Annotated in this window: 117 protein-coding genes, 1 tRNA gene and 5 pseudogenes (1 of these 123 running past the window's edge); 58 read left to right on the top strand and 65 right to left on the bottom strand. The window is 71.3% G+C overall.

The window, feature by feature from the left end; genetic code table 11:
* Positions 1 to 387: the beginning of a type I-U CRISPR-associated RAMP protein Csb1/Cas7u gene (gene cas7u / locus ACFHW1_RS18045; RefSeq protein ID WP_416615746.1), read on the bottom strand. 510 nt of this gene lie to the left of the window's left edge; the window shows 387 of its 897 coding nt (coding positions 1-387); its start codon is at positions 385 to 387; its stop codon lies off the left edge, out of view.
* A gap of 556 nt (positions 388 to 943) precedes the next feature.
* Between cas7u and ACFHW1_RS18040 the strand changes: the two genes are divergently transcribed.
* The 7 genes from ACFHW1_RS18040 (at position 944) to ACFHW1_RS18010 (ending at position 6,271) form a co-directional block, all read left to right on the top strand.
* Positions 944 to 1,831, top strand: coding sequence for a hypothetical protein (locus tag ACFHW1_RS18040; protein WP_416615744.1), 888 nt, complete (start codon positions 944 to 946; stop codon positions 1,829 to 1,831).
* A 20-nt stretch (positions 1,832 to 1,851) separates the two neighbouring features.
* The gene (locus ACFHW1_RS18035) at positions 1,852 to 2,856 is read left to right on the top strand and encodes a hypothetical protein (protein ID WP_416557267.1); all 1,005 of its coding nucleotides are present in this window, start codon (positions 1,852 to 1,854) and stop codon (positions 2,854 to 2,856) included.
* Between the two features lie 161 nt (positions 2,857 to 3,017).
* A complete protein-coding gene (locus ACFHW1_RS18030) occupies positions 3,018 to 3,884 on the top strand; it encodes a hypothetical protein (protein WP_416557268.1) in 867 nt (288 codons plus the stop codon).
* Between the two features lie 44 nt (positions 3,885 to 3,928).
* Positions 3,929 to 4,315, top strand: a complete 387-nt coding sequence (locus ACFHW1_RS18025; protein WP_416615743.1) for a hypothetical protein — start codon at positions 3,929 to 3,931, stop codon at positions 4,313 to 4,315.
* On the top strand, positions 4,312 to 5,265 hold the full coding sequence (locus ACFHW1_RS18020; RefSeq protein ID WP_416557270.1) for a hypothetical protein: 954 nt from the start codon (positions 4,312 to 4,314) through the stop codon (positions 5,263 to 5,265). The genes ACFHW1_RS18025 and ACFHW1_RS18020 overlap by 4 nt, the downstream gene beginning before the upstream one ends.
* Positions 5,266 to 5,332: 67 nt before the next feature.
* Entirely contained in the window at positions 5,333 to 5,845 is a 513-nt protein-coding gene (locus ACFHW1_RS18015) for a hypothetical protein (protein WP_416557271.1), read from the top strand.
* Between the two features lie 102 nt (positions 5,846 to 5,947).
* A complete protein-coding gene (locus ACFHW1_RS18010; protein ID WP_416557272.1) occupies positions 5,948 to 6,271 on the top strand; it encodes a hypothetical protein in 324 nt (107 codons plus the stop codon).
* Between the two features lie 43 nt (positions 6,272 to 6,314).
* On the opposite strand, the gene ACFHW1_RS18005 is transcribed toward ACFHW1_RS18010, so the two are convergent.
* Entirely contained in the window at positions 6,315 to 7,010 is a 696-nt protein-coding gene (locus ACFHW1_RS18005; RefSeq protein ID WP_416615742.1) for a LuxR C-terminal-related transcriptional regulator, read from the bottom strand.
* A 395-nt stretch (positions 7,011 to 7,405) separates the two neighbouring features.
* Here ACFHW1_RS18005 and ACFHW1_RS18000 point away from each other — a divergent pair.
* A pseudogene (locus tag ACFHW1_RS18000) lies at positions 7,406 to 7,489 on the top strand (DsbA family protein); the annotation flags it as partial.
* A 232-nt stretch (positions 7,490 to 7,721) separates the two neighbouring features.
* On the opposite strand, the gene ACFHW1_RS17995 reads toward ACFHW1_RS18000, so the two are convergent.
* Positions 7,722 to 8,099, bottom strand: coding sequence for a hypothetical protein (locus tag ACFHW1_RS17995; protein WP_416615764.1), 378 nt, complete (start codon positions 8,097 to 8,099; stop codon positions 7,722 to 7,724).
* Positions 8,100 to 8,359: 260 nt separating this feature from the next.
* Here ACFHW1_RS17995 and ACFHW1_RS17990 point away from each other — a divergent pair, with 260 nt between their 5' ends.
* Positions 8,360 to 9,265 carry a hypothetical protein gene (locus ACFHW1_RS17990; protein WP_416557592.1) on the top strand — a complete coding sequence of 302 codons (906 nt, stop codon included), beginning with the start codon at positions 8,360 to 8,362 and terminating at the stop codon, positions 9,263 to 9,265.
* A 41-nt stretch (positions 9,266 to 9,306) separates the two neighbouring features.
* Here the strand turns inward: ACFHW1_RS17990 and ACFHW1_RS17985 are convergent, their stop codons facing one another.
* From ACFHW1_RS17985 to ACFHW1_RS17955, 7 genes and pseudogenes are all read right to left on the bottom strand, one after another.
* The gene (locus ACFHW1_RS17985) at positions 9,307 to 9,435 is read right to left on the bottom strand and encodes a hypothetical protein (protein WP_416615740.1); all 129 of its coding nucleotides are present in this window, start codon (positions 9,433 to 9,435) and stop codon (positions 9,307 to 9,309) included.
* 256 nt (positions 9,436 to 9,691) lie between these two features.
* Positions 9,692 to 9,826 (bottom strand): annotated as a pseudogene (locus ACFHW1_RS17980) (transposase family protein); the annotation flags it as partial.
* Between the two features lie 419 nt (positions 9,827 to 10,245).
* Positions 10,246 to 10,698 carry a ChaB family protein gene (locus ACFHW1_RS17975; protein ID WP_416557562.1) on the bottom strand — a complete coding sequence of 151 codons (453 nt, stop codon included), beginning with the start codon at positions 10,696 to 10,698 and terminating at the stop codon, positions 10,246 to 10,248.
* Between the two features lie 83 nt (positions 10,699 to 10,781).
* Positions 10,782 to 11,165, bottom strand: coding sequence for a DUF1622 domain-containing protein (locus tag ACFHW1_RS17970; RefSeq protein ID WP_416615739.1), 384 nt, complete (start codon positions 11,163 to 11,165; stop codon positions 10,782 to 10,784).
* Positions 11,166 to 11,259: 94 nt separating this feature from the next.
* Positions 11,260 to 11,571 (bottom strand): hypothetical protein, encoded by a 312-nt coding sequence (locus ACFHW1_RS17965; protein ID WP_416557564.1) that lies wholly within the window; start codon positions 11,569 to 11,571, stop codon positions 11,260 to 11,262.
* Positions 11,537 to 12,556 (bottom strand): hypothetical protein, encoded by a 1,020-nt coding sequence (locus ACFHW1_RS17960; RefSeq protein WP_416615738.1) that lies wholly within the window; start codon positions 12,554 to 12,556, stop codon positions 11,537 to 11,539. The genes ACFHW1_RS17965 and ACFHW1_RS17960 overlap by 35 nt, the downstream gene beginning before the upstream one ends.
* Positions 12,504 to 12,971: a hypothetical protein gene (locus ACFHW1_RS17955; RefSeq protein WP_416615737.1), complete on the bottom strand. Its 468-nt coding sequence runs from the start codon at positions 12,969 to 12,971 to the stop codon at positions 12,504 to 12,506. The genes ACFHW1_RS17960 and ACFHW1_RS17955 overlap by 53 nt, the downstream gene beginning before the upstream one ends.
* A 220-nt stretch (positions 12,972 to 13,191) precedes the next feature.
* On the opposite strand from ACFHW1_RS17955, the gene ACFHW1_RS17950 reads away from it, so the two are divergent.
* Both ACFHW1_RS17950 and ACFHW1_RS17945 read left to right on the top strand, forming a co-directional pair.
* Complete coding sequence (locus tag ACFHW1_RS17950; protein WP_416615735.1) at positions 13,192 to 14,154, top strand: MFS transporter; 963 nt, start codon at positions 13,192 to 13,194, stop codon at positions 14,152 to 14,154.
* Positions 14,133 to 14,312, top strand: a complete 180-nt coding sequence (locus ACFHW1_RS17945; protein WP_416568426.1) for a hypothetical protein — start codon at positions 14,133 to 14,135, stop codon at positions 14,310 to 14,312. The genes ACFHW1_RS17950 and ACFHW1_RS17945 overlap by 22 nt, the downstream gene beginning before the upstream one ends.
* A 395-nt stretch (positions 14,313 to 14,707) precedes the next feature.
* Here the strand turns inward: ACFHW1_RS17945 and ACFHW1_RS17940 are convergent.
* The 6 genes from ACFHW1_RS17940 to ACFHW1_RS17915 form a co-directional block, all read right to left on the bottom strand.
* Positions 14,708 to 14,781, bottom strand: a tRNA-Ala gene (locus ACFHW1_RS17940).
* 142 nt (positions 14,782 to 14,923) lie between these two features.
* Positions 14,924 to 15,751, bottom strand: coding sequence for a hypothetical protein (locus ACFHW1_RS17935; RefSeq protein WP_416568447.1), 828 nt, complete (start codon positions 15,749 to 15,751; stop codon positions 14,924 to 14,926).
* 148 nt (positions 15,752 to 15,899) lie between these two features.
* Positions 15,900 to 16,541, bottom strand: coding sequence for a GNAT family N-acetyltransferase (locus tag ACFHW1_RS17930; protein WP_416568427.1), 642 nt, complete (start codon positions 16,539 to 16,541; stop codon positions 15,900 to 15,902).
* Positions 16,538 to 17,857: a gephyrin-like molybdotransferase Glp gene (gene glp / locus ACFHW1_RS17925; protein WP_416556202.1), complete on the bottom strand. Its 1,320-nt coding sequence runs from the start codon at positions 17,855 to 17,857 to the stop codon at positions 16,538 to 16,540. Before glp ends, ACFHW1_RS17930 begins: the two co-directional genes overlap by 4 nt.
* On the bottom strand, positions 17,854 to 18,813 hold the full coding sequence (locus ACFHW1_RS17920) for a UTP--glucose-1-phosphate uridylyltransferase (protein ID WP_416568428.1): 960 nt from the start codon (positions 18,811 to 18,813) through the stop codon (positions 17,854 to 17,856). The genes glp and ACFHW1_RS17920 overlap by 4 nt, the downstream gene beginning before the upstream one ends.
* Before the next feature lie 9 nt (positions 18,814 to 18,822).
* Complete coding sequence (locus ACFHW1_RS17915) at positions 18,823 to 21,168, bottom strand: diguanylate cyclase (RefSeq protein WP_416556281.1); 2,346 nt, start codon at positions 21,166 to 21,168, stop codon at positions 18,823 to 18,825.
* A gap of 126 nt (positions 21,169 to 21,294) precedes the next feature.
* On the opposite strand from ACFHW1_RS17915, the gene ACFHW1_RS17910 reads away from it, so the two are divergent.
* Both ACFHW1_RS17910 and ACFHW1_RS17905 read left to right on the top strand, forming a co-directional pair.
* Positions 21,295 to 21,981, top strand: a complete 687-nt coding sequence (locus ACFHW1_RS17910; RefSeq protein ID WP_416556204.1) for a 5-formyltetrahydrofolate cyclo-ligase — start codon at positions 21,295 to 21,297, stop codon at positions 21,979 to 21,981.
* Positions 21,982 to 22,081: 100 nt separating this feature from the next.
* A complete protein-coding gene (locus ACFHW1_RS17905; RefSeq protein WP_416556205.1) occupies positions 22,082 to 22,450 on the top strand; it encodes an FmdB family zinc ribbon protein in 369 nt (122 codons plus the stop codon).
* 29 nt (positions 22,451 to 22,479) lie between these two features.
* Here the strand turns inward: ACFHW1_RS17905 and ACFHW1_RS17900 are convergent, their stop codons facing one another.
* On the bottom strand, positions 22,480 to 22,662 hold the full coding sequence (locus ACFHW1_RS17900) for a hypothetical protein (protein WP_278171565.1): 183 nt from the start codon (positions 22,660 to 22,662) through the stop codon (positions 22,480 to 22,482).
* Positions 22,663 to 22,780: 118 nt separating this feature from the next.
* Here ACFHW1_RS17900 and ACFHW1_RS17895 point away from each other — a divergent pair, with 118 nt between their 5' ends.
* The 3 genes from ACFHW1_RS17895 to ACFHW1_RS17885 all read left to right on the top strand — a co-directional run bounded on the left by ACFHW1_RS17895 (position 22,781) and on the right by ACFHW1_RS17885 (position 24,524).
* Positions 22,781 to 23,101 (top strand): translation initiation factor 2, encoded by a 321-nt coding sequence (locus ACFHW1_RS17895; protein ID WP_416556207.1) that lies wholly within the window; start codon positions 22,781 to 22,783, stop codon positions 23,099 to 23,101.
* Positions 23,102 to 23,217: 116 nt separating this feature from the next.
* Positions 23,218 to 23,637, top strand: coding sequence for a Fur family transcriptional regulator (locus tag ACFHW1_RS17890; protein ID WP_416556208.1), 420 nt, complete (start codon positions 23,218 to 23,220; stop codon positions 23,635 to 23,637).
* On the top strand, positions 23,634 to 24,524 hold the full coding sequence (locus ACFHW1_RS17885) for an oxygenase MpaB family protein (protein ID WP_416615733.1): 891 nt from the start codon (positions 23,634 to 23,636) through the stop codon (positions 24,522 to 24,524). The genes ACFHW1_RS17890 and ACFHW1_RS17885 overlap by 4 nt, the downstream gene beginning before the upstream one ends.
* Here ACFHW1_RS17885 and ACFHW1_RS17880 read toward each other — a convergent pair.
* The 9 genes from ACFHW1_RS17880 to ACFHW1_RS17840 all read right to left on the bottom strand — a co-directional run bounded on the left by ACFHW1_RS17880 (position 24,487) and on the right by ACFHW1_RS17840 (position 31,808).
* Positions 24,487 to 25,443, bottom strand: coding sequence for a PD-(D/E)XK nuclease family protein (locus tag ACFHW1_RS17880; RefSeq protein ID WP_416615731.1), 957 nt, complete (start codon positions 25,441 to 25,443; stop codon positions 24,487 to 24,489). The genes ACFHW1_RS17885 and ACFHW1_RS17880 overlap by 38 nt on opposite strands.
* Before the next feature lie 31 nt (positions 25,444 to 25,474).
* Entirely contained in the window at positions 25,475 to 26,089 is a 615-nt protein-coding gene (locus tag ACFHW1_RS17875; RefSeq protein ID WP_416556211.1) for a MarC family protein, read from the bottom strand.
* A 70-nt stretch (positions 26,090 to 26,159) separates the two neighbouring features.
* On the bottom strand, positions 26,160 to 27,017 hold the full coding sequence (locus ACFHW1_RS17870; protein WP_416615729.1) for a PHP domain-containing protein: 858 nt from the start codon (positions 27,015 to 27,017) through the stop codon (positions 26,160 to 26,162).
* A complete protein-coding gene (locus ACFHW1_RS17865) occupies positions 27,014 to 28,303 on the bottom strand; it encodes a hypothetical protein (RefSeq protein ID WP_416556213.1) in 1,290 nt (429 codons plus the stop codon). Before ACFHW1_RS17865 ends, ACFHW1_RS17870 begins: the two co-directional genes overlap by 4 nt.
* Before the next feature lie 118 nt (positions 28,304 to 28,421).
* Complete coding sequence (locus ACFHW1_RS17860; RefSeq protein ID WP_416556214.1) at positions 28,422 to 29,060, bottom strand: SigE family RNA polymerase sigma factor; 639 nt, start codon at positions 29,058 to 29,060, stop codon at positions 28,422 to 28,424.
* Between the two features lie 103 nt (positions 29,061 to 29,163).
* The gene (locus ACFHW1_RS17855; RefSeq protein ID WP_416556215.1) at positions 29,164 to 30,036 is read right to left on the bottom strand and encodes a PH domain-containing protein; all 873 of its coding nucleotides are present in this window, start codon (positions 30,034 to 30,036) and stop codon (positions 29,164 to 29,166) included.
* A 6-nt stretch (positions 30,037 to 30,042) separates the two neighbouring features.
* Entirely contained in the window at positions 30,043 to 30,201 is a 159-nt protein-coding gene (locus tag ACFHW1_RS17850) for a hypothetical protein (protein ID WP_199757972.1), read from the bottom strand.
* A gap of 106 nt (positions 30,202 to 30,307) precedes the next feature.
* Positions 30,308 to 31,006 (bottom strand): DUF6758 family protein, encoded by a 699-nt coding sequence (locus ACFHW1_RS17845; RefSeq protein ID WP_416568448.1) that lies wholly within the window; start codon positions 31,004 to 31,006, stop codon positions 30,308 to 30,310.
* Between the two features lie 160 nt (positions 31,007 to 31,166).
* Positions 31,167 to 31,808: a TrmH family RNA methyltransferase gene (locus ACFHW1_RS17840; RefSeq protein WP_416556283.1), complete on the bottom strand. Its 642-nt coding sequence runs from the start codon at positions 31,806 to 31,808 to the stop codon at positions 31,167 to 31,169.
* 577 nt (positions 31,809 to 32,385) lie between these two features.
* On the opposite strand from ACFHW1_RS17840, the gene trxA reads away from it, so the two are divergent.
* Positions 32,386 to 32,748, top strand: coding sequence for a thioredoxin (gene trxA / locus ACFHW1_RS17835; protein ID WP_416556216.1), 363 nt, complete (start codon positions 32,386 to 32,388; stop codon positions 32,746 to 32,748).
* Positions 32,749 to 32,768: 20 nt separating this feature from the next.
* Here trxA and ACFHW1_RS17830 read toward each other — a convergent pair whose 3' ends face one another.
* Together ACFHW1_RS17830 and ACFHW1_RS17825 are read right to left on the bottom strand one after the other, a co-directional pair.
* Positions 32,769 to 33,527, bottom strand: a complete 759-nt coding sequence (locus ACFHW1_RS17830) for a sugar phosphate isomerase/epimerase family protein (RefSeq protein ID WP_416556284.1) — start codon at positions 33,525 to 33,527, stop codon at positions 32,769 to 32,771.
* Positions 33,528 to 33,618: 91 nt separating this feature from the next.
* Positions 33,619 to 34,791 (bottom strand): Gfo/Idh/MocA family protein, encoded by a 1,173-nt coding sequence (locus ACFHW1_RS17825; RefSeq protein WP_416556217.1) that lies wholly within the window; start codon positions 34,789 to 34,791, stop codon positions 33,619 to 33,621.
* A gap of 304 nt (positions 34,792 to 35,095) precedes the next feature.
* Between ACFHW1_RS17825 and ACFHW1_RS17820 the strand changes: the two genes are divergently transcribed.
* The 3 genes and pseudogenes from ACFHW1_RS17820 to ACFHW1_RS17810 all read left to right on the top strand — a co-directional run.
* Positions 35,096 to 36,127 (top strand): LacI family DNA-binding transcriptional regulator, encoded by a 1,032-nt coding sequence (locus ACFHW1_RS17820; protein WP_416556218.1) that lies wholly within the window; start codon positions 35,096 to 35,098, stop codon positions 36,125 to 36,127.
* 49 nt (positions 36,128 to 36,176) lie between these two features.
* Positions 36,177 to 37,205, top strand: coding sequence for an Rv2578c family radical SAM protein (locus ACFHW1_RS17815; protein ID WP_416556219.1), 1,029 nt, complete (start codon positions 36,177 to 36,179; stop codon positions 37,203 to 37,205).
* A 30-nt stretch (positions 37,206 to 37,235) separates the two neighbouring features.
* A pseudogene (locus ACFHW1_RS17810) lies at positions 37,236 to 37,466 on the top strand (CoA-binding protein); the annotation flags it as partial.
* A 5-nt stretch (positions 37,467 to 37,471) separates the two neighbouring features.
* Here the strand turns inward: ACFHW1_RS17810 and ACFHW1_RS17805 are convergent.
* Positions 37,472 to 38,422, bottom strand: coding sequence for an SDR family NAD(P)-dependent oxidoreductase (locus ACFHW1_RS17805; protein ID WP_416568431.1), 951 nt, complete (start codon positions 38,420 to 38,422; stop codon positions 37,472 to 37,474).
* Positions 38,423 to 38,533: 111 nt separating this feature from the next.
* On the opposite strand from ACFHW1_RS17805, the gene ACFHW1_RS17800 reads away from it, so the two are divergent.
* Positions 38,534 to 39,013, top strand: coding sequence for a DUF4190 domain-containing protein (locus tag ACFHW1_RS17800; protein ID WP_416556221.1), 480 nt, complete (start codon positions 38,534 to 38,536; stop codon positions 39,011 to 39,013).
* 30 nt (positions 39,014 to 39,043) lie between these two features.
* The gene (locus tag ACFHW1_RS17795; protein ID WP_416556222.1) at positions 39,044 to 39,505 is read left to right on the top strand and encodes a DUF4190 domain-containing protein; all 462 of its coding nucleotides are present in this window, start codon (positions 39,044 to 39,046) and stop codon (positions 39,503 to 39,505) included.
* Positions 39,506 to 39,617: 112 nt separating this feature from the next.
* Here ACFHW1_RS17795 and ACFHW1_RS17790 read toward each other — a convergent pair whose 3' ends face one another.
* A complete protein-coding gene (locus ACFHW1_RS17790) occupies positions 39,618 to 40,574 on the bottom strand; it encodes a DMT family transporter (protein ID WP_416556223.1) in 957 nt (318 codons plus the stop codon).
* Between the two features lie 125 nt (positions 40,575 to 40,699).
* On the opposite strand from ACFHW1_RS17790, the gene ACFHW1_RS17785 reads away from it, so the two are divergent.
* Positions 40,700 to 41,215, top strand: coding sequence for a hypothetical protein (locus ACFHW1_RS17785; RefSeq protein WP_416556224.1), 516 nt, complete (start codon positions 40,700 to 40,702; stop codon positions 41,213 to 41,215).
* A gap of 52 nt (positions 41,216 to 41,267) precedes the next feature.
* Here ACFHW1_RS17785 and ACFHW1_RS17780 read toward each other — a convergent pair whose 3' ends face one another.
* Positions 41,268 to 42,164 carry a PhzF family phenazine biosynthesis protein gene (locus ACFHW1_RS17780; RefSeq protein WP_416556225.1) on the bottom strand — a complete coding sequence of 299 codons (897 nt, stop codon included), beginning with the start codon at positions 42,162 to 42,164 and terminating at the stop codon, positions 41,268 to 41,270.
* 32 nt (positions 42,165 to 42,196) lie between these two features.
* On the opposite strand from ACFHW1_RS17780, the gene ACFHW1_RS17775 reads away from it, so the two are divergent.
* From ACFHW1_RS17775 to ACFHW1_RS17765, 3 genes are read left to right on the top strand one after another with little or no spacing between them, the layout of a single operon-like run.
* Positions 42,197 to 43,462 carry a magnesium transporter MgtE N-terminal domain-containing protein gene (locus tag ACFHW1_RS17775; protein ID WP_278171595.1) on the top strand — a complete coding sequence of 422 codons (1,266 nt, stop codon included), beginning with the start codon at positions 42,197 to 42,199 and terminating at the stop codon, positions 43,460 to 43,462.
* Positions 43,455 to 44,057: a DUF1003 domain-containing protein gene (locus ACFHW1_RS17770; RefSeq protein WP_416556226.1), complete on the top strand. Its 603-nt coding sequence runs from the start codon at positions 43,455 to 43,457 to the stop codon at positions 44,055 to 44,057. Before ACFHW1_RS17775 ends, ACFHW1_RS17770 begins: the two co-directional genes overlap by 8 nt.
* Positions 44,058 to 44,095: 38 nt before the next feature.
* Entirely contained in the window at positions 44,096 to 45,244 is a 1,149-nt protein-coding gene (locus ACFHW1_RS17765) for a P-loop NTPase (protein WP_416556227.1), read from the top strand.
* Positions 45,245 to 45,272: 28 nt separating this feature from the next.
* On the opposite strand, the gene ACFHW1_RS17760 is transcribed toward ACFHW1_RS17765, so the two are convergent.
* Together ACFHW1_RS17760 and ACFHW1_RS17755 are read right to left on the bottom strand one after the other, a co-directional pair.
* Complete coding sequence (locus tag ACFHW1_RS17760) at positions 45,273 to 45,737, bottom strand: preprotein translocase subunit TatB (RefSeq protein WP_416556228.1); 465 nt, start codon at positions 45,735 to 45,737, stop codon at positions 45,273 to 45,275.
* Positions 45,738 to 45,814: 77 nt separating this feature from the next.
* Entirely contained in the window at positions 45,815 to 47,242 is a 1,428-nt protein-coding gene (locus ACFHW1_RS17755) for a S1C family serine protease (protein WP_416615727.1), read from the bottom strand.
* Between the two features lie 236 nt (positions 47,243 to 47,478).
* Here ACFHW1_RS17755 and ACFHW1_RS17750 point away from each other — a divergent pair, with 236 nt between their 5' ends.
* Positions 47,479 to 48,099 carry an O-methyltransferase gene (locus tag ACFHW1_RS17750; protein WP_416556230.1) on the top strand — a complete coding sequence of 207 codons (621 nt, stop codon included), beginning with the start codon at positions 47,479 to 47,481 and terminating at the stop codon, positions 48,097 to 48,099.
* A 14-nt stretch (positions 48,100 to 48,113) separates the two neighbouring features.
* On the opposite strand, the gene ACFHW1_RS17745 is transcribed toward ACFHW1_RS17750, so the two are convergent.
* The gene (locus tag ACFHW1_RS17745) at positions 48,114 to 49,562 is read right to left on the bottom strand and encodes a leucyl aminopeptidase family protein (RefSeq protein ID WP_416556285.1); all 1,449 of its coding nucleotides are present in this window, start codon (positions 49,560 to 49,562) and stop codon (positions 48,114 to 48,116) included.
* 240 nt (positions 49,563 to 49,802) lie between these two features.
* The gene (locus ACFHW1_RS17740) at positions 49,803 to 49,970 is read right to left on the bottom strand and encodes a DUF3117 domain-containing protein (protein ID WP_007455245.1); all 168 of its coding nucleotides are present in this window, start codon (positions 49,968 to 49,970) and stop codon (positions 49,803 to 49,805) included.
* A 190-nt stretch (positions 49,971 to 50,160) separates the two neighbouring features.
* Here ACFHW1_RS17740 and ACFHW1_RS17735 point away from each other — a divergent pair, with 190 nt between their 5' ends.
* Both ACFHW1_RS17735 and ACFHW1_RS17730 read left to right on the top strand, forming a co-directional pair.
* Entirely contained in the window at positions 50,161 to 50,973 is an 813-nt protein-coding gene (locus ACFHW1_RS17735; protein WP_416556231.1) for a PaaX family transcriptional regulator C-terminal domain-containing protein, read from the top strand.
* 48 nt (positions 50,974 to 51,021) lie between these two features.
* Positions 51,022 to 51,813, top strand: a complete 792-nt coding sequence (locus tag ACFHW1_RS17730) for an enoyl-CoA hydratase-related protein (protein ID WP_416556232.1) — start codon at positions 51,022 to 51,024, stop codon at positions 51,811 to 51,813.
* Between the two features lie 52 nt (positions 51,814 to 51,865).
* Here ACFHW1_RS17730 and ACFHW1_RS17725 read toward each other — a convergent pair whose 3' ends face one another.
* From ACFHW1_RS17725 to ACFHW1_RS17710, 4 genes are read right to left on the bottom strand one after another with little or no spacing between them, the layout of a single operon-like run.
* The gene (locus ACFHW1_RS17725; protein WP_416556233.1) at positions 51,866 to 52,492 is read right to left on the bottom strand and encodes a hypothetical protein; all 627 of its coding nucleotides are present in this window, start codon (positions 52,490 to 52,492) and stop codon (positions 51,866 to 51,868) included.
* 32 nt (positions 52,493 to 52,524) lie between these two features.
* A complete protein-coding gene (locus ACFHW1_RS17720) occupies positions 52,525 to 53,127 on the bottom strand; it encodes a DNA-3-methyladenine glycosylase I (protein ID WP_416568435.1) in 603 nt (200 codons plus the stop codon).
* Positions 53,124 to 53,609, bottom strand: a complete 486-nt coding sequence (locus tag ACFHW1_RS17715) for an SRPBCC family protein (protein WP_416556235.1) — start codon at positions 53,607 to 53,609, stop codon at positions 53,124 to 53,126. Before ACFHW1_RS17715 ends, ACFHW1_RS17720 begins: the two co-directional genes overlap by 4 nt.
* Positions 53,606 to 54,160: a DivIVA domain-containing protein gene (locus tag ACFHW1_RS17710; RefSeq protein WP_416568436.1), complete on the bottom strand. Its 555-nt coding sequence runs from the start codon at positions 54,158 to 54,160 to the stop codon at positions 53,606 to 53,608. Before ACFHW1_RS17710 ends, ACFHW1_RS17715 begins: the two co-directional genes overlap by 4 nt.
* Positions 54,161 to 54,326: 166 nt before the next feature.
* On the opposite strand from ACFHW1_RS17710, the gene folP reads away from it, so the two are divergent.
* Complete coding sequence (gene folP / locus ACFHW1_RS17705) at positions 54,327 to 55,196, top strand: dihydropteroate synthase (protein ID WP_416556237.1); 870 nt, start codon at positions 54,327 to 54,329, stop codon at positions 55,194 to 55,196.
* A 34-nt stretch (positions 55,197 to 55,230) separates the two neighbouring features.
* On the opposite strand, the gene ACFHW1_RS17700 is transcribed toward folP, so the two are convergent.
* Positions 55,231 to 55,608 (bottom strand): NADH-quinone oxidoreductase subunit A, encoded by a 378-nt coding sequence (locus ACFHW1_RS17700; RefSeq protein WP_278171611.1) that lies wholly within the window; start codon positions 55,606 to 55,608, stop codon positions 55,231 to 55,233.
* A 325-nt stretch (positions 55,609 to 55,933) separates the two neighbouring features.
* Here ACFHW1_RS17700 and ACFHW1_RS17695 point away from each other — a divergent pair, with 325 nt between their 5' ends.
* Together ACFHW1_RS17695 and ACFHW1_RS17690 are read left to right on the top strand one after the other, a co-directional pair.
* Entirely contained in the window at positions 55,934 to 57,781 is a 1,848-nt protein-coding gene (locus tag ACFHW1_RS17695) for a 2-oxoacid:acceptor oxidoreductase subunit alpha (RefSeq protein ID WP_416556238.1), read from the top strand.
* Positions 57,774 to 58,838 carry a 2-oxoacid:ferredoxin oxidoreductase subunit beta gene (locus tag ACFHW1_RS17690; protein ID WP_416556239.1) on the top strand — a complete coding sequence of 355 codons (1,065 nt, stop codon included), beginning with the start codon at positions 57,774 to 57,776 and terminating at the stop codon, positions 58,836 to 58,838. The genes ACFHW1_RS17695 and ACFHW1_RS17690 overlap by 8 nt, the downstream gene beginning before the upstream one ends.
* Positions 58,839 to 58,860: 22 nt before the next feature.
* Here ACFHW1_RS17690 and ACFHW1_RS17685 read toward each other — a convergent pair whose 3' ends face one another.
* Positions 58,861 to 59,880 carry a potassium channel family protein gene (locus ACFHW1_RS17685; protein ID WP_416556240.1) on the bottom strand — a complete coding sequence of 340 codons (1,020 nt, stop codon included), beginning with the start codon at positions 59,878 to 59,880 and terminating at the stop codon, positions 58,861 to 58,863.
* A 336-nt stretch (positions 59,881 to 60,216) separates the two neighbouring features.
* Between ACFHW1_RS17685 and ACFHW1_RS17680 the strand changes: the two genes are divergently transcribed.
* Complete coding sequence (locus tag ACFHW1_RS17680; RefSeq protein ID WP_416556241.1) at positions 60,217 to 60,375, top strand: hypothetical protein; 159 nt, start codon at positions 60,217 to 60,219, stop codon at positions 60,373 to 60,375.
* A 255-nt stretch (positions 60,376 to 60,630) separates the two neighbouring features.
* Positions 60,631 to 61,161, top strand: a complete 531-nt coding sequence (locus ACFHW1_RS17675) for a phospholipase (RefSeq protein ID WP_416556242.1) — start codon at positions 60,631 to 60,633, stop codon at positions 61,159 to 61,161.
* Between the two features lie 67 nt (positions 61,162 to 61,228).
* Here ACFHW1_RS17675 and ACFHW1_RS17670 read toward each other — a convergent pair whose 3' ends face one another.
* Both ACFHW1_RS17670 and ACFHW1_RS17665 read right to left on the bottom strand, forming a co-directional pair.
* Complete coding sequence (locus ACFHW1_RS17670) at positions 61,229 to 64,009, bottom strand: ATP-binding protein (RefSeq protein WP_416615725.1); 2,781 nt, start codon at positions 64,007 to 64,009, stop codon at positions 61,229 to 61,231.
* Between the two features lie 92 nt (positions 64,010 to 64,101).
* Positions 64,102 to 64,338: an FmdB family zinc ribbon protein gene (locus ACFHW1_RS17665; protein ID WP_416556244.1), complete on the bottom strand. Its 237-nt coding sequence runs from the start codon at positions 64,336 to 64,338 to the stop codon at positions 64,102 to 64,104.
* A gap of 57 nt (positions 64,339 to 64,395) precedes the next feature.
* Between ACFHW1_RS17665 and ACFHW1_RS17660 the strand changes: the two genes are divergently transcribed.
* Positions 64,396 to 65,682 (top strand): lytic murein transglycosylase, encoded by a 1,287-nt coding sequence (locus tag ACFHW1_RS17660; protein ID WP_416591088.1) that lies wholly within the window; start codon positions 64,396 to 64,398, stop codon positions 65,680 to 65,682.
* A gap of 70 nt (positions 65,683 to 65,752) precedes the next feature.
* Entirely contained in the window at positions 65,753 to 66,775 is a 1,023-nt protein-coding gene (locus tag ACFHW1_RS17655; RefSeq protein WP_416556246.1) for a GNAT family N-acetyltransferase, read from the top strand.
* A gap of 36 nt (positions 66,776 to 66,811) precedes the next feature.
* On the opposite strand, the gene hemB is transcribed toward ACFHW1_RS17655, so the two are convergent.
* The 5 genes and pseudogenes from hemB to ACFHW1_RS17630 form a co-directional block, all read right to left on the bottom strand.
* A complete protein-coding gene (gene hemB / locus ACFHW1_RS17650) occupies positions 66,812 to 67,783 on the bottom strand; it encodes a porphobilinogen synthase (protein WP_416556247.1) in 972 nt (323 codons plus the stop codon).
* 75 nt (positions 67,784 to 67,858) lie between these two features.
* The gene (locus ACFHW1_RS17645) at positions 67,859 to 69,439 is read right to left on the bottom strand and encodes a uroporphyrinogen-III synthase (protein WP_416556248.1); all 1,581 of its coding nucleotides are present in this window, start codon (positions 69,437 to 69,439) and stop codon (positions 67,859 to 67,861) included.
* 92 nt (positions 69,440 to 69,531) lie between these two features.
* Positions 69,532 to 70,467: pseudogene (gene hemC, locus ACFHW1_RS17640) on the bottom strand (hydroxymethylbilane synthase); the annotation flags it as partial.
* Positions 70,464 to 71,783, bottom strand: coding sequence for a glutamyl-tRNA reductase (locus ACFHW1_RS17635; protein ID WP_416556249.1), 1,320 nt, complete (start codon positions 71,781 to 71,783; stop codon positions 70,464 to 70,466). The gene ACFHW1_RS17635 and the pseudogene hemC, both read right to left, overlap by 4 nt.
* Entirely contained in the window at positions 71,780 to 72,616 is an 837-nt protein-coding gene (locus tag ACFHW1_RS17630; RefSeq protein WP_416556250.1) for a redox-sensing transcriptional repressor Rex, read from the bottom strand. Before ACFHW1_RS17630 ends, ACFHW1_RS17635 begins: the two co-directional genes overlap by 4 nt.
* A 338-nt stretch (positions 72,617 to 72,954) precedes the next feature.
* Between ACFHW1_RS17630 and ACFHW1_RS17625 the strand changes: the two genes are divergently transcribed.
* Positions 72,955 to 74,253, top strand: coding sequence for a sensor histidine kinase (locus ACFHW1_RS17625; RefSeq protein WP_416556251.1), 1,299 nt, complete (start codon positions 72,955 to 72,957; stop codon positions 74,251 to 74,253).
* A 24-nt stretch (positions 74,254 to 74,277) separates the two neighbouring features.
* Positions 74,278 to 74,922 carry a response regulator gene (locus tag ACFHW1_RS17620; RefSeq protein ID WP_416556286.1) on the top strand — a complete coding sequence of 215 codons (645 nt, stop codon included), beginning with the start codon at positions 74,278 to 74,280 and terminating at the stop codon, positions 74,920 to 74,922.
* A 5-nt stretch (positions 74,923 to 74,927) separates the two neighbouring features.
* On the opposite strand, the gene ACFHW1_RS17615 is transcribed toward ACFHW1_RS17620, so the two are convergent.
* Together ACFHW1_RS17615 and ACFHW1_RS17610 are read right to left on the bottom strand one after the other, a co-directional pair.
* Positions 74,928 to 75,575, bottom strand: a complete 648-nt coding sequence (locus ACFHW1_RS17615; protein WP_416556252.1) for an HAD family hydrolase — start codon at positions 75,573 to 75,575, stop codon at positions 74,928 to 74,930.
* Between the two features lie 84 nt (positions 75,576 to 75,659).
* Positions 75,660 to 75,917 (bottom strand): glutaredoxin family protein, encoded by a 258-nt coding sequence (locus ACFHW1_RS17610; protein ID WP_416556253.1) that lies wholly within the window; start codon positions 75,915 to 75,917, stop codon positions 75,660 to 75,662.
* 255 nt (positions 75,918 to 76,172) lie between these two features.
* On the opposite strand from ACFHW1_RS17610, the gene ACFHW1_RS17605 reads away from it, so the two are divergent.
* The 5 genes and pseudogenes from ACFHW1_RS17605 to ACFHW1_RS17585 all read left to right on the top strand — a co-directional run bounded on the left by ACFHW1_RS17605 (position 76,173) and on the right by ACFHW1_RS17585 (position 80,815).
* Positions 76,173 to 76,304 (top strand): hypothetical protein, encoded by a 132-nt coding sequence (locus tag ACFHW1_RS17605; RefSeq protein WP_416556254.1) that lies wholly within the window; start codon positions 76,173 to 76,175, stop codon positions 76,302 to 76,304.
* On the top strand, positions 76,301 to 77,239 hold the full coding sequence (locus ACFHW1_RS17600; protein ID WP_416556255.1) for an ECF subfamily RNA polymerase sigma factor, BldN family: 939 nt from the start codon (positions 76,301 to 76,303) through the stop codon (positions 77,237 to 77,239). The genes ACFHW1_RS17605 and ACFHW1_RS17600 overlap by 4 nt, the downstream gene beginning before the upstream one ends.
* 243 nt (positions 77,240 to 77,482) lie before the next feature.
* Positions 77,483 to 78,367 (top strand): annotated as a pseudogene (locus ACFHW1_RS17595) (DUF5667 domain-containing protein); the annotation flags it as partial.
* Between the two features lie 315 nt (positions 78,368 to 78,682).
* Entirely contained in the window at positions 78,683 to 79,558 is an 876-nt protein-coding gene (locus ACFHW1_RS17590) for an HAD family hydrolase (protein WP_416556256.1), read from the top strand.
* Between the two features lie 87 nt (positions 79,559 to 79,645).
* On the top strand, positions 79,646 to 80,815 hold the full coding sequence (locus tag ACFHW1_RS17585) for a hypothetical protein (protein WP_416556257.1): 1,170 nt from the start codon (positions 79,646 to 79,648) through the stop codon (positions 80,813 to 80,815).
* 5 nt (positions 80,816 to 80,820) lie between these two features.
* On the opposite strand, the gene ACFHW1_RS17580 is transcribed toward ACFHW1_RS17585, so the two are convergent.
* From ACFHW1_RS17580 to ACFHW1_RS17555, 6 genes are all read right to left on the bottom strand, one after another.
* Entirely contained in the window at positions 80,821 to 81,684 is an 864-nt protein-coding gene (locus tag ACFHW1_RS17580) for a lysophospholipid acyltransferase family protein (RefSeq protein ID WP_416556258.1), read from the bottom strand.
* The gene (locus ACFHW1_RS17575; RefSeq protein WP_416556259.1) at positions 81,681 to 82,748 is read right to left on the bottom strand and encodes an NAD-dependent epimerase/dehydratase family protein; all 1,068 of its coding nucleotides are present in this window, start codon (positions 82,746 to 82,748) and stop codon (positions 81,681 to 81,683) included. The genes ACFHW1_RS17580 and ACFHW1_RS17575 overlap by 4 nt, the downstream gene beginning before the upstream one ends.
* A 64-nt stretch (positions 82,749 to 82,812) precedes the next feature.
* Positions 82,813 to 82,914, bottom strand: coding sequence for a 30S ribosomal protein bS22 (locus ACFHW1_RS17570; RefSeq protein ID WP_007465623.1), 102 nt, complete (start codon positions 82,912 to 82,914; stop codon positions 82,813 to 82,815).
* A 221-nt stretch (positions 82,915 to 83,135) separates the two neighbouring features.
* Positions 83,136 to 83,348, bottom strand: a complete 213-nt coding sequence (locus ACFHW1_RS17565) for a helix-turn-helix domain-containing protein (protein WP_123605749.1) — start codon at positions 83,346 to 83,348, stop codon at positions 83,136 to 83,138.
* Between the two features lie 195 nt (positions 83,349 to 83,543).
* Positions 83,544 to 85,157 (bottom strand): hypothetical protein, encoded by a 1,614-nt coding sequence (locus ACFHW1_RS17560; protein WP_416556260.1) that lies wholly within the window; start codon positions 85,155 to 85,157, stop codon positions 83,544 to 83,546.
* 71 nt (positions 85,158 to 85,228) lie between these two features.
* On the bottom strand, positions 85,229 to 86,149 hold the full coding sequence (locus tag ACFHW1_RS17555; protein ID WP_416556261.1) for a proline dehydrogenase family protein: 921 nt from the start codon (positions 86,147 to 86,149) through the stop codon (positions 85,229 to 85,231).
* A 110-nt stretch (positions 86,150 to 86,259) separates the two neighbouring features.
* On the opposite strand from ACFHW1_RS17555, the gene ACFHW1_RS17550 reads away from it, so the two are divergent.
* The 3 genes from ACFHW1_RS17550 to ACFHW1_RS17540 are packed head-to-tail and all read left to right on the top strand — an operon-like array spanning position 86,260 to position 88,286.
* Complete coding sequence (locus ACFHW1_RS17550) at positions 86,260 to 86,547, top strand: hypothetical protein (RefSeq protein WP_416556262.1); 288 nt, start codon at positions 86,260 to 86,262, stop codon at positions 86,545 to 86,547.
* A 2-nt stretch (positions 86,548 to 86,549) separates the two neighbouring features.
* Positions 86,550 to 87,716 carry a glutathionylspermidine synthase family protein gene (locus tag ACFHW1_RS17545; protein WP_416556263.1) on the top strand — a complete coding sequence of 389 codons (1,167 nt, stop codon included), beginning with the start codon at positions 86,550 to 86,552 and terminating at the stop codon, positions 87,714 to 87,716.
* Positions 87,717 to 87,734: 18 nt separating this feature from the next.
* Positions 87,735 to 88,286 carry a CGNR zinc finger domain-containing protein gene (locus tag ACFHW1_RS17540; RefSeq protein WP_278171648.1) on the top strand — a complete coding sequence of 184 codons (552 nt, stop codon included), beginning with the start codon at positions 87,735 to 87,737 and terminating at the stop codon, positions 88,284 to 88,286.
* Positions 88,287 to 88,323: 37 nt separating this feature from the next.
* Here the strand turns inward: ACFHW1_RS17540 and ACFHW1_RS17535 are convergent, their stop codons facing one another.
* Positions 88,324 to 89,163, bottom strand: a complete 840-nt coding sequence (locus ACFHW1_RS17535) for a sugar phosphate isomerase/epimerase family protein (protein ID WP_416556264.1) — start codon at positions 89,161 to 89,163, stop codon at positions 88,324 to 88,326.
* A 10-nt stretch (positions 89,164 to 89,173) separates the two neighbouring features.
* A complete protein-coding gene (locus ACFHW1_RS17530) occupies positions 89,174 to 90,172 on the bottom strand; it encodes a Ppx/GppA phosphatase family protein (protein WP_416556265.1) in 999 nt (332 codons plus the stop codon).
* Positions 90,173 to 90,272: 100 nt separating this feature from the next.
* On the opposite strand from ACFHW1_RS17530, the gene ACFHW1_RS17525 reads away from it, so the two are divergent.
* Positions 90,273 to 91,088 carry a hypothetical protein gene (locus ACFHW1_RS17525; RefSeq protein WP_416556287.1) on the top strand — a complete coding sequence of 272 codons (816 nt, stop codon included), beginning with the start codon at positions 90,273 to 90,275 and terminating at the stop codon, positions 91,086 to 91,088.
* Between the two features lie 43 nt (positions 91,089 to 91,131).
* Here ACFHW1_RS17525 and ACFHW1_RS17520 read toward each other — a convergent pair whose 3' ends face one another.
* The gene (locus ACFHW1_RS17520; protein ID WP_416556266.1) at positions 91,132 to 91,815 is read right to left on the bottom strand and encodes a response regulator; all 684 of its coding nucleotides are present in this window, start codon (positions 91,813 to 91,815) and stop codon (positions 91,132 to 91,134) included.
* Between the two features lie 41 nt (positions 91,816 to 91,856).
* Complete coding sequence (locus ACFHW1_RS17515; RefSeq protein ID WP_416556267.1) at positions 91,857 to 93,173, bottom strand: sensor histidine kinase; 1,317 nt, start codon at positions 93,171 to 93,173, stop codon at positions 91,857 to 91,859.
* Between the two features lie 198 nt (positions 93,174 to 93,371).
* Here ACFHW1_RS17515 and phoU point away from each other — a divergent pair, with 198 nt between their 5' ends.
* The gene (gene phoU, locus ACFHW1_RS17510) at positions 93,372 to 94,019 is read left to right on the top strand and encodes a phosphate signaling complex protein PhoU (RefSeq protein WP_416556268.1); all 648 of its coding nucleotides are present in this window, start codon (positions 93,372 to 93,374) and stop codon (positions 94,017 to 94,019) included.
* Between the two features lie 88 nt (positions 94,020 to 94,107).
* Here phoU and ACFHW1_RS17505 read toward each other — a convergent pair whose 3' ends face one another.
* Positions 94,108 to 94,857 (bottom strand): phosphoglyceromutase, encoded by a 750-nt coding sequence (locus ACFHW1_RS17505; protein WP_416556269.1) that lies wholly within the window; start codon positions 94,855 to 94,857, stop codon positions 94,108 to 94,110.
* A gap of 171 nt (positions 94,858 to 95,028) precedes the next feature.
* Here ACFHW1_RS17505 and ACFHW1_RS17500 point away from each other — a divergent pair, with 171 nt between their 5' ends.
* Positions 95,029 to 96,348 carry an MDR family MFS transporter gene (locus ACFHW1_RS17500; protein ID WP_416556270.1) on the top strand — a complete coding sequence of 440 codons (1,320 nt, stop codon included), beginning with the start codon at positions 95,029 to 95,031 and terminating at the stop codon, positions 96,346 to 96,348.
* A 321-nt stretch (positions 96,349 to 96,669) separates the two neighbouring features.
* Here ACFHW1_RS17500 and ACFHW1_RS17495 read toward each other — a convergent pair whose 3' ends face one another.
* From ACFHW1_RS17495 to mshA, 3 genes are all read right to left on the bottom strand, one after another.
* A complete protein-coding gene (locus tag ACFHW1_RS17495; protein ID WP_416568442.1) occupies positions 96,670 to 97,476 on the bottom strand; it encodes a hypothetical protein in 807 nt (268 codons plus the stop codon).
* An 86-nt stretch (positions 97,477 to 97,562) separates the two neighbouring features.
* Positions 97,563 to 98,078, bottom strand: coding sequence for a YbjN domain-containing protein (locus ACFHW1_RS17490; RefSeq protein ID WP_416556272.1), 516 nt, complete (start codon positions 98,076 to 98,078; stop codon positions 97,563 to 97,565).
* An 11-nt stretch (positions 98,079 to 98,089) separates the two neighbouring features.
* Positions 98,090 to 99,454, bottom strand: coding sequence for a D-inositol-3-phosphate glycosyltransferase (gene mshA, locus ACFHW1_RS17485; protein ID WP_416556273.1), 1,365 nt, complete (start codon positions 99,452 to 99,454; stop codon positions 98,090 to 98,092).
* A 189-nt stretch (positions 99,455 to 99,643) separates the two neighbouring features.
* Between mshA and ACFHW1_RS17480 the strand changes: the two genes are divergently transcribed.
* Positions 99,644 to 100,432, top strand: coding sequence for an SDR family oxidoreductase (locus tag ACFHW1_RS17480; protein ID WP_416556274.1), 789 nt, complete (start codon positions 99,644 to 99,646; stop codon positions 100,430 to 100,432).
* A gap of 11 nt (positions 100,433 to 100,443) precedes the next feature.
* The gene (locus ACFHW1_RS17475) at positions 100,444 to 101,280 is read left to right on the top strand and encodes a class I SAM-dependent methyltransferase (protein WP_416591101.1); all 837 of its coding nucleotides are present in this window, start codon (positions 100,444 to 100,446) and stop codon (positions 101,278 to 101,280) included.
* Positions 101,281 to 101,547: 267 nt separating this feature from the next.
* On the opposite strand, the gene ACFHW1_RS17470 is transcribed toward ACFHW1_RS17475, so the two are convergent.
* Positions 101,548 to 102,669, bottom strand: a complete 1,122-nt coding sequence (locus ACFHW1_RS17470) for a UDP-N-acetylmuramate dehydrogenase (protein WP_416556275.1) — start codon at positions 102,667 to 102,669, stop codon at positions 101,548 to 101,550.
* A gap of 69 nt (positions 102,670 to 102,738) precedes the next feature.
* Here ACFHW1_RS17470 and ACFHW1_RS17465 point away from each other — a divergent pair, with 69 nt between their 5' ends.
* From ACFHW1_RS17465 to ACFHW1_RS17435, 7 genes are all read left to right on the top strand, one after another.
* Complete coding sequence (locus tag ACFHW1_RS17465; protein WP_416615724.1) at positions 102,739 to 103,500, top strand: maleylpyruvate isomerase family mycothiol-dependent enzyme; 762 nt, start codon at positions 102,739 to 102,741, stop codon at positions 103,498 to 103,500.
* Positions 103,501 to 103,722: 222 nt separating this feature from the next.
* On the top strand, positions 103,723 to 105,027 hold the full coding sequence (locus ACFHW1_RS17460; RefSeq protein ID WP_416556277.1) for an ABC transporter substrate-binding protein: 1,305 nt from the start codon (positions 103,723 to 103,725) through the stop codon (positions 105,025 to 105,027).
* Entirely contained in the window at positions 105,024 to 106,040 is a 1,017-nt protein-coding gene (locus ACFHW1_RS17455) for a carbohydrate ABC transporter permease (protein WP_416556278.1), read from the top strand. The genes ACFHW1_RS17460 and ACFHW1_RS17455 overlap by 4 nt, the downstream gene beginning before the upstream one ends.
* Positions 106,041 to 106,114: 74 nt before the next feature.
* Positions 106,115 to 106,888, top strand: a complete 774-nt coding sequence (locus ACFHW1_RS17450; protein WP_416556289.1) for a carbohydrate ABC transporter permease — start codon at positions 106,115 to 106,117, stop codon at positions 106,886 to 106,888.
* Positions 106,885 to 108,267: a GH1 family beta-glucosidase gene (locus ACFHW1_RS17445; protein WP_416568444.1), complete on the top strand. Its 1,383-nt coding sequence runs from the start codon at positions 106,885 to 106,887 to the stop codon at positions 108,265 to 108,267. The genes ACFHW1_RS17450 and ACFHW1_RS17445 overlap by 4 nt, the downstream gene beginning before the upstream one ends.
* A 57-nt stretch (positions 108,268 to 108,324) precedes the next feature.
* Positions 108,325 to 109,335: a LacI family DNA-binding transcriptional regulator gene (locus ACFHW1_RS17440; protein ID WP_281553031.1), complete on the top strand. Its 1,011-nt coding sequence runs from the start codon at positions 108,325 to 108,327 to the stop codon at positions 109,333 to 109,335.
* A gap of 257 nt (positions 109,336 to 109,592) precedes the next feature.
* Positions 109,593 to 109,919, top strand: coding sequence for a hypothetical protein (locus tag ACFHW1_RS17435; protein WP_416556280.1), 327 nt, complete (start codon positions 109,593 to 109,595; stop codon positions 109,917 to 109,919).
* The last annotated feature ends 132 nt before the right edge of the window (positions 109,920 to 110,051 follow it).

The following is a 110,051-nucleotide window of genomic DNA, read 5'->3' as shown; positions in this document are numbered from 1 at the left end:
CGCCTTGCCGACCGGGCTACGGTCGAATCGCTCGCCGTTCACGTCGCTGTCGCGCAGGTAGGCGTCAGCGTACCGGTGCGGGAAGTCCAACGAGGTCAGCCGTACGCCTTCCTCTTTCATGGTCAACTCGAAGATCGGCAGGTCGAGGCGGCCGCCGTCGCGCGCCGCCAGCAACGCCTCCTCGACCCGGTTGGCCTGCGACGGCACCTGGTCGACGATGACGGTGTCGCACAGCGTCTCGTCGATGAGCCGGCGTTCGACGGCGTACGGCACCGGCTCCCGGCCTTCGCGTTGGGCGGCGGCCTTTTCCCGGTCGGGTATTGGGAAAGTCGGCGGCATGATCTTGCCGCCCGGCCCGCCCACCGGCTGGTACCTCCCGTTGAACACAATCCCCGCATACGAGCGATCTTAATGAACCGCGTCGAGCAGGCGGTCAGCAAGCGACATCAGTGGCACTCCATAAGTGACGTGGAAGGTGATCGAGCATGTCTACCCCGTGGGTCCGACATTCTGTCGAACGGGGACAAGTCACTGCCCCGACCCGTCGTGAAAGTGTTTCCCGTTGCCTACGCTCCCCCGAGCCCGGCCGCCGGTGGCGAACCGGCGGCAGTGACGACCAGTAGCGGAGCTGGCTTCCTCAGCAGAGCCGACCGGCGGGCTGGTGTGCTTCTCGGGGTTGCTGCCGGAGGTGCATCTTGATGCACCTCCGGCAGCAAAGCTGTGGCGACACCTGTCCCGAGAGCCATGACAACCGGCACGCCTCCCACCCGCACCTGCGACCGGCGACGGCGAGCAGCCGGCCGCGCGGCGGTCGGCATCGACGGTTGCCAGGCTGTACCGTGGCAGAGCCGCCTTTAGTCCGCATTGGAAAGTGGGAGTACGCTTCATGGCCACACCGACCGTGGATGCCCCTGATCCCAGCCGACCAAGGCGAAAGATCCTCATGCCTCTGTCCGTAGTGGTGCTCGTCGCGGTGGTGACCGCCGGTGCGGCTGTCGTCCTGCAGATGCGAGGCCAGCCGGACGCGACCGCAACCCCCACCGCGCCGTGCATCGGGCCGCCGGATCGAGCGACACCATCGGCGGCAGAGACAGCGACAGCGACAGCGACTGCCGCGCTGGCCGGGAACGGGCTCGACGTGGTCGAGTCCGGCTTCACCCAGCTCGGCAGCAGCTCGGCGCCGATCACCCGCAACGCCATGGTCAGCATCGGCGCCATCGTCGCCAACACGAGTACGCACACCGCGCATCGTGCCCTGGTGACCTTCGACGTCCTCGACAGTGCGGGTGAGTCGGCAGTCCTCACCACGATCCTCGACCAGCCCCGGGAGATCCCGGTCATCCTCCCCGGCGAACGCGTCGGCGTGGGCGGCCAGTTCTGGATCCGGTCCGAGGACGGCCAGCGGGTCGAGGTCGCCCGGGTGAACGCCACCGTCTCCGGCGCGACCTGGACCGCGACAGCGACCGCAGACACGCCAGATGCGACCCGGGACGCGGCCCTAGACGCTGCGGCAACCACGGCCGGCGGAATCACCACCCGGCATCTGGAGACCCGGCGGCACGGTACGGACCAGATCGACGCTACGGTCACCTACGAGGTCCACTCACCGTACTGCCGAAAGTGGATTTCAGTCGGCACCAGCGCGGTGTTCCGCGACGACGCCGGCACGGTGGTCGGCGGGGGCTTCGACCCCACCGTCTCGCCGTACGCCTGCCTGCCCGGCCAGCACCCCGGGTCGACGCTGCTGCCGAGCAGTCTGCCGCCGACTGCAGCCGACACCCGGACCGAGGTTTACAAGCACTGCGCGCCCCCTGACGACCCGCAACAATGATCAACGGAGACGGTCTGAACATGCTGTACCACGAACGCATCGGCAAGCTGCTTCCCACCGCCGCGATGGTCGGCGTACTGGCGATGCTGGCGGCCTGCTCGCCGGAGCCGTCGACCTCCGACGAAGCAGCCGAGCCGCCGGCCGGTTCGGGCTTGCAGCCCGGCGAAGCCGATCCGGCGTCGAGCCAGCATCCGCTGCTCGCCGCCACGCTGGAGATGGACCCGCAGGTACGGGCCGTCGTCGGCCGGCTCACCGAAGCGTGCCTGCGCGACGCTGGCATCGACCGGTTTCCCGCCCAGCTCTCGGCCGAGTATCCCGGGCCGGTGGTCGTACCTCCGCAGCAGTCACCGACGCTCGCCGAGGCGAACGCGAACGGGTACGGCATCCGCGCGGCCGAGACCGCCGACCGGGCCGACACCGAAACCGAAACCGGTGCGACCACTGAACGGTTCACCTGGCCGTCACCGGCTGACGAGCACCGCTACCTGGAGGCGCTGACCGGTGCCGCCGACGGCGAGACCCTCACCGACGACGCCGGCAATCCGACTCTCGGCGGCTGCGTCGGCGAGGCCAGGTCCGCTGTGTACGGCCAGGTCGCCGCGCCACCGAGCCCGGTGACCGTGATCGACGAGGCGGCACGCGCCAGTTACGCCGCCGATCCGACGGTGACCTCGGCGACGGCCGCCTGGTCGGGCTGTCTCCAGCAGGACGGCCAGCCGCCGCTGCTCGACCCGGCGGACGCCCGGCGCTTCGCCCAGTTCTTCCACCACCCGGTCGGTGAGCGGCCCGGCGGTCCGGTGCCGGAGGGCGGACCGTGGCCGGCCGAGGTGGCCCGGGAAAAGGAGATTGCGCTGGCCGTCGCGGACGCCGGGTGCGCCGACCAGACCGGCCTGCGGGAGGCGCAGCGGCTGGCGTGGGAAAAGGCGCTGGACGCTGCGGTCGACCGGCACGACGCCGATCTGTCCGGCTACCGGGACGCGATGGCCGCCGCGCTGCGGCAGGGCCAGCAGGCGCTCGCCAACTGAGCCGTACCGGAAAGTGACGGATTGGCGACAGGAGCCCAGCGGGCCGATCATCATCACCTAGAGTCACCGCAACCTCTCTGTGTCACATACGGGATGTGTCCATGTAGTACGTTGAGGTAACTGCGGCAGTTCATCGGCTTAACAGTGGGGACAGGCGCGCCATGCCCGCATCGATCCGGCCCCGGCCAACCGTGCCGGCGGCGCTCGCCGTCGTACTGGTCGCGGCTGCCGCAGTCACCGCTGCCTGCTCACCCGGCTCGGAGCCCGACCCGGCAGCCTCCTGTATCGAGGCACCCGACCGCCCGCTCACCGGCACCGCCGGCCTGTCCGTTGAGGCACCCGACGGCGGCGGGCTGCGAGTCGTCGAATCCGGCGTGACGATCGTCCCACCGGTGCGTCGACTCGGCTCGGCGACCGCGAGCATCGGGGTCGTCGTCGAGAACACCAGCGAGTACGTCGCCTACCGCACTCGGGTCTCGTTCGACGTGCTCGACGGCGTCGGCGACACCGTCGTGATCGGAGACGGCGGCGGGACGGTGCTGCTGGAAGTTCCGCTGCTGCTGCCCGGTGCCCGGTCCGGCGTCGGCACCGCCGTGTACGTCGACGAGGCGGCCGGCGCTGCCGACCGGGTCGAGGTGGACACCACGCTCGGTGCCACCACCTGGGTCGAGCACCGACCGGACCAGGTCGCCGGGGTCACCACCACACACGACCGCACCACCATCGTCGATGCGGAGTCGCACAGCGGGATCGTTTACTACCGGATGGTCTCGCCGTACTGCACCGGCCTGTTCACCCGGGGCGTCGGCACCATTTTCCGGGACGCCACCGGCCAGATTGTCGGCGGCAGCATCGACGGCGACAAGGGTTCCCGCCGGTGTGACCCGGACCAGGCAGAGCAGCGGACCGACGTCATCCGCAGCGTACCGGCTGAATTCGACGACTCCCGGACCGAGAGCTACCCCTACTGCGACTTCGGCCCCGCGCCCAGATCGCCGGGGTGGTCGACGGCAGTTCCCTTCAACTAACCGGCTGGCAGGGTCGGCCACTCGACGGGCAGATGGAGGATCACGTGACGAACAGTGAGCCCAACAGCGGCACCAGGTTGGGCGCGGACCTGTACGGGCTCTGGCGTGCCGGCCGGGACAATCTTCCCACCGTGGCGGCGGTCTACTCGGCGGCCGGTGACGCCCTCGATGCTGCCGCCATCGGCGTCGCCGGGGCATTCGTCCGCTCGGGCAACCTGCCCGGGGTGCCGTACGGTCCGGCCTACCAACCGTGGGTCGAGCTGCACGACATCCTGACGAAGATCTGCCACGACACGGCCGACAACATCGAGGCGACGGCGGACGCGCTCTGCGTCGCCACCGTCGAGTACGCCCGTGCCGACTACGAGGCGGCCAGTGAGTTCGCTCGGTTGTTGGAGGTCAACGGCGAGCCGAGGGCCGACATCGGATGAGCTTTGACAACCTGATGCAGCACGCGTACGAGATCCAGCAGCAGGCGACGTTGAAGGCGCTGACCGACTCCGGGGCTCGTCCGGCAGCCCTGGCCGGTGAACCGCAACTGGCACCGTGGCAAGGTGAGCAGGAGACCCGCCAGCGGGTCGAGCAGATGTTCGGCGACATTCCAGAGCTGTTCCAGGCGTTCGCCGAGATGCCCGACCCAGCAGCGTTCGACGGTCGGCTCAACGAGCTCCGACGCTCCATCGAGGAACTGTCATCGGGATCGGTGTCGGAGGACCCGATCAGTGGCAACATCTATCCGGCGAACCCGCGGCTCGACGAGATGCTCGACGCGGAGAGTCACATCGAGAGCTGGACAGGCCGGGCAGCCATGGAGTTCAAGAGCAACTTCATCTCCCCGTTCCCGTCGATCGTTCACAACCAGTTCATGGGGATCGCGGTTCTCCGGGCCGCGCTGGACGCGGAGCGGGAGATCTGGGTCCGGGCGCGCGACGACATCGACAAGATCGCCCACGACACGATCACCGCGCTGGACCGGATGGACGACTGCGGCAAGAACGAGTGGGTGATGACCTTCACCGTGGTCTCGTCGGTGGCGGCGGTGGCCGGTGTGGCGCTCGCCCCGGTCAGCTTCGGGCTCTCGCTGGGGTTGACCGCTGTCGGGGCCTCGTCGCAGGTGGCGGCTGCCGGGGTGCCCGATGACCCGCCGGCGGTCCGGTTCCAGGGTGAGACGGCGCAGGCGGTCGTCGACTCGATGCGCGATGCCATCCGGCTGCTGCACGGTTATATCGCCGAGCAGGAGCAGAAGATTGCCGACGCGCTCACCAGTTGCTGCCAGGCCGTGGCGCAGCAGCGAAACAGCTTCGTCGCGAAACGGCCGGCGCTGGCCGACGCGACCCAGTCCAACGTGACCGGGCCGCTGTTCATGGGCTACTCGACCTGACGGCGACCGGACACCTCGACTATCTACACGCCCACTTCGACGACGACAAGGACTGGGGGAACGGATCGTGGGACTGCTGGCAGATCGGCTCGACAACATGCACGTGACCGCGGACGCGCCGGGCGGCGCGATCTCCGGTGAGCTGCGCGGCCGCGACTGCGTACGGGTCACCTTCGCCGCTGGCCGCTACCAGTGGCTGGACGAACGCTATGTCGAGCAGCAACTGGCCGGGCTGGGCCGGCTGTTGTGGGCGGGCAGGATGAAGGCGTACTGGGCGGCGGTCAGCGAGGCGCTCGGCACTGCGGTGTCCGGCGAGGACCCGCCGGTCGGGCCGCGCGACGTCGACTACCAATCGGCCCGGGGCGGCATCGTCGCCGAAGGCCGCTCCGACGATGGTTCGGTGCAGATCGAGGTCTGCGGCATGCGGGACTGGACGGTGCGGATCGTGCCGGGCAGCCTGCGCCGGTTCCGGGAGGACGAATTTTCGGTACGCGTGCAGCAGGCCGCCACCGCGCTGATCCGCGACCAGTTTGCCCAGGTCCGTTCCTTGAAGGACAACATCTACGGTACGGCCGGATAGTCCGGCCGGCAGGGGTGTGACCGCCGTCAAGTTGCCGACACGGTTTCGGCTGACTCCGCACGGGAACGCCAAGGATCGATACGGTGGTCAGGGGAGGCGGTCATGCCGGTTGCAGCGGACACCAGTTCGGTCACGGAGTCGACGGTCGGTGCGTGGGGCGCCCGATGGATCGTCGGGGCGGCGCTCGGACAGATCGTCTTCGGCGGCACGGTGCGGCTGGTGCTGGCGGTCCTGATGGGGGCCTTGCTCGGCGGCCTCGGCGTCTGGTTGCTGATGCGGCTCCGGGCGGCCCGCCACCCGGAGCAGATCCACACGCGCGCGGAACAGGCACACCCGGAACAGATCAGACCGAAGCAGACCCGAGCGAAACAAACTCCGGCGCCGAGGATTCGCTATTCACCGCTGGCGCCGCCCGGCCGACGCTGAGCCGGGCCGACACTGCGGCTGGCCGGCCGTCGGCGCTGCCGGCCTAGGCGTGCTGGGCGGCGGCTGAGGTCCGGGCGCGCGGCCGGACGTGTTCCCGGGCCTCGGGTGCCAGCCGGGGTGGCCAGCTGCCGGGCACCAAGACCCCGCAGTGGTACGCCCAGGCGACCAACGCGGTCCGGTTGGTGACCCGCGCCTGGCGCAGCAGCGCGGTCACGTGGTACTCGACGCCCTTGCGGCTCAGGTGCAGACTGGCGGCCAGTTCGGCGGTCGAGGCGCCGCCGGCCAGCCCTTCCAGCACCCGGGCACCTACCTCGGTCAGCTGCGGGCGGCGTACCCGGTTCTCCGGGGTGAGCAGCATCAGCACCGAGTCGGCCGGCGGCTCCGTCCCGCGTACCGCCACGGCGGTGATGTGGCTGGAGGCGAGGCGGCCGCCGGTGGTGGTCACCTCGGCCAGGCCGACGAAGTGCGGGTAGGCGTCGGTCAGCAGGATGCTGAACCGGTGGCGGAACCAGGCCCGCCGGTCCGGGTGCAGCACCAGCTCGAACGGACGTCCGGCAAGCTGCGCGCCCGACCAGCCGATCCACCGGGTCAGGCCGGCCGAGACGCGCACCACCCGGCCGTACCGGTCGAGCTGCAGGGCCCGGGCGTCGGGCCGGAGCCCACCGATCAGGTCGGGGTCGGCGCCGGCTGCCAGGCCGGGTTCCGTACGGGCAACGCTGATGATGCTGGCAGTCTCCACAGAAGGTACGTTGCCCGGCTCGACTGCTCATTCGGCAGTCCATTCTCTGCTTGCTTCGCCCCGGTTGCTGCCTGCTTCGGCCCGGTTGTTCCAACTTCAGGCCCGGTTCTCGCTTACCGCAGTCGATAAACCACTCGGTGCACGTGGCTCAGTCGGTCAACGCACACCCACCTGATGCGCCGTCATCGTGTCAGCCGGGCGCCGGCCGCTCCACCTGCTACTGGGCAGTACCCCAAAATGTGTGCCAAGGGATGTCACCGACGAGGGCGTCTCGCACGTTGCCCCCGGCGGCGACGCGGCACCAGTTGGCCTCGGCGGGACCAACCCGGGCCTGGAAGGTGACAATGACGACCTCAACGACCGGCGGCCGGGCCGACGCCGCCACCGACCCACTGGTGCGGATCGACGTGTGGTCCGACGTGGTCTGCCCGTGGTGCTACATCGGCAAGCGACGGCTACACACCGCGTTGGAGCAGTTCGCCTCGGCGAACGGGCTCGGCGGGCCGTTGCACGAGCGGCTGATACGGGCGCACCTGACCGAAGCCGCAGTGCTGGACGATCCACAGACCCTGGTCCGGCTCGCCGTCGAGGTCGGCCTGAACCGCGCCCGTCAACCTCGGCGGCGTACCCGTCGCCGTGGACCACCTGCTCGGCGTCGCCGATGCCAGGGCCGCCCGCCGGCTGGGCGCCACCGGGGTGCCGTTCTTCGTGCTAAACGACCGGTGAGGGATCCCCCGGGTCGTAGCGCAGCCGCACGTCCGGCCTCGGGTCGACCGGCTCCAGCAGGACCCGGCCGTCGACCAGGGCCAGGGTGGTCTGGCCTGGCCACCGGTACGCGGGTGGAAGGTCACCGAGATCCGCCCGGCGCGGACCGGGCCGGGCGATGTCCCAGGCGTGGATGTTCATCTCGTTGAGCAGATGGGAGTAGAGGCCGGCGACCGGCAGCTGGGCGGCGCCGAGCCAGCTCACCTCATGATCCGGGTCGGCCGCGTCGGCCAGCCGGGTCAGCTCCGCGACGTCAGCGCGCAACCGGGCCGCCAACGCCGGCACGTCGCGCTCGGTGAACTGTGGCAGCACCCGCCGGTTCATCTCGGCGACGGTGTCGACCGGCGTAGCACGTCTGGAGCGGAGGTGGCGGCGCACCGCCACTGGTCCGAGGTGACCGGCATGGCTCAATCCTGGCCGTTGCCGGTGTCGCGGAGTTGTCGCGGATTGCCGTCTTGGGCGTCATGCGCATCGACCGGCACAATGCGGGCAAGATCTGAGAGGACAGCAGCGTCCGCCACACAAATGATCGGCGCATGACTATCTCCAGGAGTGGATCTCCACAGCCCCAGACCATCCCACCGGTGTCCGGCTATCCGGCCCCGGTCGCCCGGACCCGGATCGCGCTGCTCGGCGCCGCGGCCGGAGTGCTGCTCGCGGTGCTCTGGTCATACGACTTCGTCGACCACGTGATCGGTGACAACGTCGCGAACGCACTGCTCGGCCACGACGCCAAGGCGACCGCGATCGGCGGTACCGTCGCCGGCCTGGTGTTCGCCTTCGTGACCGGGCTGGCCGGCACCTTTACCGCCTGCAACGTGGCGATGGCCGCGTCGATCGGTCCGATGAGCCAGGCCAGCGGCGGCGCGGCGATCCGCGCCGGGCTGCGCAGCCTGCTGCGGCCGATCGGCTGGCTCACCCTCGGCATGGTCGCCGTCGCCGGGGCGTACGGCTTCATCGGGGTGCTGCTCGGCGACCGGCTGCCGCAGCTGTCCACTGGCTCGGTCGGCGGGCTGCCGGTACGCCTGATTCAGTCCATGGTGGTATTCGGGCTGATCGGGCTGGCCTTCGCCTACCTCGGGCTCGCCGCGCTCGGCGTACTGCCGGATCCGTTCGCCCGCCGCCCGGTGGCCCGGGTGGTTACCCTCGGTGCGCTTGTCGGCGGCTTCCTGATCGGCCGGCCGTACCCGCTGTTCAACAAGCTGTTCGTCTGGGCGGTGGACAGCGGCAATCCGCTGTACGGCGCCGGCGCGTTCGTCCTGCAGTCGCTGGGCAACATCGTCATTGTCTCGGCGGTGTTCGCGCTGCTCGTCATGGTCACCCGGGGCGGGCTGATCCGCTGGCTGGCCGCCGATCCGGCCCGGACCGCCGCGGTCACCGGCGGGCTGCTGATCGCGCTCGGTGTCTTCATGGTCGTCTACTGGGACGTCCGGCTGCCGGCGATGTTCGACTACGGCTGGTTCCCCACCATGCCCTACAACAGCCACTGAGCTGCCGGCGGCCGCAGTGACCGGGTGACGCGTACGCAGGGTCAACCGCCGTATCCGTTGGCGACCACCTGCTTTGCCCGCTCGGCGTAGACGCCCGGGTCGGCCGGCAGCACCGTACCGAGTCCGTCCACGTAGCAGTTGAACATGCAGAACGCCGCCGTGACCCGCACCAGGCGCGGACCTGGGTCGTGCTCGTCAACGGCAACCGCGCCCGGATCGACGCGGTCCGGGCCGAGGCGCACCGCCGCCGGGTGAAGATCCACAGTGCTTTCCGGAGTACCAGGCGTCGATTGTCTCGCCCTTGATCGACCGGGTGGTCTCGGCCAGTCGGTCGCAGTCGAACAGTTTGCCGTCGAGGATGACGTGGGGCCAGCCGTCGGCGGCGACCCGGCGAAGGGCGGTGTGCAGGTCCTCGGCCCGGGAAGCGAGGACCGTGACGCCCTCGGTGAGGTAGCGGTAGGCGGTTGCCCGGGAGATGCCGAAGGCGGTGCCGAGCAGGGTGACGTCGTCGCCTTTGCGGAACCAGACGAGCACGAACAACGCCTGGCGGAAGCAGGTCAGGGCGCGGGTGCCGGTGCGGGTGCCGAGGGCGCGGCGGTGGGTGGCGAGCAGTCGGCTGACGTACTGGACGAGTTCCCTGGGGACGTCGAGGGATTGCGCAGCCTCCGGTGGCCCGCCGCGCTACGAGCATCACAAGTACCGATCCGGCACGCTTCTTTGGTGTTGCCTTGCCCCGGTGAACCATCAAGGCCGATACGACAAGATTCACCGCACCGCTGGCCGAATATTGGCCACAATCGCCGAACGGGGCAGCCGAGATTGGCATTCTGGAAGAGGACGCGCTGGAGCCCGGTCCGGAAGAATTCCGGGATGGCGGCCCGCGCCCCTCGGACCACCCGCAAGGACGCGTGACCCGATCCCGGCTGTAGCCGGGACCGGGTTACGCGGTCAGTCGCGGACGTTTCAGGTGTGTCAGGCGGTCACTTCCTACGGGCCTTCGCGGTCGCCCGCGCGTTCGCCTTCTCAATTGCCTTGACCAGGTCGTCCTTGTTCATGTCCTGCGGGTGGTCGATGCCTACCTGGCGCGCCACGTCGTCGAGGTGGCCTTTGCTGGCGTTGGCGTCGACCCCCTGGGCGGTCTCCCGGGGCTGGCGCAGCGACCGGGGCGTGCCCTGGGCCGCCTGTGGATCGGACGGGCCCAGGCTGTCCTTTGGCTGCCAGTGGTCGCCGACCTTCTCGTGGCTGTGTTTCAACGAGGCGTACGCCGCACGGTGCGCCCGCGCCGGATCGTCGTAGCTCTCCTCGGCCGACTCCAGGGTCTTCTTGTAGGTCCGTACGGCCTTGTCGTCGGAGCGGGCGATCGTGCTGGGCACGTCGTCGCGCATCTGCTCGGCCTGCTGGTGCTTATCGGCCTTCTCCCGCTTGGCAACCATCGTTCCTCCTCACGGACGTCGTCGGCGCCGGGGGGCGGCACTGAGTTTCGCCGTACCGCATCCCATACCCGCGATGCCGCCGGTCATGCCTGTGGATCCATCGCCGTGGCGTCGTCGCCGGTGCGACGTCGCCGGCCCCACGGCCACCGGCCGTCCAGCTCGACCTCCAGGGAGAAACTGAGGAAGGTACGCACCGCGACGATCATTGCCAGCACGCCGACGCTCTGGAAGGTCGGCGAGATCGCCACGGTACGGATGATGTCCCCGGCGACAAGAAACTCCAGCCCGAGCAGGATCGCCCGGCCAATGTCCTGCCGGTACCGGCGGTAGGTCCCCCGCATGTTCCGCTCACGAAACGCGCCACGCAGGTAGAGCACCGTGCCAACGACTAGGCCGGTAAGGATGATCAGCACACCGAGGGCGTCAACCGTCGTACCGATGACCAGGACAGCTGTCTCGAAGTTCATCCCTGACCACGATGTCCGTCTCGGTTGACGCCCGGTGCACGACCAGGGTAAATCGCGCTAGACGCTCACGGAGCGGGATCTCAGATTTGGCCCCTCAGCTGCCCTCGATCCAGGCCTTCAGAAACGCCCGGCCCAGGTAGCCGGCGATCATCCAACTGTCGAGCGCGCTCAGCACCCGGAAGTCAACCGCTCCGACGATCATAGCGATGGTCAGGCTGAGCACGGCGACCCCGACGACGAGCGTGATCAGCCCCAGTGCCCCGACCTTTAACTGCTGGCCGCTGCCCAGGCTTTGAAACCGGGCGGTCGCCCCACCGCCGGCGACGCCCGCCCGGGGATGCCGCCCGGCCGGGACTGCGGCGTCGGCCAGATCAGCGGTGGCACCCTCGTAAACCGTTGGTTCCAACTGCAGGCTGACGCCGTCGTCCCCGATGAGCTGACGGCCACCGTCCGGCCAGGCCAGCATCGCCGCACAACGGTCGTAGCGCACCGATACCGCCTGCCCGGACTGCCCGGGCCCCGGCGACGAGGCTGACCTCCTCCGCCCCGACGATCAGCTGCTGGCCGTCCAGCCCGCCCAGTCCACGGTGGCTGGTGCCGGAAAGCAACCCCACCAGGCCCGGCTCGGCCCGGGTGAAACCGGCCCAGTCGGCGCTCCGGCCACGGGGCGTCATCAGCAGCGACGACGCGTGCGCGGTGGTTGCCACCGCATGCACCGACTCGACGGTAACCTCCTTCAACTGCCGGGTCAGGTCGTCGCTGGACCGCACCGGACGGCCGGTGAGCAGGTTGAACGCGATCGACGGCAGCCGCGCACCGTCCGCTTCCACGCTGGACAACGCATCGGTGGCCCTGCCGACGACGGCAGCCACGTCCGCTTCGTCGATCCGACCCACCCGGATCCTGGCCAGTACGTCGACGAAGCCGCCGAGAACCGCGTCTTCCTTGCCGTTGGGGGCGTCCGTGAGGGCGGTGACCACCGCATTGCCATCACCTCGTGGCTCGTAGCTGGTGGCGGTCGTGTAAGACAGGCCGTCCCGCTGCCGCAGCGCCCGGTACAGTTCCCGCTCGACGACATCGTTGAGCACCCGCGCAGCCGCCCCGGCGGGCACCACCGCGTCCATTGCGGTCGCCCGACCCGGCCCGTAGAAGAACGCCGGCGTACCTGCCAGCGCCGACGAGGCAGCAGGAGCCGGCATCCGGGTCCCGGACGGCAACTCCAGCCGCAGATCTGGCGGCAACTCGGTACCGGCCAGCCAGAGCACCGCGTTCTCCCGGGTGAAGTACCGGGCCGCCCACTCCTGCAGGTCCTCGGCGGTGATCGCAGGCAGTCCGAGCTCAGCGAACGCACCCAGCCCGTAGTCCCGCGCGCCGTAGCGCCACAGCGGCAACTGGTCGGTGGCGGCAGCCGTCCGGCCGGCCCACTCGGTGTCCAGGATTGCCTTTTCGGGTGTCCAGGCGGTGCACCGGCAGTTCCCGCAACGACCTGCACACCCCGGTCAAAAAGGTGGTGATGTCGTCGACGGAGCCCGACAGGTGAAAGTGAGTCACCACGCTACCGGTGGTGCCGTTGTAGTGGTAGTCGGCGGCGCCGAGCGGATGCAGCACGAGATGTTCGAGCAGATGGGTGAGGCCACGCCGGGCCAGCACCAATACAGCGCGGAAACTGATGCCTCGAAGGCAGAGCGCTATAGCGACATCCGAATGGCTGCCGCAACCTGTTTGGCGCAGAGCTACGCCGGCGACCACCGCCGAGCGTGCCGAGGCCTTCCGCGGCGCCCGGATCATCGGGCAGAACGGCTTCATCAAGGTATTCGATGGGGCCGACGCCGACGCGCTGTCGGTCCTGCTGGCAGCCCCTCGCGACGACGAATCGGCGGCGCGCAGGGCATGACCAGAACGACGCCCACCCGTCCGGATCGCCCTGGGCATGCGAACGGTGACATTCGGCGTCCGCTCGCCTCCCCTCTACCTGGCGGCGAGGGTCCTCTCCCTTGGCCGTAGGGCGTGGTTCACCTGCTGGGCAATGTTCCTGACGCGGTTCGCGGGCCTCTCCACGACCGAGTTCGCGATCGGCATCACGGTCGCGGGCGTCGTGGGCCTTGTCCTCGGCGGACCGGCCGGATATCTCGCCGACCGGCTCGGTGCACGCGAGACGCTGATGGTGATCGGTGCGGTGCAAAGGCTCGCCGTCTGCTCGTTCGCTTTCACGCGGCAGTTCTGGGGCCTCGCCGCGATCACCTGTCTGGCCGTCGGCGCGGAACGCACGGCACCGGCCTTTCGGATCGCCCTCATCGCCGGCCTAACCAGCGGCGAGCAGCGGCTGAACAGCCTCGCCACGGCCCGCTCGCTGACACAGAGCGGGATGGTGGTCGGCGCGCTGCTCGGTGCGCTGGTCCGGTCCCTCGACAACCGCCCCGCGTACGTGTCCCTCGTTTTCGGCTACGGCGCCGCCTGCTTCTGCTTCACCCTGCTGCTGACCCACGTCCCGCACGTGGCGTCGCTTCGGGACCGGAAAGTCCGGCGCAAGGCTCTGGCGGTACGTGACCGGCCCTTCCTCGCCATCTGCGGCTTCAACGGCATGCTGGCCCTCAGCTGGGCCCTGCTGGACGTGGTGCTGCCGCTGTGGATCAGCGCGCACACCGGCGCGCGCCCCGCTGGATCATCGGCGTGCTCATCGGCGGCGACGCCGGCGCCGGCGTCGCCCCGCAACGGCGTGCGGTCCGGCACGCCGACCGGGTTGCGACGGCGGCCCGGATGGGGCTCTGGTCGGGCTTGGCGCTCGCGGTGTCGTGCCTCGTCTTCGCGGCCTCCTATCACCGGTCGGGCACCGTGGTCGTCGCCGTACTTGCGGTCGCAGCGGCCGTCCACGTCGCTGGCGAGCTCGGCTTCGTCAGCAGCGGCTTCGGCCTTTCGGTCGCGCTGGCCCCCGACGACGCCCACGGCGAATATCAAGGCATGCTCGGCATGGCACAGTCCGGGGCGCTGATACTGGCGCCCGGTCTGCCGACGGTGCTGCTGGTTGACTGGGGCGTCGGCGGCTGGTTCGTGCTCGCCGCGTTCTTCCTTGCCGGCGGCGTCGGAACACTACGCTCCGCTGCCTGGGCGCAGCGCCAACACGTTGAACGAATCGGGGAGGGAGTCTGATGCCCTCCATTGAGTTCTTCGGCTACGACGCCGAGGAGCGCGCCCGGATAGAGTAACGGGTGCGTGAGCGGCTGGTCAGCGAGAACTTCCGCATCGACTGCGTCTTCGTGGCGGGCCAGCCGACCGTCGTCCGCGACTGGCGGGGTCAAAACGCCGCCGATCGTCGGGGTGAGCACTCGCTCGGAGCAGCGCGCGGCCCGCTTCAAGGAACTGCTCGCCGCCGTCTGCGACCTTGCGGTCGTACGCAGCCGCATTGCCGCCCTCAGCCCGCTCCTTGATCCTGAAGCTGCTGGGAGTCGTACGACTCCCTGTGGGGGTTCCGGGGGGTGATTTGAGATTGCATAGAAAGACGTATGCCCTGACTGGCGTTGTCGCTGGTCAGGGCATAGATTATGTGGAGCTGAGGGGATTCGAACCCCTGACCCCCTCGATGCGAACGAGGTGCGCTACCGGACTGCGCCACAGCCCCAGAATCGGGTGATCCGCTGCCAGACCAGCAGTGGACCGGCGACAAGGCTAACAGGTCGGGCACCCGACGCGCGAATCGATCCCGCCCGGGCGCGCGGGTCTACCCGGCACGCACCCCGGCTCCCACCACACCTCGACGCCGGTCAGGACCGGCCGTCGTAGCTGCGGCCGGCCTCGTAGGCACGGCCCCGCAGTCCGCCCGTGCGGCGGTAGGAGACCGACCCGCCGACCCCACCGCTGGCCGCCGCCGGCAGGTCACGCGGCCGGTCCAGGCCCATCGCGGCGCGACGCATCACCTCCCGCTGGGCGGCGAGCCGGCGCTGCTGCTCCCGGCGGGCAGCGGCCCGTCGGGCCTGCTCACGGCGCACCTCGGCCTGCCGGGCGGCCAGCCAGGCCGCTTCCCGGGCGCGGTGCCGGCGGCGACGGCGGTCGGCGATCGCCCGGTTGCGCAGATGCACCAGGTACACGGCGAGCAGCACCGCAGTGACCGCGAAGCTGATCCAGAAGCCGGGGCCGACCACCAGCACCCCGATCAGCTCGACCAGGTTGAGCAGCAGCAAGGCGGCGAAGACCCGCCGGCGGCGAACCACTGCCGGGGTGTGCCGACGGGCTGGGGCACGGCGCGGTCGGACACCGGCAGTCGGGACGAGCCGCAGCCGGCCACCCCGTCGACCGGCGCCTGGCCGACCGCCGGCCGGCAGCGGAGCGGACGGATCGTTGAACGACTCGGCGTCGGGCGCCGTACCACCTTCCGGACCGGCAGCGCGGCGCACGGTAAGCCGGCGGGGCGGGTTGACCGGCCGTTTCCCGGGCACGGTGCGACGACGGCGGCGGCGTTGCAGCACCCGCGCCGTCGACTGCGCCCGCTCCGCCACCAGGCGCTCGGTAGCGTCGTACCGGCGGACCAGCGCCGGTGCGAGGGCGAGCAGCCCGGCGGCGGCGAGGACGGCGAGGAGCACCGAGGTCGGCACCCTCACCCCTCCCGTCACCCCGAGGCAACCCGCCACCCATGCACGGACATGAAGGCTTGATAGGTTGCCGTACCTTCTCGTTACTTGAGGTTACGGGCGTCCGACCAGGAATTTTGTACGCCGCGCCGACCATGGCCGGCGGTTGTGTTCAGTGGGCGCTGGCCTGCAGCCGTCGCCAGCGGGCCAGCAGTCCCCCTTCGACCAGCACATCCTCGCTGGTCAGGGCATATCCGATGTGGTCACGCCAGGCACCGTCGATGTGCATGTAACGACGATGATAGGACTCCTCACGGAAACCGAGCTTCTCAACTACACGCCGTGACGGAATGTTCTCCGGTCGGACGTTGACCTCGATGCGGTGCAGTCCGCCGGCGGCGAAGGCGTGGTCCACTGCCAGGGCCAACGCGGTCGGGATCACCCCCCGCCCGGCGACCGAAACGTCCACCCAGTAGCCGGCGTAGCCGGAGCAGAACGCCCGCCGCACGATGTTGCCGATGTTCAGGTGACCCACCAGCCGTTCGGCACCCGCCTCGACCAGACAAACCGCGAACGGCATACTCTCACCGCGCCGCGACTGTCGACGCTGGTCACGGTAGAGGTAGCGGAACGCGTCCGGCGAGTTCAGCTCGTGCCACGGGCCTGGCGGCGCTGGCTCCCACGGGGCCAGCCAGGGCTGGTTACGCCGCCGGACCGCCGACCATTCGGCGGCGTCACTGCGACGGTACGGGCGCAGCAGCACCGGACCGTCGGTGAGCACCACCGGCCAGCCCGGAGCCTCGTCCCCGATCACCGCTGCCGGTCCAGCAGCAACACGTCGACGGTAGACCCGGCGGCGGCGGTGGTCACCCGCTCACCGAGCACCAGCAGGCCGTTCGCCTCGGCCAGCCCGGACAGGGTGAACGGCCCGCCGGGCAGCGGCTGCACGGTGTAGCCGCCGCCGCGCCGCTCCGCGACGTTGGCCGGACGGAACTCCCGCAGGCCGACCGGCGACGACACGGTCTCCAGCAGATGGGCACGCACACTCGGCCGGAACACCGGCTCGGCACCGGCCAGCAACTGGATCACCGGCCGGGCCAGCACCTCGAACCCGACCAGCGTGGAGCCGGGCTCCCCGGGCAGGCAGACCACGGGCACCTCCTCGGCTCCGACCGTACCGAATCCGAGGGCTGTTCCGGGATAGAGCGCGACCTCGGTGAAGGTGACCGGCCCCGCGCGGCCCCCTTCCCGTCGGCTAAAGATCCGCCGGACCATGTCGCCGGGCCCGGTGCCGGTGCCGCCGGTGGTGATGATCAGATCGGCCCGCATCGCCTGATCCTCGAGCAGCCCCCGCAGCCCCTCCGGATCGTCGTCGCAGATACCCACCCGGTACGCCAGCGCGCCCACCTCGGCGACAGCTGCGGTGAGCGCGTGCGAGTTGGCATCCACCACCTGCCCCGGCTGGCTGCTGCGGCCCACGTCGACCAACTCGTCACCGGTCGCCACGATCACCACCCGCGGGCTGGGCCGGACCACCACGTGCCCGATCCCGGTGGCGGCGAAGACCGCCACCATCGCCGGCGTCACGTAGGAACCGGCGCGGGCCAGGACCGCCCCGGCCGGCAGTTCGTCGCCGGCCCGCCGCAGCCCTGACCCGCGCCGGGGCACCTGGAAGATCTCCACCGCGGCCATGCCCTGATCGGTCCAGTGGATCGGCACCACCACGTCGGCGGCGATCGGCAACGGCGCCCCGGCCGCCACCGAGAAGCAGGTGCCCGGGGTCAGCCGGACCGGCCGCCAGCTCGCCGCGCCCAGGTCGCCCACCACGTTGAGGCGCACCGAGCGGGGTACGCCCGGGGTCGCCGACCGGCTGGCCGGGATCACCCTGCTCCCCCGGCCGGCCGAGGCGATGTCCTCCCAGCGTGCCGCGTAGCCGTCGATGACGGCCTGGTCAAACGCGGGAAAGGCGTGCGGCGCCACGACATCCTCAGCGAGGAGGTTGCCGTGCGCCTGGGTCAGGTCGAGGTCGAGCGGCGGCAGCGGCCGAATCCTGCGCAGCACACTGCCCAGGTATTCGGCGAGCGGCGTCAGCTCGTTGAAGGCCGCCTCGGCACCGGCCGTCGCGGTCATGTAGAGGGTACCCCTGGCGCGTCGGCCACGAACTCCTTCAGCCACGCCCGGAACTCGTCACCAAGCCCTTCCCGCTGACAGGCGATCTGCACCACGGCCTGCAGGTAGCCCAGCGGCGCCCCGGTGTCGTAGCGGGTGCCCCGGTAGACGATGCCGTGCACCGGTGTCCCCTCGGCCAGCAGCATCGCCATCGCGTCGGTCAGCTGAATCTCGCCGCCGCTGCCCGGCTTGGTCCGCTTGATCGCCTCGAAGATGTTCGGTGGCAGCACGTAGCGGCCCAGCACCGCGAGGTTGCTCGGAGCGTTCTCGGCCGACGGCTTCTCCACCAGCCCGGTCACCCGGACGATGTCGGCACCGTTCTGCACCGACTCGGCGGCCGGTTCGACCGACGCGATGCCGTACCGCTTCGTTTCGGTCGGCGGCACCTCCATGAAGGCCAGCACGATCCCGCCGGCTCGGGCCTGCAGGTCGATCATGGCCGGCAGCAGCGGGTCGTTCTCGTCAACGAACTCGTCGCCGAGCAGCACCGCGAACGGTTCGTTGCCGACGTGGCTCTGCGCGCAGCCCACCGCGTGGCCCAGTCCGAGCGGCTCGTGCTGGCGGCAGGTGTAAATCTCGGCCAGCTCGCTCGGCCGCCGAATCGCGGCCAGCCGCTCCTGGTCGCCCTTGTCGGCGAGCCGGCCTTCCAGGTAGGGCTGCCGGTCGAAGTGGTCAACCATGGAGGTCTTGCCACGGCCGGTGATCAAAAGTACGTCGTTGATCCCGGCGGCGGTGGCCTCCTCGACGATGTACTGCAGGACCGGCCGGTCGACCAGCGGGAGGAGTTCCTTCGGCACGGCCTTGGTGGCCGGCAGGAACCGGGTGGCGAGCCCGGCGGCGGGGATGACCGCCTTTACCGCCCGCTGATCCGCGTTGGCGGTGAGGGTCGTTGCTGGGGTGGCTGCATGCTCCGACATGCCGCGAGACTATCGGCCACGGGTCTGTCGCGGCGGCTGTGGCCCGAAAGACGCGCCGCCACCGCGCGACGGTCCGCCCTCCGGGGTGGCCGCGCCGCCGCCCGCCGGTACCCGGGTCGACCGGGCCGGCGCCCGGTCAGCGACGTGGAAAGTGTCCCGGCCAGCTGCTTTCGCGGCGTACAGTGCGTCGTCGGCGGCGTCGAGGACCTCCTCGCCGTCGCCGGCGTGGTCCGGGTAGACGGCAATGCCGATCGATACCGTTACCGACACGGTGGCGTGTGCCCGCCGGCCGGCCCCAGCGTACGGCTCGACTTGGATCGGGCGGTCGCGGATCGCGGCACAGAGTCGCTCCGCGACGGTGGCCGCGCCACGGACGTCGGTCTCCGGCAACAGCACCACGAACTCCTCGCCGCCCTGCCGGAAGGCCAGGTCCACCTCACGGATCTCGGCGCGGATCCGGCGGGCGAACTCGACCAGGACACTGTCCCCGGCCGCGTGCCCGTAGGTGTCGTTGATGTCCTTGAACCGGTCCAGGTCGAGCACGAGTATGGCGAGCATCCGACCGAACCGGTTGGCCCGTTCGATCTCCCGGTGGATCGACTCCCGCAGGTGCCGGTAGTTCCACAGCCCGGTCAGCGGGTCGGTCACCGACAGCCGCTCGGCCTCCTTGTGCATCCGTACGTTGTTGACCGCCACCGCCGCATGCCCGGCGAAGGTCCGCAGCGTCATCAGATCGGCGTCGTCGAACTCGTCGCCGCCGAGCCGGTCGTAGACGGCCAGCACCCCGAACGCGGCGGGCGCGCCCGGACCATGCCGGCCGGGGGCACGCTGCCCACCCGCCCCGGGCACCCCCACGCCGAGCTCATCGGTCCAGTTCGGCACCGAGAAAGGCACCGCGACATAGGTCCGGCAGGCCGGCTCGTACGCCGACAGGGCCGGACCGTCGCGTTCGATCCGTCCCCGTTTCGGCTGACCGCTGACGGCCACCGTGCCGAGCAGTCCACTGCCGAGCGGCACGTGCAGCGTCCCGTCCGGCCCCGCCTGGCTGGCGGCCGGGTCCGGTCCCGCCGGCTGATTGACCGCCGGGCCGGTGCCCGACGACGTGGTGGCCGGGTCGGTGCCGGCCGGGGTCGTCCGGTTGGACGACTGGCCGACCAGCACCCCGGCCGCCGGGTCGAGCACCAGTACGGCACCGTCCCGCGCCCCGGTTGCGGCCAGCGCGGTCTGCAGAATCACCCGCAGGATGCGCTGCAGATCGTGGGTGCTCGACAGGGTGTCGCCCAGAATCGTCAGCTGGCCGCGCAGCTGGTCCCGGCTCGCGGTCAGGGCCTGCACGTACGCCTGCGCCTCGCGGGTCATCCGGTTGAAGATGGTGGCAAGCTCGCTCACCTCGTCCGAGCCGCGTACCGGGACCCGGGCGGCCAGGTCACCGTCGACCACTCGGCTCGCGGCGTCGGCGAGCTCGGCCAGTGGCTGCGTGGTGGACCGGGCCAGCCACCAGGCGGCGACCACCGCGAGCAGTCCTGCCAGGACGACTGTCGCCACCAGCACCGCGTACAGACCGGACAGCTGGTCCCGGGGGGTGGACAGCACCATCGGCAACAGCTGGCCGTCGTCCGGGCCGAGCCGGCGCACCTGCCGGCCGCCGTCGGTCCAGCTGGTCCCGCCGTCGGCGAGCCGGCCGGCGGTGGCCACCACGTTGCCCCGCACCTGGGACGGCTCGGTGCTGTGCACCACCGTGGCCCGGTCGGTGTCGGCGAGCAGGGTGATGCCCACGCCGGTGGACGCGGCGAGCCGGGCGACGAGGTCGGCATCCAGCAGTTTGACCGCTGACACCTGACCGGCCAGGGCACCGTTCTCGTCCCGGACCTCGGCGAAGGCCGCGAGGGTCGGCATCGCCCCGCTGCCACCGGTGCCGTCCGGCGCGGGCACCGTCGCCGACCCGGCACCGTCCGGCGACCCGGTGCCTGTGTCCGCCGATGGCGCCTGCCACGACTGTCCGCTACCGGTGCTGCCACTTCCACCGTTGTCGTCCTGCCCGCTCGCACAGTCGACCCAGGGCGCCGACGGCGGGTCGGCGGTGGCCACGATCGACGCACCGTCCGGGCCGATCACCTGGACTGCGGAGGCGAGGCCACGGGCCACCGCCTGGTCGGCGGCAACGGCCAGTCGGGCTGGATCGGGCAGCAGCAGAGCCACCGCGCCCGCGGCAGCCTCCAGCTGGCTGCACAGCGCGTTGACCGAGGTGCCGACGCTGGCGGTGGCCAGGTCGAGGCGTTCGGTGGACCGGCTCTGCCCGACCGCCGCGACGGTAGCGCCGACAAAGAACGCCCCGAGCAGGACCGGCCCGAGCACGACCGTGAGGAAAGCGGTGGTCAACCGTCCGCGCAGGGTCACGCTTCCCCCAGAGGATTCTGCACCTGATGGTGCGATGCTGACACAAGCCAGATATTCCGCAGCGGTTGCCACCAGGAGTGTTGAGTGTCGGATTTTCCCGATGGAGCGAACGCCTGTTCATCGATCAAGGACAGACTCCGTGCTGACATTCTCGCCCAGCGGCGCAAGCTGACGCCCGACCAGCTCACCCTGGCCGGTAGCCGGGTCAGGGCCACCGTACGTCAGCTGATCGATCTGGTCAGGCCGGCGCAGGTCGCCGGGTACCTGCCGATCGGCAGCGAACCTGGTGGTCCGGGGCTCGCCGGCCTGCTCGCCGAGGCGGTCGGCGGACCGGACCGGGTGCTGCTGCCGGTCCTGCTGCCCGACCGGGACCTCGACTGGGCCCGGTTCGACGGGCCGAATTCAACCGGTACGTCGGGCCAGACCGGCACATCCGGCCAGACCGGCGCGTTCGGCCGGACAGGAACCTCCGACCGGAAAGGCACCGCTGGACTGCGGCAACCGGCCGGTCCCCGGCTGGGCCGCGCGGCGGTGGCCGACGTCGAGCTCGTCGTGGTGCCGGCCCTCGCCGTCGACCACCACGGCGTACGGCTGGGTCGTGGTGGCGGCTCCTACGACCGCGCGCTCGCCCGGGTGCCCGGTGGCGTACCGGTGGTCGCCCTGCTGCACGACGGCGAGCTGCTGCCGCACGTCCCAGCCGAGCCGCACGACCGACCAGTGTCAGCGGTGATCACACCGTCGGAGGTGCGCTGGTTCACTCCCGCACGGTGAGCTCTGCCGCTTCCCGCTGGACGTAGTGGGGTCCAATGGCGGATCATTGGCACTCGAATGGGTTGAGTGCCAGATGGCCTAGCCAGTGTCGGAGGAGACCGTGCCTACGTACCAGTACGCCTGCACCGCGTGCGGACACCAGCTTGAGGCGGTGCAGTCGTTCACCGACGAGCCCCTGCGCGACTGCCCGTCGTGCACCGGGCGACTTCGCAAGGTGTTCAACTCGGTGGGCATCGTCTTCAAGGGCTCCGGCTTCTACCGGACCGACTCGCGCAACGGCCAGGGCGGCGACTCGACCAACGGTTCCTCGGCGCCGTCGTCGGACAAGCCCGCGGAGAAGAAGGACGCCGCGGCGTCCACCGGCGGCAAGACCGACAGCGGTGGCAGCTCGTCGAACAGTTCCGGCGGCACCTCGACGTCCGGCGGCTCGACCAAGGCACCTGCCGCAGCGGGATCGACGAACAGCTGACCCGGACCGACGGCGGGCAGACCGACCAGTCAGCTCCAGTGCGGTGGACGCTCGGCCAACAACCAGGCGTCGTCCGAGCTGGTGGTCCGCTCGCCCCAGCCCAGGTCGGTGTCGTCGCTGGTCTGCTCGGGCAGCAGCGGCGCGTCGTCGTCGCTCAGGTCGACGAGACGATCGTCGTCACCACGGCCGTCCGGCACGGTGAGGCCGGTCACCGCTCATCCGTTGTTCGCACCCCACCAGGTTACCGCCCCGGCCGGTGAGCCGTCGGAGCCCGGCACCGCGCTGGCCGAGCCGTCGGAGCGGGCCGGTGAATTGATAGCGTCGTCTGCCGTGACCACAGATGACGGCGCGGGCGACGACGCGTACTGGCGGCGCCCGGACCCGGACGCCCCCGCCGGTGGACCGGGCAGCTCGGCCGGTGCCGGGCCAGTCGGCTACAGCGGGCCACCGGTCGGCAGCCCGCCGCCGCCCGGCTGGCGTCCGCCGGTGGTGGTCAATCCGGCTCCGCCCGGCACGCTGCCGCCGCAGGACCTGGCCGCGCTCGACGGTGCGGAGCGCAACGCCCGCACGGTCACCTACGGCGTCGGAATGATCGCCGCCGCTGTCATGATCATCCTGACTTGTCTGCTCTGCTCCCGGCTGGTGTTCTGACCGGCGGACCTGGCCCAGGCGCACCGCGCGGCAACCACCCGAACCCGCTGTGGCCACCGCCACGATGCCCATGGTTCTATCTTGTACCGCGCCCACCTGCGTGTTTCGATGGACAGATGCCGGCCGAGGAGGAGTTGCGCAGCCGGGGTCTGCGGGTCACCCGGCCGCGGCTCGCCGTCCTCGACGTGCTCGCGCAAGGCGGGCATCTCGGCGTGGACGAAATCGCCCGCCAGGTGCGCAGCCGCATCGACTCGGTCTCCACCCAGGCGGTCTACGACGTGCTGAACGTCTTCGCCGAAGCCGGTCTGGCCCGGCGGATCGAGCCGGCCGGTGACGCGGCCCGCTACGAGCGACGCACTGGGGACAACCACCATCACGTGGTCTGCCGCGAGTGCGGCGTGGTTGCCGACGTCGACTGCGCGCTCGGCACCGCGCCATGCCTGGAGCCGACCGCCGACCACGGATTCGTGATCGACGAGGCGGAAGTCACCTTCTGGGGGTTGTGTCCCGACTGCCAGGCGAGGGCGGCCCGGTGACTGCCGACGACGACCTCGGGCTGTTCGGTCCCGGATCGGTCACCTGGCGGGTGCACGACGAGCCGATTCTCGTCGTCGCCGGGCTACGCAGCCTGTACCTGCAGGCGCTGCACCCGAGGGCGATCGCCGGAGTGGCGCAGAACTCGAGCTACCGAAGTGACCCGTTCGGTCGGCTGATGCGCACGTCCACCTATGTTGCGACCACGGTCTGGGGCACCACCGCCGAGGCGGACGCCGCCGCCGCCCGGATCCGCCGGCTGCACGCCCGCCTGCGGGCCACCGACCCGTCCACCGGCACCGAGTTCCGTGTCGACGAGCCCGACCTGCTGCGCTGGGTACACGTCGCCGAGGTCGAGTCGTTCCTAAACACCGCCACCCGCGCCGGCCTGCGGCTGACCCCGGCCGAGGCGGACCGCTACTACGCCGAGCAACGGCGCAGCGCGGCACTGGTCGGTCTCGCCCCGGACAGTGTCCCCGGCAGCGCGGCCGATGTCGACGCGTACTACCGAGCGGTCCGACCGGACCTGCGGATGACCCGCGAGGCGGCCGACACCGCGCTGTTCCTCACCGCCCCGCCGGTACCCGGTCAGCTCAGTCTGCCGTGGCGGCTCGGGTTGGGTTTCGGCCCGCCCCGGCTGGCGTACCTGGGTGTGGCGGCCACCGCGATCGGTCTGCTGCCGGCCTGGGCCCGACGCATGTACGGCGGCCTTGGCCTGCCGACCACCGACCGCTGCGCGGCGGTCGCCGCCCGGGGCCTGCGGTTGGCGTTGCGGGCGGTGCCGCGCAACCTGGTGGAGGGACCGATCCGCGCCGCCGCGCGCAGCCGGGCAGAACGGGCCGCCGCCCCGGTCACTCCTGCGGCGTACACGGCTGCGGTGGCGCCGTGAGCAGCCGCTCGACGGCGGCCCACTGCTGCTGCTCCGGGTAGCCATCGCCGGCCGGGCACACCCGCCGGTAGTCGCACCAGCCGCAGAGCGTGCCCGGCGACGCCGGAAACGCCTCGTCCGGGTCTGCGCCGTCGGCGACGGCCCGCGCCGCACCGGTGATGTCCCGGGCCGTCGCCTCCGCCCGGGTGACCTGCCGGTCCAGCGATTCGCTGCTGTGTTCGAAGGAGCTCACCGTACCGGTCGGCAGATGGTGCAGCTCCACCCGCCGGCAGGGCCGGCGGAAGACCCGCTGCGCGGCGTACGCGTAGAGCGCGAGCGCCTGCGAGCCACGCGCGTCGTCGGACGTCAGCCCGGCCCGTCCGGTCTTGTAGTCGACGATCACCGCCTCCGGACCGTCCGGGCCGGTCCGGGCGTCGATTCGGTCGGCCCGACCGTTGAAGGCCAGCACCGACGTCTTAGCCGCCACCACCCGTTCGACACCGAGCGGCTCGACGGCCGGGTCGAGCTGGTCCAGGTACGCCTCCAGCCACTGCAGGGCCTGCCGGTACGCGGCGCGTTCCTGCTCCTCGTCGCGGTACCCGTCACGCACCCAGGTGCCCTTGAGCAGGGCTGCCGCCGCCTCTGGACGGCGCTGCTCCGCCGGGCGGGCGAACCAGGCCCGCAGCGCGGTGTGCACGCTGGCGCCGAGTGAGTTGTGCGCCCACGGCGGGCCTTTGGGCGGCGCCGGCCGGTCGACGTAGCTGTAGCGGTAGCGACGGGGACAGTCCGCGAACGCGGCCAGCTTGCTCGGCGTACAGACAAAGAGCCGCTCGGGCATACCGTCGAAACCGAGCTGCTCGGCCTGGGCGGGACGGGCAGCCGTGGCCGGACGGGCGGCGCCGGAGGACCGCCGGCCCGACGGGGAGGAAGGTCGGGACACGTCCCTGATCCTGCCACGGGACCGCCGACGGTCAGCCGGCGGCTACATAGGAACGGACGAAGGCGGCGACGGCGTCGGCGATCAGCTGGACGGCGATCGCGGCGAGCAGCAGGCCGGCGATCCGGGTCAGCACCTCGATGCCGCCCGGCCGGAGCACCTTGACGATGCCGCCGGAGAACCGCAACGTCAGCCAGACCACCACCATCACCGCGACGATGCCGAGCGCGATCGCCAGATGGTCGGCGGCGGTCTCGGCACGCTGCACGAACAGCATGGTCGCCACGATCGCACCCGGACCAGCCAGCAGCGGGGTGCCCAGCGGGACCAACGCGATGTTGGACGTCGACTGCTGGCCCGGGTCGTCGGCCTTGCCGGTGAGCAGTTCCAGCGCCACCAGGATGAGCAACAGTCCGCCAGCGGCCTGCAGCGCCGGCAACTCGATGTGCAGGTAGGCGAGCAGCGTCTGCCCGGCGACCGCGAAGACCACGATCACGCCGAGGGCCAGCGCCACCGCTTGCCAGGCGGCCCGACGGCGTTCCCGGACCGGCAACGCTCCGGTGAGTGCGAGGAAGATCGGCACCATGCCGGGCGGATCGGTGATCACCAGCAGGGTCACGAAGACCTCGCCGAACAGCTTGAAGTCCACCAGGTCAACCTAGTGACCGACGGATCGCCGGTCCGGACGGGTCCGGACCCGGGTCCTGGTCGGGGTCAGATCAGATCGGTGGTACGCCGTGTGCCGCCGCGACCAGCCGTTCGTACGCTGCCGGGGCGGTGGTGTACTCGCCCAGCCGGACCGTCTTGTGGCTGCCGTGGTAGTCGGAGGAACCGGTTGCGACCAGCCCGAGCTCATCGGCGAGCCGGCGTACATGTGCCCGCTGGTCCGGCCGGTGATCGGCGTGGTCGGCCTCCAGGCCGGTCAGCCCGGCCGCAGCCAGGTCGGCGATCATGCTGTCCGGCACGGTCCGCCCTCGCTTGGTCGCGGCCGGGTGGGCGAAGACCGTGACCCCGCCTGCCTCGTTGACCAGCCGGACTGCGGTGAAGACGTCGAGGTCGTCCTTGGGCAGCCGGTAACGCCGGCCGAGCCATTCGGGCCGGAACGCCTCGTCGGTGTCGGCGACCAGGCCGGCCCGGATCAGGGCCTGGGCGATGTGCGGCCGGCCGACGGAGCCGCCAGCGGCGTAGCCGAGCACCGCGCCCCAGCTGATGTCGAAGCCGTCGGCGCGCAGCTGATCGACGATGCGCTCGCCGCGTACCGTCCGGGCTGCCCGGACTCGGTCCAGCTCGGCGGTCAACGGGCCGTAGGTCGGATCGAACAGGTAGCCGAGCAGGTGCAGCGGGATGGACGGCTCGGTCCCGTACCACCGGCAGGAGATCTCGGCGCCGCGGATCAGGGTGAGCCCGGCCGGGCGGGCCGCGGCCGCCGGTGCCCAGCCGGCGGTGGTGTCGTGGTCGGTGAGCGCCAGCACCGCGAGACCTGCGGCGGCGGCCTGCCGAACCAGGTCCGCCGGGTCGACCGTGCCGTCGCTGGCGGTGGAGTGGGTGTGCAGGTCGATCCGGCTGTCGACGGTCATCTGCGGTCCGGGGCACCGGCCACCAGCACCGGTTCGGCGTCGATGGCGGCCGGGGTCGGTACGGCGATGTGCTCCACTGCACCACCCTGGCCGGCGCTGATCCGGTCCACGTTGATCTGGACCAGCTGGTCGGCGCCGGCAGCGTGCACCACGCTGTCATGATCCGCCCAGACGGTGCTGCCGGCAAGCCGCTGCCCGGCTTCCCGCACCGCGCCGATCTGGTCGTCGAAGACCTGGTTCAGGTCTACGAGCAGGGCCAGCTCGGGCTCGCTGGCCACCCGCGCGTCCGCGACCCCGTTGGCCACCAGCCACCTGCCGTCCGCGGAGACCGCTCCCCGGCCGTCGCCGGTCAACGGCACTGTGCAGGCGGTCTTCACCGCAGTAAGGTCTTGTTCGACGTCCAGCAGGGCCAGGCAGGGACCGCCGGACGCGTCGTGCACCTGGGCGACGACGGTCTGCCCGTCCGGCAACACGCCGTACACGACGCTGGCGGCCTCGCTCCAGCTGGTCCGAGACTCAGCCTGGCCGGGCCGCCAGACGCCGTAGCCGCGGCGCCGCTCGCCGCCGCCGTCGCGTTCCAGCAGTACGGCGTCGCCGGCGAAGCCGACCGGCCGGCTCTGCTTCGGTGCTCGACCGCGTCTGGTGCCGGCCAGCTCACCGTGCACCACCGAGGCCACGGCCAGCTCGGCGCCGTGCAGCCAGGCGATCCGGGTCCCGACCGGATCAACCGCGACCGCGTCGACACCGGCCAGCATCACTTGCGGGGTGGTGTCGGGCGCCACGAACCACACTCCGGCCACACCGTCGGCCGATGTTTCGGTAACGACGAGCCAACCGTCCGTCAACCGGCTGGCCTGGGCGACGCCACCGACCTGAGCGAGGTCCATCCGTTGGCCGTCGGCGGTGCGCAGTTCGCCGGCCACCACGAGGTCGACCGGGGGTGCCTGGGTGGTGGCGGCCAGCGGTTGACTGCGCAGGTCCTCGCTGAACGGCAGCGGGGCAGCCGGAGCGGCCGGGGTCCTCGCTGTGACGTCCCCGCCGGTCACCATCAGCGGTTCAGCAAGGGCCGGCGGTTCCGAGCTGTCAACGAGCAGCAGGTGGCCACCGACGACGCCGGCAGTGGCGAACAGGCAGAGACAGAACGCCGCAGCAGCTCCGTTGCGGGCCCGACGAGTCCGGCGGGCCCGGCGCATCGCACGGTCGGCGAGATCGGCGACCGCAGGCGGGTCGACGGCCTGGTCGCTCAGAGACTGCCGCAGCGCTCGCTCAAGGTCGTCGGTCGCCACGACAGATGGACGCCGCCGTGTCGGTGGAAGGTTGTCGCCTGGCGGCCCGGAGGAACCGTCGCTGCGCGGCCTGAAGCAACCGTCGCTGGGCGGCCTGGGAAAGGAAGTCACCGGTTCGCTACACCACTACTCTGGTGGATCGCACCGGTGCCGCCTGCGCTGGTGCCGGCAGCGGACGGGCGGTGGTCGGCACCGCCACGGCGGGCCGGGCCGAGCGGGATGCGGCGACGGCCGGGGCGACTGTGGCCGGAACAAGGTGTGGTTCCTCGGCGGCGAGCCGTTTGCGCAGCGTGCCGAGCGCCCGGGAGGTCTGACTCTTCACCGTGCCCGGTGAGATGTTCAACAGGGCCGCGGTCTGGGCCTCGGAAAGGTCTTCGTAGTAGCGCAGCACCAGCACAGCACGTTGTCGGGCGGGCAACGCCTTGACATGGCGCCAGAGGACGTCCCGGTCCAGCTGCTGTTGGATGAGGTCCGGGCCGGCCCGTTCCGGCAGCGTCTCCGTCGGACGTTCACCGTGCCAGCGCCGACGCCACCAGCTGGTCGCGGTGTTGACCAGCACCCGGCGGGCGTACGGCTCCACCGCCTCGATCTGGCCGAGCCGCTTCCAGGCCAGGTACGTCTTGGTCAGCGCGGTCTGCAGCAGGTCCTCGGCCGTCGCCCAGTCACCGGCGAGCAGATAGGCGGTACGCAGCAGCGCCCCGGATCGGGATGCGACGAACTCGCGGAAGTCCTCCTCCACGGAGTTGCTGGGCGTCATCGGCTACCTCCCCCGTCACCGGACACGGTACGCCGAACAGGACACCGTCGAGGTCGGACCGACCGGTGGTGGGGCCGGGCGGAAGGACACAACCGCGACGCTGTCACGCTCCGTCTTCCGCTTTGGCGGCGGCTTCGTCCTTGCTCAACCGTGCCTCGACAGCCTGCGGCTCGTACATCTCCTCGACCACCCGGAGGTAGAGCTCGTTCGGGTTCGGCAGGTGCTTGACCTCGCGCAGCGCCTGCTCCTGGCCGGCCGATTCGAGAATGAACGTGCCGTAGTTGAGGAAGCGGCCGAGCGGTGACTGCTCGTACTTCATGTCGGTCACCCGCAGCAGCGGCATCATCGCCACGTTACGGGTGACGATGCCGTTGACCACCATCACCCGCTTGTTGGTGAGGATGAAGCGGTCGAACCACCAGTCCGCGATCTTCCAGCCGACCCAGCCGAGCACACCGAGCCAGAGCAGCACCGCCACCGTGGTCAGGCCGCCGACGTCCTGACCGGCGAGGAAGCCGGAGAGGTAGCCGAGGACGAAGGTCGCGACCACCCCGATCAGCAGTGGGGTGGACAGGTGGATCCAGTGCCGTTTCCACTCGCCCCGGTAGCGTTCGGTGGGGAAGAGATACCGCGCGACCAGCGAGGTGGGCTCGTCCTCGAGGGGCAGCACCCGGCGTGGCTGCACCGGCATGCCGGAGGCGTCGGCCTGGAGGCCGGCGAGTTCGTCGGCGGAGATGTCCGGCGGCGAGTAGCTGATGATCGGTTCGTCGGGCACCTGGCGGGTGCCGCCGCCGTAGCCGGCGCCGCTGGCGTACGCGGGGCCATCCGAGTACGCCGGGCCGTCCCCGTAGGACGGCCCCGCACCGAAGTGGGGGCCGTCCTCCGGACGGATCTGCGGAATCGGCTCGGTGTCGCGTTGACGGCGCCGGCGTGCGGCCTCGTCGTCAGCGTCGGGGGGCTCGGAGGGGTTGCCCATGGACGACTAGGCCACGAGGCTGGTGAAGAAGTCGCCGAACCCCTGCGCAATGTCGACGATGCCGCCGCCCACCGACTTGAACACGTCGGCCGCCGAGTCGGGCCGGAACGCGACGAAGAAAATCAGGAACGCGATTCCGCCCCAGGTGAGGACCTTCTTGACCATTGCGGGCCATCCCCCTCCGTGTGGCGCGCCGCGACGCTCGTCCCGGCGATACTAGAATATCAGCCCATCGTCCCGCGGTGGTGTAGTTGATCGTGGGAAAAGGTGTTCACGCTTTCCCGTGCAGGTACGGCGACGGTGCGCCGTACACGATCCCGGTCGGCACCTCCTCGGACAGGTCGTGCAGGACGATCTCCTCGGCCAGCAGGTAGCCGGCGTTCGCCGGCCAGGCCACTGCGTACAGCCACCGGCCGCACGCCTCACCGACGTAGGCACAGCGGTCCGGCTCGGCCGGAACCGACCACAAGGGAGTTGGGTGTCCGCCAGCCCGCAGCTTGGCGTGCGGACCGCCGCCGCCCGGACCGCCAGCGGTGGTCTGCTGGTCACCGAGCACCCCGGTCAGTAGCTGCCCGGGGTCCGGGCCGGGCAGTCCGGCGAACCGGGTGCCCAGACCCACCCCGGGCTCCTCGGCGACCAGCACCAGATCGGCCGGCCCGCCGGAGACCGGAGCGGGGCCACTGAACGCGGTGACCGTCGCCCGGACCGCCTCCCGGTCGTCGCCGACCCAGCCGACACCGGTCAATGTCCAGCCCGCCAGCAGCGGCCAGATCGCCCACAGTGGCACCGGCCCGGCCCGGCCCGGCCCGGCGGTGGCCAGCAGCCGGTGCGCCACACTCGCGACGATCTCAGCCCCGATGTGCTCGGCGACGTGCAACGGGGGCACCGGCCCGCAACCGTCGCAGCGGGACTCGGTGTGCATCAGGTCGGGCGGCCGCACCGGGCCTCCGCAACGAGGACAGCTCACCATCACACCCACGCCACCCACGTTGCTCGCCGTGCCGCTCCCCCGTCAAGCGAACCCGCTTTTTCGGTTGTTCTTTCCCTCTGTCGCGGGTCGGTACGCCCCACCTGGCCAGGACGTTCGCCACTACCGGCCAATCCACGCCGCCTCAGCCCGGTCGACGCGGTCACCGCCCGGTCGCCGCCGGCGTCTCGGCAGGGTCCGGCGGCGGCCCGGCGTGCGCCTGGATCCACGCGTGCATCGCGATGCCGCTCGCCACCCCAGCGTTGATCGACCGGGTGGAACCGTACTGGGCGATCGAGAACAGCAGCTCACAGCCGGCCCGGGCGTCGTCGGACAGACCGGGGCCCTCCTGTCCGAACAGCAGGACGCAGCGGCGCGGCAACCGTACCGTCTCGATCGGCCGGGAACCGGCCAGGTTGTCGATCCCGACGACCGGCAGTTGGAGCCGACCTGCCCAGGCCAGCAGGCCAGCGATATCGGCGTGGTGGCGGACGTGCTGGTACCGGTCGGTGACCATGGCACCCCGGCGGTTCCACCGACGCCGCCCGACGATGTGCACCTCGGCGGCGAGAAAGGCGTTCGCGTTGCGGACCACCGTGCCGATGTTCAGGTCGTGCTGCCAGTTCTCGATCGCCACGTGAAACGAGTGCCGGCGCTGGTCGAGGTCGGCGACGATCGACTCGCGGCGCCAGTACCGGTAACGGTCGACGACGTTGCGGCGGTCCCCGGCGGCGAGCAGTTCGGGGTCGTAACGCGGGTCCGAGGGCCAGTCACCGGGCCACGGGCCGACGCCGATCTGCGCCACGCCGGTCCGGGCGTCGTCACTCACTCCGTCGCCGACCGGCGGACCCGACCGCGCTGTGCTCTGCCACTGTTCCACGCTCTGCAGAGCCTACGGACCGGTCGCCGGCGCCAGGATGCGGGACATCACTGCCCAGGGGCGCCGTCGGGCTGCCGACTCGGCATCCGCGCGCTTGCTGAACGGGCCTCGTTTCCGGGCCTGGACGCAATGAACGGCGGGGCCCTCCCCGGCACCCGCCGTCCACGCTCTGATATCTAGAGATTCTGCCGGACCCACCCCGGCTCGGGAAGGGCAGGAGCGGAGACGGAAGTCACAGTTATCGTTTTGTTATATTACGCTGCGTAGTTGAATTGAAGATCCAACCGATCCACCGCCAGCGGCGTTTATCCTAGTCACCCCGCTACTGTTCGACAAAACCGCGCACCACCTGCGAAAACGACTGGAAACGCTCCCATCACTATCAGTGACCGCTAGCTGGCGCGTTTCGCGAGGTATCGATCGGGAATGCTGTAGCACGCAGAGCGGTTTCCCACGGTAGACCGGGGAATCACGGCCCCACATCTGGCGATCGGAGACATCGATGGCAACCGCTGAGCTAACCGCCGAGAACTTCGACGAGGTAACCTCCGGCGACGGCATCGTCCTGGTGGATTTCTGGGCGAGTTGGTGCGGACCCTGCGTACGGTTCGCTCCCGTCTACGAGCGCTCATCCGACAAGCACACCGACATCACCTTCGGCAAGGTGGACACCGAGGCACAGCAGGCGCTCGCCGCCAAGTTCGACATCCGGTCGATCCCGACGATCATGGCCATCCGCGACGGCGTCGTCGTCTTCGCGCAGCCCGGCGCGCTCCCGGAGTCCGCATTGGAGTCCCTGATTGAGCAGGTCAGGGCGCTGGACATGGACGACGTTCGCAAGCAGCTGGCGTCGCACGACCACTGACCGTGCACGGCCAGGGCGGGCTACCGGTCGCCGACCGCTGACCGGTAGCCCGCAACCGTGGCCGCCAGTACCTGGGCTCCCGGTCGCTGCCACACCAGCTCGTGGAACACCTCGACCTCGACCGGCCCGGTGTAGCCGGCCGCGTCCACCGCCGTGGCGAACCTGCCGAGGTCGATGCAGCCGGAGCCCGGCAGACCCCGCCCCAGCAGGACCCCCGCCGGCAGCGGAGTGATCCAGTCGGCGAGTTGGAAGCAGGCGATCCGACCGGCCCGACCGGCCCGCTCGATCTGCGCCCACACCTGGTCGTCCCACCACACATGGTAGGTGTCGACCACCACGCCGACCGCCTCCGCCGGGTACGGCTCAGCGAGATCCAGCGCCTGGCCGAGCGTCGACACCACGCACCGGTCGGCGCAGAACATCGGATGCAACGGTTCGATCGCCAGGGTCACCCCGGCCTGCAACGCGTACGGAACCAGCCGGCCTACCGCGTCACCGACCCGGGCCCGGGCACCATCCAGATCCCGGCCGTCCTGGCCGCCCGAGACCAGCACCAGGACCGGGGCACCGAGTTCGGCGGCCTCGTCGATGGCGCGCCGGTTGTCGTCGTACCAGTCGTCCGCGCCGAAGAAGCCGCCCCGGCACAGCGAGGTGACCGGCAGACCGGCATCCCGGCACAGTTCGGCGGTGCGGCGCAGTCCGTACGCGGCGGTCTCCTCGCGCCACAGGCCGACCCCGCGAACCCCGGCGGCGACGCAGCCGGCGACCAGCTCCGGCATCGGCCAGCGCCGGGTGGTCGCCGCGTTGAGCGCGAACCGGGGCGGCGCCGGCCCGACACCGGCCGCCGGTACCTCGATCCCGGCGAACGGGTCACTCACCGGTCAGCTCCGGCACCTCGATCCGCCGGCCCTCGCGCGCCGACCGCAGGCCCAGCTCAGCGAGCTGCACCCCGCGCGCGCCGGCCCACAGGTCCCAGCCGTACGGGGCGTCCTCGACGACGTGCCGCAGGAAAAGCTCCCACTGCGCCTTGAACCCGTTGTCGAACTCCTCGTTGTCGGGCACCGTCTGCCACTGCGCACGGAACTCCTCGGTGACCGGCAGGTCCGGGTTCCAGACTGGTTTCGGCGTGGTCGAGCGGTGCTGGACACGGCAGTTGCGCAACCCGGCGACCGCGCTGCCCTCGGTGCCGTCCACCTGGAACTCCACCAGTTCGTCGCGGTACACCCGGACCGCCCAGGACGAGTTGATCTGGGCGATGATCCGGCCGCCGCCGGGCCCCGGCCGGTCGATTTCGAAAATGCCGTACGCGGCGTCGTCCGCCGTGGCGTCGTATGGCTCGCCTGACTCGTCCCAGCGGCGGTCGACGTGGGTGGCCACCTGCGCGGTCACCGAGGTCACTCGGCCGAAGATCTGCTCCAGCACGTAGTGCCAGTGCGGGAACATGTCCACAGTTATCCCGCCGCCGTCCGCCGCCCGGTAGTTCCACGACGGCCGCTGCGCGGGCTGCCAGTCCCCCTCGAACACCCAGTACCCGAATTCACCGCGTACCGACAGGATTCGGCCGAAAAAGCCGCCCTTGACCAGCCGGTCGAGCTTGCGCAGGCCCGGCAGGAACAGCTTGTCCTGCACGACGCCGTGCTTGATCCCGGCCGCGCCGGCCAGCCGGGCCAGGTCGACCGCACCAGCCAGATCATCGGCGGTGGGCTTCTCGGTGTAGATGTGTTTGCCGGCCTCAATCGCCAGCCGCAGCGACTTCTCCCGCTGCGCGGTGACCTGCGCGTCGAAGTAGACCTGCAGGTCGGGGCGGGCCAGCGCGGCGGCGAGATCGGTAGTCCACTCGGTGAGGCCGTGCCGGTCGGCGAGTTCGCGCAACTTGTTCTCGTTCCGCCCGACCAGTACTGGTTCCGGCCACAGCCGGGTGCCGTCGGCCAGCGACAGTCCACCCTGGTCTCGGATGGCGAGCAGGGACCGGACCAGGTGCTGCCGGTATCCCATCCGACCGGTGACGCCGTTGAGGATGATCCCGATGGTGGTGCGGGCCATGCCTCGCCTCCTTCGAAGTGGTGGTGGCGGGAATCTGTCCTAGCGAGCTGTGCTGGCGAAAAGTTGTGCTGACGGGAGCCGTGGGTGTGTGGCACAGGTCAGCGAGGTAGGCGGACCCGGGCGAGGTAAGCGCTTTCCGGCGTACGCTACTGCCTCTCCGCAGCGTTCGGCAAGGGCTTTCCCGGCTGGCCGCCGGCCAGTCACGCTATCCTCACCGCAAGCATTCCGGACCGCGCGCAATGCCGCGAGCATCCGGCCTGGCCGGCTCCCACTCGGCTACGGGAGCCCGGGAAAGGAGCGGGTCGTGGCCACACTGGCCGATGTTGCGAGACGCGCCGGCGTGTCCCCGGCCACCGCCTCGCGGATCATCAACGGCAGCAGCAAACCGGTCACCGAAGCGCTGCGCGAGCGGGTGCTGGCCGCGGTCGAGGAGCTGCAGTACGTCCCAAATGCCCACGCGCAGTCGCTGGCCCGGTCGCACCGCAGCGCCATCGGCGTCATCGTGCACGACGTGTCCGACCCGTACTTCGCGGAGATCACCCGCGGCCTGCAGCGGGTGGCGACCGAACACGGCCGGCTGGTGATCATCTGCAACAGCTACCGGGATCCGGACAAGGAGCTGCAGTACGTCGAGCTGCTCCGCGCCCATCAAGTGGCGGCGATCGTCCTCGCCGGATCCGGCTACCACGACGAGACGTTCACCGCGACGCTCGCCAGCAAGCTGCGGGTGTACGAGCGCACCGGCGGACGGGTGGCGGTGATTGGTCGGCACGAGCACGCCGGCGACGCCGTGGTGCCGGACAACGAGATGGGCGGCTACCTGCTCGGTGCCGAGCTCTACTCCCTCGGGCACACCGACTTCGGGGTGGTCGCCGGGCCGAAGGTACTGACCACCACCACCGACCGGCTCGCCGGGCTGCGTCGGGCCGCCCGCGAGCACGGCCAGAAGCTGCCGGCGCGGCGGGTGGCGTACGCCGACTTCGACCGGGCCAGTGGCGCCGCGACCGCGGCCAGCCTGCTGGACGCCGAGCCCGGATTGACCGCGATCGCGGCGCTGAATGACTCGATGGCGATCGGCGTACTGGCGTTGCTGCGCTCCCGCGGCATCGTCGTACCCGACCAGTTCAGCGTGGTCGGCTTCGACGACATGCCGGTCGCCCGGGACGTGACGCCGACGCTGACCACCGTACGGCTGCCGCTGGCCGAGATGGGCGCCCGGGCGATGACGCTGGCGCTGCAGTCGCCGGGCGGGGCCCGCCCACCGCTCATCGAGGAGATCGGCGCCGAGCTCGTCCGCCGGGACAGCGCCGGGCCGCCCCGGACGGGTGTGATCTGACCGGCGCGCCGACTTGCTCCATCTTCGTACGCATGTTCGAATGGTGGCCATGCGTTGGGACCCCTTGTCGGCACCCCCCGACCAGCAGGTCCCTTCCGGGGCAGCGCCGGCGGCCCCGCCCCTGCCGCTGGCGCTGCCCGAGGCCGCGCAGCGCACCTTCGACACGCCCGGCTTCGCCGGGATGACCTTTTACGAGATTCACGCCCGGTCAATCATCAACCGGGTACGCGGCTCCGGCCGCGTGCCGTTCGAGTGGACGGTCAACCCGTACCGCGGCTGCGGCCACGCCTGCACATACTGCTTCGCCCGCAACACCCACACCTACCTGGACCTCGACGCCGGCCTCGACTTCGACACGAAGATCGTCGTGAAGGTCAACGCCGCGGCGCTGCTCCGCCGGGAGCTGGCCGCGCCCAGTTGGTCGGGCGGGCCGATCGCGATGGGCACCAACGTCGACTGCTACCAACGCGCCGAGGGACGCTACCGGCTGATGCCCGGGATCATCGACGCCCTGAGTGCCGCCGCCAATCCGTTCTCCATCCTCACCAAGGGCACGTTGATCCTGCGGGATCTGCCGCTGCTGCGCCGGGCCGCCCAGGTCACCCGGGTCAGCCTGGCCATGTCGGTCGGGTTCGTCGACGAGCCCCTGTGGCGGGCGGTCGAGCCCGGCGCGCCGAGCCCGTCCCGACGACTCGACACGGTCCGCGCGTTGACCGACGCCGGCTTCGACGTCGGGGTGCTGATGGCGCCGATCCTGCCCGGGCTGACCGACGACGCGGAGTCGATCGAGGCCACCGTCGGCGCGATCGCCCGGGCCGGCGCGGTCAGCGTCACCCCACTGCCGCTGCATCTGCGCCCCGGCGCCCGCGAGTGGTACGCCGCCTGGCTCGGCCGGACCCGCCCCGATCTCGTCCCGCGTTACCGTGCGTTGTTCCGCTCCGGGTCCTACCTGCCGCAGGCGTACCAGCGGGAGGTCGTGGGCCGGGTGCGGATGGCCGCTCGCCGGCACGGCCTGTCCCCCACGGGCCCGGGTGCCGCCCGGCGGCTCGACGAGGCGGGCGGTGCCACCGGGAACTAGGCTCGACGGGTGAGGACTCCGCAGCAGATCCTGGCCGACCTCGATGTACCGGTCGATCTGGTCAACGTCTTCCGGCCGGTACCGGAGGCCGTCGAGGTGGTGCGTGCCGCGGTGCGAATCGGTGCCCCCGCCGTGTGGCTGCAGAGCGGGATCGCCTCGCCGGTCGCCCGCGACATCGCCGCCGCGGCCGGCATCGACTACGTCGAGGACCGGTGCACGGCCGTCGAACGGGCCCTCGGTAACCTCACCCGGGCCGGCTGACCCGATCAGCGGTACTCGGCCTCCCGAACGCTGTTGCCACCGTCGACGACGAGCATCTGGCCGGTGATGTAGGAGGCGGCCGGCGAGCAGAAGAAGGCGATGGCGGCGGCCACCTCGTCTGGGGCGCCGGGACGGCCGATCGGCGTACCCATGCCCTGCTTGAGCTCGGTGACCGTCGACGCGGCCGTGTAGATCGTGCCCGGTGCGACCGCGTTGACGGTCACGCCGTCGGCCACCATCTCCATCGCCAGCGCCCGGGTGAGCCCGACCACGCCGGCCTTCGCGGCCGCGTACCCCGCCTCGGTGGGCAGTGCGTTGACCGGCCCGGCGGTGGCTGCCAGGTTGACGATCCGGCCCCAGCCACGCTCCGACATCCCACCGATGAAGGCCCGGCTGCACAGGAACGCGGTGGTGAGGTTGCGGTCGATCTCCGCCCGCCACTCCTCGAAGGTGAGCTGGGCCACCGGCCGCAGCACCTCCGGGCTGGCCCGACTGGCCAGTCCTGCGTTGTTGACCAGTACCTCCACGTCGCCCAACTGTTCGGACACTGCGTCCGCCAACGCGCCGACCTCGGCCTCGTCGGTCAGGTCCGCGACGAACCCGGTCGCGCTGAGCTCCGCCGCCCGCTCGTGGATCCGCCGCGTGGTGGAGACGATCGCCACCCGGGCACCGAGCTCGCCGAGCCTTCGGGCCGTGGCGTAGCCGATCCCGTCCGAGCTGCCGGCACCGGTCACCAGTGCGACCCGGCCGTCCAGACGAAACGTGCCGAGCTCGGGTGCCGGCCCGGCCGCCCGGTCCGGAGCCGTCCGGTCCGTATCGGTTCCGTCCCGGTCCGGACTGGACGGGACGGCGGTTGACCGCTGATCCGGTCCGGGGCGCGGGGTAGCGACCGGGGACTGGTTTGGGCCGGCGTCCTGTCCAGCGCTGCCGACCACGGCTCGTACGTCAGAAACCATGGGCTGATCCTGCCTGCTGGTGCCGTCGCGGGCAACGACGCTGCCCGTGAGCAGTTCGCCAGTACCGACTACTCTGATCGGGCGAACCCTCCCGCAGAGAGACCACCGCCGATGAGCCAACCCCAGCAGCCGGGCAACTGGAGCGATCCGTCCTGGCCGAGCCACCAGCCGCCGGCCGGCTACCCGGCGCCCGGCCAGCAGCTGGCCGGGTACGGCGTACCCGGCCAGTCGCCGGCCGGCTACCCGGCGCCCGGCTACCCGCCAGCCGGGTACGCCGCGCCGGGCTACCCGTATCCGCCGCCCGCCCCGATGCCGATGAACGGCCGGGCGATCGCCGCGCTGGTCCTCGGCGTCCTCGGCATCGTCGGACTGTGCGGCTACCTGGTGCCCGGATTGATCGGCATCGTCGGCGCGTTGCTCGGGCACTCCGCCCGGCATCAGATCCGCACCGCAACCGAACAGGGTCGTCCGGAGCAGGGCGACGGGATGGCACTGGCCGGGGTGATCACCGGCTGGATCGCCTTCGGTCTCGGGCTGGCCGGGGCGGTTCTCGTCACGATCGCGATCGCAGCCAGCATCAGCCAGAGCTAGCAGCAGCCGGGCCCACAGAAGGAGATCCGGGTGAAGGAGCCAGACGCCGGCGGCCAGATCCGCCCGCCATCACCGCAGTCCCCGTCGGCCGGCGCCGGGCCGGCACCGGCCAGCGGACAACCGCCACTCGGCGAGCTACCGCCGCCGGGCCAGTACCCGCCACCGGGCAATCCGGCCGGCGGATACCAGTACGGCGGGTACCCGTACGGCTACGCCGCGCCGCAACCGACGAACAGCATGGCACTCGCGTCGTTCATCGTGTCGCTGGTCAGCCTGTTCAGCTGCCCGCTACTCGGTGGGGTCGCGGTCTACCTCGGGCGCCGGGCCCGCGACGAGATTCGCCGGACCGGCCAGCAGGGCGACGGGCTCGCCCAGGCCGGCGTGATCATCGGCTGGTGCGGGGTCGGCTTCGGGGTGCTGATGGCACTGTTCATGGTGGTCTACTTCGGATTCATCATCACCATGCTCAACAGCACCACGGCCGGCTTCTGAGCTTGGCGGCCGCGCCGTCGGGCAGCGATCCGGTCAGACAGCGGTCCATCGGCGCACCGCCCGGTCAGACGGCCGCGCCGTCGGGCAGGGCGGTGCGCGGGCGAGGTCCGGGTCAGGCCGGTGGACCGGCCTCCGGCGGCAGCGGCGGCGGCGTGCGGCTGCGGGTCCCACCGAGAACGACCACCGCGACACCGACCAGCAACAGCCCGAGCCCGGGCAACACGGCGGTACGGGGCACCTGGCCCAACCACAGCCAGGCGATCAGCGCGGCACCGGGCACCTCCAGCAGGATGAGCACACTGACGGTGGTCGCGGGGATCTTGTGCAGGGCGTAGCTGAACATCGAATGGCCGAGCAGTTGGGCACCGACCACCAGGCCGAGGACCGCCAACCAGGCCGAGCCGGGGAACCCGGTCAGTTGGATCCCGCCAGCCAGGCAGACCACGAGCAGCACGCCGGCGCAGACCCCGTAACAGATCGTGGTGTACGTGGTGGTGCTGATCGTCTGCCGGGCCTGCTCGCCGAGCGCGGTGTAGCAGGCGGCGAAGACCGCCCCGGCCAGGGCCAGCAGGTCACCGAGGACCGCCTGCGCGTCGAACCCGACGTCGGCCCCGGTGGCGAGCACCGCGCCGAGCACCGCGAGACCGATCCCGCCCCAGGTGATCAGTGGCAGTCGCCGGCCCTGAGCCAGGGCGATCAGGCCCTGCCAGACCGGCTGGGTGGCGACCAGCGCGGTTGCGGTCGCCACCGAGGTGAGCTGTGCGCTCGGCATCCAGGTACCGAAGTGCGCGGCGAGCGCGACACCGGCCAACGCGCTCCAGCCGGCCTGGCTACGGCCGCCCGGTCGGGCCAGCACCCGCAACTCGGGCCTGCGCCGGGCCAGTACGAAGGGCGCGACCGCACCGGTGGCCAGCACGTTGCGCCAGAAGGCGACGGCGAGGGCGGGCGCGGCGGCGAAGGCGATCAGCGGCGCCGAGGTGGACACGGCGAGTACGGCGATCGCGGTGGCACCGGTGGCGAGCAGCTCACCCCGGCCGCCCGGACCGGAGGGGTGGGCACCGGAGGACACGGGGTCTGATCCTCACAGACCACCGACCGGGTCCATGCACCGGGACCGCGTCGACCGGCCACCGCGTCACCTTGCGGACCGGCTCCGGCGCGACACCGCGCCGGGACTACGGCAGGATGGTCGACATGACCGACCCAGCAGAAACCGGCGGGCCCGCCCCACTGGTTGACGAAGCCGGTAAGAAGGCCGCGGTCGCGTGGGTCTCGGTCGACGGCGCGCCCGCCCGCGCCCTGTGGTGCGTGCCGGCCGACGGCTCGTTGCACGTGGTGACCGGTACCGGCGAGCAGTCCGCCGCCGGGCTGGCGGCCGGCGTACCGGCGACGGTGACGCTGCGGGGCGATCACGGCGGCCGGATCGTGTCCTGGCCCGCTGAGGTGACCTTGATCGAGCCGGCCGACCCCGGCTGGGAGTCGATCGCGGCCCAGGTGGCCGCCAAGCGGCTGAACGCCCCGGGCAACCCGGCCGACCTGGTGCGGCGGTGGGCCGACGAGTGCCAGCTGTACCGCCTGGCCCCGGCCGGTCCGCCGGTGGCGGCCGGTGCGTCACTGCCGGACGGATCGCTCGCCGCGCCGCCCCGCCCCAGCACGGTCACCCGGCCGACCCGTCGTCCGTTCCGCCTGCACCGGGTCCGCCGACGCTGAAGCACGCCAGGCCGCGATCCGGACAACCGGGCGGCCCGCGCCGGGTCGACGGTCAGCCGACAAACGGCGGTACGGCGATCTGCCCGCTGGCTATCGGCACCACCTGACCGGCGACGGTCGCGCTCCGCGCCCGGCCGCCCAGCGCGGTCACCGTACAGTCCAACATCGATGGGCGGCCCAGCTCGGCCCCCTGCCGGACGAGATACCGTGACTGACCGTTGGCCGGCAGCAGACCGCTGCCCACTGCCCAGACGCCGAGGCCGAGGGCGGCGGACCCGGTAGCCGGGTCCTCGGTCACCCCGGCTCCCGGGCAGAAGACCCGGCAGTGCGCCGTCGACCGCTCCGGCTCCCCCGCCGGGGAGCCGGCCATCGTCCAGGTGAGCACGCTGACCATCCCGACGCCGCCCCGGGCCGCAGCCGCCGCGTCCAGCCTGGCCCGGGCCAGAGCATCGGGACGTACGCACAGGTAGTCGAACTCCAGACCGGAGCCGGCCCGGCGGGGTGCCGGACCGGCGTGGTCCTGCGCGGTCAGGCCGACCGCAGCCAGCAGCGGGGCCGGGTCGACCGGTGTCCCGAGAGTCGGCTCGCCGCCGCGCAGTGTGGCGTACCCGTGCTCGGTCAGCTCGACCGGTAGCAACCCGGCGCCGCACTGCTGGGTCACCATCCCGGCTTTCACCAGACCTCGCCGGCCGGCGGTGACCGCCGCACCGATGCTCGGATGCCCGGCGAACGGTAGTTCCTTCTCCGGTGTGAAGATCCTCACCCGGTAGCTGGCGTCCGGGGTGCCGGGCGGTAGGACGAACACCGTCTCGGACAGGTTGAACTCCCGCGCGATCGACTGCATCTGGTCGACGGCCAGCGCATCGGCACCGAACACCACGGCGAGCGGATTCCCGGTGAACGGCCGGTCGGTGAAGACGTCGACGATCTCGTACCCGAGGCTGGACATGGAACAAACCCTACGGCCCGTACGCTGTGGCCGTGACTACGGCGACCAGGGTGTACGTCGCCCGGCTTGCCGGGCTCGCCGTCTTCGACCCCAACGGCGACCAGGTCGGGCGGGTCCGGGACGCGGTGGTACGGCTGCGAACCACCAACCGGCCACCTCAGGTGGTCGGACTGGTAGCGGAAATGCCGATGCGTCGGCGGATCTTCCTTCCGATGGGCCGGGTGACCGCGATCGACCCGGAGTCGGTGCTGCTCAGCACCGGCACTTTGAACCTGCGGCGGTTCGAGAAACGGCCGAACGAGTTGCTGGTGCTGGAGGACCTGCTGGACCGGCGGGTCCGGTTCGATCCCGAGGACCAGCCCGGTTCGGTGGTGGACGTCGCCATGGAGGCGAACCGGGTCGGCGAGTGGTCGTTGACCCGGGTCGCGGTCCGGGAGATCACCGGACGGCTGACCCGACGCGGTCACCTGCACCAGCTCGACTGGCACCGGGTGCGCGGGCTGATCGGGCTGCCGGACACCCAGGGCACGGCCGGGCTGCTCTCCGTACTCGACCAGATGCGCGCGGCGGACCTGGCGAACGCTCTGCAGGATCTGCCGGACAGCCGACGGCAGGAGATCGCCGCGGCGCTGGACGACGAACGGCTCGCCGACGTGCTGGAGGAGCTGCCCGAACACGACCAGGTGTCGATCCTGACCGCCCTGGACCGGGAACGCGCCGCCGACGTGCTGGAGGAGATGGACCCGGACGACGCGGCGGATCTGTTGGCCGAGTTGCCGCCACCGGAGCAGGACGTGCTGCTGGACCTGATGGAGCCGGACGAAGCTGACTCGGTACGCCAGCTGCTGCAGTACCAGGCGGGAACCGCCGGTAGCGTGATGACCTCCGAGCCGGTCATCCTGACCCCGGACGCCACGGTCGCCGAGGCGCTGGCCCGGATCCGGGAGCCGCAGCTGCCGCCGGCGATCGCCGCCCAGGTCTTCGTCGCGCGGGCGCCGATGGCCACCCCGACCGGTAAGTACCTGGGTGTGGTGCACTTCCAGCGGCTGCTGCGGGAGCCGCCGGCGGAGCTGCTCGGCGGAGTGGTGGACAGCGGTATCGACCCGTTGCAGCCGGAGACTCCGCTGTTGGAGATCACCCGCCGGATGGCCACCTACGACCTGGTCGCGATGCCGGTGGTCGATCCGGCGAACCGGCTGGTCGGCGCGGTGACCGTGGACGACGTGCTGGACCACTCGCTGCCGCCGGACTGGCGGGACCGGGACACACCGCTGGAGGGTGGGGACGGGCATGGCTGACCTGCGCCGGAGCACCGGCCGGCTGGACCAGCCCCGCGAACCGGGACGGATCTCGCTGCCCCGCTACGACCCGGAGGCGTTCGGACAGTGGGCCGAGGCGATCGCCCGGTTCATGGGTACCGCCCGGTTCCTCGTCTACATGACCGTGGCGGTGGTCGGCTGGATCGCCTGGAACACCCTCGCCCCGGCGAGTCTGCGCTTCGACCCGTACACCTTCACGTTCCTGACCCTGTTGCTGTCGGTGCAGGCGTCGTACGCGGCGCCGCTGATCCTGCTCGCGCAGAACCGGCAGGCGGACCGGGACCGGCTCTCCCTGGACGAGGACCGGCGGCGGGCCGCGATGCAGAAGGCGGACACCGAGTACCTGGCCCGGGAGATCGCGTCGCTGCGGGTGGCGGTCGGTGAGGTGGCCACCCGGGACTTCCTGCGGTCGGAGCTGAGCCGGCTGGCCGAGGAGCTCGACGAGCAGGCGTACCGCCGGCACCGGCTGGACCGCCGCCCGGTGGAGGGGCCTCAGCCGCCGGACAGCCGACCGGACCTGCCGGACAGCCGACCGGACCTGCCGTCGAAGGGACCGCGGCCGCCCGGACAGTGATCGGCGGTGACCTGCACACGCGACGTAGCATGGCGAGCATGTCCGCACCGACCAGCACCGTCAACGATGCCATCAACGCCGCCCTGGCCACGGTCAACGACCCGGAGATCCGCCGCCCCATCACCGAGCTCGGCATGGTGCGCTCCGCGACGGTCGACGCCGCCGGCCGGGTACGGGTCGAGCTGTTGCTGACGGTCGCCGGCTGCCCGTTGAAGGACAAACTTCGCACCGACATCACCGAGGCGGTGACCCGGGTGCCCGGCGTCACCGGGGTGGACGTCGACTTCGGGGTGATGAGCCCGGAGCAGCGCAAGTCGCTGCAGGAGCAGCTGCGCGGCGGTTCCGCCGGCGCCGAACCGGTCATCCCGTTCGCCCAGCCCGGGTCCCGCACCCGGGTGTACGCGGTGGCCAGCGGCAAGGGTGGGGTCGGCAAGTCCAGCGTGACGGTGAATTTGGCGGCCGCGCTCGCCGCGCGCGGGCTGTCGGTCGGGGTGATCGACGCCGACATCTACGGACATTCGGTGCCCCGGATGCTCGGTGCGGAGGGACGGCCGACCCGGGTCGAGGAAATGATCATGCCGCCGCAGTCGCACGGCGTGAAGGTCATCTCGATCGGCATGTTCACCGCCGGCAACGCGGCGGTGGTCTGGCGTGGGCCGATGCTGCACCGGGCGCTGCAGCAGTTCCTCGCCGACGTTTACTGGGGCGACCTGGACGTGCTGCTGCTGGACCTGCCGCCGGGCACCGGGGACGTGGCGATCTCCCTGGCCCAGCTGCTGCCCAACGCCGAGATCCTGGTGGTGACCACGCCGCAGGCGGCCGCCGCTGAGGTGGCCGAACGGGCCGGCGCCATCGCTCTGCAAACCCACCAGCGGCTGGTCGGCGTGGTCGAGAACATGTCCTGGCTGGAGCTGCCCACCGGAGAGCGGATGGAGATTTTCGGCAGCGGCGGCGGCGGCACTGTCGCCGAGTCGCTGACCCGCACCGTCGGCGCCCAGGTGCCGCTGCTCGGCCAGATTCCGCTGGACACCCGGGTACGGGAGACCGGTGACCGCGGCACCCCGATCGTGCTGGCCGATCCCCCGGCCCCGGCGGCCCGGGCGCTCGACGCGGTCGCCGACCGGCTCGCGGTCCGCCGCGAGTCGCTGCTGGGCAAGCCCTTGGGCCTGCGACCGTCCGCCGGCTGACCGTCAGGTGGCGTCCGGCTGATAACCGTCAGGTGGCGTCGGCGTCCAACGGCTTGGGCGGGACGGCGGCCGGGCTGGTCTCGGCGGCCGGGCCGGTCGGGACAGCTGACCTGCTGGCGCCACCGGTCACCGTCGTCGGCTTCGCGGCGGACTTCAGATCGGCCGCGTCGGCGACCTCACGCAGCTCGTCGCGGACCCCGCTGACGTCGGAACGCAGGTCGTCGTAGACGCCCTGCAACGGCTTGCGCAGCGCGGCCTCGTCCTCCTCGCTGAGCAGGTGCTTGCGGATGAACGCCTTGGGGTGCAGATCCTCGAGCTGGATGTCGGTGCCCAGTTCGCGGCCGAGGTCGGAGGTCGCGTTGCGGGCCATGTTGCGCAGATTGCGCAGCATCCGCAGGCCGTCGGAGATGACCTGCGGTAACCGGTCACCGAAGATCAACAAAGCGAGCAGCAGGAGCAGACCGATCTCCCACCAGTTCAGGTTGTCGAACATGCGCCGGGCCTCCCTGTGCCGCCGTCGAAGGCAAGGGTACGCACGTCAGCAGCCGGTCCGGGAGGGCCGACCGGGTGTTACTTGGCGTCGGCGGCCAGGGTCACCGAGGCCGACCTGGCCTCGCTGCCCCGGCGGTAGTCGACCGTCACGACCGCCCCGGGGGCGTACTTGCGCACCAACGCGATCAGGTCGGTCGCCTGGTCCAGAGGCCGACCGTCGATCCGCAGCACCACGTCGCCGGCCCGCAGGCCGGCGACGTCCGCCGGCCCGCCGTCGACCACCTCACTGAGCCGGACACCGGCACCGGGGGTACGGGCAGCGTCGGTCACCTGAGCACCGAAGATCGTCCGCCGGGCCGTGCCGGTGTCGATGATCTCCTGGGTGATCCGCTTCGCGTGGTTGATCGGGATGGCAAAGGCGAGACCGATGTTGCCGGCCGTCTCCTCGTCGGCGGCCAGCGACTTGATAACCGAGTTGACACCGATCACCCGGCCGGCGGCGTCCACCAGCGGACCGCCCGAGTTGCCCTGGTTCACCGCCGCATCGGTCTGGATCGCCGCGTAGTAACGCACCTGGCCGCCGGGCTCACCGGCCTGGATGGTGCGGTCGAGAGCGCTGACGATCCCCGAGGTGACCGTGTTGGTCAACGCGAGCGGCGAGCCGAAGGCAAGCACCGGATCGCCGACCGCGATCGCCTCGGAGTCGCCGAACTCGACCGGCGTCAGCCCGGTCCGGTCGACCTTGATCACCGCCACGTCCGATTCCGGCTCCTGGCCGACGATCGAGGCTCGCGCGGTCGAGCCGTCGTTGAACAGCACCATCGCCTCCTCGGCCCCCACCCCGACCACGTGGTCGTTGGTGATCACATAGCCGTCGGCGGTGGCGACGAAGCCGGAGCCGACGCTCTGCCCACCCGGCCCGCTCACCTGCACGGTCACCACGCTCGGCAGGACCCGTTGGGCCACCCCGGCCAGCGAGTCGGCCGGCCGCTGCGCCGCCCCGGGCGGATCGGCCGGCGCGCCGCCGAGCACGGTCCCGGCACCGGCCACGCCGCCCCGGACCGCAAAGGCGAACCCCAGGGCACCGCCGAGGCTTCCGGCGAGCAGTGCGGCGATCACCGACACGACCACGTACGGCATGAACCCACGGCGTACCGCCGGCTTCGGTTCGACGACCGGTTCCGGACCATCGCCGGTGCCGGCAGCACCCGGCGGGACGTCGACCACCACTGCAGCCGGCGCGTACGGATCACGCCAGGGATCCCGCAGCGCGTCCGACCACCACGGCGACGGCGGCGCAGAGGGGCCGTACGACGGCGAACCGGCCGGCGGTCGGTGCACCGGTACCGAAGGACCGTACGACGACGGGTAGGGCGGCGGACCGGCCACCGGTGGGTACGGCGGAGCCGGTGCGGGGCCGTGCAGCCCGGCCCACCCGCCGGCCGGCGGCTGGTGCCCCGGCGGTGTGATCCCGTCGGCCTGGCGCCAGTTTCCGCCGTCGGTCACGGTTGCCTCCCAGTCCATCCCCCAGCACGACGGCACCGGTCCGATCGGCGACATCGCTCCGCGTCCAGGATTGCACGGATAATCGAAGAACATTCAGAGGTCGCCGAAGAGCGGGGTGCCCCGGTGCCCGCCCAGCCGGCCGACCAGCGGCGCTCTAGGCTCGTACCGGCAACCGCCGCCCGACCCCCCGCTGGAGGTGCTCCATCCACCCGGTCACCCGACCCCCTGCCTGGACGGTGCCCCAGGCCCTCCAGTTCGTCACCGGGTACGCCGCCGAGGACCTGGTGCTGCGTACCGCCCGTAGCCTGGCCGAGGAGGTCGGGCTGCGCCCGGTCTCGCCGGACGCCGGCGCAACGCTGCGGCTGCTCGCCGCTGCCGGCAATGCACGCGCTGTCGTCGAGATCGGCACCGGGACCGGGGTAAGCGGCGTGTGGCTGCTGCGCGGGATGCGCCCCGACGGGGTACTGACCACGATTGACGTGGAAAACGAGCACCAGCGGATGGCCCGGCGGATCTTCGTCGAGGCCGGCTACCCGACGTCGCGGACCCGGATCATCACCGGCCGGGCGCTCGACGTGCTCCCCCGGCTGGCCGACTCGGTGTACGACATGGTCTTCGTCGACGGCGACAGCGCCGAGTTCGGCGCGATCGTCGACGCGGCGCTGCGGCTGCTGCGCCCCGGCGGCATCCTGGCGGTACACGGCGCGCTTGCCGGTGGCCGGATCGGCGACCCGGCGGCGCGCGACCCCGACACGGTCGCCATCCGCGAACTGGTCAAGTCGATCCGGGAAGCCGAGGAGTGGGTGCCGGCGCTGCTGCCGGCCGGCGACGGGCTGCTGGCGGCGGTACGGCGCTGACCTGCGACCGGCCGTCATGCCGCCGGGTCGAGCGCGGTCAGCCAGCGCACCAACGTCCGGACCCCCCAGCCGGTTGCGCCCCGGGTCAGCTCGGCGTGGTCGTCGTCGGACCAGGCCGGGGCGGACATGTCGTAGTGTGCCCAGCGGTCGCGCAATGGCCCGGTGAACTCGCGCAGGTAGAGCGCGGCCACCACCGAGCCGGCCCCCCGGTCCGGGGCGCTGAACAGGTCGGCGATCTCGCTACCCAGGTACTCGACGTAGTCGGCGTGCAGCGGCATCCGCCACGCCCCCTCGCCGGCCGCTGCCGAGGCGTCGAGCAGTGCTCGGGCCAGGTCGTCGTCCTCGCTGTACAGCGCGGCGGTACGCCGGCCCAGGGCGATGGCGTTCGCGCCGGTGAGGGTGGCCAGGTCGACCAGATAGTCCGGGGTGAACCTGCTGACCGCATAGCTGATCGCGTCGGCCAGCACCAGCCGGCCCTCGGCGTCGGAGTTGGTGGTCTCGCTGGTCCGCCCGCCGTAGTGCCGCACCACGTCACCCGGGCGGAACGCCGCCCCGCTGACCATGTTCTCGGCGAGCGGAACCAGCACGGTCAGCCGGACCGGCAGATCCAGGTCGGCGGCGGCGACGGCGGTGGCCACCACCGCGGCGGCCCCGCCCATGTCCTTGCGCATCAGCTTCATCCCGTCCACCGGCTTGAGCGAGATCCCGCCGGTGTCGAACGTGATGCCCTTGCCGGCGAGCACCACGTGCCGCCCGGCGTGCGGCGGGGACCAGTCGATCTCCACCAGGCGGGGGCCCGCCGCCGAACCGCCGCCGACCGCCAGCAGCGCGCCGAACCCCTCGGCGGCCAGTTCCGCCGGGCCGCGTACCGAGACGGTCAGCCCGGACCGGTCGGCCGTCGCGGCGGCGACCTGCTCGGCGAACCAGGCCGGGTTCTTGACCGAGGACGGCATGTTGGTCAGGTCCCGGGCCAGGCAGGTGGCGGCGGCGGTCGCCCGGGCGTACCGCAACGCCTGTTCGGCCGCCCGGGTGGGCGGATGGGCGAGCAGCACCACGGGCAGCCTGTCGTGCGCCTCGTCGGTGTCTGCGGCCGGTAGGGACCCGCCCGGCGCAGTGAACCGGTAGCCGGCCAGCCAGCAACCTTCGGCGAACCCGCGGATCGCCGCGGGGCCCGCCGGCGGTGGTATGGCGGCCAGGCACGGCCCGGCGACCGGTTGGGCGGCGACCGGCCCGGCGGCGACGGCCCGGCGCAGCAGCCCGCCGACGGCCGCGCCCGCCGCCCGCCAGCCGGCCTCGTCTGCCACGCCGATCCCGACCAGAATCACCTGGTACGGCGAGTGCCGGGGCCGGTGCAGGACTCGCATCTCGCCGGCGCTGCCGTCGTGCCCGGTACGGGTCAGCAACGCGGCGGCCGACTCGGCGAGCTCCGCGCGGTCGCCGTCGAGCGCCAACTGGTCGGGCAGTGGTCCGAGCCGTGCGCCGGCCGACCCGGGGTCCGGCTCGACGGGCAGGACGATGGTGCCGGCGGCGGTGGTCTCCGCCAGCAGACGGATGGCGAACACGCCGGGGTTACCTCCAGGTACGAGATTGGGTGCTGCCCACGGCGTACCGAGTCCGCCGACCCGGCGGGGGCCGGGTCGGCGGACTCGTCAACCGTCGCTATGTCGGCCCGTGGGCCAGCGTCGCCCCCGGGTCCGGCTCGATCAGCCTGCAGCGGCCTTCAGCGCATCACCGAGCGCGTTGGCCTCGTCCGGTGTCATCTCGACGACGAGTCGACCCCCACCCTCCAGCGGAACCCGCATGACGATGCCCCGGCCCTCCTTGGTGACCTCCAGCGGACCGTCGCCCGTCCGCGGCTTCATCGCCGCCATGTTGTCTCCCCTCAGACTTGCCCCAGGGCCGCTGGGGAGCACCCCAGCCACCTCGTAAGTCTCACCGCATCCCACTGCCACGGTGCCGACCAACGATTTTCCCTGATGAACACCGCCGGACCCAAACCGAGGCCACAATGCTGTGACAGCGTCTAGCTTATCTTGAAGCGGGCTGTCACAATGTGCGGTCATGCAGGCACGGTCGGCGCTCTTCGACCTGTTCGGTGACCATCTTCGGCTACGGGGTGGTCGCGCGCCCGTTGCTGCCCTGGTCAAGCTGCTGGCCCCACTCGGGATCGCGCCGCCCGCCGTACGCACCGCCGTCTCCCGGATGGTCCGGCAGGGATGGCTGCAACCGTCTCGGCTGGCCGCTGGCCCGGGCTATCTGCTGACCCCGAAAGCCGCCCGACGGCTGGACGAGGCGGCGGCCCGAATCTACCGCACCGGCAGAATCAGCTGGGACGGCAAGTTCGACCTGCTGGTGCTCGACCCACCCGGCGGTCGGCGGGAGCGGCGACGGCTGGGCGCCAACCTGAGCTACCTCGGCTACGGGATGTTGGACGAGCACACCTGGGTGGCTACCCGGGCCGCCGGCGAGGTCGACGGCATGCTGACCGAGGCCGGCGTACGGTTCGAGCGGTTCACCGCCGCGCACGCCGCCGGCACCGCCGGGGCCGCCGCGCTGGTCCGCCGCGCCTGGGATCTGACCGAGATCGGACAGGCCTACGAGCGGTTCGTCGCCGGGCAGCGACCACAGTTGGCCAAGGTGACCGTACGCAGTGACGACGAGCAGGCGTACGCCGCCCGGTTCCAGTTGGTCCACGCCTGGCGCGGGTTTCTGTTCCGGGATCCGCAACTCCCCCCGGCGCTTTTGCCGGAACGCTGGCCTGGGACGAGCGCGGCGACCTTCTTCGACCGGCACGCCACCCGGCTGCGCCCGGCCGCCGACCGGTACGTCGACAAGTGCCTGGAGCTCGGCCAGCGCGACGGCGGCCCGCGCTGAGCCGCACCGACGCAAACTCCAGCCAGCCTAACGAAAGGGGCGTCCGAGGTGACCGAGGCACTGATCGTCGACCGTCGGGGTGCGGTCGTCACGTTGACCCTGAACCGACCTGACTCGCTCAACTCGCTGAACGTCGAGCTCAAGGAGGCGCTGCGCGACGCGCTGGCCGAGGTGGAGACCGACCCCGGCTGCCGGGCGGTGCTGCTGACCGGCGCCGGACGGGCCTTCTGCGTGGGGCAGGATCTGCGCGAACACGTCGAGACGCTGGAATCCGAGACGGCTGAGCCGCTCGACACCGTACGGGAGCACTACAACCCGATCGCCACCCGGCTGGCCGGGCTGTCCAAGCCGGTGGTCGCCGCGGTCCGCGGCGCGGCGGCCGGTGCCGGCGCCTCACTGGCCATGCTGGCCGATCTGCGGATCGGCGGGCCACGGACCAGCTTCCTGATGGCGTTCGCCAACGTCGGGCTGGCGATGGACACCGGCGCCTCGTGGGCGTTGCCCCGGCTGGTCGGCTACCCGAGGGCGACCGAACTGCTGCTGCTGGCACAGCCGGTGCCGGCCGCCGAGGCGCACCGGATCGGGCTGCTCAACCAACTGGTCGACGACGACGAGCAGATTCTGCCGGTAGCCCACGAACTCGCCGAACGGTTGGCGGCCGGGCCGACCGTCGCGTACGGGGCGATCAAGCGGGCGCTGTCCATCGGCGCTTCCGGTTCGCTGGCCGACGCGCTGGCTGCGGAGACGCAGGCCCAGTCGATCTGTGGTGCCACCACCGACCACCGGCAGGCGACAGCGGCGTTCGTCGCCAAGCAGCGGCCGGTGTTCGACGGGCACTGAAGCCGGCACGGCCTGACCAGGAGCCGCGTGCCCGCTGACCGGGCCACAGCCGTCAGTCGTCCTCCTCCGGGTCCTGGTTGGCCTCGGCACCGAGCACGAACGCCTGCATGGCCAGCTCGTTGCCGCTCGGACAGACGAAGGCCGGCAGTTCGCGGGGGCCGAGCTCACGCACGTACGACCAGAACAGCCGGACCGCCTCCGCCGCCGTCGGTGCCTCGATCGGCAGATCGAGGCTGACCAGCCAGGCACGACGATCACCGGCCGGGGAGAGCCGGCTGGCCAACGACCGGTAGGTGGTCACGTCCACCGGGGTCACCGCCCCGGTCAGCCGCAGGGCGGCCGCCGGCACCGGCTCGTCAAAGGCCCGGCAGGTGTAGTGCACCACCAGCGGTTCGGGCTCGGCCGCCCGGGTCTCCCCGCCCTCGACGCCGCCGCCGGCGCCACCGATCCGGCCGAGCGCGACGACGAACCGGGGGTCACCGTCGGTGACGACCAGCACTGGCGCGCCGTACGGCGGCCGGGGGTCACCGTCGAGGCCGGTCACCTCCAGGGTGTCGTGGTGGAACAGCCGCTCCGCCTCGTAGCGCTGGGCCGGGATGACCACCGCCCAGGCACCGGTGCCGGGCCGGGCCGGGCCGGGCGTCGCGGGCTGATCGTCGAGCTGGCTGGTCTCGCGCATGCTCCTATCTCATCACGACGCGGGGCGGCGGATCACCGGACCACGACCGGACCGCCGGGCCGCGTCGACGGCGGCACGTGGCAGCCAGCGACATGGTCGTCGACCATCCCTGTCGCCTGCATCAACGCGTACGCGGTGGTGGGTCCGACAAACCGGAGGCCGTGTCGTTTGAGCGACCGGGCCAGCACGGTCGACTCGGCGGTGACCGCTGGCACCTGGTCCATCGAGGCGAGCCGGGCGGACCGGGGCGGCGGGGCGTGTCGCCAGAGCAGCTCGGACAGATCGGTGGGCAGGTCGAGCACGGCCCGCGCGTTCGACACGGCGGCCTCGATCTTGGCCCGGTTGCGGACGATGCCGGCGTCGGCGAGCAGCCGCTCGACGTCGGCCGGGCCGAACCCGGCGACCTTTTCGATCCGGAAACCGTCGAAGGCAGCCCTGAACGCCTCCCGCTTGCGCAGGATCGTCAGCCAGGACAGACCGGACTGAAATGCCTCCAGGGTCAGTCGTTCGTACAGCGCGTCGTCGTCGCGGACCGGTCGACCCCACTCCTGGTCGTGATACCGGCGGTAGTCCGCCGAGCCGGCGCTCCAGCCGCACCGGGCCAGGCCGTCCGCCCCGACGCTCAGCCCGGTCACGGCAGTGCCCCGGTCTCGACCAGCCGGCCGAACTTCTTCAACGCCTGGGTCAGGCTCACCTTGGATCCGGGCCAGAGCAACGGCCAGGCCATTCGGCCCGCGGCGCCGCCGGGCAGGTGGAACCACTCGTGCCAGACGACCTGGGTGCGGTCGTGGTCCATCTGGGTACAGCGCAGCACCCCCGGGCCACGCAGCAGGGTGCCGCAGTGCACCACCCGGACCTCGTAGGGAGCGTCGACCCGGACGACCCGCATCTCGTCGCGCAACGCCACCGGGCCGACCGCGGTGACCGCCGCGATCAGGCTGCCCTCGCCGCCGTCGCCCGAGACGACCTTCACGTCGGTGAAGGGAATCCACTCGGACTGCCGCTCCCAGGCGGTGAAGGCGGCGAAGACCCGTTCGGCCGGGGCCCGGATGATGACCGTCGCGGTCACCTCTCCGGCTCCGGGGGTGCCGGCGGCAGCCTCGTTCGGACCACTCACCTGGCAGCACCGTCCGCCGGGCGGACCTCCGGCCCGGCGGCTGCGTCGGCCGTGGGCGACAGGGCGGACTCCGACCCGTCGGCAGGCCCGGACTCCGACCCGTCGGCAGGCCCGGACTCCGACCCGTCGGCAGGCCCGGACTCGGTCGCGGACGTACCGGCCACCGGGTTCCCCGCCAGGTCGGCGGCCGGCACGAGGGCCGCGTCCCGGGCCCGCCGCAACTGGTCGGCGTCCTCGGTACGCCCCTCCCGCAGCGCGGCCACCTCGGCCTGCAGCACCTCGATCAACTCGTCCTTGTACCCGATGTCGTACGCCGCCCGGCGCAGTGCCTGGTCGACCTGCGCCATCCGGTACCCGCGCAGCGCGGTGTCGAACCGGACCTGACTGACGTCGTGCTCCAGCAACGGCCGGGTGCCGGGCAGCGGGACCGCCCGCCCGTCCGGCTCGACCGGGACCAGCCCCGGATCGTTGCCGGTGACGAGCACGGTGACCCCGAAGACGACTGCGGCGACGGTCAACGCGGCGACCAGAACGAGGAGAAACTGATCCATGACCGAATCGTGGCATGCCGGCACGGCGAGGGCGACCCCCTGCGGCGCGTCGTCGGTCGGCGGCGGGCTCTCCCGCCCCGGTGACCGCCGCTTGCGGCGACCGCCGGCAGTCGGCGTACCGCAGCCGGCTAGCCTCCTGGCAGGCGGGACGGGATCGGAGGCACGGATGGGGCGTACGCTGCGGCTCGGCCGACGGTCCCTGGCACCCGGGGACCTCGCGGTGATGGCGATCGTCAACCGTACGCCCGATTCGTTCTTCGACCGCGGCGCGACCTTCGCCGCGGACGCCGCGCTGCACGCGGTCGCCGCCGCGGTCGACGCCGGTGCGGACATCGTCGACATCGGCGGGGTGAAGGCCGGGCCCGGGACCGCCGTCGACGTGGCCGAGGAGATCGACCGTACGGTCGGCACGATCGCGACGGTCCGGGCTGCCTTCCCGGATCTGGTCATCTCGATCGACACCTGGCGGGCCGAGGTGGCCAGTGAGGCGGTCGCGGCCGGCGCCGACCTGCTCAACGACACCTGGGCCGGTGCCGACCCCCGGCTCGCCGAGGTCGCGGCGGCGACCGGGGCGGGGCTGATCTGCTCGCACACCGGTGGGACCACGCCGCGCACCCGACCGCACCGGGCCGCGTTCGACGACGTGGTGGCCGACGTGGTAGGCACCGTGACCGGCCTTGCCGAGCGCGCGGTCGGTCTCGGGGTACGACCGGACGGTATCCTGATCGACCCGGCGCATGACTTCGGCAAGAACACCCGGCACTCGCTGGAGGTCACCCGGCGGCTCGCCGAACTGGTCGACACCGGCTGGCCGGTCCTGGTCGCCCTCTCGAACAAGGATTTCATCGGCGAGACCCTGGATCTGCCGGTCGACCAGCGGCTGGAGGGCACCCTGGCGGCGACGGCGGTCTCCGCCTGGTTGGGTGCCCGGGTGTTCCGGGCGCACCAGGTGGCGGCGACCCGGCGAGCGCTGGACATGGTGGCGTCGATCCGGGGCGACCGCCCGCCGGCGGTGTCCCGCCGGGCGTTGGCCTGACCGGGTTCGGGTACGGGTGCAGGTCAGGTCGCGGTCAGGTCCAGCGGAGCACGTTCTTGCGCCAGGCGTAGAGGATGCCCAGCGCCAGGACCGCCACGAAGACGCCCATCTCAGCGACGGTGACCGGGCCGAACCCCGGCCGGTCGAAGATCACCGCCCAGGGGAAGAGGAAGACCGCCTCCACCGCGAAGAGCACGTACAGAAACGCGTACACGTAGTAGCGGATCTGCGCCTGGGCCCAGTCGCCGCCCACCGGGTCGAGGCCGCACTCGTAGCTGGCCCGTTTGCCGACCGGGTCGGCCGGCTGCCCCGGCCGCAGCAACCGGTTGGCGCCGTAGCCGACGGTGAAGAAGGCGACGCCGACCAGCAGCAACAGCCCCAACGTCGCGTACGAGCCGAGGTAGCCCTGCATGTCCGACAGCCTACCGTCCGACAGCCGACCGTCCGGTCGTCCGGTCGTCCGGGCCGGCTCGGACGACCGGCGGAGACCGGCGTCACCGCCCCGCGACCGTTGGGTGATTCCAGTCCCACCGGGCGGACCCGAGCCGGGTATCCGACCCGATCCGACGTAGGCTTCCCTCAGAGTGTCACCATGGTTAGGACGCCCTTACCGGGACACCCATCGTGGCACCGGGCAACGACAGCGCCACGGCCGGCAACAGCCGCAGGACGCCGGCAACCGCCCCAGCACAGCCGGCGATCCACGCCGCCGGCAGGAATCGAGGAGGTCAGCTCACGTGACCAAGCAGGTCCGTCAACTGGATCGGGTGGTCATCCGTTTCGCTGGCGACTCCGGTGACGGCATGCAGCTGACCGGCGACCGGTTCACCTCGGAGACCGCGCAGCTCGGCAACGACATCTCCACGTTGCCGAACTTCCCGGCCGAGATCCGGGCCCCCGCCGGCACCCTGCCCGGGGTGTCCAGCTTCCAGGTGCATTTCGCCGACTACGACATCCTCACTCCCGGTGACTCGCCGAACGTCCTGGTCGCCATGAACCCGGCGGCGCTGAAGGCGAACCTCGGCGACCTGCCGCGCGGCGCGGACATCATCGTCAACACCGACGAGTTCACCCGGCGCAACCTCGCCAAGGTCGGATACGCCGCCAGCCCGCTGGAGGACGGCTCGCTCGACGGGTACGCCGTACATCCGGTGGCGCTGACCTCGATGACCATCGGCGCGCTCGCCGAGTTGTCCGTTTCGAAGAAGGACGCCGAACGGGCAAAGAACATGTTCGCGCTGGGGCTGCTCTCGTGGATGTACTCCCGGCCGTACGAGTCCACCATCCGGTTCCTGGAGCGCAAGTTCGCCAAGCGTCCGGACCTGGTAGCAGCGAACATCGCCGCGTTCAAGGCCGGCTGGAACTTCGGCGAGACCACCGAGGACTTCTCGGTACGCTATGAGGTCAACCCGGCCCGGATGCGCCCGGGCACGTACCGCAACATCACCGGCAACGCGGCGCTGTCGCTGGGGCTGGTGGCCGCCGGGGTCCGGGCCAAGCTGCCGATCTTCCTCGGCGCCTACCCGATCACACCGGCCTCGGACATCCTGCACGAGTTGAGCAAGCACAAGCGGTTCGGTGTGGTCACCATGCAGGCCGAGGACGAGATCGCCGCGGTCGGCGCGGCGCTCGGCGCGGCGTACGGCGGCGCCCTCGGCGTCACCACCACCTCCGGGCCCGGCGTGGCGCTCAAGGGCGAGACCATCTCGCTCGCCGTCGCGTTGGAGCTGCCGCTGGTGATCGTCGATGTGCAGCGGGCCGGGCCGTCTACCGGCATGCCGACCAAGACCGAGCAGGCCGACCTGAACATGGCGCTGTTCGGCCGGCACGGCGAGGCACCGGTCGCGGTGATCGCGCCGCGGTCGCCGTCGGACTGCTTCCACGCCGCCATCGAGGCGGCCCGGATCGCACTCACCTACCGCACCCCGGTGCTGCTGCTGTCCGACAACTACGTGGCCAACGGTTCCGAGCCGTGGCTGCTGCCCGAGGTCGACTCCCTGCCCGACCTGCGGGTCGAGTTCGCCACCGAGGCCAACGACGACGACGGCAAGACCTTCCTGCCGTACCTGCGCGACCCGCAGACGCTGGCCCGGCCGTGGGCGATCCCCGGCACCCCCGGCCTGGAGCACCGCATCGGCGGTCTGGAGAAGGCCGACCGCACCGGCGACATCTCCTACGACCCGGCGAATCACGACTTCATGGTGCGGACCAGGCAGGCCCGCATCGACGCGATCCCGGTGCCGGACGTCGAGGTGGAGGACCCGAACGGCGACGCCCGAACGCTGGTGCTCGGCTGGGGGTCGACGTACGGGCCGATCGGTGCCGCTTGCCGGGCGTTGCGCCAGCGTGGCCTGTCGGTCGCCCAGGCGCATCTGCGGCACCTGGCACCGCTGCCGGCCAACCTCGGCGAGGTGCTGCGCAACTACGACCGGGTAGTGATTCCGGAGATGAACCTCGGTCAACTGGCCCACGTGATCCGGGCCCGTTACCTGGTCGACGCGATCGGTTACAACCAGGTCCGTGGCCTGCCGTTCACCGCCACGGAGCTGGAAACCATGCTGGAAGAGGTCGTGAAGAATGTCTGAGCCCGCCCGCAACGGACGCCCCGGCGGTACGCCGGTGGCGGTCAAGCTCACCGCTAAGGACTTCAAGTCCGACCAGGAGGTGCGCTGGTGCCCCGGGTGCGGTGACTACGCGATCCTCGCCGCGGTGCAGTCATTCATGCCGGAGCTGAACATGCCCCGGGAGCGGATCGTCTTTGTCTCCGGCATCGGCTGCTCGTCGCGCTTCCCGTACTACATGAACACGTACGGCATGCACTCCATCCACGGCCGGGCGCCGGCGATCGCCACCGGCCTGTCGGTGTCCCGCCCGGACCTGTCGGTCTGGGTGGTGACCGGGGACGGTGACGCGTTGTCGATCGGCGGCAACCACCTGATCCACGCGCTGCGCCGCAACGTCAACCTCAAGATCCTGCTGTTCAACAACCGGATCTACGGGCTGACCAAGGGGCAGTACTCGCCGACGTCGGAGCTGGGCAAGATCACCAAGTCGACGCCGGTCGGCTCGGCCGACTCGCCGTTCAACCCGCTGTCGCTCGCCCTTGGCGCCGAGGCGACGTTCGTCGCTCGGACCATCGACTCCGACCGTAAGCATCTGCAGTCGGTGCTGCGTGCCGCCGCCGAGCACCAGGGTTCGGCGTTCGTGGAGATCTACCAGAACTGCAACATCTTCAACGACGGCGCGTTCGAGCAGTTGAAGGAGCCGGCGACCCGGGACGACTACCTGATCCGGCTGGAGCACGGCAAGCCGATCACGTTCGGGGCCGACGGGCAGTTCTGCGTGGTCCACCCGCCCGGCGGTTTCGGGCTGGAGGTCCGCGAGACCGCGTCGGTGCCGGCCGAGCAGATCGTGGTGCACGACGCCACGATCGCCGAGCCCGCCTACGCGTTCGCGCTGTCCCGGCTGCCCGCCGCCGATCTGCGCAACACGCCCATCGGGGTGTTCCGCAGCGTGTCCCGGCCCAGCTACGACAGCTTGATCCAGACCCAGGTCGAGCAGGCCCGGGCGGCGGCCGAGGGCACCCCGGAGGAGCAGTTTGCCGGGCTGCTGCGCAGCGGCGACACCTGGTCGATCAACTGACCGGCGCCGGTCGGCTCGGCGGTCAGCCGATCGACGGCGTGCTGGCCGAGGTCCGGTCGTCGCGGACATAGACCAGCAGGTCACCTGTCTCGATCTTGACGCTGTCCGGGTCGGCGAGCGACACCACTCGGCCGCGCCGGATCAGCGCGATCACCAGGTTGGCCAGTTCCCGCGGTGAGGTGCCCACCTCGTCGCGGTTCGCCGAACGCATCGCCAGCGCCATCCCCTGTCCTGGGGTGAGCAGATCCTCGACCACGTCGATCAGCGGCGGCGCCGACGTGGACAGGCCGAGCAGCCGGCCCGCGGTGGCGGACGAGACGATGACATGGTGCGCGCCGCTCTGCCGTAGCAGCGGCGCGTTCTCCGCTTCGCGGGCGGCGGCGATGATCCGTACCTTCCCTGCGGTCAACTGCCGGACGGTCAGCGTGACCAGGACCGAGGCATCGTCGCTGTCGGTCGCGATGATCACCGCCTTGGCGTGCTTGACGTGCGCCTCGTTGAGCACCGACGAGCGGGTGGCCGATCCTTCGATGGCCACCAGCCCGGCGGAGGTCGCCTGCCGCAGAGCGATCCCGCTGCTCTCCACGACGACGATGTGCTGCTTGTCGAAGCCGTTCTCCAGCAGCGCGGAGACGGCGCTACGGCCCTTGGTGCCGTAGCCGCAGATGATCACGTGGTCCTTCACGTTCTTTCTCCACCGGGTCAGTCGAAGGTTCGTCCGGTACTGCTCGGTGAGCACCTCCAGGGTGGTGCCGACCAGGATGATCAGGAAGACCACTCGGGCGGGCGTGATGATCAGGACGTTGACCAGCCGGGCCGCCTCGGTGACCGGAGCGATGTCGCCGTACCCGGTGGTGGAGAGGCTGACCACCGCGTAGTAGAAGCTGTCGAGCAGCGAGACGCCGTCGCCGTTGGCGTCCCGGTAGCCGTCACGGTCGGCGTACACCACGGCCACCACGCCGAGCACCAGTCCGACCGCCGCCATCAGCCGCAGACTCAGTGCCCGCAGCGGCCCCTGCCGTACGGCGGGAAAGTGGATCACCGCCGGCCCGCCTCCGCCTTCATGTCCCCGTACACGCCCACAACATAGCTGTTCCGTACCGCCTGATCTTGATCGCCTGGACAACACCTTGTGCCAGGTGCGTCCGGGACGGAAGCGGTCGTATCCCGCTGCCTCAAATCTTGCTTAGAGACATTGCATCGGGACGCAGTGTTGTCGATGCTCACCCAGCAGCCATCCATCCGCCAGCTTCCGGAGCAGTCTGTGCACCCACCACGACCGAACGCCATTCCCATGATCGCCCCGGGGACGGTGTTACGACTCAGCAAGGACGACTGGCGGTACGGCGGACACAATCTCATACTCCAGGTGCAGCAGATGCGACCCGATCTGTCGGTCTATTACGACAATCGGTGGGTGTGGATCGTCGGACGTTCCCTCGGAACGGATGGCGGCGGGCTCGGCCGAGTGGTCGCCCTGGTCCGGGTCGCCGCGCTGCCCGGTGCGACCCGAGCCGACGCCACCGACGTCGGCTGATCACGGGCCGTCCGGGCGGCTGATCACGGGCCGTCCGGGCGGCCGGGGACCAGACGGCAGGGAGGGCCGAACAGCCGAGACGGCCGGGCGATGTGACCGGTCCGGCCGACTCGTCTGTTCACACACTGGTCGACAAACAATCAGGCCACCTAAGGATCGACTCTAGCTGATACCACGAGACTGTGGACCCGCTTGTGACCCGCCGGTAACAAGCGCGCCGACACCACCCACGGACCGTCCACCGGAGGTATCGCGATGTCCCGACGCCTGACCACCCTGCTCACCGCCGCACTGCTCGGCCTCACCGCCGCCCTCGGCTCGGCCGGCCCAGCCGCCGCCGTGCCCGCTGACAAGCCCGCAGTGCTGTCCGGCTGGACCCAGACCAGCGCGAGCAGCTACAGCGTCTGGAACTCGGCCCGGCTCAACCAGGGAGCCTGGGCCGCCTACCAGTTCGACTGGTCGACCGACTACTGCTCGTCCAGCCCGGACAACCCGCTCGGCTTCGACTTCCGGCTCTCCTGCCACCGGCACGACTTCGGCTACCGCAACTACAAGGCGATCGGCCAGTTCTCCGCCAACAAGGCACGGGTGGACAGCGCCTTCTACGAGGACCTCAAGCGGGCGTGCGCCCGCTACAGCAGCTTCGTCCGGCCGGCATGCCTGAGCCTGGCCTGGACGTACTACCAGGCGGTGCGCATCTTCGGCGCGCCGGTCGTGACCGCCGCCGACCTGGAGCGGGCCCGGCAACTGCGGGCCGCCGGACCACGGCTGGCCGGCACCGATTGACCGGCACCGCCCCGCACCGCGCCGCACCGGCCGGCCCGCCCTCTCCCAGTGCCGGGCCGGCCGCCGGTCACCACGGCCGGGCCGGCCGCCGGTCACCACGGCCGCCGAGCGGGTCGGCGTCACCGACCGCGCCAGCGGACTCGTCGGCGAGCCACCGGGCGACGGTCGTCAGGTCCGGATGCTCAACGGCGAGCGCCAACGCCGCCGCCTCGACCAGACTCATCCGGCTACCCTGCGCGTACCCGGCGTCGAACGCCCTGTCGCCGATCGCCGACCGTACCTTGGCCTGCTCCTGCGCCCAGTAGCCGCCGAACATGCCGGCCGTGCTGCGCAGCGCCGAGCGGGTCGCCTGAGCGGCACCGAACAGGCGGGCAGCGGTCGACGGGTCACCGCCCAGCGCGCACCGGACCGCCATCGCGTTCAGCGTGTCGCAGGCCCGCCGGTGGAACCCGTACCGCATCCGGGAGCGCAGCGCCACCACCAGATGGTCGTGCGCGGCGACCAGGTCCCGGCGGCCCAACGCCACCAGCCCGAGCAGCATGTCCACGGTCCGCCGGCCGCGCTCCGCCGGCCGGGCGGCCTCCGCCGGCCGGGCGGTAGCCAGCACCTCGGCTGCCTCGTCCAACGCCCCTCGCCGGCAGAGCAGCTCGGCCAGGCTGTACACGGCGAACAGCGCGTCGCCGACCGCGCCGTTCGCCGCCGCCCAGTCGATCACCCGCCGGCACACCTGCTCGGCCTCGACGAACTGCCCGAGATCGATGAGCGAGGCGCCCCGACCGGCCAGCACCCGGGCCAGCAGGCCCGCGTCGCCGGCCTGCCGGGCGGCGGCCTCCGCCCGGTGCGAAAACCGCATCTCCTCGCCGAACTCGCCGTCCGCGCCCGCGTGCTGCGAATGCATGTGGTAGGCGGCCGCCAACTCCGCCTCGGGAATCGCCTCGCCGGTCTCGGCGATCCGCCCGTACAGCCGGAACAGCCACAGCCGGCCTTCCCGGGCCAGGCCGCGTTCGCGCCACCACTGGTCGAGCCCGCTGGCGAGCTGCAGGCCACGCCGGGCACTGCCGCCTGTGGTGCTCCACCGAAGCGCGGCCCGCAGCTCGTCCGCCAACGGATCGAGGGTGTACAGCGAAAGGGTGACCGGCTTGCCGTCCGGGCCCAGGTAGGCACGCTGCAACGCGTGCAGGGCCCAGGCCACGTGCCGGTCCCGGGCAGCCTGCTCCTCACCCGCTTCGACCAGCCGCCGTGCCGCGTACGCCCGGATCGGGTCGAGCATCCGGTAGCTGGTGCCGCCGGCCGCCGGCTCGGCCTGGATCATCGACTTGTCGACCAGCACCGCCAACGGCCCCAGCGGATCATCCTCGAGCAGCCACTCCACGGTGCCCAGATCGATCGGTCCGGCAAAGACCGACATCCAGCGCAGCAGGCGGGCCGCCCGGGGGGCCAGCGTCCGGTAGGACCAGGTGACCGTCGCCTGTAGTGTGCCGTGCCGCCGCCCGGCAGGGCGCTGCGCGCCGACCGGCTCATCCTGCCCCGCGTCCAGCACCCCCAGGACATCGTCGAGGCGGTCCACGAGCTGCCCGACGGAGAGCACCCGAAGCCGGGCGGCGGCGAGCTCGATCGCCAGCGGCAACCCGTCCAGCCGAGCCGCCACCCGATGCAGCTGGGCGGTCTCGGTCGGACCCGGCGGGTGACCGCCCCGGGCCGCCGCCGTGCGGTCGAGCAACAGCGCCACGGCGTCGCTGGGGCCGCCGGCCGGCCCCGGTTCGGCCGACATCGGCGGTATCCGCCACACCACCTCGCCGGGCACCCCCAGCGGCTCCCTGCTGGTCGTCAACACCCGGACCTGCCTGCCACCGCCGAGCAGCCGGGCGATCACCTCGGCACACGCCGCCGGCTGGGCGTCGCAGGTGTCGAGCACCAGCAGCAGCCGGCGGGCGGCCGCATACTCGACGACGGTGTCCAGGATCGGCCGGCCCGGCTCCGGCCGCAGGCCGAACACCGCGGCGACGGCGAACGCGACCAGGCCGGGATCGGTCACCGTCGCAACATCGACGAACCACACCCCGTCCGGGTGGCCGGCCCTGGCCGGGTCCACGGCCGGTGGTTGCGCGGCGTCACCGCTGGCGTCGACCGCGACCTCGATCGCCAGCCGGGTCTTGCCGGCACCGCCGGCACCCACCACGGTGACCAGCCGGTGTTCGGCGACCAGCTGGCGCAGCTCCTGGCGTTCGATCCGGCGACCGACAAAGGAGCTGATCTGATTGGGCAGATTGTGGCTGGCCGAGTCGGCCGTACGCGGTCTGGGGAACTGGCGCTCCAGCCCGGCGGCGATCAACTGGAACAGCCGCTCCCGGTCGTCGAACCCGCGCAGCCGGTGCAGGCCGAGATCGAGCAGCGAGACGCCGACCGGCAACGGATCGGCGGCCTGGGCGGTCGCAGCGGAACAGAGGACCTGGCCACCGTGCGCCGCCGCCGCGATCCGCGCCGCGCGGTGCACCTCCGGGCTGGCGTACTCACCCCCGACCGGCTCGGCGTGCCCGGTGTGCAGCCCCATCCGCACCCGGGGTGCGACATCCGGGGTCGGCCACTCGTGCGCGGCCAGCGCCCGCTGCGCACGCCGGCAGGCGTCCAGTGCGGCGGACGCGTCGGCGAACGCCACAAAGAACGAATCCCCTTCGGTGAACAACTCCGTGCCGTCGCTGGCCGACAAGGTGCGCCGTACCAACCGACGGTGTTCGCTGAGCACCGGGCGGTAGTCGCGGCCGAGCAGTCGGGCCAGCCTCGTCGATCCTTCGATGTCGGTAAACATGAAGGTGACCAGTCCGCTCGGCAGTGCGATCGGTGCCGACACCCGTGGAACCTCCGCCCCGCTGGGAAGTCGCGTTCATGCTGCCGCAGTCCGGCAACCCAGCTCATCGCGAACCGGTCACCGCTGTGGGTCAACTAGCATCCGCACCCGCCACCGCAGCAGCCGCCACCGCCGCCGGCCGGGGCTGGCGGCATGACCGGCACTCCACCGGAGGTCCCGGCACCACGGCCGGTGATCGCGACGGTGGACAGCAGTTTGACCGAGTCGGAATGTCCCTGCGGGCAGGACGCCGGATCGCCAGCCTGAGTCATCGGACGGTTGACCTCGAAGGTGTCGCCACACGCGCGACAGCGGAACTCGTACCGGGGCATGTGGATAGGGTACGGCGGGAACTGACGCTTCCGGCCGGATGGGTGATACTCGACGGCATGGTCGAGGACGGGTCGGGCACGCCACCACCACATCGGTTGCGTCCGGCGGTGCCGACGGCTGCCCGGCCACCGCGGCAGGAAAGCATCCCGGGCCCGGACCCGGTACGGTCGACCGACGCCGCGTCGACCGGCGATATCGGACCAGGCAGCGACACCGGACCGACCAGCGAGCCCCGACCACCCGGCGATACCGGACCCACCGCAGGGGGCGGCGACGACACCCGGCCGACCGCCGACAGCGGCACCCAGCCGACCGGGGCCTGCGCAGACGAGCAGGCGCGACCGGCGACCGACCTGCCCGGGCCGGCACCGGCACCGGCACCGGCACCGGCCACCACGCTTGCCGTGGTCGGCCGGCACCGGCGAGAGGACGCGCCGTTCGGCACCCGGATCGGCTGGCTGCACCCGGCGCGGCTGCGACCGGTCCGGCGTGGCCTCCGCCGGGCGGCCCGAGCGGCCGGCGCGTGGAGTCGCCGGCCGGCCGGGCGGCTGGCCCTGCCCGGGCTGCTCCTGCTCGCTCTGATCGCTGGCAGCGGTGCCGCCGGTGCGGTGCTGGTCCCAGCGGCCGCCGGCGACCGGCAACCGGCCGCCTCGCCCACGGCGCTCGGCACCACCGCCGTACCGCAGTTGCCCGAGACCACGGACCCCGACCTGCTCGAGCCACCGGCGGTTCCCCCGCTCGACGGCGGGCTGAACCCGGGTGCCCCGACCCGGCCGGCCACGGTCCTCGCCGCCTGGGCGACCCGCACAGCCAGCCGGGTCGACATTCCGGTAGTGGCGATGGAGGCGTACGGCTACGCCGAGTTGGTGCTGGCCACCACCACGCCGGACTGCCGCCTGTCGTGGACCACGCTGGCCGCGATCGGCATGATCGAGTCGACCCACGGCCGGGCGAACGGGTCACGGTTGGACGCCGACGGCCGCGCCGTACCGCCGATCACCGGGCTGCCGTTGGACGGTGCCGGCGGACGTCAGCGGATCACCGACACCGACAACGGCGAGCTGGACAACGACCCGGTGTACGACCGGGCGGTCGGCCCGATGCAGTTCATCCCGACCACCTGGGCGGAATTCGCGGTGGACGCGGACAACGACGGTGTCATCGATCCGCAGGATATCGATGACGCCAGCCTCGCCGCTGCTAACTACTTGTGCCGGAACGGGCGCGATCTGTCCACACCTTCTGATTGGTGGAGTGCGATCCTGTCGTACAACAACGTGCAGCCGTACGCCCAGGCAGTCTTCGACACCGCCAACGACTACGGCGTACGTAGCCGTACTTAGTGCAATCAGATAGCCACAATTTCCGGCCCGGCCACTTTCGCAACCGGCCACTTGGCGGCAAGCTAGACGCGTGAAGGTACGCGAGTGGGACCCCCGAACCGCGTCGTCCGCCGAGATCTCATCTCTGCTGGACTGTCTCAACCGGGTATTCGAGGCTGACCTGCCAGGCGATCCGTACTGGCGGCCAGACTCCCTGCGGGAGTACCTGACCGAAACGATGCCCGGGGTCCGACGGATCTGCTGGCTGGCCGAGGAGGCCGCCGGCGACGGCCGGCCAGGGCCGGTCAACGGGCACGTCAACGTGCTGCTCCTCGGCGACATCGGGGTGCTCGAGATCCTGGTCCGGCCCGACGCCCGGCGCACCGGCCTGGGCCGGGAGCTGCTGGCGCTCGCCGTACGCCGCGCCTACCACGAGGGGTTCAGCTCGGTCGGCGTCGAGGTCATCGGGGGCACCTGCGCCGTCGATTTCTACGATTCATTGGGGTTCGCCCGCCAGTTCCGGGAAATCCGCAGCGTGCTCCGGTTGCCGGCGGTCGACTGGACCGCGATCGAGAAGACGGCGCAGGACCCGGTCCCCGGGTACCAGATCGAGTTCCATCCGGGCGGGCCGCCGGATGCTCTGGTCGATGCGTACGCCCGGACCAAGGCCGAGCAGAGCATACCGGAGGACGGCGACCTGGATCTGCGGCCCAGCTCCTACGACCCGGACCGGCTCCGGGACAGCCTCGACTGCCTGCGTCGCCGCGGCATGACGCCGTACATCGTGCTGGCCCGGCACCTGGCCAGTGGTGCGGTGGCCGGGCTGACCGAGGTGGTGGTGCCAGCACAGCACCCGACCCGGGCCGACCAGTACGACACCATCGTCGCCCAGGCCCACCTGGGGCACGGCATCGACCGGGCGATCAAGGCCCGGATGCTGCTGGAGCTGCGTACCGTCGAGCCGAGGCTGGCCGAGGTGCAGACCTGGAACGCCGAGGGCGACGAGGATCTGATCGCAATCAATGCCGAGCTCGGCTACCAGCCCGACCGGGACTGGTGGGACTACGGAGCCGACATCCCGACCCTGATGCACCGGCTCGGCGTGCGCAGCTGAACGACCCGGGTCGGCGGCTGGCTCCGGCAGCCCCGGTCAGAGGGTGTTCGCGACCTCCGTCGCCCAGTAGGTAAGGATGATCTGCGCGCCGGCCCGCCGGATCGACGTCAACGTTTCCAGGATCACCCGGTCCCGGTCGATCCAGCCGTTCGCGGCAGCCGCCTCGACCATCGCGTACTCGCCGGAGACCTGGTAGGCGGCGACCGGAACGTGCACCCGCTGGCGGACCGCCGCGATCACGTCCAGGTACGGCAGCGCCGGCTTGACCATCACCAGGTCGGCACCTTCGGCGACGTCCAGCTCGACCTCGCGCAGCGACTCCCGAAGATTCGCCGGATCCTGCTGGTAGGTCCGCCGGTCACCGACCAGTGCCGACTCCACCGCGTCGCGGAACGGCCCGTAGAACGCCGAGGCGTACTTCGCCGCGTACGCGAGCAGTGCGGTGTCGGTGTACCCGGCCGCGTCCAACGCCCGGCGCACCACCCCGACCTGGCCGTCCATCATCCCGGACGGGCCGAGCATGTCCGCGCCAGCTTCGGCCTGCGCGATCGCCAGCTGCGCGTACGCGGCGAGCGTCGCGTCGTTGTCCACCGTCCCATCGGCGGCGAGCAGGCCACAGTGCCCATGCGAGGTGAACTCGTCGAGGCAGAGGTCGCTCATCACCACGGTAGCGTCACCGACCTCGGCGACCACGTCCCGGATGGCGACGTTCAGCACCCCGGCCGGGTCGACACCGGCGGAACCGGTCGCGTCCCGGCGCTGCGGCACGCCGAACAGCATGATCCCGCCGACCCCGGCCGCCGCCGCCTCGGCGGCGGCCTTGCGCAACGAGTCCCGGCTGTGCTGGACCACACCGGGCAGCGACGGGATCGGTCGCGGCCCGGTGAGCCCTTCCTTGACGAACATCGGCAGCACCAGCTCGGCCGGGGACAGCCGGGTCTCCTCGACCAGCCGCCGCACCGCGGCGGTGCGGCGCAGCCGGCGTGGCCGGCTCTGCGGATACGTCATCGCCCATCGTCTCCTGGCTCAGGCGTTCGCCGGCTCGGTGGCCGCCGGCTCAGCGGTCAGCCGGCGGCCACCGGCTCAGCGGAACCGCAGCGCCGTCGGACCCTGCACCTTGGAGCCGCGCCGCTGCTTGGCCGGCATCGCCACCAGCTTCTCCCGCAGCTCGACCGCGTAGCCGGCCAGCGCCTCGACCAGCTCCGGCACCGACGCGTGCGCCGGCTGCACGTCCACCCGCAGGCCGAACTCGGTGGCGGTCTCGGCGGTCTTCGGGCCGATCACCGCGACCACCGTCCGGGCGTGCGGCTTGCCGGCGATGCCGACCAGGTTGCGAACGGTGGACGAGGAGGTGAACAGCACCGCATCGAATCCGCCGGACTTGATCGCGTCGCGGATCTCGGCCGGCGGCGGCGCGGCCCGCACCGTTCGGTACGCGGTGACGTCGTCGACCTCCCAGCCACGCTCGGTCAGCCCGGCGGCGAGGGTCTCGGTGGCGATGTCCGCCCGGGGCAGCAGCACCCGGCCGACCGGGTCGAGGATCTCGTCGTGCGGCGAGAACTCGGCCAGCAGCCCTTCGGAGGACTGCTCACCGGCCGGCACGAGCTCAGGCTGGATTCCGAAGGCGCGGACCGCGTCAGCGGTCGCCTCCCCGATGCAGGCGATCTTGACCCCGCCGAAGTGCCGGGCGTCCAGCCCATGCTCGGCGAACTTCTCCCACACCGCCCGTACGGCGTTGACCGAGGTGAAGACGATCCAGGCGTACCGGCCGTCGACCAGGCCCTTGACCGCCCGCTCCATCTGCGCCGGGGTACGCGGCGGCTCGACCGCGATGGTCGGCACCTCGCACGGGATGGCGCCGTAGGCGCGCAGCTGGGCGCTCATCACGCCGGCCTGCTCCTTGGTCCGCGGCACGAGCACCTTCCAGCCGTACAGTGGCCGGTTCTCCCACCAGCTCAGCTTGTCCCGCTCGGCGACCCCGGCACCGAGGGTGAGCACCACCCGGCCGGTGAAGCCGAGCGCGGCGGCGACGAAACTGTCCACCGTCGAGGTGGTGGTGTACTGGGTCTCGCCGGTCCCGTCCCCGGTCACCGCGACCGAGGTGGCACCGTCGACGCCGGCGGCGAGCAGTCCGTCGCGGACTGCGGCGAGCTCCCCTGCGTCCACCGCCAGGGCGAGCGAGCCCCGGCCGACCGCCGCGGCGAGCGCCTCGAAGTCGAGGCCGGCGGTGTCGTCGACATCGGCCACCGTACGGATGCCGGGCAGCGGCACCCCGGCGTAGCCGGCCACCCCTTCGGCCTGGCTGACCCCGGGCACCACCTCGAACGGCACCGCGGTACGCGCGACGGCCTGTACCTCGGTCACCACCGCATGGTGACCGAACGGGTCGCCGCAGACCAGCCGGACCGCCGCCTGCCCGGACCGGGCAGCGGAGATCAGCACCTTGGCCACGTCGCCTGGCGCGCCCTCGGCCGGGCTGAGCTGGGTGTCCGCCTTGGCGCTGGCGCGGACCGCAGCGAGCAGGGTCTCCGGGACACCCCGGTCGTAGACGACCTGGTCCGCCTCGACCAGGGCGTCGTGCGCCCGGCGGGTCAGCAGGCCCGGGTCGCCGGGGCCGGCGCCCACGAACGCGATGTGGCCGGCGAGCTTACGGGTGCGAGTCATTTATGCTCCCCATGTTCTGGGTCGTCGCGCCGGACGGATTGGGCGCTGAAGGTCGCTGGGGGCACCGCGCCGTCGCCATCCGCGGCCCTGGACGGACCGCCGGGCGTGGCCCCCGGAAGGATCGTGTCGGCTCCGGCGTCGAGCAGCTCGGCGGCGAGTGCCGCGCCGATCTCGACGGCGGTGGCCGGGGGACCGGTGCGCGACAGTCTGATCTCCCGGAGTCCGTCCGGGCTGATCACCGCCCCGCGCAGGTAGATCTCGTCGCCGTCATCCCCCTCGGCGACTTCCGCGTACGCCGCGACCGGTGCGCTGCAGCCGGCCTCCAGCGTCGCGAGCAACGACCGTTCCGCGGCGACCGCGGCTCGGGTCGGTGCATGGTCGAGCATGCCGAGCAGCTCGACCAGGTCGGTGTCGTCGGCCCGGCATTCGACGGCCAGGGCGCCCTGGGCGGGCGCCGGCAGCATCAGCATCGGGTCGAGAGTCTCGGTGATCTCGGCGGTCCGGCCGAGCCGGGCCAGGCCGGCCCGGGCCAGCACGATCGCGTCGAGATCGGGCTGCGGGCCGCGCACCCGGCCGATCCGGGTGTCCACGTTGCCCCGGATCGGGGTGACCACGAGCTGACGCCCGAGGGCGTTCAGCTGGGCGATCCGGCGCAGTGCCCCGGTGCCGACGGTGGCCCCCGGCGCGAGTTCGGCGAGCATCCGGCCGTCCCGGCTGATCAACGCGTCGCGCGGATCCTCCCGGGGCGGCACCGCCGCGACCAGCAGCTCCGCCTGACCGGCGGTGGGCAGGTCCTTGTACGAGTGGACCGCGAAGTCGATCTCCTTGGCCAGCAGCGCGTCGCGTAGCGCGGAAACGAACACGCCGACGCCGAGCGCGGCGACCGGCGCGGTGGACCGGTCCCCGGCGGTGACGATCTCCACCAGTTCGACGTCGCGGCCGGTGGCGGCGCGCAGTGCGGCGGCGACCCGACCGGACTGGGCGGTGGCCAGGGCGCTGCCCCGGGTGCCCAGGCGCAACACACTCATCGGTCGGCCTCCAGGTCCGGCACGTCGCCGGCGGCGGAGGTGCCCGGCACCTCCAGGTCGAACAGTTGGCGCAGCAGCGCGGCGTACTGGTCACCACCGGGCTCGGCGGCGAGCTGACGCACCCGTACGGTCGGCGAGTGCAGCAGCCGCTGGACCACCCGGTGCACGGTGTGCGCGACCTCGGCGCGCTGGTCGTCGGTGAGGTCCGGCCGACGCTGCGCGAGTCGGCGCAGCTCGGCGCCGACCACGTCGTCGGCCCGGCCGCGTAGCGCGGCCACGGTGGGTGCCACGTCCGCGCCGCGCATCCAGCTGAGGAAGGACTCCACCTCGGTGTCGACGATCCGGGTGACGGCCGCCGTGTCGGTCGCGGCGGGCGCGTCGGTGAGTGCGCCGGCCAGGCCGTCGATGTCGATCACCGCGACGCCGGGCAGCGCCGCGGCGGCCGGCTCCACGTCCCGGGGCACTGCGAGGTCGAGCAGGACCAGCGGGCCGGTCCGGTCGGCCGGGCGGGCAGCCAGGACCCCGGTGACGGCGTCGCGAGTGAGTACCGGCTCGGCCGAGGCGGTGGCGCTGATCACCAGGTCGACCTGGCTGAGCGCGGCCGACAACTGGTCGTACGGCACCGCAGTGGCACCGTAAGCACCGGCCAGCCGGACCGCCCGGTCGTCCCGGCGGTTGACCACCCGGATCGACTCGACTCCCAGCCGGGCCAGGGTGGCGACCGCCAGGGCGCCCATTGCGCCCGCGCCGAGAACCAGCACCGGCCGGCCGGGCAGCCCACCGGGCAGCAGGTCGCCGCCGACCCGCAGGGCCGCGCTGACCACGCTCTGCCCGGCCCGGTCGATCCCGGTCTCGGCGTGTGCCCGCTTGCCGACCCGCAGCGCCTGCTGCATGAGCTCGTGCAGCAGCCGGCCGGTGGCGTCGGCCTCGTTGGCGACGTGGTAGGCGTCGCGCAACTGGCCGAGGATCTGCGCCTCGCCGACCACCATCGAGTCGAGCCCGGCCGCCACCCGGAACGCGTGTTCGACGGCGGCCTGGCCGTAGTGCACGTACAGGTGGTCGGCCAGTTCGCCGGGGGCACTGCCGACCCGCTCGCCCAGCACGCCGCAGATGTCGGCGAGACCGCCGTGGAAGCCGGTGACCGCCGCGTACACCTCTACCCGGTTACAGGTGGAGAGCACGACGGCGGCGTCGACGTACGGCTGGGCGAGCAGCCGGCGCAGCGTCTCGGGCACGTCGGTGGGGGCGACGGCCAACCGCTCCAGGGTGGCGACCGGCGTGGTCCGGTAGGACGCGCCGACGACGAGAAGGTTCATGAGCCGACCGCCTCCGCCGGGCCGGACGCGTCGAAGCTGGCACCGGACGCGTCGAAGCTGGCCGCTGCGGCGTCGAAGGATGCCGCGGCGGCGGGCCCGCCGCCCAGCCCACCCGGCAGCGCCGTCAGCCCCGGCACGCCGTGGTCGTGACCGGAGGCCGACTTGCGGTGCTCGTGGAAGGAGAGGATCTGCAACTCGATCGCCAGGTCGACCTTACGCACGTCTACTCCGGCGGGCACCACCAGTACGCACGGTGCGAAGTTGAGGATGCTGGTGACTCCGGCGGCCACCAACTGGTCGGCGACCTGCTGCGCGGCGGCGGCCGGGGTGGCGATCACCCCGATGGCGATCGACTCCTCGGCGGCCACCGCCGGCAGGTCGTCGATGTGCCGGACCACCAGTCCGTTGATCTGTTCACCGACCCGGTCGGTGTCGGCGTCGAAGAGCGCGGCGATGCGGAACCCCCGGCTGGCGAAGCCGGCGTAGCCGGCCAGCGCGTGGCCGAGGTTGCCGACCCCGACGAGCGCGACGGCCCGCCGATGGGTGAGCCCGAGCACGTACTCGATCTGCTCGATCAGCAACGCGATGTCGTAGCCGACGCCACGGGTACCGTACGAGCCGAGTTGAGACAGGTCCTTGCGCAGCTTGGCGGAGTTGACCCCGGCCGCGCTGGCCAGCCCTTCGCTGGAAACGGTCTCGTGACCGGCGTCGGCGAGAGTGTGCAGGGCACGGAGATACTCCGGGAGTCGCGCGACCGTCGCCTCAGGGAGGTCCGGCAGCGCCGGAACGGCGTCGACCCGGCCGGACGCGCCTGGCTGGCGGTGCTGACTCATGTGTCTCCGTGCGATGCGATCATTGACCCGCCGGCCCGGCCGGTCAGTCCGGTGCCCCTGTGGCAACCGCCGTCACCTGTTGTGCTATCGGGGCTCGTCAGGATTACAGCGTAGGCGCTTGTGAACGCGTGCACAAATCGCGATCTTGATCGACGGTGATAGACGAACCGCTGGATCCACGCTACCCGCCACACCGGTTCCATCCGGCGACAGCAGCACCATTATTACCAATTTCCGGCTTTTTGCCGCGCGCCGCTCCGACCGGGGGGACAACCCCACCGCGATCGGCGGGCCGGCAGGAGTGACCAGCCCGCCACCTGGCACCTAGCGTCACTGCCATGACCGCAGTCGGCATTCCGCCCGCCCTCGCACCGGCCAGCCGGCCGACGACGTTGCGCCGGCTGGCCAGCGACTCCCTCTACGTACTCACCAGCCTGCCGCTCGCGCTGGCGAACTTCGTCGTCGGCGTCGTCGGTTTCGCGCTCGGCGTCGGTCTGGTGGTCACCGTCGTCGGCCTGCCGGTGCTAAGCGGCACGCTGGCCACCGTCCGCGGGTTCGCCCAACTCGAACGGCACCGGATGGCGGGGGTCCTGGCCACCGCCCAGGTGCAGCCGCGATACGTGACGCCGGGACCGGACGCGGGCACCTGGCGACGGGTCCTGGCCCCGATCACCGACCCCCAGTCCTGGCTTGACCTGACTTTCGGCGTGCTGCGCCTGCCGGTGGCCCTGATCGCCGTGCCGGTCACCGTCACCTGGTGGGCCGGGGCACTGGCCGGCTCGCTCTACTGGACGTACGACTGGTTGCTGCCCGCCGACCCGGACGACGGCCTGGCGCCGCTGCTCGGCCTCGGCGACGCACCGGGCACCCGGGTCGCGTTGTACACCGCCATCGGACTGTTCTTCCTGGTCACCCTGCCGATCGTGGTACGCGGTTGTGCGTTGCTGCAGGCCGGCTTCGCCCGCGGTCTGCTCACCGGGGTGGCCCAGATGCGCGACCGGATCACCGACCTGGAGGAGCAGCGGCAGGCCGCGGTCAGCGCGGAGGCCACCGCGCTGCGCCGGCTGGAACGCGACATCCACGACGGGCCGCAGCAGCGACTCGTCCGGCTCGCCATGGACCTGGGGCGGGCCCGCGAGCAGTTGGCAGCTGACCCGGACGCCGCCCGGCGTACCCTGGACGAGGCGCTGGACCAGACCCGGGAGACACTGGCCGAGCTACGTGCCCTGTCCCGTGGCATCGCACCGCCGATCCTGGTCGACCGAGGGCTGCCCAGCGCGCTCGCCGCCCTGGCCGGACGCGGCGTGATACCGGTAGACCTGTCGGTCGACCCCCGGCTCGGCACGGCCGCGACGCGACCCGACCCGGCGGTGGAGAGCAGCGCCTACTTCGTGGTGGCCGAGGCGCTGACCAACGTCGCCAAGCACAGCGGGGCGGCCGCCTGCAGTGTCGGGGTACACCGCCACGACGGCGGGTTGACGATCGTGGTGGCCGACGACGGGACCGGCGGTGCCCACCTCGCCAAGGGGCACGGACTGGTCGGACTCGCCGACCGGGTACGGGCGCACGGCGGCACTCTCGCGGTGCACAGCCCGCCGGGCGGGCCTACCGAGATCCGCGCCGAGCTGCCCGGCTGAACCGCGATGGTAGACATGGCACCCATGCGAGTGGTGATCGCCGACGACGCCGTACTGCTGCGAGAGGGCCTGGTCCGGCTGCTGAGCGAGCACGGCCACCGAGTGGCGGCCGCGGTCGGCGACGGCCCGGCCCTGGTCGAGGCGGTCACCGAACACCGTCCGGACGTCTCGATCGTCGACGTACGCATGCCGCCGACGCACACCGACGAAGGGCTACGGGCGGCGGTGCGGATCCGCGAACTGGTCCCGGGGGCGCCGGTGCTGGTGCTGTCCCAGTACGTCGAGGTGTCGTACGCCGACGATCTGCTCGCCGACCGCGCCGGCGCCGTCGGCTACCTGCTCAAGGACCGGGTCGCCGCGATCGCCGAATTCCTCGACGCCCTCGCCCGGGTGGCCGCCGGCGGCACGGTGCTCGACCCGGAGGTGGTCGGTCAGCTGCTGGTCCGGCGCCGCCGCGACGACCCGCTGCGCCAGCTCACCCCGCGGGAACGGGAGGTGCTCGGGCTGATGGCCGAGGGGCGGTCGAACACCGCCATCGCCCGGCTGCTGGTGGTCACCGACGGGGCCGTCGAGAAGCACATCCACAACATCTTCAACAAACTCCAGCTGGCGCCGGACACCGAACAGCACCGGCGGGTGCTCGCCGCACTGACCTACCTACGAGGCTGACCGGATCAGTGATCGGCCGCCAGCCGTACCGCCTCGGTGAGGGACTCCGCGACCGGCACGCCACGGGCCCGGAGCCGGTCCGGGTCGGTAAAGCCGCCGGTGTACAGGATGCAACCTGCACCGACCGCCTCGGCGGCGTCCGCATCGTCGATCGAGTCGCCGATCAGTACGGTCCGGGCCGGGTCCACACCCAGCGCGGTCAGGTGCCGGTCGAGGTGACCGGCCTTGCGGTCGCCGCCGACCGCTGTCCGCAGCCCGTCGATGCGGCGAAAGGTCCGGGTCAGGCCGTACGTGTCGACCAACGGGACCAGCTCGTCGTGGAACCACATCGAGAGCAGCGACTGGCTGCCCGACCAGCTGAGCAGCGCCCGTTCGGCGTCCTCGGCGAGTCCGCAGGTGGTCAGACCGGCCCGGTACGCGGCGTGGAAGATCTGGTCCAGCCGGCCGAACTCCTCGGCGTCGACCGCCCGGCCGAGAACGTCTGCGTAGTAGTCCGCGACCGGCCGACGGAAGGCCACCCGGTGCTGCTCGGGGGTGAGCACCGGGCCGTCGACGGTGGCGATCGCGTGGTTGGTCGAGGTGACGACCAGCGCCAGGTCGTTGAGCAGGGTGCCGTTCCAGTCCCAGACCAGATGGGTGTCAAGCGGGGCCACGGCGGCACGATACCGGCCATTGGCGTCACCGGACCAGCAGGTCAGCCGACCGATCGGCCGCAGGCCACTCGACCGGTCACCCGGTCAGCCGACCGGTCGGCGCAGATCGTCGAGCAGCCGCTGCTCCTCGACCCGCCAGTACCCGTGTTCCCGGCCGTCGAGCAGCACCACCGGGAGCCGTTCGCCGTAGTCGCGCTCCAGCTCGATGTCAGCGGTGACGTCCTGCTCAACCCATTCGTCGCCGGTCTGCCCCGCCACCCGGGCGATCGCCGCACGGGCGTCGTCGCAGAGGTGGCAGCCGGGGCGGGTGATCAAGGTGATTCTGGGCTGGCGACGCGACACGCCGGGGAGCTTACCGCTTCCCGACAACCAAAGCGTCGGGTAACCGACAGCGGACAGCCAGTGCGACATGGGCACGCCGCCCTGCGGAAATACTTCGTCGTTGTGTAACGGACTCCACACGCGTGGGTGACGTTGGCCCTATCATCGCCTTGGGTCGACTCACCCGTTTTGCCGTGAGTCGCCACCCCTCAGCCCGAGGAGGCCGCCGTGCCCGTTGTCGCACCGCACCAGCACCTCAGGAGGGTTCGCCGGTCCATGAGGCTCACCACCGACCCGCCGGTCTGCGCCGGCATCAGCGCCGGTATCAGCACCCAGCTCACCGACCCAGGTGCCCGGGCCCGGCAACACGCCGGGTCGCCGCAGGCACGAACGGAGGACGCCCAATGAGTGTCTACTCCCCGCAGATCGTTCTCCCGTCGGCCAGCCGCGAGGTAGCTGCCGCCCGGATCGCCCTCGGCGAGGGGTTGTCGCTGCTACGTGCGTCGATGCACGAGATGCTCAGCATCACGATGCGCGGCGACGGCGACACCCGAGGGACCAGGCCACGCACCCAGCCCAACGAGGGGCCGAGCCGACGTCAGCCCGGCGCCAACAGCAAGCCGATGGGTGGCGCGGTGGCCGCCCCGGCCCGGCCGACCATGCCGACCCAGCCGGACGGCAACGAGGCGGAGACCACCGTTCTGCCGGTCATCCCCGACCAGGGCAGTCGGTCCGGCGCACCACCAGGCGGCTATCCGGACCGGCCGGACCCGTCCGATCCCGCCCGCGAGGTCTGGGCGCTGGTGGAACGGGCCCAGGCTGGCGAGACCGAGGCGTTCGGTCTGATCTACGACCGGTACGTGGACACCGTATTCCGATTTGTCTACTTCCGGGTGGGCAACCGGCAACTCGCCGAGGATCTCACATCGGATACCTTCCTGCGCGCCCTGAAGCGGATCGGCAGCTTCACCTGGCAGGGCCGGGACCTCGGGGCCTGGCTGGTGACCATCGCCCGCAACCTGGTCGCGGACCACTTCAAGTCGGGACGGTACCGACTAGAAGTTACTACGGGTGACGTGATGGATGCGGAACGCGAGGATCGCGGCCCGGAGGGAAGCCCCGAGGCAGCGGTCGTCGACCACATCACCAACGTCGCCCTACTGACCGCCGTCAAGCAGCTCAACCCGGAGCAGCAGGAGTGCATCGTTCTCCGTTTCCTGCAAGGCTTCTCGGTCGCCGAGACCGCCCGGGCGATGGGCAAGAACGAGGGGGCGATCAAGGCCCTGCAGTACCGGGCGGTACGGGCGCTGGCCCGACTCCTGCCCGACGGTTTCCAACCGTGACTAAGCCAGCACAGAAAGCGACTGCGGTCACGCGTAGTGATGAATCTCGCCACCGGCCCGTAACCCAACTGACCGCTCAGGCGTTTCTTGGGTTGCGACCGATGATGCCAGCACCTCGCCAGCCATCAGGCAGCGTGCCAGGACCCGCAACGGGTCACCTCCCCAGCGACCCTGGCCGTGGTCGCACCGGATAGTGGCGACACCCGCCACTGAAGCCGTGACCCGCGAAGGGAGGTGTCCGCGATGAGCAAGCTCTATCTCTTCCGCCGACGCGCCGAACGATTCGCACAACTTCTCGACCGCGCCGAGGGCGGAGGGCGGCACCAGGTCCGCGATCCGCTGGACGACGAGCTGGCCGGGCTCACGGCACTCGGGCGCCGAATGTCCGAAATGCCGAAATCACCGGACAGCGGCGTGGACCCGGACTACCGGGCACACCTGCGCGCCGTGCTGATCGCCACCGCCGAGCGCGAAGGCATCGGCGCCGGCGCGCCGACGGCTCCGTACCGCCGCCTGCCCGAACGGCCCCGGTCCCGCTGGTTCGCCGGTCGGGCGGCGGGGGCCCGCGCGGCGACGACCGCCGGCCGGGCCCGGACCCGCGCGGTCATCATCGCCACCGTCGCGTTCGGGGCAATCACCGTCTCCGGCATGTCCGCCGCCACCGAGCAGGCGGTGCCGGGCGACACCCTGTACGGGATGAAGCGGTCCACCGAACGGGCCCAGCTCGCTCTGGTCCAGTCCGACTCCTCCCGCGGACAACTGTTCCTCAGCTTCGCAGAAGTACGGATGGGCGAAGCGCTCATCGTGTACGACGAGCCCACCGCGTTCAGCGCAGTGCTGGACGACATGGACGGCCAGACCCGGGAAGGCGTCCGGCTGCTCACCTCCGCCGCCGCTGTCGGCGGTGACGAGAGCCCACTGGACGTGATCGACTCTTTCGTGTCCACGCAGCGTCCCATGTTGCGGCAACTCGCCGACGGGTCGGCGGCGAACCGGGACCGGGTCGGCGAATCACTCACCCTCCTCGACCGGGTCCGGGCCCGGACCACGGCATTGCGCGACGAGCTGACCTGCTCGGCTCCGGCGACCAGCGCCAGCGACGAACTCGGCCCGCTGCCGACCAGCTGCGTATCGGCCGAGCCGGCCGGTAGCATTCGTGTCCCGGGCGGCCTGGTCGGGCCGCCCGTCGGCGAGTCGTCGGGCGACCAGGGTCGCGCTGACGTAGCACCCGCCCCCGCCGCAGGTGCCGACTCGTCGATCGACCCGGAGGTCGACGACCGGCCGTCGACCAGTCCGCAGCAGCCGAGCCTCGCCGAGCCACAGGTCGGCGAGGCCACCGAGACGGATCTGCCAGGCCCGCGCCCGGCGGTCAAGGACAACCCGGCCGCTGACCGGTGACCTGACCGGGCCGGTGGCGCCGCCCGACGGGAGAGTGATGCCGGCGTGCCCCGCACCCGCAAGGTGACCATCAGTACGGACGCTGCCGGTCACACCACGGGTTGGGCGACCATCGGGCTGGCAGCCGCGACACCGGTGGCCGCTGACCAACGGGCAGCGGCCTTCTTCGACGTCGACAACACCATGCTGCGTGGTGCGTCAATCTACTGGCTGGCGCGCGGCCTGGCCGCCCGCAACTACTTCACCACCGCCGACCTCGCCCAGTTCGCCTGGCGGCAGGCGCGGTTCCGGCTGCTCGCCGCGGAACACGCCGGGGACATGTCGCACGCCCGGGAAGCGGCCCTGGCGTTCGTCGCCGGTTGGCGGGTCAGCGACGTGGAACGCCTCACCGAGGAGATCTTCGACGAGTTGATAACGTCGCGGATCTGGCCCGGCAGCCGGGCCCTGGCGCAGGTGCACCTCGACGCCGGGCAACGGGTGTGGCTGGTCAGCGCAACTCCGGTCGAGGTCGGCCGGGTAATCGCCCAGCGTCTCGGGTTGACCGGTGCGCTCGGTACCGTCGCCGAGGTCGTCGACGGAACGTACACCGGTCGGCTGGCTGGCGAACTGATGCACGGCCCGGCCAAGGCCGAGGCGATCGTGCAGCTCGCCGCAGTCGAAGGGCTCGAGCTCGCCCGCTGCAGCGCGTACAGCGACTCCGCCAACGACCTGCCGATGCTCACCGCCGTCGGACACCCGGTCGCGGTCAACCCGGACACCGCGCTGCGCCGCCAGGCACGGGAGCGGGGCTGGCAGGTCCGGGACTTCCGGACCGGTCGCAAGGCGGCGCGGATCGCGGTACCGTCGACGGTCGCCGCCGGTTTCCTGGCCGGCGCGGTGACGGCCGGCCTGGCCATCCGCCGCCGCCGGGCAACAGGCTGACCAGGACAGAGACATCCGGCTCATTCGGGCCGGGCATCCGGCCCACCCCGGCCGGCGACGCCGGCATCGGATCAGGAAGGCATCGGTGTGACGGTCACCGCACGCCCGGTCGAGTCGACCGGGGCACCCAGCCACCCGCCGGGTCGGCACCGCCACCACCGTCCGTGGCATCTGGCCGGGCTGGCCGGGGCGCTGGCAGCTGCGGTCCTGCTGGTCGTGTTGCCGCAGGCCGGCCCGACGACCAGCGCGGACGAGCCGGACCGGCTGCGTACCGTCGCCGAGGTCTGGCCGGCGGTTGAGATCACCGAGGTACCCGCCAACCTCACCGACGGGCCGGCGTACAGCCCGGTGCTGTTCCTCGACGGCGCCACCTCGGTCGGCACCGCGCCGAGCCCGGACGGCACCGCGCTGCGGCTGGTCGTGCGGGCCGCCGACGGATCGGTCCGGGAACTGCGCCGGCTCCCGCTCGGCGCTACCCCGCAGTTCGGTGGGTTCACCACCAACGGGGACACGTTGGCCTGGTCCGAGTCGGTCGCGGACGAGGACGGCCGCGGGCGGACCGAGATGTGGGCCGCCGGCTGGGCCGACGACGCCGAGCCACGCCGGCTCACTACCGACACCGGCGACGTGGTCTTCTTCAACTCCCAGTACGACATGGTGATCAACGAAGGCAGTCTGTACTGGGTCGCCGTGGCGCCCGGGACCGAACCGGCGACCGAACTGCGATCGGTCCCGCTGGCCGGCGGCGAGGTGACCGTACGCACCGATCCGGGTGCCTGGGCGTTGTCCAGGTGGCCGACGATGGTCAGCGCTGGCAGCGGCGGGACCGGCCCGATCCGGATCCGTGACCTCGTGCAACGCCGGATCACCGACGTCCCCGCCGGCCCGACCGAGCTGGTCACCTGCGGTCCCACCTGGTGCCGGGTGCTGGTGCTGGCGGCGGACGGCCCAGGCCGGATCGACCTGATGCGCCCGGACGGTACGGACCGTCGGCGCATCGGCGACGGCTCGGTGACCGCAAGCACAATCGACGTCGCCGTGCTGGACCGGTTCGAGGTGCTGTCGCTGTCGTCGGCACCCACCTCACTGACCAACTCGCAGCAGTTGATCATTTACGATCTGCAGCTCGACGAGGCGATCGTGGTGAGCGACGACGTGGGCATGGTGCTCTGCCGTGGCGGTATGCTGTGGTGGTCGGTCGGCGACGACAGCGCCGCCTCCTGGCAGGTGCTGGATCTGCGAAGCTTGACGGACTGACCGGCTCAGCGGCCGAACGGGTCCGGCCGACGATCCAGCAGCCGGTGCAGGGCCTGCTGGATCGTCTCCCGCACCTGATCAGCCAGGTTGAACACGACCAACGGGTCATCGGCGTGGTCGGCGAACTGGGTGGTCGGGATCGGCGGGCAGAACTCGATCAGCCATTTGCTCGGCAACGGCACCAGGCCAAGCGGCCCCAGCCACGGAAAGGTCGGCGTCACCGGGAAGTACGGCAGGCCGAGAATCCGGGCGAGCGGGGCGATGTTCGCCAGCATCGGATAGGTCTCCTCGGCGCCGACGATCGCCACCGGAACGATCGGCGATCCGGTCCGGATGGCCGCCGAGACGAACCCACCCCGACCGAACCGTTGCAGCTTGTAACGCTGCGAGTACGGCTTTCCGACTCCCTTGAAGCCCTCCGGGAAGACCCCGACCAGTTCCCCACCACCGAGCAACCGCTCGGCGTCCGGGTTGCAGGCCACCGTGCCGCCGAACTTGCGGGTCAGTTCGGACAGGAACGGCAGCCGGAAGACCAGGTCGGCGCTGAGCAGCCGCAGGTGCCGATGCTGCGGATGCTCGTCGTGCAGGATCGCGGTGAGCACGGCCGCATCCAGCGCGACCGTGCCGGAGTGGTTGCCGACCACGAGCCCGGCACCGTCCACCGGCAGGTGTTCGATCCCGGACACCTCGGTGCGGAACCACTCGCGGTAGAGCGCCCGCAGCACCGGCAGGAACACGCTTTCGGTGAGCTCGGGATCAAAGCCGAACTCGTCCACCTCGTACTCGCCGGCCAACCGGCGGCGCAGGAACGCCAGGCTGGCGGCCACCCGTTGATCCCAGACGTCGCCGGGTCGGTCCGGCACGGTCATGCCAGTTTCCGCTGATCGCCGACACGGGCGGCGCGGGCCCGGCGGATGCCGGCCAGGATCGCCTGTTCGGCGGCGGCCAGCCGGTCACCGGCGAGCAGCGTTCCGTCCGGGTGGGCGCGCAGGAAATCGTCGAAGGCGGCCTGCGTCGACCGCGGCTCGAACCCGAACTCGCGGATCAACCGGGAGGTGTCGACCACCCGGCCGTGGACGAACAGGTCGATTTGGTCGAACCCGTAGCGCCCTACGCCGAAGGCCCGGGTGACGCCAGCAGCGCCGGACAGCCCCGGCTCCAGCACCGGTACGGCGACCCGGCCGGCCCGCCGGATCGCCTGGGAGAGGGTGAGTACGCCCGGACCGGCGACGTTGAACGTGCCCGGACGGTCTTCCACCACGGCCCGGTGTAGCACCTCGAGCGCGTCGTCGACGTGCACGAACTGCAGCCGGGGGTCCCGTCCGAAGACGGTCGGCACCAGCGGCTGGGCGAAGTAGCGGGTCAGACTGGTCTCGGCGGTCGAGCCGATGAACGGGGCGAACCGTAACACGGTGGCGGTGACGTCGGGCCGGCGGCGGCGGAAGCCGCGCACGTACGCCTCGATGTCCAGGATGTCGCGGGCGAACCCGCCGCGCGGCACCTCACGGGGCTCGGTGTCCTCGGTGAAGACCGCCGGATCGCGGAACGAGGCACCGTACGCCGCCGTCGACGAACGCACCACCAGCTTACGCAGACCAGACGCCCGCTGGCAGGCGGCGAGCAGCTGCATGGTGCCGATGACGTTCTGTTCCTTCATCGCAGCGCGGCCGCCGTACTGCTGATCCGGTCCACTGACCACGGCCAGGTGCACGACGGCAGACGCATCGAGGTCCGCGATGATGCCACTGGCCGCACCAGCGTCGGCGCGGACCTGGTCGACGTCGCGCAACAGATCCGCGAAGTCCGGCACCGGTGTGGCGGTGTCCAGCCCGACGACCCGGCCGACCCGGGGGTCGGCGGCTAGTCGACCGGCGACCCGGGCACCGATGAATCGACTCGTTCCGGTTACCACCACGGTCGGGGACCTCACCATCGGGCCCTCCAAGTGCCGGCGGGTGACCGGAGCGTTGCTGAGCCGGGCCTGGGCCCGGCCACGGTCACTTGCCGAGACGTCGACGCTGGACGCGGGTCTTGCGCAGCAGCTTGCGGTGCTTCTTCTTGGCCATACGCTTGCGGCGCTTCTTGACCACCGAGCCCATACGAAAGCCTTTCCAACGAACGTTCGGGTCGGCCCGTGCGCAGCATGCGGGGAGGCTGACGCGTGGACCGAACGGGACAACCGGCCGGGCCGGCGGGCGGACTCACCCGCGCATACGACGGCACGGCCGGCGTCAAGCCTAGCCCGCGCGTTTCATCAGCACCAACGCGGCCCCGGCGCCAGCCGGGGGACGCGTCGGTGCTGGGCATCTCCGGATACCCGCTAGGCGGTCTCCCGGAAAGCCCCTCGCAGGTACTCGTGCACCGCGTGTTCCGGCACCCGGAACGACCGGCCGACCCGTACTGCGGAAAGCTCACCGGAGTGCACGAGTCGATAGACGGTCATCTTGGACACCCGCATCACCCTCGCCACCTCGGCGACGGTCAGGAACTTGACCTCCGACAGCCTGTCCTCGGACTGTGGTGATCCTGCCATGGTTCACCGATCCATCCCATTTCCCCGGCGCGTGCCGCCCGGCGGGACCCTTCCGCGCCGCGACGGACAACGCACGTGTTACCAGTACGGTAACGGGGTCGCTGTGACCGGCGCGATCCGTTCCGTCATTTGATCCCGACGGCGGGGCGGCCGACACCCGTACGAGCTACCGGCACGACGGCGGCGGGTGACGGCTCAGCCGACCGCCCGCCGGACGTAGTCGACGCACGCCTCCTGCAGGCCCTCCCAGGCTTCACCGAACTGCGTCCGGGCGGCCTCGTCGAGACCCACGCCGTCGTGCACCACGGACCGGAAGAACGCCAACGTCCGCTCCTCGCCGAACCGGTCGACCAGGTGCCGGACCGCCAGGTAGCCCACCCCGTACCCGGCACCTACCTGCCAGTCCTCGGCGTCCGCGGTCGGCTCGACGCTGCTCAGCGGCCCCTGCCAGTCCTGTTCCAGGACCAGCCGGCGGACGTCGTCCAGCCCTTCGTAGCGGACCACCGGCCGGCCGCCGGCCGCCGCATGCTCCGCCAGTCCCTCGATCAGCCACCAGGCGGCCCGCTCCCGGTTCCCGCCGTCCGGCAGGGACGCGGCGTGGGTCAACTCATGACGCAGCAGGTCCGGCCGGACCACGTCGCGCAGATTGGTGCCGTTGAGCACGATCTCGTAGTGTCCGCCGCCGACCGCCACCGCATACCCGGCGGTCCAGTCCGGACGGTTTCCGCCGTACCAGCTGCCCCATTCGTCGGCACCGGCGTAGAAGACCCGGTACCGGTCCGGGGCGGCACCGGAGACCGCGTACCGGTCCGCGACCGCCGCCGCCTCCTCGGCGTCGCGCAGCAGGTCGGGCAGCAGATCCCGGTACTGCGGGGTGGTCGCCACCAAGGTCCGGTTGCCGGTCGCGACGACCAGTTCGCTGACCTCCCAGGGCCGCGGCCCGTCCTGCAGGGTCAGCGACGGCTCGACCGCCACGAGGCGCAGCCGTCCGCCCTCGGTGCTCCAGCGCTGACCGACCACCACTTCGCTGGTCTCGCAGGAGGGCGCCACGAAGCAGTGCTGGTAGCTGACCAGCAACCGCCATTCGGTGCCGGTCGGTGACGGGGCGGTCGGTGACGGTGGCGGGCCTGCGGTTACCGGCGCGGTCGCCGTCGGTGCGGCGGTGACCGTGGCCATGGCCGTCGGTGCGGTGGTCGTCGTCGCGGTCGGCGCGGCCGACCCGGTGGCCGCCGACGTGGGCGTGGCGCTGGCGGTCGGGTCGAACTCGACCGGCAGCGTACTGACCGACGGGCGCCACGCCGTCACCTGCATCGCGCGCAGGGTCTGGAACTGGCGGGCCAGATCGTCGTGGGCGGCCGAGCCGGGTTCGGCGACCGCGAGGAAGCCCCGTTCGTTGCCGGCGATCAGCGCGGCGGCCTGCTGGTCGAGCAGGGCGTTGATCTGGGTACGCAGCCAGGCCTGGACAGCGGCCGGCGGATCACCCGGCACCGGGCTGGCCGGCGGGCCGGTCTGCGGGGTGGCCGTCGGCTCGATCACCGGCGGTTCCGGGCTGGGCAACCGGTCGATCAGCGCCACCGCACCGACCACCGGCACGGCGCAGAGCAACACCGTCGCGACGATGCCGAGCACCGGCCAGAGCGACCAGCGCCGCTCCGGCGGCGGGATCACCGGGATCGGCGCAGGATCCGGCCGCTCCGGCTGGTCCATCGGGGACGAATCTGGTTCGTCCGATCCATCGGACTCCGGCCGGCCCGTCGAACTGTCCGGCTCCGGCTCATCGGTCGGTACGGAGTCCTGCCGGTCGGTCACCCGCCGAATGATACGGGGGCCGGAACCATCCCGGTCCAGCCCGGGTTGAGCGGCAACACAGGGTGCCGGCGTCAGTCGCGGGAGAGCAGCGCCCGGCCGAGAAACGCCACGTTGGCTGGACGCTCAGCGAGCCGGCGCATCAGGTAGCCGTACCAGTCGGTGCCGTAGGGCAGGTAGACCCGCATGGTGTAGCCCTCCCCCGCGAGCCGGGCCTGTTCGGCCGGTCGAACCCCGTACAGCATCTGGAACTCGAACTCCTCCGGCGCCCGGTCGAACCAGCGGGCCCGGTCCTCGGCGATCGCGATCAGGCGCGGGTCGTGAGTGGCCAGCATCGGGTAGCCGGCGCCGGAGAACAGGATGTTGAGGCACCGCACGAAGGACTTGTCGACGTCGATCGCCGACTGGTAGGCGACCGACTCCGGCTCCGCATACGCCCCCTTGCACAGCCGCACCCGGGAACCGGCGGTGGCCAGCTCCCGGCAGTCCGTCTCGGTACGCCGCAGGTAAGCCTGCAGCACCGCCCCGGTGGATGGATGGTCGGCACGCAGCGTCTGCAGAACGTCCAGGGTCGAGTCGGTGGTGGTGTGGTCCTCCATGTCGAGGGTGACGGTGCCACCGACGGCGGCCGCCGCCGCGCAGATCGCCTGGGCGTGCCCGGTCGCCGCCGGCTCGTCGAACCGCTGCCCGAGCGCGGAGAGCTTCACGCTGACATCGGCGCCGGCGGCGAGACCGGCCCGGTCCAGCGCGTCCAGCAGGGCCAGGTACTCCGCCCGCACGGCGCTGGCCTGCTCGGCGGTGGTGGTGTCCTCACCGAGGTGGTCGATGCTGATCACCAGACCGGTACCGGTGAGCTCGGCCGCGGCGGTCAACGCCTCGTCGATGGTGGTGCCGCCGACGAATCGGCGTACCACGTCACGGCTGAACGGGGCGGCGGCGACCAGCCGTTCGATCGTGGTCGACCGGGACGCGGCGAGGATGACCGAGCGAAGCATAGGGCGAGCGTATCGCCCTTGACCACGACCGGCCCGGCCAGTGGCCGAGGTCCGGCCGCAGGCCGAGATCCACCGACGCCGGGCGTGCGTCGGTGAGCTACAACAGTGCTGTGGACAAGATCTCCCCGCGCCGGCTCCGGTCGACCAGTGTCCAGCTCGGTGCGCTCACCGCGCTGGCGCTCTCCCTCTCCGGCTGCAACCTGGTCCCGGACGACGACTGCGACGACGACCGGTCGATGGGTGCCGGCTCCGGCGGCGGCACGACGGTGCTGGCGATGGCCGCCGGCGGCGCCGGGGCGTTCGTCGCCCGTACCACGCCGGAAGCTCCGGCCGACACCACAGCGGCCATGCCCGACCGAGGCGGATTCGGCACCCACCTCGCCTCCTGCGGCGGCTGAGCGTGCGGCGCGAAACCTGTCGGCCCCGGCCGGACTGGGACGCGACGGTACGGCAGCAGGGTCTGGTGTACGCCGACACCGAACTGCCCAACGGCTCGGTGATGTCCTACTGGGATGAATCCGCCTGCTACGCCTTCGACCTACCGGAGGTGCTGCGGCTGGAGGAGGCGACCGAGGAACTGCACCGGATGGCGGTGGCGGCGGCCGAGCACGTGGTGACGCACCGGCGGTACGCCGATTTCGGCATCCCGGCGTGGGCCACCGACGCAGTCGCCCGGTCGTTGCGCGAGCGGCCACCGAGTCTGTACGGCCGGTTCGACCTCTGGTACGACGGCTCCTGGCCACCGAAGCTGCTGGAGTACAACGCCGACACCCCCACCGCCCTGGTCGAAGCCGCGATCGTGCAGTGGTACTGGCTGGAGGACACCCGACCGCAGCTCGACCAGTGGAACAGCCTGCACGAACGGCTGGTGGCGGGCTGGGCGCAGATTAAGGCCGGGATGTACCATCCGACGCTGCACGTCACCTGGTCGAGCGAGGAGGAGACCGGCGAGGATCTGATGACCGCCGGATACCTCGCCGAGACCGCCCGCCAGGCCGGGCTGACCGCCGAGCTGCTGCCGATGCTGGACGTAGGCTGGGACGGCCGGCGCTTCGTCGACGCCGCCGACCAGCCGATCACCACCTGCTTCAAGCTCTACCCGTGGGAGTGGATGCTGGCCGAGCCGTACGGGCGGCTGGCGCTCGCACCGGGCACCCCGACCACCTGGATCGAGCCGGCGTGGAAGCTGCTGCTGTCGAACAAGGCGCTGCTGGCGGTGCTCTGGGAGCTGTTTCCGGACCACCCGTACCTGCTGCCGGCGTACCTGGACGGACCGCGCGGGATGCCGGAGTACGTCGCCAAGCCGCTGCTCGGCCGGGAAGGCGCGGCGGTACGGATCGTGGCTGCCGGCGGTGAGATCGAGAATCCGGGCGACTACGGCGCCGAAGGCTGGTGCTACCAGGAGTTCCGGGCGCTGCCGGCGTTCGACGGCAACCATCTGGTGCTGGGCAGCTGGGTGGTGGCCGGCGAGTCGGCCGGTGCCGGGTTACGGGAGAGTTCCGGATTGATAACCGACGGGTACGCCCGGTTTCTGCCGCACTACGTGGCCGCCCACCGGGCGATCTGAATCGTCTACGGTTGTCAGGTGGACTTCGACGCCTACGCGCGGACCGCAGTTGATCTGGTCAACTCCCCGTTGGCTGACCTCGACGACCTGAGGGCGCTGTTCCACGGCGACCACGTCTGGATGTGCGACGAGGTCTGTGACCGCGACCTGACGGTGTTCCGGCGGGCCGGTAGACGCCTGCGGGACGTCTTCGAGTACGGCACCACCGGGCGCGATGCCGACGCGGTCGCCGAGCTCAACTCGCTGCTCGCGGCGTTTCCGGTGCAGCCGCGGATCTCCGGCCACGACTCCAACGACTGGCACATGCACGTGACCGGCCGGGGAGCCTCGGTCAGCGCCGAGTATCTGGCTGGGGCGGTGTGGGGGCTGTCGGTCTGGCTGTGCGAGTACGGCAGTGCCCGGTTCGGCGTCTGTGCTGACGCCCGCTGCGGCAACGTCTACCTGGACACGTCGTCGAACTGCTGCCGGCGGTTCTGCTCGGAGCGCTGCGCCACCCGCTCGCACGTGGCCGCGCACCGGGCCCGCAAGCGCGCCGCGGTCGAGGACAAGCCGCTGCTGCCGGTCAGCTGACGGTCTTCCCCGGCTCCAGCCGGCCAGTCTTTCCGGCTCAGCCGGCCGGCTGGTCGGCGGTCGCCGACCGGCCGGGGCTGCCGCCGTCGATGGCGGCCAGGTGCCGGCGGGCGAACGCCAACGAATCGCGCAGGTCGGCCTCGCGCACCGTACGGCTGCGGGCGCCACGGGTGGCGACCTCGACCGCCACCGCGCCCCGGAAGCCGTTGCCGGCCAGCGAGCTGAGCAGCTCGCCGCACGGCTGGTTGCCCCGGCCGGGGACCAGATGCTCGTCGCGGCCGAGGCCGCTGCCGTCGCCGAGGTGCACGTGCTCCAGCCGGTCGCCCATCGCGGCGGCGAGGGCCAGTGCGTCGGCCCGCGACGCGGCGCAGTGCGACAGGTCAAGGGTGTACGCGTCGTAGCCGACCTCGGTCGGATCCCAGCCGGGCTGGTACGGAACGAACTCACGGCCGGCCATCCGGACCGGGAACATGTTCTCCACCGCGAACCGCACCTGTGGGTGGGCGTCGCGCAGGGTACGCAGCCCGTCGGCGAAGGTACGGGCGTAGTCACGTTGCCAGCTGAACGGAGGATGCACCACGACGGTCGGCGCGCCGAGCGTCTCGGCCAGTACGGCCGAGCGGCGCAGTCGTTCCCACGGGTCGGAGCTCCAGACCCGCTGGGTGACCAGCAGGCAGGGGGCATGCACAGCGAGTACCGGCACACCGTAGTGCGCGGCAAGCCCACGCAGCGCGCCAGCGTCCTGGCTGACCGCATCGGTCCAGACCATCACCTCGATGCCGTCGTAGCCGAGCGCGGCGGCCAGCTCGAAGGCGGCCGCCGTCGGCTCGGGAAACACCGATGAGCTGGAGAGCAGCACGGGTACCGCGGAGGTCACGACGCCCAGCCTAGCCCGGCCGGCGCGGACCTGCCGGGCCGGTGACCGTGCCCAGGTCACCGGCAGAGATCAGCTCCAGCTGTGCCATCCGGCGCAGGATCACCCCTTCCCGCAGCGCCCACGGACAGATGTCGAGCGACTCGATGCCCAACTGCCGCATGACCGACTCGGCCACCATCGCCCCCGCCAGCAACTGGTGCCCCCGGCTGGCGCTGACCCCTTCGAGTTCGCGCAACTCGGCAGGCGGGATGTGGCGGATGAACCCGGTCACCTGACGCAGCCCGGTACGGGTCAGCCGCCGGGGCGCCCACAGCCCGGCGCTGGACGGCGCGGCCCCGGTCAGCCGGGCCAGGGTGCGGAACGTCTTGGAGGTGCCGACCGTCCGGTCCCAGCCCTGCGCCTGCAGCAGCGGGACCATCGTCTGCACCTGGGCGTCGACGTACTCCCGCAGGTCGGCGACGAACTGTGCGGCCGGCGGGCTGGCGGTGAACGGGGTGACCCCGAGCCGTTCCCGGGTCAACCGGCCGGCCCCGAGCGGCAGCGACTGGGCCAGGTGCGGCTCCTCGTCGACACCGGCGGCCAGCTCCAGGGAGCCGCCGCCGATGTCCAGCACCAGCAGCCGGCCGGCGGACCAGCCGAACCAGCGGCGGACCGCGAGGAAGGTCATCCGGGCCTCGTCGGTGCCGGAGAGCACCTGCAGGTGCACGCCAGTCTCGACGCGGACCCGGGCCAGCACCGCCGCCGAGTTGGTGGCGTCGCGCACCGCCGAGGTGGCGAACGCGATCAGGTCGCTGGTCTTCCAGTGGTCGGCTGCGGCCCGCGCGGCGGCCACCGCTTCGACCAGGGCGTCCGCCCCGGCCGGGGTGAGCGCGCCGTCCGGACCGATCTGTTCGGCGAGCCGCAGCAGCGACTTCTCCGAGTGTGCCGGCCACGGGTGGGCGCCAGGGTGTGCGTCCACCACGAGCAGATGCACGGTGTTGGAGCCGACGTCGAGCACACCCAGTCGCATGTGATCACCCTAGGCCAATCCGGCGTACCGACCCGCTTGCCCGGCCCGCCGCAGGTGGCAGGCGTACCCTGGCCGGGTGGCACCCCGTGGCGAGCTCCGGATCCTGGTCGAGACCCCGGCCGACCCCCGCAGTCGGGAGGTCGAGCTGGACTTTCCCCGTGAGTGGATCGAGTTCGTCGACCCGGCCGACGCCGCGCATCTGATCCGGGCCGACCTGACCTGGTTGCTGTCCCGCTGGACCTGTGTGTTCGGTGGGTCCTGCCACGGCATCATCGCCGGCCGGGCTGGGGACGGCTGCTGTTCGCACGGTGCCTTCTTCACCGACAGCGACGACGAGAACCGGGTCAAGGCGGCCGCGAAGCGGCTCACCCCGCAGACCTGGCAGCACTACCGGCGCGGGTTCAAGAACTACACCGAGATGGACACCGTCGACGGTAAGAATCCGGCGCGGCGGACCGCCACCCGCAGCGCCGACGGGCCGTGCGTGTTCCACAACGACGCCGACTTCCCCGGTGGCGGGGGTTGTGCGCTGCACGCCCAGGCGCTGCGCGACGGGGTGCATCCGCTGGAGTACAAGCCGGACGTCTGCTGGCAGTTGCCGATCCGCCGGGACCAGGAGTGGGCCAAACGCCCGGACGGCAGCAAGGTGCTGGTCTCCACGCTGACCGAGTTCGACCGGCGGGGCTGGGGTGCCGGTGGGCACGATCTGGACTGGTGGTGCACCTCGTCGCCGGAGGCGCACGTCGGGGGCGAGCCGATGTACCGGTCGTACGAGCCGGAGCTGACCGCGCTGGTCGGCAAGGCGGCGTACGCCCGGTTGGCCGAGCTGTGCGCGGCACGGGCCCGGCGTGGCCTGGTGGCAGCGCACCCGGCCACGCCGCGCCGGCGGACGCCGAACGCCCGCCGGTCGGACTGACACCGAAGCGACCGCCGGCCCCGGCACCGGCCCCAACATTTGGTCAGGACTCGAACTTGTAGCCCAGCCCGCGCACGGTGACGATGAAGCGCGGGGCCGACGGCTCCGGTTCGATCTTGGAACGCAGCCGCTTGACGTGCACATCGAGGGTTTTGGTGTCCCCGACATAGTCGGCACCCCACACCCGGTCGATCAGCTGCCCCCGGGTGAGCACCCGGCCGGCGTTGCGCAGCAGCAGCTCGAGCAGCTCGAACTCCTTCAGCGGCAGCTGGACCGAGTCACCGTCGACGGTCACCACGTGCCGCTCGACATCCATCCGAACCGGTCCGGCGGTCAGCGTCGCGGTGGACGCTTCGATCACCTCGGTGCTCTGTCTGCGCAGCACCGCCCGGATCCGGGCGACCAGCTCCCGGGGCGAGTACGGCTTGGTGACATAGTCGTCGGCGCCGATCTCCAGGCCCACCACCTTGTCGATCTCGCTGTCCCGGGCAGTCACCATGATGATCGGTACCCGGGAGCGTTGCCGCAGTTCACGGCAGACCTCGGTGCCGGACATCTCGGGCAGCATCAGGTCGAGCAGCACGATGTCCGCTCCGGTGCGGTCGAACTCGGTGAGCGCGGCGGTGCCGGTTGGCGCCACCGACACCTCGAACCCCTCTTTGCGCAGCATGTAGGAGAGCGCGTCGGAGAAGGACTCCTCGTCCTCCACCACGAGTACCCGGGCCACTTGTCGTTTCCTTCCCTGTGTCCGGCCTGATCCGCTCAGACCTACTCGTGCGCGGCCGGACCGGTGTCGATCTCAACCGATTCGGGTAGCGGCAGTGCGGCGTCCGGCGGGCTGGCAGGCAGCCGCAGCGTGAACGTCGACCCTCCACCCAGCGTGCTGGAAACCTCGACCCGACCGCCATGGTTGGTGACGATGTGCTTGACGATGGCCAGGCCCAGCCCGGTGCCGCCGGTGCTGCGCGAGCGTGCCTGGTCGGCCCGGTAGAACCGTTCGAAGATCCGGTCAACCTCGTCGGGGGCGATGCCGATGCCCTGGTCCGCGACGGCGATGTCGACGTATTCGTCGGCCCGGGAGGCGGTCACCGTGACCCGGGTGTCCGCACCGGAGTAGGCGATCGCGTTCTCCACCAGGTTCGCCACCGCGGTGGCGATCTGGCTGTCGCGACCGTACACGGTCAGCCCGCGCTCGCCCGTCACCGTCACCTCGATCCGGCGGGCTGCGGCCGGGGTACGGGTCCGGTCCACGACCTCGGCCAGCACCCAGTCGACCGCGATCGGGTCGGGGGCCGGCAGCGGCTCGGCTCCCTGTAGCCGGGTGAGTTCGAGCAGCTCGTTGACCAGCCGGCCGAGCCGGGTCGACTCGTGCTGAATCCGTTCGGCGAATCGGCGGGCGGCGGCCACGTCCTCGGTCGGGTCGGTGACCGCGCTGTCCGGGTCGGTGGCGTCCAGCAACGCCTCGGCGAGCAGCTGCAGGGCACCGATCGGGGTCTTCAGCTCATGACTGACGTTGGCGACGAAGTCCCGGCGGACCCGGGCCACCCGGTGCGACTCGGTGACGTCGGCGGCTTCGACCGCCACGTGGTTGCCGCGCAGGCCGACGGCCCGCAGGTGCACCCCGAGCGGGTCCTGGGTGCCGCCTTCGCGGCCCCGGGGCAGGTCGAGCTCCACTTCGCGACGCACGCCAGTGCGGCGGACCTGCCCGGCCAGGGTACGGATGATCGGGTGCGCGGTGACGCTGCCCGGCGTCGGCCCGGCCCGGAGCATTCCCATCGCCCGGGCCGCCGGGTTGACCAGCACCGGCACGTCGGTGTCGTCGAGCACCACCACGCCGACCCGCAACGAGTCCAGGCTCCGGCGGGCCAACGAGTCGATGAGGCTGCGGGCCGGGGCCGGGGGTGCCGCAGCGGCGTCGTTCGCGACGATCTGCGGCCTCCCGTTGCTGGACGTACGCTGCCCGCCCCGGTGTTCGACCGGGGCGGATGCCAGTTGTCGTGCCCGGGCTCGCGCCAGGAGCAGACCGGCGACGAGCCCGCCGCCAGTGCCGACGGCCGCACCGCCGGCCAGAACCGCCCAATCCACGGGGCGATCGTAGGGCCATTGTTAACCTGGTCAGCCACCCGAACAGGACATATCTCACGGCAATCGCCAGATGTTCATACTGCCGCCCCGCTCTGTTCACCCCTGTTCATCTGGGTGCCGGCAAGCCGCCATACGGTGTGGGCGACACCGGGCGGGACCAGGACCGGAGACCTCCCACCACGACGACGGAAGGCCACCATGCGCGAGGAGTTCCAGGCCGAGCTGCAGGAAATCAGCGAGCTGCTGGTATCGATGGCGGAAGCCGCACAGACGGCGCTGCGCCGGGCGACCGGCGCGCTGCTCACCGCCGACCGCGAAGCCGGCGAGACGGTACTGGTCAACGATGCCGAGATCGATGCCCTTTACCGCACGGTGGAGGAGCGGGTGAGCGACTTGCTGGCCCGGCAGGCGCCGGTCGCCTCCGACCTGCGGATGGCGATCACCGCGCTGCACGTGGCCTCCGGGTTGGAGCGGATGGGTGACCTCGCCGACCACGTGGCCAAGACCGCGCTGCGTCGCCACCCGTCACCAGCTGTCCCGGCCGAGCTACGCGGAGTCTTCTCGGAGATGGCCGAGGTCGCCGACCGCATGATCGCCAAGGTGGTCGGGGTGCTGCGTACCCCGGACGCGGAGACCGCCGCCGAGCTCGACAGCGACGACGACGCGATGGACGAACTGCACCGCAAGCTGTTCCGGGTGCTACTGGGCAAGGACTGGCCGTACGGTGCGGAGACCGCCATCGACGGCGCGCTGCTGGGCCGGTTCTACGAGCGGTACGCCGACCACGCGGTCAACGCCGGCCGGCGGGTCGTCTACCACGTGACCGGGGTGAGTCCGAACGACTGACCGGCCGGCCGGGCAGCGGTGCCAGGCCGGCCATGACCAGGGCCAGGGGTACGGTGCGGACCACGTCCCGTACCCCTGGCCCGACGGCTCAACGGCCCTGGTTGGCGACCGCGGCGGCCGCTGCCGCGGCGGCGTCCGGGTCCAGGTAGTCACCGCCGGCGTTGACCGGTCGCAGCGCGCCGTCCAGGTCGTAGCGCAGCGGGATGCCGGTCGGGATGTTCAGCTTGGCGATCGCCTCGTCGGAGATCCCGTCGAGGTGCTTCACCAGCGCCCGCAGCGAGTTGCCGTGCGCCGCGACCAGCACCTGCTTGCCGGCGAGCAGGTCCGGCACGATCGCGTCGTACCAGTACGGCAGCATCCGCCGCACCACGTCGGCCAGGCATTCGGTGCGGGGCATCAGCTCCGGCGGCAGCTCCCGGTACCGAGGTTCGCCGACCTGCGACCAGTCGTCGTCGTCGGCGATCGGCGGCGGCGGGGTGTCGTAGGAGCGGCGCCAGAGCATGAACTGCTCCTCGCCGTACTCCTCCAGGGTCTGCTTCTTGTTCTTGCCCTGTAGCGCGCCGTAGTGCCGCTCGTTGAGCCGCCACGACCGGCGCACCGGGATCCAGCCCCGGTCCGCGGTGTGCAGCGCCAACTCGCTGGTCCGGATGGCCCGCCGCAGCACGCTGGTGTGCACCACGTCCGGCAGCAGGTTGTGCTGCGCCAGCAGCTCACCGCCGCGCCGCGCCTCGGCCTCGCCCTTGGCGGTCAGATCCACGTCGACCCAACCGGTGAAGAGGTTCTTCGCGTTCCACTCGCTCTCGCCGTGCCGGAGCAGCACCAGTGTCCCCACAGTCATGTCGTCCATCCTGCCGGACCCGGTGCCCGGAGGTTCACCGGCCCGGGGCACCGGCCGGCCGGGGTGACGACCGCCACGCGGAAATTCGCATGCTCGGTACGCCGCCCGACGCCTAGCGTGTAAGGCACAGATGTTGCACTGTTCATTACTGCACGGGGGGGTAGCTAGCCGATGTCGGGTGCGCGGGGATGGCTACAGCAGACCACCAGCGGCCTGCCCCGGGCCTTCTGGTACCTGTGGACCGGCAGCCTGATCAACCGGCTCGGCTCGTTCGTCGTGATCTTCCTGGCCATCTACCTGACCGCCGGGCGCGGCCTGTCCGGCTCCCAGGCCGGTCTGGTGCTCGGCGCCTGGGGCGCCGGCGGAGCCGTCGGCACCCTGCTCGGCGGGACGCTCGCCGACCGCTGGGGGCGCCGCCCAACGCTGCTCACCGCGCATCTGGGCGCTGCCACCATGCTGATCGTCCTCGGGTTGGCCGACCGGTGGTGGCTGCTCCTGGTGGGCGCCGCACTGCTCGGCCTGTTCAACGAGGGTGCCCGGCCGGCGTACGGGGCGATGATGATCGACGTGGTCCCGGCCGCCGACCGGCTGCGTGCCTTCTCGCTCAACTACTGGGCCATCAACCTGGGGTACGCGTTCGCGGCGGTGCTCGCCGGACTCGCCGCGCAGGTCGACTACTTCCTGCTGTTCGCGGTGAACGCGAGCACCACCCTGGCCACCGCCGCGCTGGTCTTCGCCAAGGTCGGTGAGACCCGGCCGGCGACCCAGGCGGCGGCACCACTCGGTCCGACCGTGGTCGCGGCCCGACCGGCCGGGTTGCTGGTTGTCGTCACCGACCGGGTCTTCCTCGGCTTCGTCGGGCTGAACGTGCTGCTGGCCATGGTGTTCATGCAGCACGGCGCGATGTTGCCGATCGCGATGGCCGACGACGGGCTGTCGCCCACCACGTTCGGCGTGGTGATGGCGCTCAACGGCGTACTCATCGTGGTCGGGCAGCTCTTCGTCCCCCGGTTGATCAGCGGCCGCAACCGTTCGCACGTGCTGGCTCTGGCGGCGGTGATCGTCGGGGTCGGCTTCGGCCTGACCGCCGTCGCCGACGTCGCCTGGTTGTACGCGGTGACAGTGCTGATCTGGACCGCTGGCGAGATGCTCAACTCGCCGTCGAACGCGACGCTGATCGCCGAGCTCACCCCGGCCGCACTGCGCGGCCGCTACCAGGGTGTTTTCTCGCTGTCCTGGTCGGTCGCCGCCTTCGCCGCGCCGATCACCGGCGGCTTCGTCTGGCAGTACGCGGGGAACACCGCACTGTGGCTCGGCTGCGCCGCGATCGGCGGGGTGGTCGCGGTGGGTCAGCTGATCGCCGGACCGGCCCGCGAGCGGCGAGCCGCCGAGCTGCGGACGGGCGCTTCGGCCGTAACTCTGCCGGCCCGGTCCCAGCTGGCGAAGCCGGACGGGTCTCAACAGCCGCTGGCGCCGGCTCATCCGCAGTAGTTGCCGGGCCGGCGGAAACGGATAACCAGCGGCGGGGAGCGACACTCACCCCCGTAAGCGTCGCTCCCCCTCGCCGCCGGTTTCGGGTGGCGCCGTCCCCCAACGGCCCAATGCCACCGGTCCCCCGGCACCCAGCCCGGTTGTTCGGACCGAACCGGTCCGACGGCCCCCAGCCAATCCCGGGCTCGGCGCGTGACTCAACCGTAGTTCCTGACACTTCCGATGGACAAGGCGATTCGGTTGTACGCCCAATCACACCATCCGAGGTGCCGAACGGGTTTACGCCCGCAACAACCCCGACGAGTGATGACCAATACACGCTCAGGCATCTTCACGGTCGGGAGATTCAAGCCGGAAGAAATTGCTCGGTGTACCGTCCGTGCGCTGTTCCTGGTAGATGAAGTTCAACCGACGCTGATCAAACGTCCCAAACCACTCATCCCAGGAGATCTTGCGTAAATTGCCGCCACCGTAGCCGGGGAAGTCGATCCGCAGCACGCTGGGCCGGCCATCGCGAGGGGCGCTGACGGTCGCCGGGGTACCGCCCCGGGCGTCGGCCCACTGCCGGATCGTCCGGTGATCGGTGGTGATCAGGCTACGCCCGGCACGTTCGGCATGCTGCTGCGGATCGTCGATACGCTGGGCGTACTTCAGCGAACTGGACGACTTGGCTCCGGACCGGATCTTGGCACCGCCGGACCGTCCGCCACCGCCCGCGCCAGAGGTGTTCCGCCCCGTCGAACTGGTGCTCTTGCGGGCCGCACTGGTGCTCTTGCGCGCCGCACCGGCGCTCTTGCCAGCCGGCGCCGAACGCTGGGAGGTCGGCGAACCGGCCTTCGGCCGGGACGCCTGCTTCGCCCGCGCCGGAGTACCCCGCCGCATCGCCCGCGCCAACGACTTGATCAGATCGGGCTTGCGCAGGTTGGACGTGCCGGTCACCCCGCGCTTGCGCAGCTGGTCTCGCAGTTCGTCGACGCGAAGGTCGGCGAGGTCGCTCTCCCGGACCGCGCCGCCGGCCCGGCCGATGGTCGCCGAGCTGGACTTGCGGGCCGAGCTGGAGCTACGGCCGGCCTTGGACCGTCCGTTCGACGCAGGGCTGCGGCGCCGGGTGCTGGTCTGTTGAGGCATGGTCTGCTCACTCCCTTTGACAGTGTGCCTGCGGGGGGCAGTGGGCGACGGTTGCGCCACCATGCGAGCAGTACCCTGCTGACTCCCTACAAACCTGGATCCTCCGGCGTCTTGTCGTCGAAAAGGTGCGCGAAGGCGCGCAGGTTCGCCACCGATTCACCTCTTTTGACCCGCCATTCCCACTCGCGGCGGATCGCCGAACCGAAGCCGATCTCCAGCATCGCGTCGAATGACTCGTCGGCATAGGTGAGCACCGATCCGAGTATCCGGTCCAGTTCGTCTTCGGTAATTCCGGCCAGCCCGACACGACCGGTAAGGTAGATGTCGCCGACCGCGTCGACCGAAAAGGCGACACCGTACATCCGGGCGTTGCGTTGCAGCAGCCAGGTCCACAACTCGGTACGCCGTTCATCGGGCTGCCGCATCACGAATGCTTCTATTCGCAGCGCCTGCTCGCCGACGATCAGATTGCACACCGTCTTCAGCTTGTGGGTACCCGGCAACGTCACCGCGTACGACAGGTCACCGGTTGGTTCCCAGCTCAGCTCGCGATCGGCGCAGACCGCCTCGATCAGCGCCGCCACCTCGGCTCGTCCGCTCATGGCACTCCTGGTCACCCCACGCTCGCCGACAGGGCGTCGGCGTCCCGGGACATCCCGGCGGCGGTCGCCGCGCGGTACGCCCGCACCGCCTCACCGTAAACGTCGAGCAGCCCGGCCGCAGTGCGTGTCCAGGAGAACTGCCGGGCGTGCTCCACCGCGCCCCGACCGAGCCGGTCCCGCAACGCCGGAGCGGCAAGCAGATCGCCGATCGCCCGGCCCCAGTCGTCCGGGTGGTGCCCGTCGACCAGCATCCCGCTGTGCCCGTCGCGGACCGCGGTGACCAGGCCACCGACTGAGGCGGCCAGCACCGGCGTGCCGCAGGCCTGAGCCTCCAGAGCGACCAGGCCGAATGATTCGTTGTACGACGGCACCGCGACCAGGTCGGCGGCCCGGAACAGAGCCGGCAGGTCGGTATGGCCCAGCGGCGGCATGAACCGCACCAGATCGTCGACTCCCAGCGATTTGGCCAGGTCGATCAGGGCACCCGGCTGGTCCAGACCGGTGCCGCTCGGGCCGCCGGCGACCACCACCGTGAGATCGGCGACCGCACCCGGATCCCGCCGACGCAGCGCGGCCACCGCGCGCAGCAGCACGTCCGGCGCCTTCAGCGGCTGGATCCGGCCGGCGAACGCCACCAGATGGCCACGGACCGGCAAGCCGAACCGCCGTCGGGCGGCCGCCCGGGCAGCCTGTTCCCGGCCGGGCGGGCCGGGCCGGAACCGGTCCAGGTCGACGCCCGGTTCGACCACGGAGACCCGGTCCGCCTCGGCGCCGTACCAGTCGATCAGCTCGCCGGCCTCGGTCCGGGTGTTCGCCACCAGATGGTCCGCCTCGGTGACCAGCTGTTCCTCGCCGATGATCCGAGGGGCCGGTTCCGGGCGGTCACCGGCCGCCAGCCGGGCGTTCTTGACCTTGGCGAGCGTGTGCGCGGTGTGCACCAGCGGCACCCCCCAGCGCCCCTTCGCCAGCCACCCGACCTGCCCGGAGAGCCAGTAGTGTGAGTGGATCAGGTCGTAGTAGCCGGGTGCCCGGGCGGCTTCTGCCCGCAGCACCCCGGCGGTGAATGCGCAGAGCTGCGCCGGCAGGTCCTCCTTCGGCAGCGGCTCCAGCGGACCGGAGATCACCTGCCGCACCCGTACGCCGGGTGCCATCTCCACCACCGACGGTACGCCACCCGCCGTCGCCCGGGTGAAGATCTCGACCTCCACGCCGGCCTCGGCCAGCCGCCGGGACACCTCGACGATGTAGACGTTCATGCCGCCGGCGTCGCCGGTGCCCGGCGAGTCCAGCGGAGAGGTGTGCACCGACAGTGTCGCGACCCGCCGGGGACGCGGCGGCGGCTGGTTGTCACCCGGCCCGGCCTGACCCACCTGCACCACGTCGCTCCCTCCGCTCGCCTGATCGCAACCAACGCCACCAACCAGGACGACCCGTCACATCTTCCCGGTACTGGCAGCGACATGCCGCACTACAGCGGGTGGAGGTGACCCACCTCTCGTCGACGGCGACGCCCGGGACCGACCGGCGGCGACCGTCCCGGTCCGCCAAGCGGCGACAATGGCTGGATGACACCGATCGCCATCGTCACCGGAGCGTCCAGCGGAATCGGCGCGGCAACCGCCCGCCGGCTGGCCGCCGAGGGCTTCCACGTGGTCGCCGCCGCCCGCCGCGGCGACCGGCTCGCCGACCTGGTCGACTCGATTCGCGACAACGGCGGGGCCGCCACCGCGGTGACCTGCGACGTCACCGACGACGAATCGGTGGCCGGGCTGGTGCAGGCGGTCGGCGGGTTGGCTCAGCAGGCTGACCTGCCTGGCCGGGTCACCCTGCTGGTGAACAACGCCGGCGGGGCGCGCGGGCTGGACCCGGTCGAGTCCGCGCCGGTGGCCGACTGGCGGTGGATGTACGAGGTGAACGTGCTCGGCACGCTGCGGGTCACCCAGGCTCTGCTGCCGGCGCTGACCGCCAGCGGGTCCGGCACCGTCGTGGTGATCGGCTCCACCGCCGGGCAGGTCGTCTACGAGGGCGGTGGCGGCTACACCGCAGCCAAGCACGGCCAGACCGCGCTGACCGAGACGCTACGGCTGGAGCTGTGCGGCCGGCCGGTCCGGGTGGTCGAAATCGATCCGGGCATGGTGCGTACCGACGAGTTCAGCGTGAACCGGTTTGGCGGGAACACCGCACGTGCCGACGCGGTCTACGCCGGGGTGGCCGAGCCGCTGGTCGCCGACGACATCGCGGACTGCGTCGCCTGGTGCGCCACCCGGCCGCAGCACGTCAACGTGGACCGGCTGGTGGTCCGCCCGTTGGCCCAGGCAGCGCAGCACAAGGTGCACCGGGTGCTGCCCGGGTGAGCGGGAATCGAATGGCCCGACCGGTCGGAGCTCGCGCGCCCGACGCGGCCCGGCCGGTCGGCGAGGTCACCCGGGGCACCACCGCACCGAACCGGCTGCGCCGGGCCGACCGGTGGATCGCGTACCGCTGCGGGCCGGCACTGACGGACGCGGCCCGGCCACCGCTGGTGGTCGACCTCGGTTTCGGCGCCCACCCGGTGACCACCGTCGAGCTGGCCACCCGGCTGCGGTCGGTGCGACCGGACGTGCGGGTGGTCGGCCTGGAGATCGACCCGGACCGGGTCGCGGCGGCGGCTCCGGCTGCCGCGCCGCCACAACTGACCTTCGGCCGGGGTGGATTCGAGCTGGCCGGGCTCCGGCCGGTGCTGGTCCGGGCGTTCAACGTACTGCGCCAGTACGCCGAGTCCGACGTCGCGGCGGCGTGGGCGACGATGCGCGCCGCGCTCGCTCCCGGAGGTTCGCTGGTCGAGGGGACCTGTGACGAACCGGGCCGGGTCTGCTCCTGGGTGCTGCTCGACGCCACCGGGCCGGTCTCGCTGACCCTGGCCGGCCGGTTGGCAACGCTGGCCGGCCCGGCCGGTGGCGGGCCGGCGGTGCTCGCCGAACGGCTGCCGAAGGCGCTGATCCACCGCAACGTGCCGGGCGAGCGGGTGTACGCGCTGCTGCGGGCGCTCGACGAGAGTTGGCGGGCGGCGGCCGGCTATGCGCCGTACGGGCCACGGCAGCGCTGGCTGCACACGGTGTCGGCGCTGCGGGACGGCGGCTGGCCGGTGCTGGACCGACCGGCACGGTGGCGGCTCGGCGAGTTGACCGTGCCCTGGTCGGCGGTGGCCCCGCCCGGCGGCTGAGCGCTGGCCCGCCCGGCGGGCCGGGCCGGACGACCGGTTTCGTAACCTGCTGAACGGGTCCAAACCGGCATGTATCCCTTTCGACCCGTGGGCTTGGCCCATGTTGTGTGCAGTGGGCTCATCGAGGTGACGCTGACGCACGTCAAGATGCGAAAGTAACGTGCTTCAGCGTCACCTCGATGAGCGTTCATGCCACCGGGAGACCGGAGCACCTGTCACCCGGTCACGATTGCCTACGACCACTGGCCGAACTTCGGAACTACTCGGCTAGTCGAAGGAGCAGTTGACCAGGACCGGCTCCGGGTGCAGGGTCACGCCGTACCGGTCGCGGACCCCGTCCCTGATGGTGCCGGCCAGGTCGAGCAGCGCGGCGGTGCTGCCGCCGCCCCGGTGGGTGAGCGCCAGGGTGTGCTTGCTGGAGATGGCGACCGGCGCGTCGCCGCCCGGGTAGCCCTTGCCGTACCCGGCCTTGTCGATCAGCCACGCCGCGCTGACCTTGACCGCTTCGCCACCGGCGACCGGCCAGGTCGCCGGCTCACCCGTCCCGGCGACGGCGACCCGGGCGTGGAACCGCCGCGCGGCGGCGGCGTCCAGCACCGGGTTGGTAAAGAACGAGCCCACCGAGCGAGTGTCCGGGTCGGTGGCGTCGAGCACCATTCCCTTGCCGGCCCGTAGCCGCAGCACGGCGGCACGGGCGTCGGCCAGCGGCACCCGGTCACCGACGGCGACGCCGAGGCTGCGGGCCAGCTCGGCGTAGCGCACCGGGGTGGACAGCTCGCTGCGGGCCAGTCGAAAGTCCACCGCCAGCACCAGGTAGCGGTCGTTGCGTTTGAACAGGCTGTCGCGGTAGGCGAACCGGCAGTCGGTGGCGGGCAACGCGTACCGCTCGTCGGTGAGCCGGTCGTACACGTGCACGGCCTGCACGGTCTCGGCGACCTCCTGACCGTAGGCGCCGACGTTCTGGATCGGGGTGGCACCGGCTGCGCCCGGGATACCGGACAGGCATTCCACCCCGGACCAGCCGGCGGCGACGGTCGCCGCGACCAGGTCGTCCCACGGCTCGCCGGCCTCGACCCGGATGGTGACGGTGGCCGGATGGCCGACCGCCGCCGGTTCCTCGGCGATCACCTGGAAACCGGTGGAGCGGACCAGGATCACCGTGCCGGGGAAGCCGTCGTCGCCAATAACCACGTTGCTGCCGCCGCTGAGCAGCAGAATCCGCTCGCCGCGCCGGCCGGCGTCACGGACCGCCTCGGTCAACTCGTCGGCGGTGGACGCGGTGACCAGCCGGTCGGCCGGGCCGCCGAGGGCGAGCGTGGTATAGCGTGCCAACGGCGCAAGGGCCGTCGGGTCTTCAGCAGATGGCGCGTGGGCACTAACGTCAGGCACACCCCTCACCCTAGGCTGGAATCCACCCGCGCCACGCCACTGGCTGTCGGCTCGACCCGGAGGATCATGATGAGCAGGCTGCACGGCTCCAAGGACTTCTGGCTCGGCGCGCTACGGGCGGACGGTCCGGCGTTCCGGGCCGCCGTCGCTGAGGTGCCGCTGGACGCGCCGGTGCCGTCCTGCCCGGACTGGACGGTCGTCGACCTGGTGCACCATCTCGGCATCGTGTACATGTGGGTGCGGGAGACCGTGTCGCGCGGTGTCGCCGATCCGCGGGAGGAGCGGCCGCCGGTGGTTGCCAAACCCGACGGGGCCGAGGCGCTCGCCTGGTGGCAGCAGGAGTTCGAGGCGCTGGTCACCCTGCTGGACGGGCTCGACCCGGAGATGCCGGCATGGAACTGGGCGCCGCAGACCAAAAAGGTGAGCTTTTGGGTCCGGCGGATGGCGCACGAGACCGCGGTGCACCGCTGGGACGCGCAGACGGCGATCGCCGGGGTGGAGCCGGTGGAGGCGAAGCTGGCCGTTGATGGGATCAGCGAGGTGCTGGACTCCTGGCTGCCGGCGGGCCGGCGGCGCAGCCACCAGCCGGTGTACGGGGTGGCGCATCTGGTGGCGACCGATGCCGAGCAGGAGTGGTACGTCCGGTTGCGGGGCGAGGGCATTGCGTTGCTGGACACCGGCACGATCCTCGATTCGGACGATCACCACACCCGGACCCTGGCTACCGGCTCCGCGAGTGACCTGCTCCTCGGGCTCTGGGGTCGGGTGCAGTTCGACATGCTGGACGTCTCCGGCGACGCAGCACTGCTGGACGCGCTGCGGGTCGGCTGACCACTGCCCGCTCTTTCGTCCGTCGGAACGGGTGTAGGTAACGCGCCGGCAACGTTCTGAGAGCGCTCTCTTGACAGGGAGCGATTGACGTCCCACTCTCGTGAGAGCGCTCTCACCGCCCGCACCGGCCAGTCGACCAGGTCGCCAGGGTCGACAGAGAGCCAGCCAGCAAACACGCAGTTTCCGCACCCCACCATGCCTGGACCTGAGAGGGGTCAACCCATGGGCACCAATTCAAGGCGCCGGCTGGTCACCGCGACCGCCGCTGCGGTCACCGTGCTCGCCGCAGCTACCGGCTGCGGCGGCGGCGAAGCCGCCGACGACGGCACCATCACCCTGACCGTCGACGTCTTCGGCCAGTTCGGCTATGAGGAGCTGTACAAGCAGTACGAGGCCGAGAACCCCGGAATCAAGATCGTCGAACGGGGCACCGGTACCAACCTCGACGAGTACTCCCCCAAGCTGACCCAGTGGCTGGCCGCCGGCAAAGGCGCTGGTGACATCGTCGCCATCGAGGAGGGCCTGCTCATCGAGTACAAGGCCAACCCGCAGAACTTCGTGAACCTGCTCGACCACGGCGCCGCCGAGCTCGAAGGCAACTTCATGCCGTGGAAGTGGGACCAGGCACTGACCGCCGACGGCAGCCAGCTGATCGGGCTCGGCACCGACGTCGGCGGCATGGCGATGTGCTACCGCACCGACCTGTTCGAGGCCGCCGGGCTGCCGACCGACCGCGACGAGGTCTCTGCGCTCTGGCCGACCTGGCAGGACTACATCTCCGTCGGCGAGCAGTTCGTCGAGGCCGACACCGGCGCGTCGTTCCTGGACGCGGCGACCCAGACGTTCAACACGATCGTGCTGCAGACCGCCGGTGCCGCCGAGGGCTACCACTACTACGACCTCGACGACAACCTCGTTGTCGACACCAACCCGGCCGTCAAGCAGGCCTGGGACATCACCATGGACATCATCGACTCCGACCTGAGCGGCAAGTACGGCGCCTGGTCCGACGAGTGGGTGGCCGCGTTCAAGCAGGCCAAGTTCGCCACCATCGCCTGCCCGGCCTGGATGACCGGGGTCATCGAGGGCAACGCCGGCCCGGAGGCGGCCGGCAAGTGGGACATCGCCAAGGTGCCCGGCGACGGCGGCAACTGGGGCGGATCGCACCTGGCCGTGCCGGCGCAGAGCGAGCACCAGGAGGAGGCCGTCAAGCTGGTCAAGTTCCTGACCAGCCCGGAGGGGCACATCGGGGCGTTCAAGGCCAAGGGCCCGCTGCCGTCGTCGCCGCAGGCGCTCGACGACCCGGCGATCCTGGAGGCGACCAGCGAGTACTTCAACGACGCCCCGATCGGGCAGATCTTCGGTGAGGGCGCCAAAAACCTCAAGCCGGTCTACATGGGACCGAAAAACCAGGCGGTCCGCACCGAGGTGGAGAACGCCGTCCGAACGGTCGAGCTGGGTCAGCGTACGCCCGACGAGGGCTGGACCGACGCGGTGAACAACGCCAAGACGGCGGCCGAGAAGTGACCGCAGGCCGGGTGGCACAGGTCGGGCCGGAGCAGCCGGCCGCCGACGCCACCCGGCCGGCCCGGCGACAGCCCGAGCCGCCGCACCGGCGGCCCCGGCTGTGGCTGGCCCGGCTGGACACCAAAGCATCCCCGTACCTGTACATCGCGCCGTTCTTCGTGCTGTTCGCGATCTTCGGCGCCTACCCGCTGGGCTACACGTTCTGGGTGTCGCTGCACGACTGGGACCTGCTCGCCGCCGAGCACCCGTTCGTCGGCTTCGACAACTACAGCCGGCTACTCGGCGACGGCGACTTCTGGAACTCGGTGCTCAACACGTTGGGCATCTTCGTCATCTCCACCGCGCCGCAGCTGCTGCTGGCGCTCTGGCTGGCCCACCTGTTGAACCGGCAGCTGCGGGCCCGTACGTCGTTCCGGATGAGCATCCTGATCCCGAACATCACCTCGACGGCGGCGGTGGCGATCGTCTTCGGTCAGCTGTTCAGCCGCGAGTTCGGCATGATCAACTGGGCGCTGGACCTGATCGGCATCGACGCCATCGACTGGCGCAACACCAGGTTCGGCGCCTGGGTGGCGATCTCGACGATGGTCGACTGGCGGTGGACCGGCTACAACGCGCTGATCTTCCTGGCCGCGATGCAGTCCATCCCGAAGGACCTGTACGAGTCGGCGGCGATCGACGGCGCACCCCCCGCCCGGCAGTTCTGGTCGATCACCGTGCCGATGCTGCGGCCGACGATCGTCTTCTGCGTCATCATCTCCACCATCGGCGGACTGCAGTTGTTCACCGAGCCGCTGCTGTTCAACTCCGGCCCCAACCCGATCCGGGGTGGGCCGCTGCGCGAGTCGCAGACGATGACCATGTACATGTTCGAGAACGCCTTCGCGCCGCACTTCAACTTCGGTTACGGCTCGGCGATCGCCTGGATGCTGTTCGCCCTGATCGTCGTCATCTCGCTGATCAACGTGCTGGTGATCCGCCGGCTCGGCAACAGCGCCCGGAAGCAGGGGTGAGCACCGTGAAAGCCAGTCAGCACCTGTGGAGCGCCAGCAAACTGACGTACGCGACGCTGATCGTCGCCGGGCTGATGTCGATCTTCCCGATCTACTGGATGTTCGTGGTCGCCACTCGGTCCAGCGACGCGATGGGGCAGATCCCGCCGCCGCTCACCCCCGGCGGCAACCTGCCGGGCAACATCGAGCGGCTGTTCAACAATCCGGACGCGTACTTCCTCACCGGCATGATCAATTCGGCGGTCGTCGCCGGCACCGTCACCTTCTCGGTGGTGCTGTTCTCGTCGCTGGCCGGGTTCGCCTTCGCCAAACTTCGGTTCAAGGGCTCCCACGCCCTGCTGCTGGTGATCATCGCGACGATGATGGTGCCGACCCAGCTCGGCGTCATCCCGCTGTACATGCTGATGAGCCAGCTGGACTGGAACGACCGGCTCGCCGCGGTCATCGTGCCGGCGCTGGTCACCGGATTCGGGGTGTTCCTGATGCGCCAGTACGCCAGCCAGGCGGTCAGCACCGAACTGATCGAGGCGGCCCGGGTCGACGGCTGCTCCACGCTACGGATCTACTGGAACGTGGTGCTGCCGGCACTGCGCCCCGCCGCCGCCGTGCTCGGCCTGCTCACCTTCATGACCATGTGGAACGACTTCCTCTGGCCGTACGCGGTGCTCAACGACCCGGAGAACCCGACCGTGCAGCTGTCGCTGCGGGCACTGTCGAACGGCTACTACAACGATATGTCGCAGGTCTTCACCGGTACGGCGCTCGCTACGCTGCCACTACTGATCGTGTTCATCATTTTCGGCCGTCAGATCATCGGCGGCATCATGGAAGGTGCTGTCAAGGCGTGACGAACTCCAACGAGCCCGTACGATTCCCCGACTCGTTCATCTGGGGCGCGGCGACCGCGTCGTACCAGATCGAAGGCGCTGCCCGGGAAGCCGGTCGCGGCCCGTCGATCTGGGACACGTTCAGCCGTACGCCGGGCAAGGTGCACGCCGGGCACACCGGGGACGTGGCCTGCGACCACTACCACCGCTACCGCGACGACGTGGCGTTGATGGCCGAACTGGGGCTGCACACCTACCGGTTCTCCATCGCCTGGCCGCGCGTACAGCCGGACGGCACCGGCCCGGTCAACCCGCACGGGCTGGACTTCTACGACCGGCTCGTCGACGAGCTGCGCGGGCGCGGCATCGAGCCGATCATCACCCTCTACCACTGGGACCTGCCGCAGACCCTGGAGGACCGGGGCGGCTGGACCAACCGGGAGACGGCCGAGGCCTTCGCTGAGTACGCGCGGGCCGTGTACGCCCGGCTCGGCGACCGGGTCCAGACCTGGACCACGCTCAACGAGCCGTGGTGCTCGGCGTACCTGGGTTACGGCTCCGGATTGCACGCCCCGGGCCGTACCGACCCGGCCGCCACCTTCCAGACCGTGCACCACCTGCTACTCGGCCACGGGCTGGCCAACCAGGCGCTACGCGCCGCCGGCGCGTCGACTGTCGGGATCACGGTCAACCCGACCTCGGCGTTCCCCGCCGACCCGGCCGGCGAAGCCGACGCCAAGGCGGTCGAGCTGGTCGAGGACCTGCAGAACCGAATCTTCCTCGATCCGATCCTGCGCGGTGGCTACCCGCAGCGCATCCTCGACCACGTCAGCCGGTTCACCGACCTGGACCACATCCGCGACGGCGACGAGAGGATCATCGGCGAGCCGATCGACCTGCTCGGTATCAACTACTACTCCCCCACCTACCTGGCGGCGAAGGAGGGTGCGCCCGGTGGCGGCGGGGCGTTTCCCGGCACCGAGGGCATCGAGTTCATCGCCCCGGCACCGCCGCTGACCGACATGGGTTGGCAGATCCAGCCGTCCGGGTTGACCGCGCTGCTGAGCAAACTGGGGCGGGACTACCCGGGCGTACCGATGATCATCACGGAGAACGGCGCTGCCTTCCCCGACCAGCTGCACCCCGACGGCGACCGGGTCGACGACACCGACCGGGTCGCCTACCTGGACGGGCATCTGCGGGCCGCGCACGCCGCGATCGCCGCCGGGGTTGACCTGCGCGGCTACCTGGTGTGGTCACTCCTCGACAACTTCGAGTGGTCGTACGGCTACGCCAAGCGATTCGGCATCGTGTATGTGGACTACCTAGCCCAGCGGCGGGTGCCAAAGGCCAGCGCACGGTGGTACCAAGAGGTGATCCGCCGCAACGGCATCGGCTGAGCCGCTGGCGTTCACCGAGGGGCGGGACCTTCACAGACGGGGAGCACAGGCGTGAGCATGGCCAGGGAACGTCCGACGCTGGAGGCGGTGGCCCGCCGGGCCGGCGTGTCCCGGGCCACCGTCTCACGGGTGGTGAACGGCTCCACCACCGTCGCCGAACCCATCCAGGACGCGGTCCGCCGGGCGGTCCAGGAGCTGGGGTACGTCCCCAACCTGGCCGCCCGCAGCCTGGTCACCCAGCGCACCGACTCGATGGGACTGATCCTGCCGGAGACCGCCACCCGGGTCTTCTCCGACGACCAGGTCTTCCCCGGCATCATCCACGGCGTCAGCCAGGAGCTGGAAGCCGCCGACAAGCAGCTGGTGCTGATGATGTCCGGCTCGGTCGGCAGCCACGACCGGGTCGAGCGGTACGCCCTGGGCCGACACGTCGACGGCGTCATGTTCGCCTCGATCCACGGCGTCGACCCGATGCCCGGCACCCTGGCCCGCAGCGGCCTGCCGGTGGTGTGCAGCGGCCGACCGATGGGCCAGGTCAGCGCCGGGGTGCCGTACGTGGACGTGGAGAACGAGGCCGGTGCCGAGCGGGCGGTCCGCTACCTGCTGGAGTCCGGCCGGCGGCGAGTGGCGACGATTGCCGGCCCACAGGACATGATCGCCGGGGTGGACCGGCTGGCCGGCTACCGTACGGTGATCCGGGAGACTGGTGGGCGGTCGCTGGTCGCCGCCGGCGACTTCACCCGCGAGTCGGGCGCGGTCGCGATGCGTCAGCTGCTCGAGGACGACCCGGCGTTGGACGCCGTCTTCGTCGCCTCCGACCTGATGGCCCACGGTGCCATCCGTACGCTGCGGGAAGCCGGCCGCCGGGTGCCCGACGACGTCGCGATCATCGGCTTCGACGACATCGAGATGGCCGGCTACCTGGACCCGGCGCTGACCACCGTCCGCCAGCCGATCCAGGAGATCGGCCGGACGCTGGCCCGGCTGCTACTGCGGCTGGCCGACGGCGAGGCCGTCGGGCCGGCCGTGGTGCTGCCCACCGAGCTCGTCCGGCGCGACTCCGCCTGAGGTCCGACTCCCGGTCCGCACCCGGTCCCGCTCTGACCCTGACTGACCTCGCCTGACTGGGTACGCGCGGTTTGCGAGATCATGCAGATGAATGCAGTTCACAAAACCACTGGTCAACCGCAGTTCAATTTCGACTTTTCGTAGTCGTCGCAGGTCGGCACAGCCCCGCCGCCGCAAGCCTGATAACGGCAAGACATTGCCGAGCACGAATGCCGCTGTTACCGTGAGATCAAATCCGCAACAGGAAGGGGACACCCGTGCGTACTCTCGCAAGAGTCGCCGCCACCGCGGCGATGGTCGTGGGCGCGATGGTTGCCACCGGGACCGCCGCGGTCGCCGCCGATTCGTCGTCGAACACCCAGGCCAGCACCACGTCCGCCAGCACGGCTGCGGTCGGCTACTACTACGGCTACGGCAGCGGAGGCAGCGCGAGCAGCGCCACCCTCAGCGCCAGGTTCCAGGCCGAGACGTGGGCGCAGATGGATGGCTACAACCCCTTCATCGACTGCTTCGTCGTCAACTCGTACGTGACCCAGATCAGCGACTACTACTACACCGCGAACGTCACCCTGCTCTGCTACTGACCAGCAATTCCTGAAGATCGGAACAATTGCGCCGGCTCACCTGGCAGTGGGCCGGCGCGCCCTTCCCGGCCCAGGGTCATTGCGTAGTGGGGTAACTGCTGGTCACGGTCGTGATGAGGTCGTGGGGGCGGC

It is taken from the genome of Micromonospora sp. LOL_014, from assembly GCF_048060245.1.
In the GTDB taxonomy this organism is placed as follows: domain Bacteria; phylum Actinomycetota; class Actinomycetes; order Mycobacteriales; family Micromonosporaceae; genus Micromonospora_E.
Note: the sequence above shows the minus strand (reverse complement) of the source record. Positions and strands in the feature narration are given on the sequence as shown.

What these genes read in the sequence shown, in the direction of transcription:
- ACFHW1_RS17635 (WP_416556249.1), bottom strand. Translation starts at nt 71,783, where the DNA reads ATGAACCTTCTCGTCGTCGGCGCGTCCTACCGGACCACGCCGGTCGCC.
- ACFHW1_RS17815 (WP_416556219.1), top strand. Translation starts at nt 36,177, where the DNA reads ATGCGTTGGGACCCCTTGTCGGCACCCCCCGACCAGCAGGTCCCTTCC.
- ACFHW1_RS17890 (WP_416556208.1), top strand. Translation starts at nt 23,218, where the DNA reads ATGCCGGCCGAGGAGGAGTTGCGCAGCCGGGGTCTGCGGGTCACCCGG.
- ACFHW1_RS17690 (WP_416556239.1), top strand. Translation starts at nt 57,774, where the DNA reads ATGTCTGAGCCCGCCCGCAACGGACGCCCCGGCGGTACGCCGGTGGCG.
- ACFHW1_RS17860 (WP_416556214.1), bottom strand. Translation starts at nt 29,060, where the DNA reads ATGACGCCCAGCAACTCCGTGGAGGAGGACTTCCGCGAGTTCGTCGCA.
- ACFHW1_RS17490 (WP_416556272.1), bottom strand. Translation starts at nt 98,078, where the DNA reads ATGAGCGGACGAGCCGAGGTGGCGGCGCTGATCGAGGCGGTCTGCGCC.
- ACFHW1_RS17850 (WP_199757972.1), bottom strand. Translation starts at nt 30,201, where the DNA reads ATGGTCAAGAAGGTCCTCACCTGGGGCGGAATCGCGTTCCTGATTTTC.
- ACFHW1_RS17805 (WP_416568431.1), bottom strand. Translation starts at nt 38,422, where the DNA reads ATGGTTTCTGACGTACGAGCCGTGGTCGGCAGCGCTGGACAGGACGCC.
- ACFHW1_RS17955 (WP_416615737.1), bottom strand. Translation starts at nt 12,971, where the DNA reads ATGAAGCCGTTCTGCCCGATGATCCGGGCGCCGCGGAAGGCCTCGGCA.
- ACFHW1_RS17845 (WP_416568448.1), bottom strand. Translation starts at nt 31,006, where the DNA reads ATGGTGAGCTGTCCTCGTTGCGGAGGCCCGGTGCGGCCGCCCGACCTG.
- ACFHW1_RS17780 (WP_416556225.1), bottom strand. Translation starts at nt 42,164, where the DNA reads ATGTCCAGCCTCGGGTACGAGATCGTCGACGTCTTCACCGACCGGCCG.
- ACFHW1_RS18035 (WP_416557267.1), top strand. Translation starts at nt 1,852, where the DNA reads ATGCTGTACCACGAACGCATCGGCAAGCTGCTTCCCACCGCCGCGATG.
- ACFHW1_RS17565 (WP_123605749.1), bottom strand. Translation starts at nt 83,348, where the DNA reads ATGGCAGGATCACCACAGTCCGAGGACAGGCTGTCGGAGGTCAAGTTC.
- ACFHW1_RS17770 (WP_416556226.1), top strand. Translation starts at nt 43,455, where the DNA reads ATGGCTGACCTGCGCCGGAGCACCGGCCGGCTGGACCAGCCCCGCGAA.
- ACFHW1_RS18040 (WP_416615744.1), top strand. Translation starts at nt 944, where the DNA reads ATGCCTCTGTCCGTAGTGGTGCTCGTCGCGGTGGTGACCGCCGGTGCG.
- trxA (WP_416556216.1), top strand. Translation starts at nt 32,386, where the DNA reads ATGGCAACCGCTGAGCTAACCGCCGAGAACTTCGACGAGGTAACCTCC.
- ACFHW1_RS17975 (WP_416557562.1), bottom strand. Translation starts at nt 10,698, where the DNA reads ATGGTTGCCAAGCGGGAGAAGGCCGATAAGCACCAGCAGGCCGAGCAG.
- ACFHW1_RS17475 (WP_416591101.1), top strand. Translation starts at nt 100,444, where the DNA reads ATGGCCCGACCGGTCGGAGCTCGCGCGCCCGACGCGGCCCGGCCGGTC.
- ACFHW1_RS17830 (WP_416556284.1), bottom strand. Translation starts at nt 33,527, where the DNA reads ATGCCGGAGCTGGTCGCCGGCTGCGTCGCCGCCGGGGTTCGCGGGGTC.
- ACFHW1_RS17870 (WP_416615729.1), bottom strand. Translation starts at nt 27,017, where the DNA reads ATGACCGTCGACAGCCGGATCGACCTGCACACCCACTCCACCGCCAGC.
- ACFHW1_RS17995 (WP_416615764.1), bottom strand. Translation starts at nt 8,099, where the DNA reads ATGAACCGGCGGGTGCTGCCACAGTTCACCGAGCGCGACGTGCCGGCG.
- ACFHW1_RS17600 (WP_416556255.1), top strand. Translation starts at nt 76,301, where the DNA reads ATGAGTGTCTACTCCCCGCAGATCGTTCTCCCGTCGGCCAGCCGCGAG.
- ACFHW1_RS17725 (WP_416556233.1), bottom strand. Translation starts at nt 52,492, where the DNA reads ATGCGCGAGACCAGCCAGCTCGACGATCAGCCCGCGACGCCCGGCCCG.
- ACFHW1_RS17760 (WP_416556228.1), bottom strand. Translation starts at nt 45,737, where the DNA reads ATGTTCGACAACCTGAACTGGTGGGAGATCGGTCTGCTCCTGCTGCTC.
- ACFHW1_RS17580 (WP_416556258.1), bottom strand. Translation starts at nt 81,684, where the DNA reads ATGACCGTGCCGGACCGACCCGGCGACGTCTGGGATCAACGGGTGGCC.
- ACFHW1_RS17500 (WP_416556270.1), top strand. Translation starts at nt 95,029, where the DNA reads ATGTCGGGTGCGCGGGGATGGCTACAGCAGACCACCAGCGGCCTGCCC.
- hemB (WP_416556247.1), bottom strand. Translation starts at nt 67,783, where the DNA reads ATGACGTATCCGCAGAGCCGGCCACGCCGGCTGCGCCGCACCGCCGCG.
- ACFHW1_RS17800 (WP_416556221.1), top strand. Translation starts at nt 38,534, where the DNA reads ATGAGCCAACCCCAGCAGCCGGGCAACTGGAGCGATCCGTCCTGGCCG.
- ACFHW1_RS17665 (WP_416556244.1), bottom strand. Translation starts at nt 64,338, where the DNA reads ATGCCCCGGTACGAGTTCCGCTGTCGCGCGTGTGGCGACACCTTCGAG.
- ACFHW1_RS17735 (WP_416556231.1), top strand. Translation starts at nt 50,161, where the DNA reads ATGCAGGCACGGTCGGCGCTCTTCGACCTGTTCGGTGACCATCTTCGG.
- ACFHW1_RS17495 (WP_416568442.1), bottom strand. Translation starts at nt 97,476, where the DNA reads ATGCCTCAACAGACCAGCACCCGGCGCCGCAGCCCTGCGTCGAACGGA.
- ACFHW1_RS17785 (WP_416556224.1), top strand. Translation starts at nt 40,700, where the DNA reads ATGACCGACCCAGCAGAAACCGGCGGGCCCGCCCCACTGGTTGACGAA.
- ACFHW1_RS17765 (WP_416556227.1), top strand. Translation starts at nt 44,096, where the DNA reads ATGTCCGCACCGACCAGCACCGTCAACGATGCCATCAACGCCGCCCTG.
- ACFHW1_RS17505 (WP_416556269.1), bottom strand. Translation starts at nt 94,857, where the DNA reads ATGACTGTGGGGACACTGGTGCTGCTCCGGCACGGCGAGAGCGAGTGG.
- ACFHW1_RS17660 (WP_416591088.1), top strand. Translation starts at nt 64,396, where the DNA reads ATGGTCGAGGACGGGTCGGGCACGCCACCACCACATCGGTTGCGTCCG.
- ACFHW1_RS17465 (WP_416615724.1), top strand. Translation starts at nt 102,739, where the DNA reads ATGAGCAGGCTGCACGGCTCCAAGGACTTCTGGCTCGGCGCGCTACGG.
- ACFHW1_RS17450 (WP_416556289.1), top strand. Translation starts at nt 106,115, where the DNA reads ATGTCGATCTTCCCGATCTACTGGATGTTCGTGGTCGCCACTCGGTCC.
- ACFHW1_RS17625 (WP_416556251.1), top strand. Translation starts at nt 72,955, where the DNA reads ATGACCGCAGTCGGCATTCCGCCCGCCCTCGCACCGGCCAGCCGGCCG.
- ACFHW1_RS17605 (WP_416556254.1), top strand. Translation starts at nt 76,173, where the DNA reads ATGAGGCTCACCACCGACCCGCCGGTCTGCGCCGGCATCAGCGCCGGT.
- ACFHW1_RS17440 (WP_281553031.1), top strand. Translation starts at nt 108,325, where the DNA reads ATGGCCAGGGAACGTCCGACGCTGGAGGCGGTGGCCCGCCGGGCCGGC.
- ACFHW1_RS17950 (WP_416615735.1), top strand. Translation starts at nt 13,192, where the DNA reads ATGTTCCTGACGCGGTTCGCGGGCCTCTCCACGACCGAGTTCGCGATC.
- ACFHW1_RS18010 (WP_416557272.1), top strand. Translation starts at nt 5,948, where the DNA reads ATGCCGGTTGCAGCGGACACCAGTTCGGTCACGGAGTCGACGGTCGGT.
- ACFHW1_RS17855 (WP_416556215.1), bottom strand. Translation starts at nt 30,036, where the DNA reads ATGGGCAACCCCTCCGAGCCCCCCGACGCTGACGACGAGGCCGCACGC.
- ACFHW1_RS17620 (WP_416556286.1), top strand. Translation starts at nt 74,278, where the DNA reads ATGCGAGTGGTGATCGCCGACGACGCCGTACTGCTGCGAGAGGGCCTG.
- ACFHW1_RS17680 (WP_416556241.1), top strand. Translation starts at nt 60,217, where the DNA reads ATGCGACCCGATCTGTCGGTCTATTACGACAATCGGTGGGTGTGGATC.
- ACFHW1_RS17970 (WP_416615739.1), bottom strand. Translation starts at nt 11,165, where the DNA reads ATGAACTTCGAGACAGCTGTCCTGGTCATCGGTACGACGGTTGACGCC.
- ACFHW1_RS17630 (WP_416556250.1), bottom strand. Translation starts at nt 72,616, where the DNA reads ATGAGTCAGCACCGCCAGCCAGGCGCGTCCGGCCGGGTCGACGCCGTT.
- phoU (WP_416556268.1), top strand. Translation starts at nt 93,372, where the DNA reads ATGCGCGAGGAGTTCCAGGCCGAGCTGCAGGAAATCAGCGAGCTGCTG.
- ACFHW1_RS17575 (WP_416556259.1), bottom strand. Translation starts at nt 82,748, where the DNA reads ATGGTGAGGTCCCCGACCGTGGTGGTAACCGGAACGAGTCGATTCATC.
- ACFHW1_RS17675 (WP_416556242.1), top strand. Translation starts at nt 60,631, where the DNA reads ATGTCCCGACGCCTGACCACCCTGCTCACCGCCGCACTGCTCGGCCTC.
- ACFHW1_RS17555 (WP_416556261.1), bottom strand. Translation starts at nt 86,149, where the DNA reads ATGCTTCGCTCGGTCATCCTCGCCGCGTCCCGGTCGACCACGATCGAA.
- ACFHW1_RS17920 (WP_416568428.1), bottom strand. Translation starts at nt 18,813, where the DNA reads ATGTCGGAGCATGCAGCCACCCCAGCAACGACCCTCACCGCCAACGCG.
- glp (WP_416556202.1), bottom strand. Translation starts at nt 17,857, where the DNA reads ATGACCGCGACGGCCGGTGCCGAGGCGGCCTTCAACGAGCTGACGCCG.
- ACFHW1_RS17460 (WP_416556277.1), top strand. Translation starts at nt 103,723, where the DNA reads ATGGGCACCAATTCAAGGCGCCGGCTGGTCACCGCGACCGCCGCTGCG.
- ACFHW1_RS17530 (WP_416556265.1), bottom strand. Translation starts at nt 90,172, where the DNA reads ATGCGACTGGGTGTGCTCGACGTCGGCTCCAACACCGTGCATCTGCTC.
- folP (WP_416556237.1), top strand. Translation starts at nt 54,327, where the DNA reads ATGGGGCGTACGCTGCGGCTCGGCCGACGGTCCCTGGCACCCGGGGAC.
- ACFHW1_RS17645 (WP_416556248.1), bottom strand. Translation starts at nt 69,439, where the DNA reads ATGACTCGCACCCGTAAGCTCGCCGGCCACATCGCGTTCGTGGGCGCC.
- ACFHW1_RS17570 (WP_007465623.1), bottom strand. Translation starts at nt 82,914, where the DNA reads ATGGGCTCGGTGGTCAAGAAGCGCCGCAAGCGTATGGCCAAGAAGAAG.
- ACFHW1_RS17710 (WP_416568436.1), bottom strand. Translation starts at nt 54,160, where the DNA reads ATGGATCAGTTTCTCCTCGTTCTGGTCGCCGCGTTGACCGTCGCCGCA.
- ACFHW1_RS18030 (WP_416557268.1), top strand. Translation starts at nt 3,018, where the DNA reads ATGCCCGCATCGATCCGGCCCCGGCCAACCGTGCCGGCGGCGCTCGCC.
- ACFHW1_RS17700 (WP_278171611.1), bottom strand. Translation starts at nt 55,608, where the DNA reads ATGCAGGGCTACCTCGGCTCGTACGCGACGTTGGGGCTGTTGCTGCTG.
- ACFHW1_RS18020 (WP_416557270.1), top strand. Translation starts at nt 4,312, where the DNA reads ATGAGCTTTGACAACCTGATGCAGCACGCGTACGAGATCCAGCAGCAG.
- ACFHW1_RS17480 (WP_416556274.1), top strand. Translation starts at nt 99,644, where the DNA reads ATGACACCGATCGCCATCGTCACCGGAGCGTCCAGCGGAATCGGCGCG.
- ACFHW1_RS17825 (WP_416556217.1), bottom strand. Translation starts at nt 34,791, where the DNA reads ATGGCCCGCACCACCATCGGGATCATCCTCAACGGCGTCACCGGTCGG.
- ACFHW1_RS17945 (WP_416568426.1), top strand. Translation starts at nt 14,133, where the DNA reads ATGGCACAGTCCGGGGCGCTGATACTGGCGCCCGGTCTGCCGACGGTG.
- ACFHW1_RS17740 (WP_007455245.1), bottom strand. Translation starts at nt 49,970, where the DNA reads ATGGCGGCGATGAAGCCGCGGACGGGCGACGGTCCGCTGGAGGTCACC.